This window comes from Burkholderia humptydooensis (genome assembly GCF_001513745.1).
Taxonomy (GTDB): Bacteria; Pseudomonadota; Gammaproteobacteria; order Burkholderiales; family Burkholderiaceae; genus Burkholderia; species Burkholderia humptydooensis.
The window spans coordinates 2,560,423-2,675,765 of sequence record NZ_CP013382.1; the positions used below are offsets into that span (position 1 = coordinate 2,560,423).

Here is a 115,343-nt window from a genome sequence, read left to right on the forward strand (position 1 = left end):
CAGGGCCGATCGAGAACATCGGCACGGTCGACAGCGGCGACGCGTTCATCGCCGCGCTCCCGTCAGCGCGGCCGCGCGGCGGACCGCGAGCGCGCGCGCGGCGAAGAAGCCCGCCGAGCCCGCGACGAGCATCGCGAGACCCGCGCGCGCGAGCACGACGAGCACCGCCACCGCGAGCGCGATCCGCACGAGCTGCAGCGCGAGCGCCGCGCCCGCGCGGCCCGCGACGAACAGCCGGCTGTTCCAGCCGAGCGACGCGAAATGGCACGCGCCGGCGGCGAACCCGAGCGCGAGCCCGATCGCGACGGCGATGCCGTCGAACGACGCGCGCGCGGTTTCCCACATGTCAATCATCGCGATCTCCGTGTTGTTGAGCTTTCATCCAGCGCCACGCGAGCCAGAAGCCGAGCGCCGCGCCGAGCATCAGGAGCGGCGCGGAAAAGAACACCCGCGACGCGAACGTCCGGTCGAGCCAGCGGCCGAGCGCGAGCGCGGCGAGCGTCGGCGCGACGATCGTCCAGCCGAGCACGCCGATCTGCGCGAGCCGCCGGCCGAGCGACGGCTCCGGATCGCGCGCGCCGCGCGCCGCGCGCGTCGCGGCCGTGCGCGCCGCCAGCTCGACGCGATCGGCGGCAGGCTTCGACGCGGCTTCGGCGGACCGCGCCGCGGTGGGCATCCCGCCATCGCGCGCGGCGGGCGATTCGGGCGATTCGGGCGATTCGGGCGATTCGGGCGATTCGGGCCATTCGGGCGACCGGGCGCGCCGTGCGTCGCCGCGCGCCGCGTCATCGCGCTTCGCCTCGAACTGCCGACGCTTCGTCATTCGAGCGTCTCCGGCTTCATCGGCGCGTGCATGCCGTCCTTCGCATGCTCGGGCCGCAGATACGTGAGCAGCCGCCGCACCGCCTGCGCGTGCAGCCGCGTTTCGTCGACGCGCGCGCGGCGCTTCGCGTCGAGCTGCGTCGCGCGCACCCCGCGCACGACCGCTTCGAGCTCCGCAAGCGACTCGCCGAGCACCGCGTCGCGGCACGCGATCTCGATGCGCGCGCCGCGCGTCACGCGCAGCACGCCGCCGTCGAGCGCGGCGTAATGCGTCGCGTCGTCGGCGGTGCGCCAGCTCACGACCGACGCGCGCAGCAGCGTGACGAAATCGACGTGGCCCGCGCGGATGCCGAACGCGCCGCTCGCGTCCTCGGCGCGCAGCGACACGATCGGCAGATCGTCGACGCACACGCGCGCCGGCGTCGCGATCGTCACGCGCAGCTCAGCGGCCATCGGGCGCTCCTTGCGGCGCGGCGGAGCCGGGCGCAGCGCCGGACGCGGAGCCGGCCGCCGCATCGCGCCGCGCATCCGCCTCGCGCGCCGCCGCTTCCTTGCGCCGCGCGTCGTCGAGCGTGCCGACCATGTACAGCGAGCTCTCGCGCCAGTCATCGCAATCGCCGCGCAGGATCGCGCGGCAGCCGGCGATCGTGTCGGCGATCTCGACCGACGCGCCCGCCTGCCCCGTGAACGCCTCGGTCACCGCGAACGGCTGCGTCAGGAAGCGCTGCAGCCGCCGCGCGCGGCCGACGATCCGCCTGTCGTCCGCGCCGAGCTCGTCGATGCCGAGCAGCGCGATCACGTCCTGCAATTCGCGGTAATGCTCGATCACGCGGCGCACCTCGATCGCGACCTCGACGTGCCCGTCGCCGACGACGAGCGGATCGAGCAGGATCGACGACGACGCGACCGGGTCGATCGCCGGATACATCCCTTCGGCCGCCATCGCGCGCGACAGCACGACCATGCTGTCGACGTGCGCGGCGATCGCGGTGACGGCGGGATCGGTGAAATCGTCGGCGGGCACGTAGACGGCCTCGATCGCCGTCACCGCCGCGCCTTCGACCGATGCGATCCGCTCCTGCAGCGCCGCGACCTCGCTCGCGAGCGTCGGCTGATAGCCGACCCGCGACGGCAGCCGCCCGAGCAGGCCCGACACCTCGGCGCCCGCCTGCACGAAGCGAAACACGTTGTCCATCAGAAGCAGTACGTTCTGCGCGCGCTCGTCGCGGAAATACTCGGCGATCGCGAGCGCGGTGAGCGGCACGCGCCAGCGCGCGCCGGGCGGCTCGTTCATCTGCCCGTAGACGAGCACCGTGCGGCCCAGCACGCCGGAGCCGCGCATGTCGAGCAGCATCTCGTGCCCTTCGCGCGAGCGCTCGCCGATGCCCGCGAACACCGAGATCCCGCGATAGCGCTCGACCATCGCGTGAATCAGCTCCATCACGAGCACCGTCTTGCCGACGCCCGCGCCGCCGAACATCGCCGCCTTGCCGCCCTGCGCGAGCGGCGCGAGCAGATCGATCACCTTGATGCCGGTCGCGAACAGCGCGGTCGCGCTCTTCTGCTCGGCGAGCGGCGGCGCGCCGCGATGGATCGGCCGCCGCGCGACGTCCGCCGCGAGCGCCGCGCCGTCGTCGCCGGGCTCGCCCGTGACGCTCAGCAGGCGGCCGAGCACCGCGTCGCCGACGGGCACGCGAATCGGCCCGCCCGTCGCGCGCGCGGCCGCGCCGCGCCGCAGCCCGCCCGTCGGGCCGAGCGCGAGCGCGCGCACCGCCGCGTCGCTCAGATGGGCATGCACCTCGGCGAGGATCGGCGCGGCGCCGTCGATCGGGATCGCGAGCGCTTCGTTCAGCGCGGGCAGCACGCCGCCGTCGAACGCGACGTCGACGACCGCGCCGCGCACCGCGACGACGCGCCCGGCGCTTGCGTCGCTTGCGTCGCGCTTCGCGTGCGTCGCAGCCGTGCCGTTCGTCGCATGCAGATCCGCCACCGTCGCTCCCGTCTGGCTGGTTCGTCGATGGCTTCACCATAACGGCGCGCGCCGCCTGCCGGCTGATCTCGGTCAAGAAACGGAAAATCGCCAGATGAAACGACGCGTCTCGCCATACGAAACAATCGATGCGCACGCACGCGGCGACGATGCGATTCGCGCGGCGTCCGGCGTCGATCGTTGATTCAAATCAGATTCCGCAGATCTATGCGTGGCTACAGTGGCCGTGTCAGTGATCGTCGACGCGTGCGATCGAGGCGCGCGGCGGGCGGCAATGCCCGCGCAGCGGCTTCGCGCAAGGCCGGCCGCATCGGCTGCCGTGCTTCGTCATGCCGTCGCCCGCGCAGCGCCAGCCTAAGGAAGCCCGATGGACACACGCCACACCCCCGCATCCGGCGCGCCCGCCGCGCCGCTGCCCGCCCACCCGCCCGCGTCCGGCGAGCCTGAAAACCCATATCGCATCTTCGATCTCGCGAAGGAGGCGTCGCTCGCGAAGCTGACGTCGGGCTTGTCGCCCGCATCGTTGCAGCTCGCGCTGTCAGACTGGCTGATCCACCTCGCGGCCGCGCCCGGCAAGCGCACGGAGCTCGCGACGCTCGCGGTGAAGCACGCGGCGCTGCTCGCCGAATACCTGTTCGAAGCGGCCGCCGGACACACGCCCGCGCCGCCCGCGCAGCCGTCGCCGGGCGACCGGCGCTTCCGCGCGGGCGCGTGGCAGCTCGAGCCGTACCGCTTCTGGCACCAGTCGTTCCTGCTCGCCGAGCAATGGTGGCGCGCGGCGACCCACGACGTGCCCGGCGTGTCGCCGCATCACGAGGACGTCGTCGCATTCTCCGCGCGGCAGATGCTCGACATGTTCGCGCCGGCGAACTACGTCGCGACGAACCCGGAAATCGCGCAGCGCACCGCGCTCACGGGCGGCGCGAACCTCGCGCAGGGCGTGCGGAACTATCTGGACGACGTGCGCCGCCTGCTGACGAAACAGCCGCCCGCGGGCGCCGAGCGCTTCGCGGTCGGCAAGAACCTCGCGATCACACCCGGGCGCGTCGTGTTCCGCAACCACCTGATCGAGCTGCTGCAGTACGGCCCGACGACGGCCGACGTCTACGCGGAGCCCGTGCTGATCGCGCCCGCGTGGATCATGAAGTACTACATCCTCGATCTGTCGGCGCACAACTCGCTCATCCGCTACCTGGTCGGCGAGGGGCACACGGTGTTCTGCATCTCATGGCGCAACGTCGACGCGAGCGATCGCGACCTGAGCCTCGACGACTACCGCAAGCTCGGCGTGATGGACGCGCTCGACACGATCGGCGAGATCGTGCCCGGCGCGAAGATCCACGCGACCGGCTACTGCCTGGGCGGCACGCTGCTCTCGATCGCGGCGGCCGCGATGGCGAACGCGGGCGACGAGCGCCTCGCATCGGTCACGCTGCTCGCCGCGCAGACGGATTTCACCGAGCCCGGCGAGCTGCAGTTGTTCATCGACGACAGCGAGATCCACTTCCTCGAAAGCATGATGTGGGAGCGCGGGTTTCTCGGCGCGCACCAGATGGCGGGATCGTTTCAGTTGCTGATGTCGAACGATCTGATCTGGTCGCGCGTGATCCACGACTATCTGCTCGGCGAGCGCACGCCGATGATCGACCTGATGGCGTGGAACGCCGATTCGACGCGGATGCCGTACCGGATGCACTCCGAGTATCTGCGCCACCTGTTCCTCGACAACGACCTCGCGACGAACCGCTACGTGATCGACGGGCAGACGGTGTCGGTGCACAACGTCCGCGCGCCGTTCTTCGTAGTCGGCACCGAGCACGACCACATCGCGCCGTGGCGCTCCGTCTACAAGATCCACTACCTGAGCGGCAGCGACGTGACGTTCGTGCTGACGGCGGGCGGCCACAACGCGGGCATCGTCAGCGAGCCCGGCCATCCGAAGCGCCATTACCGGATGAAGGTGACGGCCGCCGACGCGCCGAGCGTCTCGCCCGACGAATGGCTCGCCGGCGCGACCGATTTCGAAGGCTCGTGGTGGCCCGCGTGGCACGCGTGGCTCGCCCGGCATTCAAGCGCGCAGCGCGTCGCGCCGCCGACGCTCGGCAAATCGGGCGCGCACGCGCTCGGCGACGCGCCGGGCACCTACGTGTTCCAGAAATAAGGAGTGCCGCGTGGATCGCGAAATCCTTCAGAACCGCCCGTTCGACTCGCTCGCGATCGGCGACAGCGCATCGCTCGTGCGCATCGCGTCGCGCGACGACATCGACCTGTTCGCCGCGATGTCCGGCGACGTGAACCCCGCGCACCTCGACGCGACGTTCGCCGCGCACGACCTGTTCGGCCACATCGTCGTTCATGGGATGTGGACGGGCGCGCTCGTGTCCGCGGTGCTCGGCACGAAGCTGCCGGGGCCGGGCACGATCTATCTCGACCAGACGCTCGAGTTCCGGCATCCGGTCGCGCCGGGCGACACGATCACGGCAACCGTGACCGTCACGGAAAAGCGCGCGGAAAAGCGGATCGTGCTGCTCGACACGCGCTGCACGAACCAGGAAGGCCAGGTCGTGCTGCGCGGCACCGCCACCGTGATCGCGCCCGATACGCCGATCAAGTGGGAACGCGTGCCGGGGCCCGATGTCGCGGTGCGCCGCCACGACCGCTACGAGACGTTCGTGCGCGACGCGCGCGAGCAGCCGCCGCTGCGCACGGCGGTCGTCCATCCATGCTCGCCGGATGCGATCCGCGCGGCGATCGACGCGCGCGACGCGAACCTGATCGAGCCGATCCTGATCGGCCCGGAAGCGAAGATCCGCGCGGTCGCCGAGGCGGCCGGCGTGAGTCTCACGGGCGTGCCGATCGAGCCGGTCGAGCACAGCCACGCGGCCGCCGCGCGCGCGGTCGAGATGGGCGGCGCGGGCAAGGTCGCCGCGCTGATGAAGGGCAGCCTGCACACCGACGAGCTGCTCGCGGCGGTCGTCGGCCCGGCGTCGCTGCTGCGCACCGAGCGGCGCATCAGCCACGTGTATGCGATGGACGTGCCCGCGTATCCGAAGCCGCTCGTCATCACCGATGCGGCGATCAACATCGCGCCGACGCTCGAGCAAAAACGCGACATCTGCCAGAACGCGGTCGATCTGCTGCACGTGCTCGGCGTCGAGCGGCCGCGCGTCGCGGTGCTCGCGGCGGTCGAGACCGTCAACCCGAAAATGCCGTCCACGCTCGACGCGGCCGCGCTCACCGTGATGGCCGCGCGTGGCCAGATCGCGGGCGCGGTCGTCGACGGGCCGCTCGCGTTCGACAATGCGGTGAGCGCGGTCGCCGCCACGTCGAAGGGCATCGCGTCGCCCGTCGCCGGCGACGCCGACATCCTGCTCGTGCCGGATCTCGAAGCGGGCAACATGCTCGCGAAGCAACTGATGTACTTCGCGGGCGCCGACGCCGCGGGCCTCGTGCTCGGCGCGCGGCTGCCGATCATCCTGACGAGCCGCGCGGACAGCCTGCGCGTGCGGATTGCGTCCGCCGCGCTCGCGAAGCTCGTCGCCGAAAGGACGCGCGCCGGCGCGCTCGCGTCATGAGCGAGCCGCTGCTGCTCACGTTCAATGCCGGCTCGTCGACGCTGAAGATCGGCCTCTACAGCGTCGCGAACGGCGAACCCGCGCCGCTCGGGCGCGGCAAGATCGACTTCAACCGCGCGCCGCTCCAGTTCGAATACTCGAACGGCGGCGACGCGCACACGGTGCCGCTCGCCGCGCCCGTCACCGACGATCTGCACGGCGTGCTCGACGAGGCGCTCAACTGGATCGACGCGCATCTGTCGGTGCACGAGCTGGTGTCGGTCGGCCATCGCGTCGTGCACGGCGGCGACGCGTTCGACGGGCCGGTGCGCATCGACGACCGGACGCTCGCCGCGATCGCGGCGCTCGTGCCGCTCGCGCCGCTGCATCAGCCGCAGAGCGTGCGGCTGATTCGCGCGCTGCGCCATCTGCGGCCGCACCTGCCGCAGGTCGCGTCGTTCGACACCGCGTTCCACCGCACGCAGTCCGATCTCGTGCGGCGCTTCGCGCTGCCGCGCGCGCTGTTCGACGAAGGCGTCAAGCGCTACGGTTTTCATGGGCTGTCGTACCGGTACGTCGCCGGGCGGCTGCGCGAGCGGCATCCGTCAATCGCGCGCGGCAAGATCGTCGCCGCGCATCTCGGCAGCGGCGCGAGCCTGTGCGCGCTCGACGCGGGCGTGAGCCGCGACACCAGCATGGGTTTCTCGACGCTCGACGGCATTCCGATGGCGACGCGCTGCGGCGCGCTCGACGCGGGCGTCGTGCTGCACCTGCAGAAGACGCTCGGCCAGACGGTCGACGACGTCGAGCAGATGCTGTATCACCGCTCGGGCCTGCTCGGCGTGTCCGGCGTGAGCGGCGACGCGCGCGTGCTGCTCGCCGATCCGTCGGCCGGCGCGCGCGACGCGCTCGAGCTGTTCGCGTTCCGGATCGCGGGCGAGGCGGCGCGGCTCGCGGCGACGCTCGGCGGCCTCGACGCGCTCGTGTTCACCGCGGGCATCGGCGAGCATCAGCCGCAGACGCGCGCCGCGGTGTGCGAGCGGCTGCGCTGGCTCGGCGTCGAGCTCGATGCAGGCGCCAACGCGCGCAATGCGGAGATCGTCAGCCGCGACGGGAGCCGCGTCGCGGTGCTCGTCGTGCCGACCGACGAGGAGCAGGTGATCGCGCGGGATGCGGCCTCGGTTCTGCATGCCTGCGCGCCCGGGAGCGCCGGACGGTAGCGGCGGCGCGAGCCTCGTCGGCATGCGCTTCGTGCGTGCCGGCGAGGACTTGCGCGTGCGAAGAAGCCAATGAGGGCGGCTGGATCGCCGGCCGACTCATGCATCGCGCATCACGCGTCGACCATCCCCGGCAGTTCGCGATAGATCCGCTCGACGTCGTCCTTCGCGCACAGCGCGGTGCCCACGCTCAGCAGCGACGCCGACGCGGCGGCGAGCGCGTAGCGCGACGCATCGGCGACGCTCGCGCCTCGATTGAGCGCATCGACGAGCCCCGCGACGAAGCTGTCGCCCGCGCCGATCGCGCTGCGCACCGCGACCTTCACGCCCGGCAGCCGCACCGCTTCGTCGCGCGACACGACGAGCGCGCCTGCGTCGCCGAGCGTCAGCGCGACGATCTGCGCGCGCCGGCTGCCGACGATCGCGCGCGCGGCTGCGAGGCGCGCGTCGTCGTCTTCGAGCGGCAGCCCGGTCAGCGCGCGCAACTCGCCGAGGCTCGGCTTCACCAGATAGACGCCCGCCTCGAGCGCGGCCGCGAGCGCCGGCCCCGACGTGTCGACGACCGCGCGCACGCCGCGCGCGTTCGCGAGCCGCGCGAGCCGGCCGTAGCAATCGTCCGGCATCCCGGGCGGCAGGCTGCCGCTCATCACCAGATAGCGCGACGCATCGGCGAGCCGCGCGAGCGCGTCGACGCAGCGCGGCCATTCGTCGGGCGCGAGCGCGGGCCCCGGCAGCACGAAGCGGAATTCGCGCCCCGTCGACGTTTCGTGCACCGAAAAGTTTTCGCGCGTCTCGCCGGCGATGTCGACGCAGCTCGCGTGCACGCACTCGTCGGCGAGCAGGCCGTGCAGCGCGAGGCCGGTGTCGCCGCCCGCCAGATAGACCGCCGAGCAATCGGCGCCGAGGCGCGTCAGCACGCGCGCGACGTTGATCCCGCCGCCGCCCGGATCGCGCCGCGCGGGGCCGCAGCGCAGCTTGCGGGTATCGGTGACGCGCTCGACGGACGTCGCGACGTCGATGGCGGGATTCGGCGTGACGGTGACGATTTCGGGCATCGTGGCGGTCGTAAAAAAGGGCGTCGCAACGAAAAGCGAACGGGATGATGGCCGGTGCGGCGGCGCGGGGTCGCACGCTGCAAGGCGTCGTGCGGTCGATCCGGCGTCGAACCATCGGCCTGGACGCGGGCCGACGGCCGCTTGCCGCCGGTCGGTGCCGGACGCCACGCGCGCCGCGCGCCGCGTGCATCGCCGCCCGCGCCTTACGCGACGGTCAGTTGATCGATGACCTCGCGCACGCCCTTCACCGACCACGCCGCGCCGCAGGCCGCGCGCCGCTCGATCAGCGAATCGACGGTGCCCGTCAGCGTGACGATGCCGTCGCGCTCGTCGACTTCGATATGCGCGGCCTCGCGCTGCGCGCGCCGCGCGAGTGCATCCGCGACGCGCTCGCGCACGGTCGCGCCCGCGTCCTGCGAGCGCACGGCGATCCGGTTGACGACGCCGATCACGCCGCGCATCCGGCTCACGACCGTCTCGGCCGCCTGCCGCTGATAGCCGAACTCGACTTCGCCCGTGAGCGTGACGCACCCCTCGTCGACGTCGACGCGGATCTCCTGCCCGGACAGCCCTTCCTGCCACGCGAGCGCCGACACGATCGCGGCGGCGAGCACTTCGTCGTCGCGCGGCGATTCGCTCGGCAGCACCTTCAGCTCGAGCACGAGCGCCCGCGCGCCGGCGACGCGCTGCGCGGCCTTCTGCGCCGCGTACTTCTGCGCCCAGCTCGGCACGAAGCCGCGCAGCGTCACGATGCGATCGTGCACCGACACGTCGATCTGCCGCGCATCCAGCGACGGATCCCAATACAGTTCCTGTTCGACATCTTGCCTGAGCGCAGCATCGGATTTCATCGTCGTCTCCTCGCCGACCGGTTTCGATAAACGGCCGCCGGCGGCAGAACGCGCGCGGCGGCGCACGCAAACCAGCATCGCGCATTGCGCGGCGCGGACCTTGATGCGCGTCAATGAAGGGAAAATGACAGACGAATAACGCGGAAAGCACGCGAAGCATGGCGCGGCGCGGCGAATCGCGCACGCGCGGCGCCGCGTCACTTCAGATAGAACGCGTCCGGCAGCAGGTCGCCCGCGCTCGTCACGCGCGCGTCGCCCGACATGTTCGCCAGCACGACTTCGAGCGTCGGCGTGCCGAGTTCGATCATCACCTGCCGGCACGCGCCGCACGGCGCGATCGGGCCGTCCGTCTCGCCGACGACCGCGATCGCCGCGAACTCGCCCGGCCGGTAGCCCGCCGCGAGCGCCGAGAACAATGCGGTGCGCTCCGCGCAATTGCACAGCCCATACGACGCGTTCTCGACATTGCAGCCGTGGAAGATCTTGCCGTCGTTCGTCGCGAGCGCCGCGCCGACCTTGAAGTTCGAATACGGCGCGTAGGCCTTTTCGCGCGCGGCCTTCGCCGCTTCGATCAGTGCGTGGTGAGTCATGTCGTGTTCCCTTGTTCGATGATTCGATGTCCGGCGATTTCGTTTTTGCGCCGCGGTGGGCGACGTTGCATGTTGCTTGCGCGGCGTGGCGCGCCGCGACATATCCGATATCCGCCATGCCTCGGCCGCTTCGATGCGCCGATGCGCCGATGCGCCGACGCCCGCCACATGATCGATCATTCGATCACCGCATAGATGGCGCGCGTCTGCGCCGGCGGTTCAGCCCCGATCCGATACGCGCGGCGCACCGCGTCGGCGGCCTGCGCGGCCGCGTCGGCGTCGCGCGCGTGAACGGTCGCGAGCGGCTGGCCCGCCTCGACGCGCTCGCCCAGCTCCGCGAGCGCGGACAGCCCGACCGAATGATCGAGCGCGTCGCCGATCTTCGCGCGCCCGCCGCCCAAGCCGACGACCGCGAGGCCGAGCGCGCGCGCGTCGATCCGCTCGATCCAGCCGGCACGCGCGGCGGCCACCGGCACGGCAACCGCCGCGCGCGGCAGATGCCGCTCCGGCCGCGCGATCAGATCGGCGGGCCCGCCGAGCGCCGCGACCATCCGCGCGAACCGCTCGGCAGCCGCGCCCGATTCGAGCGCGGCGCGCAACCGGCGGCGCGCGTCGCCCGCGTCCGCGGCGAGCCCGCCCATCGTCAGCATCTGCTCCGCGAGCGCGAAACCGACCGCTTCGAGCCGCGCTGGGCGCGCCGCGCCCGTCAGGAAATCGATCGCGCAGCGCACCTCGATCGCATTGCCCGCGCACGGCGCGAGCGCCTGGTTCATGTCGGTGAGCGTCGCGGCCGTCTTCATTCCGGCGCCGTTGCCGACGTCGACGATGCTGCGCGCGAGCTCGGCCGATTTCTCCGCCGTCGGCATGAACGCGCCGGAGCCGACCTTCACGTCCATCGCGAGCGCGCCGACGCCCGCCGCGAGCTTCTTCGACAGGATCGACGCGGTGATCAGCGAGATCGACTCGACGGTCGCCGTCACGTCGCGCACCGCGTAGATCCGCTTGTCGGCGGGCGCGAGCTGCGCGGTCTGGCCAACGATCGCGATGCCCGCGTCACGCACGACGCGGCGCAATGTACCGACGGACGGCGCGACGTCGTAGCCGGGAATCGCCTCGAGCTTGTCGAGCGTGCCGCCCGTGTGGCCAAGGCCGCGCCCCGAGATCATCGGCACGTAGCCGCCGCACGCGGCGACCATCGGCCCGATCAGGAGCGACGTCAAGTCGCCGACGCCGCCCGTCGAATGCTTGTCGACGACCGGGCCGTTCAGGCGCTCGCCGCGCCAGTCGAGCACGTCGCCCGAATCGCGCTGCGCGAGCGTCAGCGCGATCCGCGCGGACAGCGGCAGCTCGTTGAAATGGACGGCCATCGCGAACGCGGCGATCTGGCCTTCGGTCACGTCGCCTGTCGTCACGCCGCGCACGAAACGCACGACGTCGGCCGCATCGAGAGGCTCGCGGTCGCGCACCTTGCGGATGAATTCCTGCGGCAGAAAAGTCATGGTTTGCCCAAGCCGTTGATTATCAGCGACACAATTGAATGGCATTCGGGCGCATTCGAAACGACGAAGCCGCCCACTGCGCGCGCCGGCGGCCGATCCGTCGCCGAAGCCGCGCGGCCGGGTGAAAGATCGAAATTCGGCATATCACTCTAACCTGGGATTTTCCCTGTCAAGGCGGCGCGGGTTGCGGCCGTTAAGTTGACTAAAGACACGGAGGTCGACATGCTCTACGCCATCTTGATGCCGAAAGCCGAAGCCCCGCTGGGTTACTACGATTCGTCGGTCACGCCGACGCCGGAAGACATGGCCGACTACCTCGCGAAGACGATGGGATTCGACGATCGCGACGACTGGATCGAAGCTTACGGCGTCGAGAGGCTCGGCTATGCGCCGGTTCATTGACGGAAGTTGCCGGATGCGTCCCGCTCCATCAGCCGTCCGCGCCCGCCCGCTCGCTCGCCTGGCGGCGCGCGCATCGCGGCGGGTGCGCCGGCGGTTTCGGCCGCTCGCGCCGGCTATCGAATGGCGCGCGGTCCTGAACGCGCTGCCCGGCCGCCGCTGGCTTCGGGCGCTCGACGAACTCGCTCGCGCGAGCGCGCCCCCGAGCCTCGGCCTGGTCGCCATCGAACGGCGCGCCGATCGCAATCGAACGCGACGCGCCCGCTTCGACTGACGCCGCCCTTTTGCAACGCGCAGCGCCCGCGCCTCACTCAATACGCGCTGCCGCGCGTCGCGCCCGCCCGGTGCCCGAGCGTCTCGAGCAGATTCCCGAGCAGCCCCGACGCGCCGAAGCGGAACGTCGCGCTCGTCAGATAGCCGGAGCCGAGCTCGCGCTCCGCGAGCGACAGGTACTGCGCCGCATCCTGCGCGGTGCGCACGCCGCCCGCCGCCTTGAAGCCGACCATGCGCCCCGCGACGCGGATCGTCGCGAGCATCACGGCCGCCGCGTCGAGCGTCGCGTTCACCGCGACCTTGCCCGTCGACGTCTTCAGAAAATCCGCGCCCTCCTCGATCGCGATCTCGCTCGCCCGGCGGATCGCCGCCGCGTCGCGCAGCTCGCCCGTCTCGAGGATCACCTTCAGGCACTGGCCGCCCGCCGCCGCGCGGCATTGCGCGACGAGCTCGCGCCCGACCCGCTCGTCGCCGTCGATGAGCGAGCGATACGGAAACACCACGTCGATCTCGTCCGCGCCGCGCGCGAGCGCATCGGCCGTCTCGCGCGCGGCCGCGTCCGGATCGGCCGCGCCGTGCGGGAAGTTCGCGACGGTCGCCACCGGCAGCACGAGCCCGTGCCGCGCGAGCGCCGCATGCGCCGCGCCGACGAAGCGCGGGTACACGCACAGCGCGGCGGGCGTGCCGACCGGCGTGTCGGCCGACGCGGCAAGCGCGGCGATGCTGTCGTCGGTGTCGTCGTCGTTCAGCGACGTGAGGTCGATCAGGTGCAGCGCCTTCAGCGCCGCTTCGGTCAATTGATTGCGATTCAACGAAAGCTCCATGCGGGCACCTCGTTCAGGAAAGGGACAGGAACAGCCCGGCGATCGTCGCGCTCATCAGGTTCGACAGCGTCGCGGCCGCGAGCGCGCGCAGGCCGTAGCGCGCGACGCCGGAGCGCATGCCGGGCTCGACCGCGGTGAAGCCGCCCGTCAGGATCGCGATCGACGAGAAATTCGCGAAGCCGCAGAGCGCGAACGACACGATCGCGATCGTCTTCGGCGCGAGCACCGGCAACCCGGCCGCGGCGACCTGCGCGGCGTCCTTCAGATAGGGCGACAGCGCGCCGTACGCGACGAACTCGTTCAGGATCAGCTTCTGGCCGATGAAGCTGCCGGCCACCGACGCATCCTGCCACGGCACGCCGATCAGCCACGCGAGCGGCGCAAACAGCGTGCCGAGCAGCGATTGCAGCGTGACGCCGGCAAAGCCGAGCCAGCCGGCGACGAGCCCGACCATCGCGTTCAACAGCGCGATCAGGCCGATGAACGCGATCAGCATGGTACCGACGTTCACCGCGATGCGCATCCCGACGCCCGCGCCGGACGCGGCCGCCTCGATCACGTTCGCCGCGCGCTTCTCGTCGAACTCGAGCGAATCGACGACGACGCGCGAAGGCTCCGTCGTCGGGCACAGCATCTTGCCGAACAGCAGGCCGCCCGGAATCGCCATGAACGACGCGGCGAGCAGATACTCCATCTTCACGCCGAGCCCCGCGTAGCCGGCGAGCACCGAGCCCGCGACCGACGCCATGCCGCTCGACATCACCGCGAACACCTCGGTTGCGCTCATCCGCCGGATGAACGGCTTCACGAACGCGGGCATCTCGCTCTGGCCGAGGAAGATCGTCGCGACGGCCGAGCACGCCTCGATGCGGCTCACGCCGAGCAGCTTCGCCATCGCGGTGCCGACGATCCTGATCAGCCACTTCATCACGCCGACGTAGTACAGCACCGCGATCAGCGACGTGACGAACACGATCATCGGCAGCACGCGCAGCGCGAACGCGAAGCCGCCGTCGCCGAAGAGCGCGAACATCTTGTCGCCGACGAGGCCGCCGAACAGGAACGCGACGCCGTGCTGCCCCATCTCCAGCACGCTGTTGACCGCGTGCGCGGTCGCCGCGAGCGCGTCGCGGCCGACGGGCACGAACAACACGAGCGAGCCGATCGCGAGTTGCGTCGCGAGCGCCGCGACGACGGTGCGGGCGCTGATCGCCCGCCGGTTGATCGACAGCGCATAACCGACGCCGAGCAATACCACGATGCCACACAAGCTGCGCAAGATGTCCACGAACGTACCTCGGAGATGGGATGGAACGCCGCCGTCGCCGGCGCGACCGGTCCGGCTCGCCGGCCGGCTCGACCGGACGCGCGAGCCCGTTTATTCATCGGACGAGAACATAACGTGCGCGGGCGGCGAACGCCAGGGGTCGAATCGATCGGGGAACGAAAGATGTGCGCTCGCGCGTGCGGCGCGCGATTTCGGTTGTCGGCGGGATTTTGGTGAGGTAGGCGTGTGCGGTGCGGGGCACGCAGCCTGCGGCTCGCGCGAGTGACGAGTGACGAGTGACGAGTGACGAGTGACGATACAGCGAAGCGATGAAGCAACGAGGCGGCAGCTTCGCCGCCCCGGTCCGTCGCGCTACAGATCCAGCGTCACGCGGGGCGGCCCGCTTTGCGCATCGCCGATGCAATCCGGCGTCGCCATGCAGACGAGCGCCATGCCCGGCGCGACCTCCGCGTCGACCGCACCGCCGTAGCGAACCCGTCCGCCGAGCACGCGCACCGCGCACGTGCCGCATGCGCCCGATCGGCAATTCGAATCCGCCGGCACGCCGTGCGCCTCCGCGAGTTCGAGCAGCGTGCCGTCGCGCGGCGTCCATTCGACCGTGCGCTCCGACCGGCTGAACACGACGGTCGCCGCGTGTTCGCCAGCCTGCCTGTCGGCTTTCGCGTCGTCTCTGTCGTCGTTCTTCTCGCCGCCACGCGACGCCGTGCGCCGAATGCCCGACGGCCCGAATGTCTCGAAGCGGATGCGCTCGTCGGGCACGTCGAGCGCGCGCAAACCGTCGTACAGCGATTTCATGAACGCCGCCGGCCCGCACAGATAGAAGTCGTAGCTGCCGAACGGCAACACGCGCGTCAGCGCGTCGACGCTCACGCGGCCTGGCGACGCGTCGGTCGGCGCGCCGTTGGCGCGACTGTCGAACAGGTGCACCGACAACGCCGGATGCGCGCGCGCCGCATCGGCGAGATGCGCGGCGAACGGCCGCTCGGCGCCGCGCCGCGCGCCGTGCACGAAGTAGATCCGCTTCGCGTGCGCATCGGCCGGCGCGCCCGCCGCGCGGTACGCGAGCGCGCCGTTGAGCATCGCGATCATCGGCGTGATGCCGATCCCCGCCGACACGAACACGGCGGGCCGCGGGCTCGCCGCATCGAACGTGAACGCGCCGCGCGGCGCCATCGCATCGATGCGCACGCCGGGCCGCGCGTGATCGTGCAGCCACGACGACGCTTTGCCGTCGCGCTTGACGCTGATCCGGTAGCGCCGGCCGTCGAATGCGTCGGACAGCGTGTAACTGCGGATCAGCGGCCCGGATCGCGCGGCCGCGGGCAACCGGATCGTCAGATGCTGGCCCGGCTCGAACGGCGCGAGCGGGCGCGCGTCGGCGGCTTCGAAATGGAACGAGCGGACGTCGGGCGTCTCGTCGCGCACCGCCGCGACGACGAGCGTGCGCCAGCGGGTGTCCGGCGACGGCGCGGAAATCACGGCGCAAGCCTGCGCCATCTCTTTCGTCGCCTGTGTTGCCTCCGACGCCTTCAATACTGTCGATGACGCCGACGATTCCAGCACTTGCGCCGATTCCATCCCCAACGAAGACGAAAACGCGCCCGCCCCGCTCCATGCCGCGAACTGCGGCGCGAACCGCGGCGCCGACCACCGCAACGGCAGCACCGCCGCGCTGCGCCGCACTTCGCGAATCCGCAAGCGCACGAGCCGCTGCGCGCCGTCGAACGCGGCGATCGCCGGCCCGTCCCAGACGATCTCCGCGTCGGCCGCGACGTACAGCAAGTCGCCTCGCTCGAAGTCGACGAACAGCAAACCCGCGCGCGGGTCGTGCAGCAGATTGCCGATCGTGTTGAAGAAGTTGTTGCCGCTGTAGTCGGGCGTCGTCAGCGTGCGGTCGTCGTCGACGCGCACGAAGCCCGGCGGCCCGCCGCGATGCGACACGTCGACGCCGCGCGCGCCGCCCGCCGCATCCGACGCGTTCGCGGTCGCGATGAAGAACGTATCCGCGCGCGCGAGCAGCGCGCGGTCGTCGGCGTCGAGCCGCGCGGCGCGGCGCTGAGGCGGCGCGGCGTCCGCCTGCCGAGGCGGCGCGGGCGTCGGCGTGCGGCTCTGGATGTACTTCGCGCAGTTGCCGAAGCTCTGGCCGACCGTCACCGACATCGCGTCGCCCGCGAGCGACGCGACGACGCCGTTGATCCGGTTGCGCCGCCGCGTATGCAGCTCGATGCCGAGCCCGCCGAGCAGGCTGCCGACGCGCCAGTGGCCGGCGAGCGGATCGTCGCGCAGCGTGCCGCCCGCAATGTCGAGCGTGCGCGGCTGCGGCGACGACACGAAGCCCGGCGCGCCGACGCGCAGCGTCGCCCATGGCTGGCCGTCGCCGTCGATGCCGCCGACGACGAAGAACGGCAATTGCGCGAAGAACGCGCGATGTTGATCGGGCATGAATGTACGGATGCCGCGCCCGCCGGACACGGCGGCCGTATCCAGAACGCCCGCGCGCCGCTGCGCGGCGAGCTCGCCGTCGTGAAACGGCGCGACGGGCGGCGGCGCCTCGGGCGCCGCCGACGCAGGTTGCGTCATGTCGTTCTCCTTCGCAAGGGTCCGGTGGCGGGCAGCGGCGGGCAGCGCCGCGCCCGGCGGCGTCAGGCCACGCGCAACCCCGCGTCGCTCGCGGGCATCGGCACGAAACCCGGCAACGCCTCGATGCGCGCGAGCCACGCGCGCAAATTCGGGTAGGGATCGAGCGACACGCCGCCCTCGGGCGCGTGCGCGATGTACGCATACGCGGCGACGTCGGCGATCGTCGGATGCCCGCCCGTCGCGAAGCGCTTGCCGGCGAGCTCGGGCTCGATCACGTCGAACAGCCGCTGCGCGATCCGGATCGCGCTCGCGCGATCGAGCGGCGCGCCGAACAGCGTGACGAGGCGCGCGGCGGCCGCGCCGTACGCGATCGGTCCCGCCGCGAGCGACAGCCAGCGCTGCACGGCGGCCGCGCGCGGCGGATCGTCGGGCAGCCACGACGGATCGCCGTAGCGCTTCGCGAGATAGACGAGGATCGCGTTCGAATCGAACAGCACGAACTCGCCGTCCTCGATGACGGGCACCTGTCCGAACGGATTGAGCGCGAGAAATTCAGGGCGGCGGTTCGCGCCGCCGCGCATGTCGACTTCGACGAGCTCGACGGGCAGGCCGAGCAGCGACAGGAACAACTGGACGCGATGACAGTGGCCGGACAGCGGGCTCCGGTGGAGCCGGATCGGCGAGGCGGGCGGGCGGCGGGTGGACATGGGGCGGCACTCCTCGAACGAAGGGCGAAGCACAAAAAACAAGCGCCAAACGACGACGCAACACGGCGCAAACGCGCGGCGGCCGAGAGCGCCGGCCATCGGCGCGGCGCAGCGACGATCCGGCGGCCGACACCCGCAGCGTAGCGCGCGCATCCCGTTCACATAAGATGGATAATTGCCGAAACACAATCCTTGATGAATGGACAATCGGCAATGGCGGACATCCGCGACGTGAACCTGAACCGGCTGGCGATCTTCGTCGCCGTGGTCGAGGCCGGCTCGCTGACGGCGGCGGCCGAACGGCTCGGCCTCGCGAAGACGATGGTGAGCACGCACGTCCAGCGGCTCGAGGCGGAGGTCGGCGCGAGCCTCGTCGTGCGGACCACGCGGCGGCTCAACGTGACGCAGGCGGGCCGCGCGTTCTACGACGCGTGCCGCGACATCCTGCGAGCGACCGACGCGGCGCTCGCCGCGGTGGCGGGCGACGCGGGGCCGCTGCGCGGCACGCTGCGCGTGAGCGCGCCCGTCGATTACGGCGCGCTCGTCGTCGCGCCAGCGCTCGTCGCGCTGCGCGACGCGCATCCGGCGCTCGACGTCGAATTGCAATGCGACGACCGCGTCGTCGATCTCGTGCGCGAGAACCTCGACGTCGCGATCCGGCTCGGCCGGCTCGCCGATTCGAACCATCGCGCGGTGAAGCTCGGCGGCTTCGAGCGCTGGCTCGTCGCAAGCCCGGCGTTCGTCGCGCGCCACGGCGCGCCGGCCGCGCCCGATGCGCTCGGCGCGCTGCCGTACGTGATGCTGTCGACGGTGCCGCGCACGACGCTCGAGCTCGCGAACGCGCGCGGCGAGCGCGCGAGCGTGCGTTGCAGGCGCGCGTTCGTGTCGAACACGGCGACCGCGTGCCGCGCGGCGGTGCTCGCGGGCGGCGGCTTCGGCGTCGCGACGAGTTTCTCGAGCGCCGGCGACATCGCGGCCGGCCGGCTCGTGCGCCTGCTGCCGGGCTGGTCGTTTCCGCCCGGCGACATCCACGCGGTGTTTCCGTCGGCAAGCCATTCGTCCGCAAAGGTGCGCGCGTTGATCGACGCGCTGAAGGTGCGGCTCGCGGCGTCATGCTGAAGGCGCGGGCCGCCGCGCAAGCGCGGGCCGCAAGCGCGCGACGGCTCGGAGCGACGGCTTGGAACCCAGCGCCGGCGCCGCCCGCTCACTTCGCCGCGAGAAACCGCAGCGTCCCGAGCAGCACCTTCCGGCAATTTCGCACCATCTTCTCCTCCGGATCGCGATAGCCGGTCAGCAGCCATGCCGCGCCGACGTTCGTCATCGCGCCGACGAGCGCGAGCCCGATGATCCGCTGGTCCGCGCGCGCGTCGGCGTTCTCGCTCACCGGCCCGGCGAGCGAAATGATCATCTTGCCGAATTCGAGCAGATTCCGTTGATAGGTCGCATCGGTTTCCGCGCTCACGCCCATCACTTCGAGCAGCAGCACGCGCGCCGCGCACGTGTTGCGCAAAAACGCGAAGAACGCCGCGAGCCCCGCGTCGACCCGCGCCTCGAGCCCGTCGCGCGCGCCGCCGAGCGCGTCGACCGCCCGCGTCACCGACGCGCGCAACTGCTCCGCGTGATGCTGATAGGTGCAGCGCAGCAACGCGTCGGCGCTGTCGAACGCCGCGTAGAAATAGCGGTCGTTGAGCTTCGCCTCCTGGCAGATCGCGCGCACTGTCGCCCGGCGAAAGCCGATCGTGCCGAAGATCCGCGTGCCCGCGCGAATCAGCGCGTCGCGGCGCTCCGCGGCGCGCGCCTCGGATGCGACCCCGCCGTATGGGCGGCCCTTCTTGCTGAGTTCGAGAGAGTTCTCCATTTCGCTATTTGACATCAGTCAATGTCAAAATTAAAGTGGTGACGGTTCACACCACATTTAAATCCGACATATATCACGAGACACCACGAGACACCCTTAGGGAGGGCCGTCAGATGAGGAATCTTTCCGGCAAGGTGGCGGCAATCACGGGCGCGGGCTCCGGCATGGGGCGCAGCCTCGCCGTCGGGCTCGCGCGGCGCGGCTGCCATCTCGCGCTGGGCGACATCGACGAGAGCAGCCTCGCGCAGACCGTCGCGATCTGCGCGGCGCACGGCGTGAAGATCACGTCGCAGCGGCTCGACGTCGCGTCGCGCGACGCGGTGTTCGACTGGGCGCGCAAGACGCGCGATGCGCACGGCAAGGTCAACCTCGTCTTCAACAACGCGGGCGTGTCGCTCGCGGCGCCCGCCGAGACGGCGCGAATCGAAGACTTCGAATGGATCATGGGGATCAACTTCTGGGGCGTCGTGCACGGCACCCAGGCGTTCCTGCCGTATCTGCGCGAATCGGGCGACGGCCACGTGGTCAACACGTCGAGCCTGTTCGGCCTCGTCGCGATGCCGACGCAAAGCGCGTACAACGCGACGAAGTTCGCGGTGCGCGGCTTCACCGAGGCGCTGCGCATGGAGCTCGAGCTCGAAGGTGCGCCGGTGGGCGTGACCTGCGTGCATCCGGGCGGCGTCGCGACCAACATCGCCACCGCGTCGCGGATCGATTCGAGCATCGCGACGCTGACCGGTCAGGATGTCGAAACGCATCGCCGCGCGGCGAACCGGCTCATCAACGCGACGACGCCCGAGGCAGCCGCGCGCCAGATCATCGCGGGCGTCGAGCGCAACGCGCGGCGCGTGCTTGTCGGCGCCGACGCGCGCCGCGTCGACAAGCTCGCGCGCCTGTTCGGCGCCGCGTACCAGGTCTTCGTGCTGCGCTTCGTGCGCAAGTCGCGCGCGCGCAACCTCGCGCGGCAACAGGCTGCGGCACGGCCCGCCCCCGTTACTATCAGCAAGGACCCCGCATGAGCTCGACGACAGACTGGAACGCCGCGCGCACGCCCGACGAGCGCGCGCCGCATGCGGCAACGGGCGGCGCCGCCCGCGCCACGACCGACTTCGACGTGCTGATCGTCGGCGCCGGCCTGTCCGGCGTCGGCGCCGCGTACTACCTGCGCGAGCGCTGCCCGGACGCGACGTATGCGATCCTCGAAAGCCGCGCGACGATGGGCGGCACGTGGGACCTGTTCCGCTACCCCGGCATTCGTTCGGATTCCGACATGTTCACGCTCGGCTTCAGCTTCCGGCCGTGGCACGGCGACAAGGCGATCTCGGACGGCCAGACGATCCTCGACTACATCAGGGACACCGCGCGCGCATACGGCATCGACAAGACGATCCGCTTCAGCCACAAGGTGACGGCCGCGAGCTGGGATTCGACGAGCGCGCGCTGGACGGTGCGCGTGCAGCGCGCCACAGGCGACGCGCAGCACGAGGAAGCGGTCTACACGTGCCGCTTCCTCTACATGTGCAGCGGCTACTACGATTACGACGAAGGCCACGCGCCGAGCTGGCCGGACATGGACGCGTACCAGGGCCGCATCGTGCATCCGCAGCACTGGCCGGGCGATCTCGACTACAGGGACAAGCGCGTCGTCGTGATCGGCAGCGGCGCGACCGCGGTGACGCTCGTGCCGTCGATGGCGGCCGACGCGCGCCACGTGACGATGCTGCAGCGCTCGCCGACCTACATCGTGTCGCTGCCCGCGCGCGACGCGATCGCGGACGCGCTGCGCCGCTGGCTGCCGTCGGGGCTCGCGCACCGGCTCGTGCGGCTGAAGAACGTGCTGCTGACGATGTACTTCTATAACCTCGCGCGCCGCCGCCCGGATGCGACGAAGAAATTCATCCTCCGCGCGGCGGGCAAGCAGCTCGGCCCGCAGTTCGACGTGAACAAGCATCTGACGCCGCGCTACAAGCCGTGGGACCAGCGCCTCTGCCTCGTGCCGAACGGCGATCTCTTCAAGGCGATCCGCGCGGGCCGCGCGTCGATCGCCACCGACGAGATCGAGCGCTTCACGCCGGGCGGCCTGCGCCTGAAGAGCGGCCAGCGCCTCGAGGCCGACGTGATCGTCACCGCGACGGGCCTGAAGGTGAAGATGCTGGGCGGCGCGGCCGTGACGGTAGACGGAGCGGCCGTCGACCTGTCGCAGACGGTGTCGTACAAGGGGATGATGTACAGCGGCGTGCCGAATCTCGCGTCGTCGTTCGGCTACACGAACGCATCGTGGACGCTGAAGGCCGAGCTGATCGCGCAATACGTGTGCCGGTTGCTCGAGCACATGCGCACGCACGGCTACGACGTCTGCGTGCCGCGGCTCGCGCCCGGCGGCATGGAGCTCGAACCCGCCGTCGACCTGACGTCGGGCTATATCCAGCGCGCCGCCGGCGTGCTGCCGAAGCAGGGCACGAAAAAGCCGTGGAAGTCCTACCAGAACTACGCGCGCGATTTCGCCACATTCAGGTTCGGCCCGCTCGCCGACGGCGCGATGCAGTTCGAGCGCCGCCGCCCGGCGCTCGCCGAACGTGACGCCCCCCATCAGCCCGCCTATGAAGGAAGGTGATCCCGATGATAATCAAGCTGTTCCATTTTCTCGTCTATGCGTTCGTCGCGCTCTTTGCGTTCACGCTGTTCACCGCGTATCGCATCAAGAAGATGTTTCCGCCCGAGGGCAAGTTCGTCGACGTCGGCGCGGACCGCCTGCATTACGTCGAATACGGCGAAGGCCCGCCGATCGTGTTCGTGCACGGCCTCTGCGGCCAGTTGCGCAACTTCGCGTATCTGGACCTGCAGCGGCTCGCGAAATCGCATCGCGTGATCCTCGTCGACCGCCCCGGCTCCGGCCGCTCGACGCGCGGCCCGCGCTCGAGCGCGAACGTCTATGCGCAGGCGCGCACGATCGCGATGTTCATCGCGACGCTCGGCCTCGACAAGCCGGTCGTCGTCGGCCACTCGCTCGGCGGCGCGATCTCGCTCGCGCTCGCGCTCGACCATCCGCAGGCCGTGAGCCGGATCGCGCTGATCGCGCCGCTCACGCACACCGAGACCGAGCCGCCCGGCCCGTTCCGCGGCCTCGCGCTGCGCTCGTCGCTCGTGCGCCGCTTCGCGTCGTTCACGCTCGGCATTCCGGTGTCGATTCTGCAAAGCCGCAAGGCGATCGAGCTGATCTTCGCGCCGGAAGCGGTGCCGCACGACTTCGGCGTGAAGGGCGGCGGTCTGCTGGGGCTGCGCCCGCATGCGTTCTATTCGGCGTCGTCGGATCTCGTCGCCGCGCCGGAGGATCTGCCCGACATGGAAAGCCGCTATGCGGCGCTGACCGTGCCCGTCGACGTGCTGTACGGCCGCGGCGACCAGATCCTCAACTGGCAGCGTCACGGCGAAGCGCTGAAGAAGCGGCTCGACGCGGTCAATCTGACGGTCGTCGACGGCGGCCACATGCTGCCCGTCACGCAGCCCGCGCAGACGACGGACTGGCTGCTCGAGGTCGCCGGCAAGCCGGTGGCCGCCGCGCCCGAGCGCCTGACCGAAAGCGCGGAAAGCTGAATCGGCGGTTGACGACGGCAGGCTTCGCGACGCGCGCCGCCTTTTGTGCGGCGCGTTTTTTTTGATCGGGCGGCCGCCGTCGCGCGCCCACGCCGCGGCGGGATCGCCTCGCAACCATGCGGCAATCCACCGCATGCGCATTCCGCCCCTCCACCGCGAATCGGACTTGCGGCGACGAACGGCCGCTGCGCAAATCCGCCTAGGGAATTGCCCTTGTGCGACGCTCGAATGCTCAAGAAAATGTGGCATTGCACGATAACCCGAATAACCGTCGCCTCCGCGTGAGCTGAAACATTCGCGCGGCGGCGGACGAAACGACGGTCCGATCGAACGGCGTGCGCACACCGCGACGCCGCCGGTCCGATCACCCGACAGGCTCCCCCGACGTCATGCGCAAGCGTTCGACCTCCTTCGCGACTCGTCACCTGCAGTCATGGATGCAGCGCTTGATGTCGCCGACGGGCGTAATCGTTTGCGGCGTGCTGCTGCTCACGCTGATCTGGCTGTTCTGCGCGCGCGTGCTGTACGAATCGCGCAATGACGCATACCTGCATGCGGTCGAAAACGCGCACAATCTCGTGCTGCTGCTCGAACGTGACATCGCGCGCAACATCGAGCTCTACGATCTGTCGCTGCAGGCGGTCGTCGACGGCGTCAACGATCCGCGCATCATGGCGCTCGATCCCGCGATACGCAGCAAGGTGCTGTTCGACCGCGCGGCCACCGGCAAGTATCTCGGCACGATCTACGTGATGAACGAGCGCGGCGACGTCGTGCTCGACTCGCATTTCCCGCTTCCGCCACCCGTCGCTAATTTCGCGTATCGCGACTATTTCGTCTATCAGCGCGACCATCCGCAAGGCGGCCTCTACATCAGCAAGCCGTATGCGGCGCGCCTGCGGCACGGCGCGCTGACGGTCGCGCTGAGCCGGCGCATCACGCGCGCCGACGGCTCGTTCGGTGGCATCGTCGTCGGCACGCTCAGCATCGATTACTTCCGCGCGCTGCTCGACGGCCTGTCGGTCGGGCCGGACGGCACGGCGTCGGTCTTCGAGACCAACGGGCTGTTGATCACGCGCCTGCCGTTCGATCCGAAGATGGTCGGGCGCAGCGTCGCCAACTCGGCCCTCTACGCGCATGCGAGCGCCGACGACGCAGGCGTGTTCACCGGCGTCGCGTCGATCGACAGCGTGCGGCGGCTCTACGTGTACAAGCGGCTGCCGGGGCTGCCGATCGTCGTCAACGTGTCGCCCGCCGAGCGGCACGTCTTTCTGCAGTGGCGCATCCGGGCGCAGCGGCTCGTCGCGCTGATGCTCGTGTTCGGCATCGTGATCGTCAGCGGCACCGCGCTGCTGTCGCGCGAGCTGCGCTGGCGGCGGCACGCTGAGCTGCGCCTGCAGCGCCTCGCGCGCACCGATGCGCTAACGGGCCTCGGCAACCGCCGGGCGTTCGACGAGAACCTGCGCAGAGAATGGGCGCGCGCACTGCGCACCGGCCGGCCGCTGTCGCTGCTGTTCGTCGACATCGACCAGTTCAAGGACTACAACGACGGCTACGGCCACCAGGCGGGCGACGGCGTGCTGCGCGAAGTCGGCCGCTGCCTCGCGCTGAACGTGCGCCGCGCGGTCGACGACGTCTCGCGCTACGGCGGCGAGGAGTTCGTGATCACGCTGCCGGACACCGACGCGAAAAGCGCGACCGCGATCGCCGAGCACATTCGCCGCGCGGTCTACGATCTCGACATCCAGCACGCGAAAAGCCCGTATGCGCGCGTGACCGTCAGCATCGGCCTCGTCACGTCGCACGAGCACGTCGCGCACTCCGACACGACGCTCGTCAAGATGGCCGACGCCGCGCTGTACCAGGCGAAGTCGACGGGCCGCAACCGCGTCTGCGGCGCGCGGCACGCTTGAGTTGGCACGCTTGAACCTGCGCGGCGGCCGCGCCGCTTCACGGCTCGCGATCACGCCCGGAAGGAACCGCGGCCGCGCGATCCGGTCATTCGTATACGCTATCGCTTTGTCCACCCTCGAGACCTCCGCCCTGAACCATGCGAGTCGGCCGCCCCGTTCCCGCCCTCCCCCAACCCGTCTGCGACTACTGCGGCGCAAAAGCGCTGCTCGCGCGCTTCGGCGACGACGCGTATCCCTATCGCGAAGATCACGGCGAGCTGTGGATCTGTTCGCCGTGCGACGCGTGGATCGGCGTGTTTCCGCGCAGCCGGCGCCACGTGCCGCTCGGCCGGCTCGCGAACGCCGAGCTCAGGCACGCGAAATCCGAATTGCATGCGGCGCTCGAGCCGCTCGTCGCCGCGAAGATGCGGCGCGACGGCTGCAACGCGTTCGAGGCGCGCGCGAAGGGAATCCGCTGGCTCGCGACGCAACTGGGGCTCGACGCCGCGGCAAGCACGATTCACGCGTTCGATCTCGACGCATGCCGGAATGCGCTGCGGCTCGTCGAGCAATTCATGTCCCGCAAATCCCCACCCGCGAATTCGTAATACGGATTCGCCGCGCCCATTTCGCCTCGAACGCCTTCCGTCGATTGACTGACAACCGTCTTAATCGAATTCGAGCCGAACGAATTATGCACCTAAATTTTTTAGATCCAATCAAAAAAAGTTTGACGCTCTGATTTTTTCCTTGCTATCTTTTCGCAGACAAATGCCGCGAGGGCGCGCGGCACAAGCACTATCCGACATCATCCTGACTGAATTCTTCCAATTCAATTACGTTATTGGCGAGGGGCGGCATTCAAATCACGAAGAAACCGCAATGAATTTCCGGGCCATCGATTAATTCCCGATTAACTGGCAATCCAATGCCATTCATTGCGAATCGGAAATACCGAAAATCGCTCGATTAACTGCGGATACGCGGTCTTTCGCGCGCCATATGAATTGGATTCCTAAGCATTTGAAGAACGGCCGGCGTGAAACGCGCGGACTCGCCCGACGCGAACCGCGCCGCCGCTGAAGCCCAACGAAGGGAGGAAATCATGTCGCCGTGAACGTCTGCCTCGCCGCATCGCCGTGCATCGGCTGCGCGCCGCGCGTCCGTACCCGTCGGAGCGCGTCGCCGCATCCGTTCTTCATCGTTTTCTTGGGGCTCCAAAATGCAGAGAACTCAGCATGTCAACCGGCTATTCTCGAAACGCTTCGCGCTGTCGCTGCTACCGCTGGCGATTGCCGCCACGTTGTCCCCGCTCGTCGCGCACGCGGCCCCCGACTGGGCGCCGACCCGCACCGACGCCTTCCTGATCGCGCGCGCGAGCGCCGCGGCCGCATCGCAAACGCTCGCGAAGACCGCGCCGAGCTACGCGCTCAACGTGATCGGCACGCCCGAGCTCACCGATACGAACGTCACGCCGCTCGAGCTGAGCCAGCCGCTGCACGTGACCATCGTGCTGAAGAGCCGCAACGAAGCGCAGCTCGACGCGCTCGTGCGCGAAGTGAACCAGCCCGGCAGCGCGAACTATCGCAAGTACCTGACGCCCGAGCAGTTCAACGCGCGCTTCGCGCCGACCGACGATCAGGTGCGGGCCGTCGTCGCGCACCTGAAGGCGAACGGCTTCGGCAACATCACGGTATCGGCGAACAACAAGCTGATCTTCGCGCAAGGCAACGCGTCGAACGCGGAGCGCGGCTTCCATACGACGCTCAAGCGCTTCAACTACCGCGGCAAGGCGGTCTATGCGAACGACTCGGCCGCGCTGGTTCCCGCATCGCTGAGCCCGTTCGTCGAATCGGTGCTCGGGCTGCAGAGCGCGGCCGTTCCGCATCGGCTGATCCATCGCGGCACGCCGGCCGACGCGCGCATCCAGACCGACACGATCACGAAGAACGCGACGGCGAGCGGCTCGCAGGTCGGCCATCAGCCGACCGATTTCGCGCAGATCTACGACGCGAGCGGCCTGCCCGCCGCGACCAGCACGACGGTCGGGATCATCACGTGGGGCGACATGACGCAGACGATCGCCGACCTGAACACGTTCACGCAGAACGCGGGCCTGCCGACCGTCAACACCGCCGTCGTCGCGGGCAGCGCGGGCACGCTCGCGAACGACGGCGATCCGAGCGAATGGGATCTCGACAGCCAGACGATCATCGGCACCTCGGGCGGCGTGAAGCAACTGATCTTCTATGCGGCCGTCAACGGCGACAGCAACGACAGCGGCCTCACGAATGCGACGCTGACCGCCGCATACAACAAGGCCGTCACCGACAACGTCGCGAAAGTCATCAACGTATCGCTCGGCGAGGACGAAGCAGCCGCGAATTCGGACGGCTCGCTCGCCGCGAACGACGCGGTGTTCAAGCAGGCGGTCGCTCAAGGGCAGATCTTCTCGGTGTCGTCCGGCGACGCGGGCGTCTATCAATGGTCGACTTCGCCGTACGGCTCGCCCGGCTACGTCGGCACCTACAGCGGCGGCAAGGTGACGACGAAGATCAATCTGGCGAAGTACAGCGTGTCGTCGCCGGCGAGCTCGCCGTACGTCGTCGCGGTCGGCGGCACGACCCTGTCGACGAGCGGCACGACGACCTGGGCGGGCGAGACCGTCTGGAACGAAGGGCTCGCCTACGCGGACGTCAGCAGCAGCGGCCAGCCGCTCGACAATGCGGTGCGGCTGTGGGCGACGGGCGGCGGCGTCAGCGGCTACGAAGCGGCGCCGAGCTGGCAGACGGCCGCGCTCGGCAGCTCGGTGACGAAGCGCGTCGTGCCGGACGTCGCGTTCGACGCCGCGCAGGCGACGGGCGCGTATCTCGTGATCAACGGCTAGGCGAATCAACTGGTCGGCGGCACGAGCCTCGCGTCGCCGATCTTCGTCGGCGGCTGGGCGCGCGTCGAATCGGCGAACGCCAACAGCCTCGGCCTGCCGACGTCGGCGTTCTACCAGGGCCTGCCGGGCAACCCGTCGCTCGTCCACGACGTGACGTCGGGCAACAACGGCTACAACAGCTACGGCTACAGCGCGAAGTCCGGATGGGATGACGACACCGGCTTCGGCAGCCTCGACTTCGCGAAGGTCAGCGCGAGCTCGGTCAAGTAGCGGGCGGGAATCGCCGCGCGTCGCCCGCTCGGGACGCGCGGCGGGGCCGAGTCGTGGCCGTATCGGCATCGGGGATGGGTGCCGGTGCGGTGGGCGGCGGATGTCGGTTGCCGCTGGTTGCCGGCGCGCGCGCAGCAATCGATCAACGTGCCGGCCACCACGCGAACGCGAGAACGCCAAGGCGGCCGGCAAAGCGATGCCGAACGGTCGGTCGAAGCCGCGTCTACCTCACGCTCCTTTGCGAATCGAGCCGTTTTCGTGCGATATCGCAACGCACGCGACACATTCGAGTTCGCACTGCATATCGACATGTCGACGTCCGACGCAATGCCTTGGCGATACCCGAATGTTCCGCGGTCCCGGCGCAGCCCGTTACGTCGCCCGGAACGTCACGTAGCGAAACGGGAACACGCTCTTTGCGGTCTCGCAGAAAATCCGACTTTCCAGGCCAATCTCGAACGATTAATCGATGATTTGATATTTTTTATACATTAAAGAAGGCGAACTCTACAAAATAATCAATGGTACGAAAATTGCATCGACGGCTGGCATCGTGATTTATCTGGGAGCCTGTCATGCAAAAACTGTTCAATCAATCTGCCATCGCAATCGGCGTTTCCGCACTCCTCGTCCTGTCGGGCTGCGGCTCGGTCGACGGCCCGTCGTCGCCGTCCAGCGGCGTCAAGCCCACTACCGTCGGCAATACGGGAACGTCGGGCACGTCCGGCACCTCGGGTTCGGGCGGCACGTCCGGATCGTCGGGTTCGGGCACTTCCGGGACTTCCGGGACTTCCGGGACTTCGGGCACTTCGGGCACTTCGGGTACTTCGGGTACTTCGGGTACTTCGGGTACTTCGGGTACTTCGGGTACTTCGGGTACTTCGGGTACTTCGGGTACTTCGGGTACTTCGGGTACTTCGGGCACTTCCGGCACTTCCGGCACTTCGGGCACTTCGGGCACTTCGGGTACTTCGGGCACTTCCGGCACTTCCGGCACTTCGGGCACTTCGGGCACTTCGGGCACTTCGGGCACTTCGGGCACTTCGGGCACTTCGGGCACTTCGGGCACTTCGGGCACTTCCGGCACTTCCGGCACTTCGGGCACTTCGGGCACTTCGGGCACTTCGGGCACTTCCGGCACTTCGGGCACTTCCGGCACTTCGGGCACTTCCGGCACTTCGGGCACTTCCGGCACTTCGGGCACTTCCGGCACTTCGGGCACTTCCGGCACTTCGGGCACTTCCGGCACTTCGGGCACTTCGGGCACTTCGGGCACTTCGGGCACTTCGGGCACTTCGGGCACTTCGGGCACTTCGGGCACTTCGGGCACTTCGGGCACTTCGGGCACTTCCGGCACTTCCGGCACCTCCGGCACCGCCTCCTCCCCGCTCGGCAACATCCTCTCGCAGACCGGCAACCTGATCACCGCGACGGGCACCGTCGTCTCCGCCACCGGCAACCAGATCTCCGGCACGTCGGTGCCGGGCGTCAACGGCGCGACGACCACGAACCTCGGCAACGCCGTCAGCTCGCTCGGCAACGGCGTCCAGACGCTCGGCAACGGCACCGTCGCCGGCCTCGGCACGCTCGGCACGTCGACGAACCCGCTCGGCCCGACGCTCACGTCGACGTCCGGCGTCGTATCGAACGTCGGCAACGCGGTCTCGTCGCTCGGCCGCGTCGTGACAAGCATCGGCACCGGCCCCCTCGCGCCGCTCGCGCCCGTCACGTCGCCGCTCGGCGGCGTGGTCGGCACGCTCGGCAGCACCGTCACGCAGGTCGGCTCCGGCCTGAACAACGTGCTCACGAGCGCGCCCGTCCAGCAGCTCGAAACCGGCGTCAGCTCGATCATCAACCCGATCACGAACGCCGTATCCGGCACGACGCAGACGATCGGCACCGCGACCGGACTCGGCGCGCCCGTCAACAATCTGCTGGCCACCGTCGGCAACGGGCTGAACGCGGCCGGCGCGAAGGTGTCGGGCTCGACGAACAACCAGGTGGTCCACGCGGTCGGCGGCGTCGTCAGCCAGCTCGGCAACACGGTCACGAGCGTCGGCGGCCTGCTGACGGGCGGCACGACCAATCCGCTCGCGCCGATCACCGGCGTGCTGTCCGGCGGCTCGACCAACCCGCTCGCGCCGATCACGGGCGCCGTCGGCTCGCTTAGCGCCACGCTCGGCGTCAACGCGGGCCTCACGGCGGGCGCGACGCAGCCGGCGGGCACGGCGACGAATCCGCTCGCGCCCGTCACCGGCCTGCTCGGCGGCCTGTCGGGTTCGGCGGGCGGCAATGCGACGGCCGGCCTGAGCGCCGTGCTCGCGCCCGTCACGAACCTCGTCGGCTCGCTGAGCGCCGGCGTGCACGGCACCGTCGCGGCCACGCCGCCCGCGACGGCCACCGGTTCGACGACGACCGCGCCCGTCACGGGCGTCGTCGGCAGCCTGACCGGCAGCACGACCGCGAGCGGCTCGTCGACGACGAACCTGCTCGCGCCCGTGACCAACCTGCTCGGCGGGCTGCTCGGCGGCGTGTCGGGCAAGTAGGCGCAGGCAAGCCGAACGGCGCGGCGGCCGGGCCCAATCATTCCAAACCGCCCGGCCGCCCGCCGTCCATGTCATGACACGGGGGATGACATGCAATCCACTCTCGACAGCGTCGCGAACGCGCAAGAACGGCCACCGCGTTCGGCGACGCCATTTTCGATCGGCCTCGCCGGCATCGCGGCGGGGCTCGTCACGCTGTGGGCGTCGCGCGGCGCGGCCGCGCTGACGGGCGCCGAGCGCAGCCTGCTCGCGTGCGCGGCGATCATCGCGACGATCGGCGCGTATGAGCTCTTCATCGCGCGCGTCCATCTGCGGCCGAGCGCCGGCCTCGCGAATCGCGCGTTGCGGCCGCTCAGCGTCGCGCGCGTGTCGCTGCGGCTCGCCGCGCTCGCGTCGGTCTACGCGGGCATCGCGCTCGTCTACTGGCTGCTGCCCGAATATCACGGCGCGTTCTACCAGCCGTTCTGGTCGCTCGTCGGCATGCTCGCGCCGTGCGTCGCGCTCGCCGCGCCGTTCTATTTCGGCTGGATGGACCGGCGCATGCGCGACGCCGACGACGCCTATCTGTGCTGGGGCCGGTGGCTCTTGCGCGGACAGCGCCCCGCCGACTGGCGGCCGATCCGCGAGATGCTCGCCGGCTGGGCCGTGAAGGCGTTCTTCCTGCCGCTGATGGTCGTCTATCTGTCGACGGACGCCGAGCGCATCGGCGCGTCGTTCGCGAGCGCTGCCAGCGCGCCGTTCTCGCTCGCGACGTTCCGCTTCATGTACGACCTGTCGTACACGATGGACCTGATGTTCGGCGCGGTCGGCTATCTGTGCACGTTCCGCCTGCTCGATTCGCACGTGCGCAGCGCCGAGCCGACGACGCTCGGCTGGCTCGCCGCGCTGATCTGCTATCAGCCGTTCTGGTCGCTGATCGCGAACAACTACATTCACTACGAAGGCTCGATGTTCTGGGACAACTGGCTGCTGTCGGTGCCCGTGATCCGCTTCGCGTGGGGCGTGGTCATCGTCGTGCTGCTGCTCTGCTATGCGTTGTCGACGATCTCGTTCGGGCTGCGCTTCTCGAACCTGACGAACCGCGGCATCATCACGTCCGGCCCGTACCGGTTCACGAAGCATCCCGCGTATCTCGCGAAGAACCTGTCGTACTGGATGATCTCGGTGCCGTTCGTCGAGCCGCTCGGATGGCGCCTCGCAATCATGCATTCGGCGGCGCTCGTCGCGGTGAATCTGCTGTACTGGCTGCGCGCGAAAACCGAGGAACGGCATCTGATGCGCGATCCCGACTATCGCGCGTACGCCGAATGGATCGCGCGGCACGGCATGTTCGCGAAGCTCGGGCGGATAGCCGGATGGGGGCCGCGCACGTAACGCCGCCTGCCGGCAGACGACCGGCGAGCGCCGGCCCGCCGCGGCCGCCTCGCCCGCGCGCGATCTTCCGCCACGCGCGCGCCGCCTCCCATCGCCTTCCCCTATTTTTGCTGCAGCCAGCGCCGATTCCCCGCCTTCCGCGCGATCTGCGTAGTGTGGGCTGTCGTACTTTCCCGGCCGAACGGCGACGCTATCCTTCGACGCAGATGCATGGCTCGCGCGTCGATCCATGTTCGACGCCGTCGCCCACGGGCGGCGGCGGCGCCCGCCAACCGGGCCGTCGAGGCGACGGCCGGCCGCGCGAAAGCGTCCACGCGCGCGCGGCCCGAGTGAATCAGACGAATCGAGCCGAAACCGCCGTTGTTGCGGCATCGCTCGCTGATTGAAGGCGGTGCCCGCAACCGTTCGAGACCCGACGATGCCAGCCCGCAAGACCCGGCGGTTCGATCCGCAGTTCGACTCGCCATCCGACCACTACGCACCGATGCCACGTATCTCGAAGATACACAGGCTCTGGGCGGCGACGTTCGTCATCGCAGTCGCGAGCGACGTGCTGTCCGGCGCCATCCGCTACTACACGTCGCTCGCGGGCGTCGCGGCGCTCGGCTATCTGCCGAAGGCGCTGATGGTCGCGTGCCTCGGGCTCGCGATCGTCCAGCGGCCGAAGGCGAGCCACGTGCTCGTCGCCGCGTACCTCGCCGCGCAGACGTGCGTGTCGCTCGCGAACGGCGTGAGCCTCAGTGCGGCCGGCTTCTGGATCTGGACGATCGCGCCGATGCTGTTTGGCATCGTGATGCCGCTGCAAGCGCTCGACGAGCTCGAGTCGCGGCGGATGCTCGGCGCGTTCGTCGCGCTCGCGCTGCTGTGCATCGGCGGCGTGCTGCTCAACTATTTCGTGAAGCTGCCGTGGGTAGGCGGCAGCATCGACATCGGCGGCGTCAGCGTGCAACTCGCGAAGTCCTCGTATGTCGGCACCTCGTCGCGGCTGCCCGGCTTCGGCCGCAGCAGCGCGACGACGGGCCTGATGATCGGACTGCTGACGACCTGGATCTTCCCGCGCCTGCGCTCGCGGCTCGCGCTCGCCGCCCTGCTCGCGCTCGCGGCGCTCGGCATCTGGGCGACGACGAACAAGACCACGCTCGTCGCGCTCGCGCTCGTCGTCGCGCTGCATGGCATGCTGCGCACGCGTTCGCTTCGCACGGTGTGCATCTGGACGAGCGCGATCACGATCGCGCTGCCGGTCGCCGGCTGGATCGTGACGCTCGCGAGCACGCAGGACGTCGGCAGCTCGGGCTCGCTGTCGTCGATGCAGGACCGCTTCATCAACACGTGGCCGCTGCTGATCGAAGGGCTGCTGCGCGAGCACCTGATCTGGTTCGGCATCGGACCGGGTGGATTCGGCTCGGCGGTCGGCTACTACACCGCCGATTTCGGCTTCAACGTCGGCTACGCGGACAACATGGCGCTCTACACGGTCGCGAACTTCGGCGTGATCGGCGCGGCGCTGATCGTCGCCGCATTCGTGCGCCTGATCCTCGCGCTGCCGGCGAACGATCGGCCCGTCTGGCTGATGCTGTGCTTCCTGCTCGTGAGCGGCGTGACGACCGACATCTGCGAGACCACCGGCTGCCTGCTGTTCCTCGGCCTGACGCTGCGCTCGATCAACCTGCACGCGCCGCGGCGCGCGCGCGTCGCAAGCGCGCGCATCGCGTTCGAGCGGCTGCGATACGGCGCGGGCGTGGTCGCGCCGAATGCGCGCTGACGCCCCGATGCGCCGCAGAGGAAACGACGACATGAAGAACCCGACGCCCAACCCGCGCCGCCGGCTGCTCGTCGCGCTCGCCGGTGCGATGCTCGCCGCGCCCGGCCTGCCGCGCGCGGCGACGACCGTCGTGCTGGACGCCGCCCAGGCGAGCGCCGACGCGAAGCGCGGCTATGTCGGCTTGCCGGGCTTCGCCGCCTCGCGCGGGAACACCGGCATCGCCGTGCATGCGATCGACGATACGAAGCTGCTCGACGCGGTGAAGGACGCAGGCTTCTCGTTCGTGCGCGCGGACCTGTTCTGGGAAGCGGTCGATACGCCGCATGGCTGGGATTTCTCGCGATACGACACGCTCGTCGCCGATCTGGCCGAGCGCGGGCTCGGCGCGCTGTTCATTCTCGGCGGCATTCATCGCCTGCACAGCCCGAACCGGCCGCCGACGACGCCCGCGCAACTCGCCGCGTTCCGCCAGTACGTGTTCAACGCCGCGCAGCGCTACAAAGGCAAGCCGGTGCGCTTCGAAGTGTGGAACGAGCAGGACCACAAGACCTACTGGCACGGCGAACCGTCGCCCGTCGCTTACCGGAACGTGCTGAAGCTGGCGGTGCAGGCGGTGAAGGCCGCGAATCCCGATGCGATCGTCGCGACGGGCGGCGTGCAGCAAGTCAACCGCACGTTCATCCGCGCGGTCGGCGACATCGCCAGCCCGGCGCAGCCCGCGCCCGATGCGGTCAGCGTGCATCCGTACCGGCAGACCGAACCGGAAACGGTGTTCGCCGACTACGCGGCACTGCGGCGCGACCTGTCGTCGTACCGGAGCCCGCCGCAGATCTGGGCGACCGAATGGTCGTACCCGAGCTACGGCTACAACTACGTGGCCGACATCGGCGACGGCCATTCGAGCGTCGCGCGCGCGCGCCAGGCGAACTATGCGGTGCGGCTGCTGCTCGCGAACTGGATTTCGCAGATCGGGCTCACGTCGTACTACGACATTCGCGACGACGGCCGCGATCGCAGGAACATGGAGCACAACTTCGGACTCCTCGATGCGGACGACGCGGCGCTGCCCGCGTACGTCGCGGTTCGCCGGCTTTTCTCGTTCACCGGGGATGCCGTGCGCGCCCAGTATTTTCTGGATTCGGACGCGCGCTACGTAGTGCTGAAGCTCGACGCCGCGCGCGCGACGAAGTACGTGGTCTGGTGCTACGGCGCGGGCAATGCGATCGGCGTCGATCTGTCGCGGCTGCCCGCCGGCGCCGCCGCGACGGACATGTACGGCGCCGGACTCGACGCCGGCAATCGCAGGCGGCTCGACGCGCCGGAAGCGCGCGGGCCGATATTCATCACGATCGGGGCATGAGCGTCGCGCCCGGCTGCCTGGCCGCACCGGGCCGGATTCGCTCGACGCTCGCTGAAGAGGATTGACTGAGAGGATTGCGGCGGCGCGCACCGCGGCCGTCGTCGCCTATCACGGGAAACAACGATGGATCTGAAAGCACAACCGATTTCGGCGACACCGCACGCCAAGCGAAACGACGGGCTCGCAAGCCTATGGTGGAGCGTCGTTCGGCACCGGCGGCTCTTCGCGACGATCGTCGCCGTGTTCTTCGCGCTGGGCGTGCTGTACGCGCTCGTCGCCACGCCGCAGTATCGCGCCGAGGCGCTGCTGCGGATCCAGACAAAGCCCGGATCGTCGATCAGCGCGCTGTCGGACGTGTCCGGCACGATCTCGAACGGCCCGTCCGCGAACGACGAGAGCGAGGTGCTGACGTCGCGCGCGATCGTCGGCGCGGCGATCGCGCGAATCGGCGCGAATCTCGAGATCCGCACGCTCGACCATTTCCCGCTCGTCGGCCGCCCGCTCGCGTCGGGCCACGCGAACGACGACAAGCTCGCGTCGCCGTGGCTCGGCCTGTCCGGCTTCGCATGGGGCGGCGAAAAGCTCAAGCTCGGCGAATTCTCGCTGCCGGACGCCGCGCTCGGCGACAAGTTCCGGCTCGTCGCCGGCAACGACGGCCAATGGACGCTCTACGACAAGAAGGACCGCCTGCTCGCGCGCGGCGCACTCGGCGAGAGCGTGCCGTTCACCGTCGCCGTGGACGGCGAACGCGCGCAGGCGGGCCGGATTCGCGTCGACACGCTGCGCGCGCGCTCGGGCATCGCGTTCTCGATCGTCAGGGAACCGACGCAGCTCGTCTACGACGACGTGATGAAGAAAATGAAGACGGTCGTGTCGAACCGTGATTCGACGCTCGAAGAGCCGTCGATGATGAAGCTCATCTATCAGGCCGACACGCCGCAACGCGTGCAGGAGATGGTCAACGCGATCGTGCGCGTCTATCTCGACCAGGACATCAAGTATCGCGCGGAGAAGGCGCAGCGCAATCTCGACTCGCTGCATGCGCGGCTGCCCGGCCTGAAGCAGGACCTCGAGAAAGCAGAGGACGCGCTGAACCGCTACCGCACGACGACGGGCACGATCGACGTCGATCAGCAAGGCATCGCGCTCATCAACCGGCTGAACTCGCTGTCCGAGCATCAGACCGTGCTGCAGCTCGCGCTCGACAACGTGAAGGCGCGCTTCCTGCCCGGCAGCACCACGTATCAGACCGTGCAGACGCAGCTCGATCAAGTGAAGAAGGAGATTCAGCAGACGACGACGGCGGCCAACAGGCTGCCGACCGCGCAGCGGGAATTCGTTCGCCTGTCGCGGCAGGTATCGGTCGCGGCGCAGCTCTACACGAGCGTGCTGACCAACGCGCAGCAGCTCGAGATCGCCGTCGCCAGCACGACGCCCGGCGTGAGCGTCGTCGACTGGGCGAACAAGCCGTACAAGAAGGCATGGCCGCAACGCGGCATCGTGGTGCTCGGCGCGCTGCTCGGCGGGCTGTTCGCGGGCCTCGCCGCCGCCTACCTGCTCGCGCGCCATCGCGACGAGCTGAGCGGCCCGCAGTCGATCGCGGACGTATCGGACATCCCGTGCGTCGCGGTCGTCGCGCCGTCCGCGGCGTCGCTCGCGCTCGACGACGATCGCTCCGGCAAGGCGCGCGCGACGATGAAACCGCTCGCCGCGCAATGCCCGAACGATCCGGGCGTCGAAGCGCTGCGCGCGCTGCGCACGAGCCTGCGCGCAGCGCTCGCGCACGACGGCCGCGGCGGCGGCAAGGTGCTCGTGTTCGCCGGCCCGACGGCGGGCGTCGGCGGCAGCTTCGTCGCGTCCAATCTCGCCTATCTGTTCGCCGACGCGAACGCATCGGTGCTCTTCGTCGACGCGGACATGCGCGGCGGCTCGCACAATCCACTCGGGGTAGGCCGCAACGGCGGCGCGATCGGTCTCGCGAACGTGCTCGAAGGCGGACAGCCGCTCGAGAAGGCGATCGTCAGGCTCGGCAAGGGCAAGCTGTCGGTGATGACGCCCGGCACGCTGACCGGCCCGAATCCGGGCGAACTGCTCGAACGCGCGGAATTTCCGCAGTTGCTCGCGGCGCTGCGCACGCGCTACGACTTCGTGATCGTCGACGCCCCGCCCGTTCTCCCGTACAGCGACACGCTGTCGATCGCCGCGCAGGACTGCGACGCGGTGCTGCTCGTGTCGCGCGGCAGGACGACGCGCGCGTCGGAGCTCGAAACGGCGTTGCAGCGCCTCGACAGCGTCGGCGCGAAAATCGCCGGCCACGTCTTCAACGCATACGTCGTGTCGCCGCATCCGCCCCGCACATCGCTGCGCGACGATTGGCGCGAAATCGTCGCGCGCTGGACGAAGCCTCGCGGCCCTCGCCGGCCGGTGCAAGTGGAGCGGACGTTCAGGCCGGCGAAGAGCGCGGTCGCGAAGGCCACCCGCAACTGAATGCAGCCATTCCAGTTTCGTCGGATTCTCAATCAACAAACACAAAGAAGCACACGAAGAATCAATCACCAGAAAAACCGGATGTTTAAAAACCTCCGGTTTTTTATTGGTTCAAGCGTTCATCTCACCGATGCGCGCCGCGCACGAGCCGACATCGTCCGCGCAGGCCGCAAAAGCCCGTCACACTAGCTCTCTACACTTTTCGACACTACGGCATTCGCCGTTTCGGAGCGTGTCATGGGCGTCCTCCAATCCTCACGCCGAGTAGGCAAAAGCTACCCGAAAGCCACTATTTATCTCTCGACTTCGAACATTCTCGGCGATCGCTTCGGAATTTTGAGATAGGTTTATCTCAATTTAACCTAAAATAGAGTTTTCCCTGATCGGAGAACCCACCATGAAGCGCCTAGCCGCGGTCGCCATGAGCGTGACACAATCCATTAGCATTCCTATTCATTATCCGGCGGCGCCAGCGATATTGCTTGTGCTGCTGCTCTGCGCTTGCGGCGGCGGCGGAGACCAGAGCAAGGTCAACGCCGCCGCCTCGCCCGCGAACGGCATCGTCGTGCCGGCCTCCGGCACGTCGCCGGCCGGCGCGTCGTCCGGCGCGGCCGCGCCCGCATCCGGCGCTTCGTCGCCTTCGGAAACGGCTTCGGTGCTGCCGTTCTTCGGCGTGAACGGCCATTACGTCGACGGCGGCATCTACGCGTCGGTCCCGCTCGCCACTCAGGCAAGCCATCTCGCCGGGCTCGGCATGAGCGTCTATCGACAGGACGCGTACATTCCGGATCACATCGATGCGCTCGCATTGACGGCCATCCCCGGCCTCGGTTCCCGCATCACGGTCCTGCCGATGATCGAGGCGCATCCCTGGGCCGATCCGTCGCTGAACGGGCAGCAGCCGACCGAAGCGAGCGCCTACGCGTATGCATACAAGCTGTCCGTCTACGCGGCGAAGAAACTCGCAGGCATCCCGATGGTGGAGTTCGGTAACGAGTACGACATCGACAGCCACAACGCGCCGATCCAGGGCGACGGCATCAATGTTTCGGACTACGACAATTCTACCTTTCCGATCTGGCGCGGTGCGCTCAGAGGCGCGCTCGACGGCTGGCGTTCGGTCGACACGAACCGCACGACGAAGCTGATCGCGAACGCGACGTCGGGCGCTCTGCATTTCGGTTTCCTCGACGGCCTGATGACGGGCACGCAGCCCGACGGCACGACCGGTCATCCAAAAATCACGCCTGACGTGCTTCAGTGGCACTGGTATTCGAATGGCGGTGATTTCGAAAGCGCGCTCGGCAAGACCGGCCGATACAACGTGCTGGCGCGGCTGAAGGAGCGCTACAACCTGCCGATCGTCGTCACCGAGATCGGCGTGAACACGGACAACTCGGACGAGCAGATCGCCGCGTACATCGCGAAAACAATCCCTGAGCTGGTTGCGGCGAAAGCGGCCTACAACGTCATCGGCTTCAACTGGTATGAGCTTTACGACGATCGCAGCGGCACTTACGGCTTGCTGACGAACAGCGCTCAGGAAAAGCCGCGCTACGGGCTCATGCGCGCGGCGATCGCCGGCGCCGTGCCGAACTGACCGGCGGCCGCGCCGAAAAGCGCAGCACGCTTGTAACCGATCGGTAACGCGTGCTTCCGCTTTTCAGGTGCACGGCCGAGTCTGTCCGCGCACGGCCAGCGCGCGCGGCTCTCGTCCGCGCGCGCCGCCGCGCCGAACGCGGCCCGTCGCCGCAGTTACCTTTGATTACAACGCCGCCGTTGCGCGCCATATGCGGTTCATACAATGCAATGGCCCAAACAACATTTAGGAAGAGGCGAAAATGAAAGGTATTCGTTTGGTCACACTGACTGCTACGGGACTGTTCGTGTTGATGTCGTCGGTCGCGCACGCGGCGGGCGGCGGCCACGGCGGCGGCATGGGCGGCATGGGTGGTGCCGGCGGCAATGCTGGCGGCATGTCGGCGGGTCATATGAGCAGTTCAGGCATGACGAACACGAACGGCTTCGATTCGGGCGACCGCGACAAGGGTTTCGCACGCGCGTCGGACCGCGCGTCCACGCACGCGAACCTCGCGGATGCGCAATCGGGCCGCACGCGCTCGCATGCAACGACGCATACGACTCACCAGCGCCATCTCGGCAAGCACCTGGCTGTCGGCAAGGCAAGCTGATCGATTCGCAGCACGCGATGTCGATGACGAGGGCGCCGCTGGCGCCCTCGTTGTTTCCGGCGTTCGACGTTCACATCGCACCGGCGGGCCCGCACGCGGCTCAGCCGAATCTCCCGACCTCCCCCACCTTCCCTCGTACCGCTCGTTCCGTACGCCGGATGGGCGCAGACGCGCGATCGCCATCCCGTACCGCCTCCATGCACCAACTACGATTCTCGAATACCCCTCCCCGCTATACGAACACGCAGGTTGTTATATACTCCCCCCCGGTATTTTTGAGGAACAGCGATGAGCCACACCATCCGCGAAAAACAGAAGCTGCTGAACCGCGTGCGTCGCATCAAGGGGCAGGTCGAAGCGATCGAGCGCGCGCTCGAGGAGGAATCCGGTTGCAGCGAAGTGCTGCAACGGATCACGAGTTGCCGCGGCGCAATGAACGGCCTGCTGGCCGTCGTGCTCGAGGACCACATCCGCACGCACCTCGTCGACGCGGACACGAGCGACGATCACGAAGGCAGCGCGGCTGAGCAGTTGATCGACGTGGTCCACAGCTATTTCAAATAAGCGGAGCGATCCATGAGCGAATTCGAAGACGTCGCGTTCGGCGCAGGTCACGACCATATTTTCCTCGGCGCGGCGCACGAGCAGAACGAACGCAGGACCTGGACCGTCATCGCGCTGTGCGCGGCGATGATGGTCGCGGAGATCGTCGGCGGCACGCTGTTCGGCTCGCTCGCACTCGTCGCGGACGGCCTGCACATGTCGACCCATGCGGGCGCGATGCTGATCGCGGCGCTCGCGTATACGTATGCGCGCCGGCACGCGAACGACGCGCATTTCGTGTTCGGCACGGGCAAGCTCGGCGACCTGGCCGGCTTCACGAGCGCGATCGTGCTCGCGATGATCGCGCTGCTCATCGCATACGAAGCGATTGCGCGGTTCTTGTCGCCCGTTCCGATCCACTTCGACGAAGCGATTCCGATCGCCGTGCTCGGCCTGCTCGTGAATCTCGCGAGCGTGTGGCTGCTGAGCGGCGATCATCATGGCCATGCGCATGGACACGACGCCCGCCATGAACACGACGACGACGAAGCGCAGGCGATCTCGACGCGCGCGGGCGTGTTCGCCGTCTCGATCTTCGAGGACGGCGTGCCGCCGGTATTCCGGATCTCGCCTGCGGCAAAACAGGCGTCCATCGGCGACTCGCGGGCGACGATCACGACGATCCGCGCCGACGGATCGCGGCAGACGTTCGCCATGGCGAATCGCGGCGACTGCCTGGAATCGATCGATACGATCCCCGAACCGCATGCGTTCACCGCGATCGTGAAATTCCACGACGCCGAGCATTCGCTTGCGTTCGTCGAGCACGAACACGCGCACCATCACGGCCACGGCGGCACGAGCGACGCCACGTCGAGCGATCACAACATCCGGTCCGCCTATATGCACGTGATCGCGGACGCGGCCGTCTCGGTGCTCGCGATCGTCGGGCTCGTGCTCGCACGCGCGTTCGGCTGGATGTGGACGGACCCGCTCGCGGGCATCGTCGGCGCACTCGTGATCGCGAACTGGTCGTACAGCCTGCTGCGCGACACGGGGCGCATCCTCCTCGACGTCAATCCGGACGCCCGCCTCGCCGACAGCGTACGCCGCTCGATCGAAGGCAGCGGCGATCGCGTCACCGATCTGCATGTCTGGCGTCTCGGCCCCGGCCACATGAGCGCAGTCGTGTCCGTCGCAACAGGCGATCCGGCGCGCGACTCACGCTTCTATCATCAGTTGCTGAAGCGCTTCAAGAGTTTGTCTCACGTGACCGTCGAAGTGCGTTGCCGCGCCTGACGCACAAGCGGCACGGGCGCCACGGAAGTGCCGACAACATCGACGTTTGCCCGGCGCGCGACGGCTGCCCCGCCGCGCCAGGCGCTCGTTCGGACCATCGTCGCGGCGTGCGGGCGAGTGAAGCGCTTAACTCAGAATCGAGCGGCGCCCGCACAGACGACATCTCCCCCGGCGCCGCGGCTCGCCCCACGCCAGGAGGCTAGCGCCTCGCCCCCACCGAAAACCCGCGCCGATCCCATCCCGCATCGCAACGCGCCCGGATTGTGCTTACCGTTTTCGTTTGCGTGTCCTATGCTAAGACCACAAGAATCCGCTGCGTCCGGAGTCGGACCGGTTCGGCCGTCAACGAACGGGTTCAGGCGCGAAGACAACGGAAAGTAAAAAAGAGGGGACCTCTATGCGCATCAGTCGATTCAACCGCTAGTCCATTCGCATTCCTACTCATTGATCGTCGATACCGACGGTTCGCGACGCGAGCCGGCGGGTGACGTCGTGCGCACGCATGCCGGCATTCGGCAACCCCGTGCGCGCAACGCGCATCCGTCCGCCGCTCGCGAGGGCGCTTGCGCGCCCGGATAAAGCGAAGCTCTGCCGCGTTGCGCGTGCCACGCAGCCGGCGACAGCGGACAACCGTCGACGACAAGAAAAAGACGCCTCGCAACAGCGGGCGCCGCTCGCCGCGCATGCGGCGCCATTCAGCAACCGGGGGCATCAAATGGCTATCTCGCCGCGCGACGAACAGAATCGATCCGTCGATCTATGGTTCGCCTACAAAGTGCCGAAGCTCACGAAGGATACCGACAGCGACAGCGCGACCGGCTACGAATACGTGTACTACGATCGCGAAACCGGGGCCGTGCAGAAATCGCCGAATCTGATGAATGATCCGAAGGGGGCGCTGTTCTACACGCTCGATTCGATCTTCGGCGATCCGGGCAGCACGACAGGCTGGATTCTCTACAACGACGAAATGCCCGCCGATGCGAATCGTTCGAACAATGCGACGCTCGGCCATACCAAAGGCGTGATCGCCTTCGACACCGCGTCGAGCTCCGCATTGTGGCTGCTGCACTCGTGGCCGAAATACGCGGACCCGTCGGCGCCCGGCGTGCCGACGCCGCTGTACGGACAGACGTTCCTGTGCATGAGCCTCGATCTCGCGACGGCCGGCAAGCTCGCCGCGCAGATGGCGCTGCATCAGCAGCCGCAGGTCTACCTGCCGCGCACCGGCGGGCTCGATCACGCGAGCCCGCTATACGCGCTCACGCAGCCGCTCAACGCGTCCGCGCCTGGCGACTCCGACTCGCTCGATTTCGAGACGCGCGGCGGCGTGCCGTTCAAGGTAATCGCGAAGAACCGCAAATGGGGCAAGGATTTCTGGAACGACCTCGTCGGCCCAACGCTGAAAGCCGACATGTACGTCGAAACGTGGATCCGCGGCAAAATCCCGCCCATCCTCGATTCCGACGGCGTGCACAAGACCTACGACATCAAGTTCATCGACCTGCGCAAGCTGGGCGCGCCGTGGGCATGGCCCGAGACGCAGGACCACGCGAAATGGGGCATCACGACGACCGACAACTGGGTATGCGTCGGCGACATCAACCGGATGGTGACGCAGGAGAAACGCGGCGGCGGCACGATCGCCTTCCAGGACCCGAAGCTGTGGAAGGCGCTGTCCGAAACCGATCTGATCGTGCCGCCGCCCGGCAAGACCGATGCACAGGCGCGCGCACTGATCCGCAAGACTCACGAACCGGCCGAATAGCGCAGCGTCCTCAGTAGAACAAAACGTCGACGCTCACGCGCCCCCACATCGCCCAGGAGCCTTGCCATGAATGCGCATCTGCCCGACGGCGCGCTCGTACCGCTCGTCACGCGCCATACCGACATTGCAACCGCCGCGCCGCTGCGTGGCGTCACGACGCTGCCGCCCGTCGCATGGGAGCGCATCGGCCGGCGCGCGCCCGTGCGCATCGCGCCCGGCGCGCGCACACCCGATGATCCGCTGCCGCGCGCCGACATCGTCGTGATCACGTGGACGAGCGCCGAGTGGTTCGCACTCGACCACGTGTTCGTCAACAGCGGCCACGCCGGCAACTACGACGATTACGCATGGAAGCAGGCATGGCTGCCGTACACGCGTGGCGCATCGTCGTACGCGGCGGACGCGAAATCGGGCACGCTCTGGGGGCTCTTCCAGATGGTGCGGATCGTCGACCGCTCGGAACGCCCGTGGAATGTGCTGCTGTTCAAGTCGAACACGCATCTCGCGCATTCGCCGTGGCTCGACGGCCTGTCCGCGATGCTCCGCTGCATCGTCGAGGACGCGCGCCCCGACCGCATCTACACGATCGGCACCGCAGGCGGCGCACGCCACGATCAGCGCCTCGGCGACACGGTGCTCGCGAACGCCGCGCTGCTCGAACTGCAACGCCCGCAGAACACGGCGAGCCCCGACCGCGGCAACATGTATCGCTGCCCGACGTGGTATCCGTCGACCGCGCTCGTCGGCGAAGTCCAAAGCAAGCTGCTGTTCAGGATGAGCGAAATCGTCACGCCGCAATCGCTCGCCGCGCTCTTCGGCGAACTGAAGGCGCGCCATCCCGACGATCCGGGCCTGGGCGAGCTGACGCTGCCGGATCTTCTCAACGACGCGATTCGGCCTGAATGCCTGCACGCGCCGGCGATCCGCCCGCTGAAGGACACGCCGCTTCTGACGACGGATTTCTATTACATCGCGGAGGGCAACGACGCGCATGCGTACTCGTGCCTCGAAATGGACGACGCGATCATCGCCCAGCAGGCGAACCGCCTCGGCGTGCGTTTCGCTTGCGTGCGCAATATTTCCGATCCGATCGTCCGGCGCCGCACCGACCGAGGCACGCCGATCCCGGACGCCGTGCGCGCAGACTGGTCCGGCCTCATCTATTCGACGTTCGGACTGCAGACGAGCTACAACGGCGCGCTCGCGACGTGGGCGACGATAGCGGGCGAAGGTTCGGCGACCTACAACCCGAGCCGCGAGCACAGGCCCGCCGACGAAGACGATCCGCTCGAGGTGCAGCTCGCGTTCCAGGTGCGCTCGTGCGGCACGTGCTCGTTCTTCTGGCCCGCCGATCTGAAGCAGCGCGCGTACGGCCCGTATACGGCGTTCGACTTCGACGTCACCGTGCCCTATCCGGCAAGCGCGAACGGCAAGAGCGGCGCGGCGCGCTGGATCACCGGCCACACGCGGCCGCCGGCGTTCCCGAACGGCGAAGTGATCGACGGCTGCCGCAAGGCGCCCATCATGACGATCGGCATCAATCCGAATCTGACTGCGTTCCTGCCGGGCCAGACGGGCGCCGCATGGTGCTATCCGGATTTCTCGTCCGACGGCGACACCGACGCATGGGCGAAATACGCGTGGTATTACCGCTATCGAACCGTCTATCAGGAGAAGCTCGATCTCGATTTCGTGCGGCGCTTCATGTTGCTCGAAGGACGCGTGAGCGCAGCGCGCGGCGGCGAGGTGACGGGCGCCGCGCGCATCGACGACAGCCCCGCGTGGTCGATCACGGTGCGCTACGACGGCGACGCAGCCGATACGACGATCGCGATCCCCGGCAAGGCCGGCGATTTCCCGTACGTGCTGCTCTTCGACACCTACCGGCCGCACAACCGCTTCGCCGCTGGCGACGTGCTCGCCGCGCGCGTGTCGGTGCCGGAAGGCATCCAGGTCGACGTGCTGCAGCAGCCGCAAAGCTATTACCTGCAGTTCGTGCCCGTGCTCGAGCGCTTCGAGCGCACGCTGCGCAACGGCGGCCATCCGGCCGCGGCGCTGCACGTCGGCGAGGACGTCTGCCAGCTCGATATGGTCGCGTGCGCGTCGCCGCACTGGAAGCCGGGCTTCCTCGGCGGCAGCGAAGCGAGCGTCGCGACGATCGTCGACAACTGCGTGAGCCGCAACGCATGGGCGATCAAGCAGATGGTGCAGACGCAGCCCGCCGTGCTCTACATCGTCAGCGAATCGAGCTGGAACATGTTCCATTCGGCGTTCGGCGCGCATGTGCGGCGCGATCCGCCACTGTCGCCGCATCCCGCCGACAAGGATTACACGCTGCTGAAGGAAACGACCGATCCCGCGCATCCGGCCTATGTCGAGTTCGACGTGACGATCGGCGGCGTGCGCTACTTCAATCGCACACGCCTCGTCATCACGCCGCACTTCTCGTACAACAGTTTCTTCCTGCAGCAATACCGGATGAGCCCGCACGACTGGCAAGCGTTCGGTGCGGCCCAGCCGCAATGCGTCGCGGCGCTCACGCCGCAGAACGGCTTCACGCTCGTGCCGCCGACGCAGGAGTACCCGGACGATTATGTCGCGATCCAGTTGCCCGCCGACGCGGATGCAGCGAATGCGGCGCGCGCATGGCTCGCGAGCCAGTTCCCCGACGCGTCCCGCACGCTCGATGCGTACTTCGTCGACGCGCATGCGTCGATGGCTTCGGTGCTCGACGAGCTCTACGCGAAACGCGCGCTCACGTGGCATGACGCCGACGGCGGCGGCTATCTGTCGCGCACCGAAGGCTCGTGCCGGTTCTGCGTGAATCGTCACTGGCAATTCCCGAACGAATGCCGCTACGACAAGACGCATGAACCCCAGCCGCCCACCGGCTTTCTCGCCAGGGTCGCGCAGCATCTCGTCGCCACCGGCAGGCCCGCTGCATCGGAGGCCAAGTCGGACGCCACGACAGGAGCACCGCAATGAGCACGAACGATCTGCCGCAGGACATGCGCGTCGCACCGGATTCGGTGCGGGTATGGCGGGGGTTCCGGCTGCCGTCGCTCGGCCTCGATCAATTCATGAGCAAGCTCGGCACGGTGTTCGTGCCGGCCACCGTGAAGATGCAGATCGATGCGGGCCTGCGCGCATATGCGCCGACGGTGCCGGCGGGCCTGCCCGGCAAGCCCGCGTCCGTGCCGGACGAGACCGCGATCCTGTTCTGGGCGTCGCCTGCGACGTACTGGAACGGCTTCACGCGGCTCGCGGTGCGCACGTATACGCTGACGCACAACGGCGTCTACCTGACGCAGGACAATCAGAGCCGCGCCGATTTTCCGGTCCGCTTCGACGGTACGCTCGCCGTCGATCAGCCCGTCTATCTGTACGACGCGCCCGCCGACTGGATGCACGGTGCGATCCGTCATCTCGTCGCGGCGCGGCCCTCCGCCGCCGATCCCGCGTCGTTTCGCTCGGCCATCGCCAAAGCGCTCGCCGATATTCAGAAGAACGTACCGCTTGCCGGCGCGCTCGCATGCGCGGGCAACGACTATGTCGTCTACTGGGAGCTCGGCCCCGTCGCGGCCGGCGCCGCGCAGGCGCCGAGCGGCGTGCCGCGCCTGCAGGCCGTGCTGACCGACTGGAGCGAAACCTTCGCGCCCGCGCCGACGTTCCTGCCGATCGGACTCTGGGACGAATGGGCCGGCATGGACGTGCGCTCGGGAAGCAGCTTCAACATGCAATTCGCACGTGAGGTCAGCCGATGAACACGCCGCAGGAGTCTTTCCCGGTCGCGCCGAACGCCGTCTACGTGTGGCGCGGCTTCCGGTCGCCCGCGCTCGATTACGAGCATTTCGCGCAGTTTCTCGGCAGCGTGTTCGTGCCCGCTTGCGTGCTTCTGCAACCGCCCGTCGGACTGCGCGCCTATCTGCCGACGATGATGCCGCAAGCCGGCAAGCCGCCCGCCGTCCCCGATCAGACCGCGCTGATGTTCTGGGCGACGCCCGCGTCGCACGATCGCGCGACCAAGGCGATCGCGGCGCGGATCTATCAGAACCTGCACGGCGACGTCTACGACATGACGCGCAGCAAGCTGCCCGAAGTGCCCGTTGCGCTCGACCCGCACGCCGATGCGCTCGTCGCCGAGCAGCCGTATTTCCTCATCGATCGCCTCGCGGACTGGATGTTCGGCAGCACGAAGCACTTCGTCGGCGCAAGGCGCGCGAATCTTCGGGCGTCGGATTTTCTCGCGGCCGTACACGTGTGGGCGGCGTCTTTTCAGGTCGAGCCACCCGACGGCGTAGACGGCGCGCTCGTGTGCTGCGGAGACGATTATGTGGCTGCGTGGATACACAGCGCGTATCCGCAACCGCGCTCCTTCCCGGCGCTCGATCAGCTCGCGGCGCTGACGACGCCCGTGCTGCGGATGGCGCCGCGCCCGCTCACGCTGCCGGCCGGGCTCTGGGACGACTGGCCGGGTCTCGACCTCACGCGCGACACGTGCATCAACTTGCAGTTCCCCCGGCCGCGCACGTCTCGCGCCGCGCCGCGCGAACCGGAGGCATGAATGATTCCGATCGAACACTTCGAGGTTCCGCACCTGGCGTTGTGGAAGTCGTGCGTCGCGCAAGTGCTCGCGCACGCGCTCGGCGTCGAGCATCGTCCGTCCGCCGGCATCGACGCCGACCACCCGCTGATGCGCGCGACCGACCGCTATTGCCGCGCGATGCTCGACAACCAGCCGCTCGATGCGCCTCCCGCCGATAGCGACGACGAGGCAGCGGTGCAAGCCTACCTGTCGTATCTGCATCACCGCCGCGCGCACGCGCGCATCGCCGACGATGCGCAGATCGAACGCGACGTCGAACGTCAGACGCAGCAGTACAAATTCGGCAATCCGCTGTGGCAGCAGATGTACGTCCAGTATTTCGAGTACTACTGGCAATATCCGTATCACAAGGGCGGCGAGCCGCAGTACCGCTCATGGCAGGCCGCCGACGCCGGCAAGGGCGACTTGCGCTACGGCGTGATCGAATGGAAGCTGCCGGCGCGGGCGCGCGTCGCGATCGTCGGCGACATCGGTACGGGCACCGACATCGCGGCGGCCGTCCTCGTCGCCGCGTTGAAATTCGCGCCCGACGCGATCCTGCATCTCGGCGACGTCTATTTCTCCGGCACGCGCTTCGAAACCGATCATCGGCTGGTCGGCCTCGTGCGCGACGTGCTGCGCGGCGGCAAGCGGCGCGTGCCGTTCTTCACCGTGCCCGGCAATCACGAGTATTTCACGGGCGCGGTGTCGTTCCTGCATGCGCTCGATTCGGGCCAGCTCGTCGACAGTCCCGCGCAGCGGCAGCAGGCAAGCTATTTCTGCCTGCGCACCGCGGACGACGGCTGGCAGTTCCTCGGCCTCGACACCGGCTATCACGGGCATTACATGAATGTCGCCGCATCGGCGCAGCAGGCGACGCTCGAGCGGCTGCACATCGGCAAGGTCGAGACGGCGGGCGCCGGCGCGAGCCCGCACTGGCCGACCGACAGGAATCCGTACTTTCAGCACACGCCGCTTGCCGATCTGCCGACGCGCGACACGACGTCGCCCGTCGACCAGGTAAGCGTGCGCACCGACGAAGCGGTATGGCATCTCGACAAGCTGACGAACTTCCCCGGCCGCTCGGTCCTGCTGTCGCACCATCAGCTCTACTCGGCGCTCGACGTGTGCGGCATCGCGCAGCGCCGCGACGCATCCGGCGCGCCCGATCCCGCCGATTTCAATCGCGAATGGGTCAACACCGGGCTCTGGCGGCAATTCGGCCCGACGTTCGGCGACCGCGTGGCCGCGTGGATCTGGGGTCATGAGCACAACCTCGGCATCTTCGCGGATGCGTATCGCCCGTCCGATTGGCCGGCCGACGGCGACGAGGCGACGCGCATCTTCAAGACGCTGCCGAAAGGCCGCTGCGCAGGACACAGCGCGATTCCCGTTCAGGCGAACGAAGCTCCTTACGCGCAAAAGTATCCGGTGCCGCTGAAGCAGGCGGAGCTGCAGCTCGATCTGATCGACGGCTGGTACAACCGCGGCTTCCAGATCCTCGAGCTCGCGGGTGCAGGCAAGCCGGCCCGGCTGAGCTACTTCCAGGTCGCGGGAGCGGACCCGACGCCGCTGCCGCTGTTCGTCGAATCGATTTCATGAGCGGTCGGCGGCGCCTGGACGCCGTTCGCGCCCGGCCCGCCGATCACCGGCCGTTCGATCGCAAAGGAGCGAACATGAGCAGCCTCTATTCGATTCACCCCGATTCGGGGTCCGAAAAAATCGCGCTGAAACGCGTGTGGGATGGCGACGGCCCGCTCGCGGGCGGCTACACGAGCTTCGTCGCGCTGCCGCGCGCCGGCGGGCCCGATCTGATCGCCTACAACAAGGCCACGCAGAGGACCGACGTCTATGCGCTCGGCGACGCCGCGCCGTGGATCAATCCTGTCGATTCGAAGATCGAACTCGCCGGCGGGCCGTGGGACAGCGTCGCGTCGTTCGCGCTCGGCAACGTGCCGTATCTGCTTACGTATCGCGCCGACGACGGCACGTTCGGCTTCTTCGCGCTCGGCGCCGATCGGAGCGCGTCTCCGCCGTACACGTTTGCGCTGCCGCGCAACACCCCGACGCGCGGCTTCACGAACGTCGCGCCGTTCACGTCGCTCGGCCAGCAATACATCCTCGGCTACGACTTCAACACGGGGCGCGTCGCGAACTTCAGCGTCGCCGTGACGCCTTCGTCGGCGGACGGCGTGCCGCCGCTGCTCGCGCTGAACGTCTGGTATCACGAGTGGGCGAAGGGCTGGACGCAGTTCTCGTTCTTCCAGCTCGGCGGCGCGAACTTCTTCTTCAAGATCAACACAGCGAAGCTCAACGTCAACATCGATCACATCCAGGACAATCCGGCGCTCGGCACGGTCGAGGTCGGCAGCTACCTGCAAGGCCAGCTTCCGGACGCGCTGAAGATCACGAATGCGGCATGCGTGCCGTGGGCGCACGGCGAACCAACGCTCATCACGTACATCGCCTCGGACGGCGCGACGGCCGTCTATCGGATTCACGCGAACTGCCTCGGCTGGACGCGTATCGGCGCCACGACGACGGTCGCGGGCGCGTCGCACGTCGTGCCGTATCGCGCCGGCAACGCGTCGTATGCGCTGTTCTATCGAAGCTGAACGATCGATCGAGGAACCTGCGATGAACCCGAACACTGTCCCCCCGGCTGCGCGCGACGTCGCGTGGATCAAGCGCGCGTTGCAAGCCGCGATCGAGCTCGAATACTCGACGCTGCCGCTGTATCTGTCCGCGATGTTTTCGCTGGAAGTCCAGAACTACACCGCATACAACGCGATCCGCAGCATCGCGATGGAAGAAATGGTGCACATGGCCATCGCGTCGAATCTGCTCGCCGCGCTCGGCGGTTCGCCGCAATTCCAGTCGATCCGGATCGCATATCCGACGACGGGGCTGCCGGGCGGCGCGGAGCCGGATCTGCACGCCGGTCTCGCGCGCTATTCGAAGCCGCAACTGAAAAACTTCCTGCGCATCGAGACGCCCGCCTTCCTGCTGCGCCAGTTGGGCCGCGGCGGCGGCTACCCGACGATCGCCGCGTTCTACGAGAGCATACGTGATGCCGTCGAGCGCAACGCGGACGCGGTGCGCGCGGCGGTGCAGGCGGGCGGCCCGGCGAACCAGGTCGGCGACGACATCGGCTTCACGACCGTCACGTACACGCCGGGCGTCGATCCCGTCGAATCGTTCCATGCCGGCATCGACGAAATTCTTCAGCAGGGCGAAGGTTCCGGGCGCGGCGACGTGTTCGCCGGCAATCCGTTCGAGGACGAAGAGTCGCACTACGCGCGCTTCGCCGAGCTCTATTACGGCGCGCGCTACCAGGCGCCGTCACCGCCCGTCGATTTCAATCCGAAGAACGAGCCGCTTTTCTTCGGCGGTGCGGCGATCGCGGCGCCCGTCGTGATCAACACGCTCGCCGTGCCGGGCGACGGCTACGCGAGGATTCTCGCGCTCGATCCCGACCGCAGCACGGTGGAAAACGATCTGAACGCGTTCGACAACGGCTTTTCGGCGATCCTGTCGGCGCTCGACGCTGTATGGAACGGCCCGTCGGCTGCTTCGTGGAAGACGCTCGGCGGGGCCGTGCACGGGATGGTCGATCTGCGCGTGCTGTCGTGCTTCAACATCATGCGCCATCCGGTGCCGGCCGCCGCCGTCGCGCAACTCGCCGAGCTGTATCCGGACGAAATCGGCTACCTGCGCACTTACACCGATCTGTCGAAACCCGTGTTCTACGGTCCGAGATTCGTCAACGTGAATGGCAAGCAGGCGTCGTGAGCAGTCCGCACGACGACGGGCGTTGGGCGGCGCGCGCAAAGCGCGCCGCTCCTTTGTATTCGAGTTTGCGTGTGCGAGCGTTCAGGTCCTGTAGCCGTCGTCGCGACGCTCTAGCTTGCGAAGCAACGCCGGCCACACGAACGCGCCACCGAGTCCGCCCGTCTGCACGGACGCCGCTTCGGCACTCGTCGCGACGATCTCGGGCGGTATCTCGATCAACTCGCCGCCATTCTGCGCGGCAAGCTGAATCTGGCACGCGGTCTCGAACAGATACATCGCGAGAAATGCGTCCGCGATCGTCGGACCGACCGTCAGCAAGCCATGATTGCGCAGCATCAGGAACGTCGCGCGCCCGAGATCGGCCTGCAAGCGCGGCTTCTCGTCATCTCTGAGCGCAACGCCTTCGTAATCGTGATACGCGAGCGACGGCAGCACGAACGTCGATTGCTGGGAAATCGCCCGCATGCCGCCGCGCTGCGCGCTGACGGCCACGCCCGCGCGCGTATGCGTGTGCAGCACGCATTGCACGTCTTCGCGCGCGGCGTGCACCGCGCTGTGAATCACGAAGCCCGCGCGGTTCACCGGGTAAGGAGAATCGCCGACCTTGTTGCCGGCCGGATCGACCTTCACGAGCGACGACGCGGTGATCTCCTCGAACATCATTCCGTACGGGTTGATCAGAAAATGGTGATCGGGGCCGGGCACGCGCGCCGAAATGTGCGTGAAGATCAGATCGTCCCAGCCGTGCATCGCGACGAGGCGATAGCACGCCGCCAGGTCGCAGCGGAGTTTCCATTCGGCCGGATCGATGCCGGCGGCGGATGCGGTGCTCATGAAGGCTTCCTTTCGTTGCGGCCGACTGCCCGTGCAGTCGCTTTCGATGCAATGGGGCGCGCGTGCGTCACGCGCTCGGGTCGCGACGCCGACGCGCCGCCGCGGTGGAGCCGCACGCCACCCTACCAGTTTCGCGCGCCGGTGTGCATTAGAGACGGTTTCAAAAAGACCCCGAGGGGTTAACCTTGGTCGTCTGAACAACTGGAACCGAGGGGATGGGCGCACCGATCATTGATGACGAACTGTGGGCATTGATAGAACCTTTGCTGCCACCGCCAAAGCCACGCCGCAAGAAATACCCTGGGCGGCTCCCGGTTTCAGACCGGGCTGCACTGAACGGCATCCTGTTTGTATTCAAGACCGGGATACGCTGGTGCGACCTCTCGCCCAAGCTGGGATTCGGCTCCGGGCCGACCTGCTGGAGGCGTTTGCGCGACTGGCAAAAGGCTGGTGTGTGGAGCGCGTTGCACGAGTTGCTGCTCGCGAAGTTACGCGAGGCCGGCGAACTCGATCTCTCACGGGCAGCAGTCGATTCATCCTCGGTGCGAGCCGTTGGGGCGGGCGAAAAACTGGCCCGAACCCCACCGATCGCTCGCGACCAGGTTCGAAGCATCATATCCTTGTCGACGCCAATGGCGTGCCCATCAGTGCCATCCTGACTGGCGCGAATCGCAACGACGTTACGCAGTTGCTGCCGCTGGTTGACGCGATCCCGCCCATTCGCGGCATGTGCGGCCGACCGCTTCGCAAGCCCAAAGTCATCTACGCGGATCGCGGCTACGATTCCGAGCCGCATCGCGAGCGGCTTCGCGCGCGCGGCATCGAAACCGGTGATCGCCAGACGCCGTACGGAACACGGCAGCGGACTCGGCAAATTCCGCTGGGTGGTCGAGCGTACTCACGCATGGCTGCACAATTTTCGCCGTCTTCGCATTCGCTTTGAGCGTCGAGCCGACATTCACGAAGCTCTCCTTAAACTTGGTTGCGCGCTCGTCTGCTGGAACATCTTCAGGCGTACCGAGCAGTCTTTTTGAACCGGTCTCCAATTCATACCGTATTACGATTCTTTTATTGAGCACGGAACGATCCCCTATTCATTTCCATGCTAGCACTCGATGCATGGAAATGAGCCATTTCAAACCGATACGATGAATCGGTTAATATCCATCGGGCAGGAAGCGGCATAAGCAAAACGTCCGCCTCCTTCGTTGCCGTCGGCTCCCCCATCGAAACCTTCACACACCCGCGTCGCTAGCAGAGCACGGTTCCGCGCAATTCGCGCGCTTGCCGCCGCCCGGCACGCGCCTGCACCGCTCGCCCCGCTTCCATCCCCATCACGGTGCATCGTGCCTTTTATGCGGTGCACGTCACGGCATCGCTCACGCTCGCGGTGCACGCCGCGTCCCGGCCTTCTCCCATTCCGCCTTGTGCAGCGGCGTTTCCGGCCGCTGGCACGCATCATGCTGATCGAACATCATTCAAGTTACTTGAATAAGATTCCTGTCACTTTCACCACTCGCCACGGCCTTCCAGGGAACATCATGCATAAGTCAGTCCGCCGTTTCGTCCTCGCCCTGAGCGGCGTCTTCACGCTCGCCGCCGCCGCGCCCGTGCTCGCACAGGACGATCTGCTCGCGCGCATCAAATCGAACAAGGAAATCACGGTCGCGACCGAAGCACGCTACGCACCGTTCGAATATGTCGATAACGGCAAGATCGTCGGTTACGACGCCGACCTCATGGCCTACGTGCTCAAGTCGCTGCCCGACGTCAAGGTGAAGCAGCTCGATCTGCCGTTTCAGGGCCTGCTGCCGGGCCTCGACGCAAAACGTTTCGACATCGTCGTGACCGCCGTCACCGTCAACAAGGATCGCGCCGATCACTTCGCCTTCACGCTGCCGGTGGCGGATGCCACGACCGGCGTGCTGCTGCGTGCGAACGAAAGCGCCATCAAGTCGCCGAACGATCTGAACGGCAAGGTGGTCGGCTCGCAAACGGGTTCCGCACAATTGCAGGCGCTCGTCGCGCTCGACAAGAAGCTCAAGGAAGCGGGCGGTCTTGGCATCAAGCAGATCAAGCAATACGTGTCGTTCGACGAAGCGTATGCGGACCTCGCGGTGGGCCGTCTCGACGCCGTCGCGCAATCGGTAGCGAATCTCGGGCCGCTGATGAAGTCGCGTCCGGGCGTGTTCACGCTGCTGCCGCAAACCATCGGTCCGAAGAGCTACTTCGCGTGGGTCGCGCGCAAAGACGCAGACAGCGCCGCGCTGCTCAAGCTCTTCAGCGACGGCATCGCCCGCGCGAACAAGGACGGCACCATGAAGAAGCTGCAGGAGAAGTGGTTCGGCTCGACCATGGACGTGCCCGCCGACGCGCTGCCCGCACCGACACTGTAACCTGCGTTTTCACCCACGTTTTACCGGACCTCGCGCAACATGAACGTACCCGATCTGCTCACGCGCTGCGCCGGCTATCTGCCGCAGCTTCTCGACGGCGCGCTGACGACGCTCTGGCTGTCGGCTGTCGCCGTGGGCTGCGGCTTCTTCGTCGGCGTGTTCGTCCACACCATGTCGGTCAGCCACAGCCGCCTGTTGCGCGGCGCCGCACGCGTCTATGTGAGCGTGCTGCGCGGCACGCCGGTTCTCGCGCAATTGCTGGTGTTCTACTACGTGCCCTCGGCGCTCGGCATCGAATTGCCGGGCTTCGTGGCCGCCGCGATCGGGCTTTCGCTCAACACGGGCGCCTATCAATCGCAGATTCTCGGCGCGGGTTTTCGCGCCATCGCGCCCGGCCAGATCGAGGCCGCGCTCACCTTCAACCTCACGCGCCGCCAGGTGCTTTGGCATATCGAGGTGCCGCAGGTCATGCGCGCCACGCTGCCCGCACTGGTCTCCGAAATGATCGACATCGTCAAGGCATCGGCCGTGGTCTCGGTGATCTCGGTGACGGACCTGATGCGCGTGGGTCAGCAACTCTCGTCGTCGAGCTATCGGCCGCTGGAAGTCTATTCGCTCGCGGCCGTCTTTTATCTGGCGATCACTTCGCTGCTCGCCTGCGCCGGCCATGTCTTCGCTCGCCGCACGGCGCGGCGCGCTTAAGTCTGCACCGATCGTCTGCACGGATGCCCTCATGGACTCGCTGATTGCCCTCGTTCCCCGCTTCGCCGCCGCCACGGCCGTCACGCTCGAAGTCAGCGTGCTCGCCGCGCTCGTCGGGATGGTGGCGGGCTTCACGCTAAATGCGCTGCGCCTCGCGTTCGGACGCGCCTTCGCGCTGCCGTATGGCGTGTTCATCTGGCTGATTCGCGGTACGCCGTATCTCTCGCAACTCGTCATCATCTATTTCGGATTGCCAATGATTGGCGTGACGATGAGCGCCGTGGAAGCCACCGTCGTCTCGCTCGCGCTCTACGCCAGCGCCTATTTTGCGGAGATTTTCCGCGCCGCGTGGGCCAGCGTGCCGCGCGGCCAGCTCGAAGCGGCCGCCGCGTTCGGCGTGAGCCGGCGCGCAACGTTCCGCGCGATCGAACTGCCGCAGGCGCTCGCCTTCGCGCTGCCGCTCATCGCCAATCAAACGATTCTCGTGATCAAGGAAAGCGCGGTGGCGTCGATCATCACCGTGCCCGAACTGACAATGACGGCGAGCGATGTCGTCGCCTCGACCTATACGTATATCGGCCCGTACGCGCTGCTGATCGCGTGCTACTGGCTGCTGACCCAGGCCGTCTCGCTGCTCGCACAGCGCGCGACGGCACGCATTCCCTTTCTGCGAAAGACCTCATGAGCGCTCTTCCGATTCTCCAGCTGCGCGCCGTCGGCAAGTCATACGGCGCAAACCGCGTGCTCAAGGGCATCGACCTCGACATCATGCGCGGCGAAATCGTCACGCTGATCGGGCCGTCGGGCTCGGGCAAGACGACCGCCCTGCGCTGCATGAATTTTCTGGAAGCCTATGACGAAGGCGAAGTGTGGATCAAAGGGCAACTGCTCGGCTATCGCTCCTCGGGCCGCACGCCGCGCGATCGTGATAGCGAGGCAAGCATCGCCGACGTGCGCCGCCCCGTGGCCATGGTGTTTCAGCAATTCAATTTGTGGCCGCATATGAGCGTGCTCGACAACGTCGCCGCGCCGCTCGTGCTCGCGAAGAAAATGCCGAAGCGCGAGGCACGCGAGAAAGCCCGCAAAGCGCTCGAACGCGTGGACATGGGCCACAAGGCCGACGCCTGGTCCGCGAGCCTCTCGGGCGGCCAGCAGCAGCGCGTGGGCATCTCGCGCGCGCTCGCCATCGAGCCGGAAGTGATGCTGCTCGACGAACCCACATCGGCGCTCGATCCCGAACTCGTCGAGGAAGTGCTCAACGTGATCCGCTCGCTTGCGCAAGACGGCATGACGATGGTGATGGTCACGCACGAAATGAGCTTCGCCGCGAAAATCTCCGACAAAGTCGTGTTCATGGAGGCGGGCTCCATCGTCGAAGCAGGACCGCCGGCGCGACTGTTCGGCAACACGCGCACGCCGCGTCTGCAACAGTTTCTCAAACCGTGGCTCGAACGCAGCCTGACGTTCGCCGCCGAACCCGCGCTCGCCGCGCAAGGAGCGGCATCGTGAACGCGCTGCATGAACTCGCGACCCGTATCGCGCAACACGTCGATGCCGAGCGTTTGCTTGCGTCCGTTGAAACGCTCGCGTCGTTCGGCGCGCGCGACGACGGCGGCGTGAACCGTCTCGCCCTGAGCGCCGACGATCTCGACGCGCGCCGCTATCTGATCGACCGCGCGCATGCGCTCGGCTGCACGGTGTCTGTCGATGCGTGCGCGAATCTGTTCATCCGCCACGCGGGCACCGAAGCGCTTGCGCCCGTCGTGACCGGCAGCCATATCGATACGCAGCCTTCGGGCGGCAAGCTCGACGGCTGCTATGGCGTGCTCGCGGGCTTCGAAGTGATCGAAGCGCTCAACGACGCGAACGTGCAAACGCGCCGTCCGCTCGAAGTCGCGATCTGGACCAACGAGGAAGGCGCGCGATTCGCGCCGGGTGCGATGGGTTCGAGCGCGTTCGTCGAACCGGCGCGCATGGCGCGTTATCTCGATGCGCGCGATGCGCAAGGCGTAACACTGCGCGAAGCGCTCGACGCACATAAAAAGGCGTTCCCCGACCTCGGGCAACACGAAGCGGACGAAACCGCGCACGCCTTCGTCGAATTGCATATCGAGCAAGGCCCGCAACTTGAGAATGCCAACCTGCCGCTCGCGGTCGTAAGCGGCATTCAGGGCGTGCGCTGGTACGCGTTTCATTGCACCGGCGTGGCGGCCCATGCGGGCACCACGCCCATGCCGCTGCGCCGCGATGCGATGACGCTCGCGCTCGCGCTGCACGCCGAACTCGACGGCATCGCGCGCCGTCTGGGCGCGGAGCACACGCGCGTCACCTTCGGGCGCTGGAACGTCGAGCCGAATTCGATCAACACGGTTCCCTCGAACGTGAGCTTCACGGTGGACTTCCGCCACCCCGACTCAACCGTGCTCGACGCCTTCGACGACGCCGTGCACGCGCTCGCGAAGCGCCACGAAGCACGCCTCGAAGCACTGTTCTCGCACGCGCCCGTCGCCTTCGACGCCGCCGTGCTCGCCACGCTCGACGCAGCCTGCCAGGCGTTCGATGCACCCGCCACGCGGCTCACGTCGGGCGCTTTTCACGACGCCATGTATCTCGCCGGGCATTGTCCGAGCGCGATGCTGTTCGTGCCGAGCATCGGCGGCATCAGCCATAACCCGGTCGAAGCCACGCATCCGCATCACCTCGTGCTGGGCGCCCGCGCGCTCGCCCACAGTCTGACCACGCTCTGCAATGCCTGAGCGATTGACCCACTTCACCCGCACCACACCAGGAGTCCCTATGAATTTCCCCGCAGCCACCGCCACGCACGCCGACGACAACGGCACCGAAAACGGCATCAACGCCACGCTGCACGAGCCGATTTCCGCGGACGGTACGCCCGAACTCGGCAAGACCTACACCGTCCCCGCGCGCTGCGGCCGCGCCGTGCGCGTGAAGGCGGGTCAAACGATCCGCATCGCGAATCCGCACGGCACGCAAGTCTGCGATACGTGGATCTTCAACGCGCAGCATCTGAACGAATTCCTCTCGTTCGAACACACGCGGGCGTATCTCGACAAGATCATTCCGCAGCCGGGCGATCCGCTCGTGACCAACCAGCGCCGCCCGATCGCCGAACTCGTGACCGACACGTCGCCCGGCATGCACGACACGCTGATCGCCGCGTGCGATCTGTATCGCTATCGCAATCTCGGCGTCGAGGGCTATCACGACAATTGCGCCGACAATCTGCGTCTCGCGCTCAAGGCCATCGGTCTGCGCACGCGTGAAGTGCCGCAGCCGTTCAACCTGTGGATGAACATTCCCGTGAAGCCCGATTATTCGATCGACTGGCTGCCGCCCGTTTCGAAGGCCGGCGATTACGTGGAAATCAAGGCGGTGATGGATTGCGTGGTGGCGATGTCGGCGTGCCCGCAGGATATCATTCCGATCAACGCGCTCAACCCGCTCGAAGTCGAGTTCACGGTGTTCGCGTAACACACGCTATGCCGGTGATAGTGGTGACGTTGCAGTCGCCCTGATCTCTCCGATCGACGGAAACACACACGTGGCCAACGACAAACGTTCTTCCTCGACGGGCGCCGCCCGTCCTTCCCGCGCGGGCACGGGTACGCGCGCCGCCGCCGGCGCCGTCGCCACTGCTCAGCCGGCGCCGAAAGTCGCTGAAAAAGCCGCCCCAAAAACCGCACGCAAGGCAGCGGTCAAAACGCCCACGTGTGCAGCAGGCGGCGCGCAGACCGCGTCGAATGGCTCCGACGGGCTCGGCATGCGTCTGCGCCACGCGCGCATGGTGCAGCAGATGACGCTCAAGGCGCTCGCGGAACAGGCGGGCTGCTCGGAGAGCCTGCTGTCGAAGGTCGAAGGCGGCCACGCCACGCCCTCGCTCGCCACGCTGCACCGGCTCGCGCTGGCGCTCGACACCAACGTCGCGGCGCTGGTCTCGGGTCCGGTTGCGTCCGCCTCGCCCGTGCAGCGCGCGAGCGAGCGGCCCGCCGTGCGCTTTCCTGCGGCTCAGGGCGCACGCGGGCGCTCCGCGCAACAGACGATCGTGCTAGAACGCCTCGTCGTGCCGGGACCGGGACGCCTGCTGCAAGGCGACATTCACGTGCTCGAACCGCAAGCGCGCAGCGACGAGCAGATCAGTCACGCGGGCGAGGAGCTCGGCTACGTGCTCGATGGCGAACTCGAACTCACGCTCGGCGACGAGACCTGGCGTCTGCAGGCCGGCGACTCGTTCTACTTCCCGAGCACCGAGCCGCACAGCTATCGCAATCCCGGCGACACCGTCACGCGCGTCTTGTGGATCAACACGCCGCCGACCTTCTGAGCGCTCCCGCAGATGACCCAGACCGACCTCTCGCAGATGCAGATGCCGCGTTTCGCCGGCATTCCCACCTTCATGCGCGTGCCGTTCGCGCGCGACCCGCAGGACTACGACATCGCGCTCGCGGGCGTGCCCTACGACGGCGGCGTGACGGCGCGGCCCGGCGCGCGCTTCGGCCCACGCGAGATCCGCAATATGTCGACGATGATGCGTGCGATCCACCACGTCATGCGTTTCAATCCGTTCGAGGCGTGCCGCGTGGCCGATATCGGCGACGTGCCGTTCGAGCATCTTTACGACATCGAGCGCGCGCATGCCGATATCCGCGCGTTCTTCGAGCCCGTGTTTCGCGCCGGCAAACGCGCGCTGATTGCGGGCGGTGACCATTCAATTACCTTTCCGATCTTCCAGGCGATAGGTGCAGCACAAGCCACGAAGACGCCGCTTGCGCTCGTGCATATCGACGCGCACACCGACACCTGGGACGCGTACAAAGGCTCCAAATTCACGCACGGCGCGCCTTTCCGGCGCGCGGTGGAAGCAGGCCTGCTCGATCCCACACGCACGATCCAGATCGGCATACGCGGCGCGCAGAACACCGACGAAGGCTGGCGCTATTCGCTCGATCACGGCATGCGCGTGGTGTTCATCGAGGAATTCGAAGCGCTCGGCCCCGCGGCGATCGCCGCCGAGGCCAGACGTATCGTAGGGGACATGCCGGTCTATCTCTCGCTCGACGTGGACGGGCTGGACCCGGTCTTCACGCCCGGCACCGGCACGCCCGAAATCGGCGGTCTCACGACGCGCGAAACGCTTGCGCTGCTGCGCGGACTCGATGGCTTGAACTGGGTGGGCGGCGACGTGGTGGAGGTTTCGCCGCCTTACGATCCGTCAGGCAATACCGCGCTGGTTGCGGCCACACTGATGTACGAAATGCTTTGTCTATTCGCGCGTGGCCACGCCACTGCAGGCACCGACCACACTTGATTCACATCGGCCAGTTCAATTTAAGCAGTCTTTTTGAAACGGTCTCTTAGGATTGCCAGCTCTCTCCCTCATCGGCAGTCGCTTCAAACGTTTGAAACGGGATGGAACGCGCGCGGCAAAACGGCGGCATAATCACGGGCGATGCCACCGAAACGCAACGAACCGTCGCCGATCCGCAACGGCGCACGCCCGAAGCCGACGCGACACGCCTGCCTCGATGCCCTCCTTCGCGAGATCCGCGCGTGCACCGTCTGCGCGCCGCATCTTCCGTGCGGGCCGCGGCCGGTCGTGCGCGCCGATCCGAGTGCGCGCATCCTGATCGTCGGTCAGGCGCCCGGCGCGCGCGTCCATGCATCCGGCATCCCGTGGAATGACGCGAGCGGCAAACGGTTGAGGGAGTGGCTGAACGTCGACGACGCGACGTTCTACGACGAATCGCTGTTTGCGATCGTCCCGATGGGTTTCTGCTATCCGGGGCGCGGCGCGAGCGGCGACAATCCGCCACGTCCGGAATGCGCGCCGCTTTGGCTCGACAAGCTGCTTGGCGAACTGCCCGACATCCGGCTCACGCTGCTGATCGGCCAGTATGCGCAACGCCGCTTCCTCGGCGCGCGCCGCAAACCTTCGTTGACCGAAACGGTGCGCGCGTGGTCCGAGTACGCACCGGAATTCATTCCGCTTCCGCATCCATCGCCGCGCAATCAGGGCTGGCTCAAGCAGCATCCCTGGTTCGACGCCGAGGTGCTGCCCGCGCTGCGCGGCAAAGTGGCCGAACTGCTGCTGCCACCGCGAGGCCGCCGGCGGACGAAGCGCTGATCCGTCCGAAAACGCCCGGTTCGTTCGTGTTCCGAATCGTCGCTGCAAACGGCTTCGCCGCGAGCGACCCGCCCGCGGCGAAGCCCCGGTCAGGCGGCGCGCGCCTCGCACGCCGCCCCGTGCCTGCGCGCTTCCCGTCAGGCCGGAAGCAGCGGCACCGTCACGCTCGTTCCGGCCGGATCGAGCGTGAGCTCGGTGCCGGGCGTCGGCCGCAGCGTCGCCTCGTTGTCGCTCGACAGCACGACGAGCCCGAGCCGGTGGCCCGCTTCGAGCTTGTAGTCGCGCGGCATGAATGTCAGGCGCAAGTCGTACGGCATGCCGGGCAGCACCGGCTCCGAGAACCAGCTCGACAGACGGTTGCGCGGGTCCGTCCATGCACGGGTGACGATCGTCGCACTGCCGTCCGGCGCGCGATCGATCAGCAGCGCGGTCACGTTCGCGGTCGCCGAGAACGTCAGACGCACGCGCGCGGTCGCAGTGCCCGAGATCCGCGTCGCGCTTGCGACGGGCGTCGTCTCGAAGCGGCTGCGATGCTCGCCCGTGTTCGCGTTCGCGAGCGTGAGCGCCATGATCCTCGCATCGTCGGTGAACTTCGCGAGCGGGCCGCCCGCCGGCTCGGCCAGCAGCGTGCCGATGCTCGCGCCGTCGCCGCCCGCGAAATACGTGACGGACGATGCGCCGCGCGCGGGCCAGCTCGCCTCCTTCAGCAGCGTGCCGTCCGCCTGCTCGATCACCGAGCCCGGGCTGCGCTCGACGCCGTTGTCGTAGCCGAGCAGATAGCGCGTGAACCAGCGGTTCACCTGCTCGGTCCACGCGTTGGCCATCGCGGGCACGCGAGTCGGATCGGTGTGGCGCGCGCGGTGCAGCCACAATTGCGCGGGCACGCCCTGGCGCCGCATGGCGAGATACCACGATGTCGACTGATCGGTTCTGACGTTGTCGTCGGCAAGCCCCTGCGCGACGAGCGCGGGCGCGACCGCGAGCGCGCTCGGAATCTCGCGCGCCGCCCAGAACGCCGAATAGTCGCCCGTCTTGCGATCCTCCTTCTGCAATGCCTCATCGATCAGATGCGTGCAGCGCTCCGGATGCGGGTTCGTCAGCAGCGCCTTGATGTAGACGTCGACATCCTCGCCCTGATAGCCGTCGGGCGCGCGCACGAGCCCGCCCGACCGGTAGTAGCCGTACATCTCCGTCAGCCCGGCGACCGGCACGATCGCATCGAGCCCGCGCGTGCGCAGGCTCGCGACCATCTTCGGCAGCGTGCCGTCGTACGATACGCCGTACATGCCGACGTGCCCCGTCGACCAGGTCGCGACGGCCGGCTTGCCATTCGCGTCCTTCGCGGCCGCGCCGCGCCCGAGCCAGCGGATCACCGACGCCATCGCCACCGATTCGTCGCGCGTCAGGATCGTCGGGCAGCCGTCCGAGCCGGCCGTGCCGAGCGAATCTGCGTACACGACCGTGAAGCCGCGCGGCACGAAATAGCCCTCGATCCACGAGCGCCCCGCGGCGGCCGCGTCGACCTGCTGCCAGATCCGCGTCTGCGGCGCGGCGGCCATGATTCGTGCGGACACCGAAGCAGCCGGATGCGGCGTGCCGTCGAGCTCGACGTCGACGTTGTGGTTCGGGCTGTCGGCAAGCCCGTTGTAGTAGGGACTCGCGAGCACGATGACGGGCGTGCGCGCGCCCGACGCGGTTTCGGACGGACGCACGATGCGCACGTGAATCCGATCCTTCGCGCCGTCGCCGTCGGAATCGACGGGCGTCTCGACCCACGCCTCCTCGGAGATCGTGCCGCCCGACAGCGACGGCTGCACCTGCCCGTTCTGGATCACGGGCCGATAGCGGCCGCCGCTCGACAGACTGGCATACGCCACGCCTGACGGCGAGAAGCGCGCAGCGAGCTGCTGTGTGCCGGCCGCGGACGGCGCGGCCCCCTCCTGCTGGACCTGAGCGAGCGCGGACGCACCCGGGATGCCCGCGCCGTCGTCGCCGCCGCAAGCGGCAAGCGTCGCGGCGGCGGCGAGTACGGCAATCCAGGCGCGACGCGGTTCGGTTCGATGAAGTCTCATTGTTGTCCTTGTTTCGATGATCGTCTGGGAACGGTCATCCCGTGCGGGATGGCGTCGTGTTGAACATGCCGGCGGGCGCTGCCGGCCGCATCGCGCGTATCGTCGCCCTCACGAAATCGGGCGCGTCCGCGACGCGATGCTTCGACGCCGCCGGCCATGCTGCGACGGCGGCGTCGCTATGCGGGCGTTGCACGGGAAAGCGCGTCGCACATCGATGCGCTGCGCCGATGCCCGCATCCCGCATGACGGACATCGGCGCGCGCGAACGCGAAACCTCCCTGCCGCAACGCCCGCGTTCGCTCACTGCGCAGCGGCGTCGACCGCGTTGCCCGCGTCGAGCAGCCCTGCGCCGCAAGTGCTCGTCGAGCAGTTCGATCCGCTCGCGAACGGGCGCGCGCTCGATTGCAGCCGCTGCAAGACCTGCGAAGGCGACAGCGTCGAATTGACCGCGAGCATCAGCGCGACCGTGCCCGCGACGTGCGGCGTCGCCATGCTCGTGCCGTTGTAGCTCGCGTAGCTGTCCGCCCCCGGCGACGTCTTGCCTGCATTGAGCGTCGACAGAATGCCGACGCCCGGCGCGGCGATCTTCACGGCGGCGCCGTAGTTGCTGAAGCTCGCGCGCACGCCGTTGCTGTCGATCGCGCCGACCGCGATCACGCCCTGACAATTCGCCGGCTGCGTCGTCGACACCGGGCCGCCGTTGTTGCCCGCCGCCACGACGACGCTCGCGCCGCGGGACGCGATCTCGTTGATCGCATTCTGGTAGGTCGAGCTGCACGTGCGGCCGTATCCGCCGAGGCTCAGGTTCAGCACCTTCGCCGGATTCGGATTCGACGGCACGCCCGGCACCGCGAGGCCCACCGCCCAGCGCATGCCGTCGACGATGTCGCTCAGCATCCCGCCGCACTTGCCGAGCACGCGCACGGGCGGCACCTTGCCGACCCACGAGATGCCCGCGACGCCGACGCCGTTGTTCGTCACCGCGCCGATCGTGCCCGCGACGTGCGTGCCGTGCCACGAGCTGTTGCTCGCGCCGCAACCGTAGAACGGACCGCTCGGATCGCTGTCCTCCTGCGCGGTGACCCAGTCGCCGGGGTCCGATGCGTCGCTGTCGCGGCCGTTGCCGTCGTTCGCGGTCGGGACGTCGGAGATGAAGTCGTAGCCGGGCAGCAGGTTGGCGGCGAGATCCGCGTGCGGGCGATAGCCGGTATCGATGACGCCGACGACGATGCGCGCGGCCCCGGTCGTGCGATCCCATGCCTTCGGCAGATTCGCGCCGGCTGTCGGATTGAAGTAGCCCCACTGCTCGGGATAGCGCGTGTCGTTCGGCACGACGAACGCATGCATCCGCGCATCGGGCTCCGCATATTCGATCGCACCGTCCGCCGCGAAATCGCGCGCGAGCCCCTCGGCTTCCGCGAGCGGCACGCGGCGCCGCAGCGCCAGCACGGTCGCGCCGCCCGACATGTCGCGCTTGATGCGAATGCCCGCGGCGGGATCGCCCGGATTGCCGGGCGCGGATGCGGCGGCCGCGCCGAATGCGCGCCCCGCCGCGCGCGCATTGCGTGCGGCCAGCACGCGATCGATGACCGCCTGGACGTCCGCTTGCGCGGCCTTCGCGGCCGGCGCACCGGACAACGTCTTCGCGGCGCGCAGCTTGACGATCAACTGATCGACCGCATCGGCGGGCCCCGGAACCCAAGGCGCGGCTGTGGTTTCCGCTCGCGCGACCGAAGCGAGACCTGCCAGTGCGGCGCACAGCACGGTCATCCTAATAGAAGTAGTACGAATCAATATTGACATGCCCATACTCCCCCAAACGGAATGGAACGGAATGAGTCCACGATGTTGTGCTGTCGCTGCTTGCTTCGCTGCGCTGCCGGCAAGAAAGGACACGCCGCGCCGATACGAACGACGTAACTTGGCTGGACGACGTGTTGCCGACAAACCGATCGCGGTCGACCGAACCGTCCGGCTGCGCGAGCCGGACGGTTCGTCTTCCGTCAGATCTGCATCATGGGAACGAGCGGAACGGTGACCCGCTCCGTCTGCCCCACCCTCTCAGGTTCTTTTTGCCGCGTTTGTATTTATCGGTACATCTTTGCGACTCGTCAGGCCCGCATCAAGCATTCGCCGTGTCGTTCGACGACGGCGAACTCGGATTACATTCTTGTTTCTCGATGTCGACACGAGATCACGAGCAGCGTGCAAGCGGCGGATCGGCGGACCCGCCGGCACCGGCCATCGTCAGCAGAGTGGCCCGCCTGTCCACGTTGCGGCGCTTGCGCCGCCCGGTCTCGTTTCTTTCCAGAAGCTTGCACAAAACTTATCTCGCTGAAATCCTCATGTCAAACATTTTTAGCTAATATCAAAAAAAGTTTCATCTCAATTACCCGGCGGAGAATCGCTTTCCGCGTCCGGGCAAAAACAACCATCATGTCGAATGCGGACGGCGGCTCCACGCTGCGCCGTTTCTCCATGCCGCCGATCTCGTAGAAGAAGGTGGCGGCTGCGCAAGAAAATGCTGTTTGAAAGCGTAAGGGCGAGAGATTTTCAGGCGCCAAATCGAGCGGAACGGTCCACAAGGTTTTGTGCGCAGCAGCTATTTCAGGTCGAATATCCCCAAACCTTATAAGGAATACCGCCACTCACTTGCGTGCGTTGCTCGTGACGCCCGGCACTTTTCATTGCATGCAAGCGTATCGTATTTCTTCGATTTTCCCGGTTGCAGCCGCGCTTTTCGTTTTTTGCTCCCCCGCCTCGCGCGTCGCACGCCATCTGACGAAGCGTGTCGGCACACGTCGGTTTCTCTCTTCGGCATCGAGGCGTCGAATCGATTGCTGTCGCATCCGCATGACATGTTTGTTACGCTCAACCGACGCAGGCGTCCATCGTACGTCGTCGTCAGCGCAAGCGACGTGACAAACGCAAACGACGACGCGCCACGGCACGTTGCATCATCGATGCATCACCGGGCGCCCGCACGCCCTCACCTCTGCGCATCGCACGTCCATGCCACGGATCGGTTCTCGGATGTGACGTTTTATCGCTGCATTTGCCGGCAAAAAACGATATCCGAATCGCACGTTTAATCACGGAAACCGAAATGTTGAACTGTGAACGACACACATTCTCAAAGAAAATTTAACGAGTTCTTAAAGAGTTTGAAATGAAGGTCCTCATCGTAGAAGACGAGCCGAAGACGGGCATGTATCTGAAGCGCGGGCTCACCGAAGCAGGCTTCGTCTGCGACTGGACCCAGGATGGCATCAGCGGTCTGCACCAGTTGCAGACGGAGAACTACGATCTCGCGATCCTCGACGTGATGCTGCCCGGCTGCGACGGCTGGACGGTCGTGCGCGAGCTGCGCAGAACGCACCGCACGCCGGTGCTGTTCCTCACCGCGCGCGATCACGTCGACGATCGCGTGAAGGGCCTCGAGCTCGGCGGAGACGACTATCTCGCGAAACCGTTCGATTTCGCCGAGTTGCTCGCGCGCGTGCGCTCGCTGCTGCGGCGCGGCCAGGCGACCGATGCGCCGGTGCTGCGCGTCGCGAATCTCGAGCTCGATCTCATCCAGCGCAAGGCCCGCCGCCAGGGCAACACGATCCTGCTCACCGCGAAGGAATTTCTGCTGCTGTGGCTGCTGATGCGCCGGCGGGGCGAGATCCTGCCGCGCTCGCTGATCGCATCGCAGATCTGGGACATCAACTTCGACAGCGATTCGAACGTCGTCGACGCGGCGATCAAGCGCGTGCGCGCGAAGGTCGATCAGGACTACGAGCCCAAGCTGATCCACACGGTGCGCGGAATGGGCTACGTCCTCGAGCAGCGAGGCGAGCCGTGCGAATCGTGCGCATGATGCGTCGCCTCGCGCCGCGCACGATGCGCGCGCGGCTTGCGATCAAGTTCGCGCTGTCCACGTCGGTGCTGCTCGCGATCAGCGGCCTGCTGCTGTACGAAACGCTCACGCGCACGTTCGCGTATTCGTCGGAGCGCGCGATGGAGACGACGCTCGCCGGCGTCGTCGCGCACATCGACGAGGCGCGCAGCATCGCCGAGCTGCGCGAGAAGGGAACCAAGTTCTACTACTCGTTCCATAGCGACGAAAAGGTCGACTTCGCGATCTACGACGCACAGGGCACCGCATGCATGCAAAGCGGCTGGTACGTGCCATACGGCGGCGTGCGGCAGGCGAGGCCCGGCCTCGATCCCGCGATCGTCGACGACAAGCGCAACGCAAGGCGCTATCTCGTGGCCAACGCGCGCCTCACCGGCAATCCGGGCTTGCCGCTGCGCGTCGCGGTTCAGTACGACTTCCGTCGCGAGCAGTCGCTGCTACGAACGTGCGCGATCAGCATCGTCGCGATCATTCTCGTCGGCACCGCCGTCGCGGCAACCGTCGCTTACTGGATCGCCGCTTACGCGCTCATGCCGCTACGCCGCTTCGCCGCGCAGGCCGATCAGATCTCGAGCAGCCGTCTCGCGCAGCCGCTGGCCGAAACGGAAATGGCAGGCGAGCTCAGAGAGCTCGCGGTGTCGTTCAACCGGATGCTCGTGCGGCTCAATGCTTCATTCACGCGGCTGAAGGAATACTCGTCCGACCTCGCGCACGACATCCGCACGCCGCTCACCAATCTGCTCGCCGAAGCGCAGGTCGCGCTGTCGCAGCGGCGGTCGGTCGACGAGTATCGTCAGGTGATCGAATCGAGCGTCGAGGAATATCAGCGGCTCGCGAGGATGGTCGACGACATGCTGTTCCTCGCACGCGCCGACGGCCATCAGAACAAGCTCGACATCGAGCCGATCGACGCCTGTGAGATGGCCGATCGGCTCGTCCGCTACTACGAGACCGTCGCCGAGGATCGCGGCATCGGGATCGCGGTCGAAGGCCAGGCGAGCTTCAGCGGCGATTCGATCCTCGTGCAGCGGGCGCTGAGCAATCTGCTGTCCAACGCGATCCGTCATGCGCCCGATCACTCGACGGTCGTCGTCCGCTGCGAACAGTCGGAGCGGGACGTCGTGATCGCCGTGACCGACACCGGCCGCGGGATCGAAGCCGTGCATCTGCCGCGGATCTTCGATCGCTTCTATCGCGTCGATCCTTCGCGATACGATTCGGCCTCGGGCACCGGGCTCGGGCTCGCGATCGTGCGCTCGATCATGACCGAGCACGGCGGCGATTGCCGGGTCGCAAGCATGCCGAACGTCTTCACTACGTTCTTCCTGCGCTTTCCTCGTGAGCACGTGACCGACGGTGGCGATTGCGCGCCGTCTGGCCATGATTCGCGTTGGCATTTCGAACAGACTTGAGTCATGTCGCGAACCATTTTAAATTCGAATGCGGCTTTTTCATCAAAATGACAAAAACATCATAGCGAAGTCACGTTGCCGGAGGGCCCCCTGTTCAAAATGTCAATCATCGAATTCCCCCTTCTGGATTCGATATTGATATGGAGAACGTATGAAAGCCACCTTCCTCACTGCCGCCCTCGCCGCCGCGCTCATTTCGCCTGCGGCATTCGCGGACGCACCGGCCGGCAAGACGCGCGCCCAGGTCTACCAGGAACTGGTCGAGGCCAAGGCCAACGGGCTCGACTACGTGACCGACGCGTCTTATCCGGAAATCTCGCCGCTCTACGCGCCGCGCTTCGCGAACAAGGCCAAGCCGCAGCAACCCACGCACGCGGTCGCCGATACGCGCGGCGCCGCAGAGGCGGGTACGTCTGGCATGTCCGAAGCGGCTCAGGACGAGCGCTGCGTCGGCCCGCGCACGTTCTGCAACCCGTATGCCGGGTCCTGAGCGTCATGGTTGCGTCCCGCGTGATCGCGGATCAAACGTCCGGCAGGTCGTCTTATGACGCCTGCCGCTTTTTGTCGTTCGGCAATGCGCTGCCGCACGCGCGACGGCGCGCACGCATCGCGAAAGGAATCGTAGACGCGCTCGCCGCGCGTCGCCGCGTCAGTGCGCAGCCAGGCGCTGCGGCAACTCGCGCAGGAACGCATCGCGCGTGCGAACGCCCGTGGAACCCGGCTCCTTGCGCTCGTCCTGCGTGAGACTCGCGAACACGAGCGTCTCCTTGCCGCGCTTGATCCAGCCGACGAACCAGCCGAATCCATGCGCTTTGTCGCGCGTACCGTCTGCCAGAAGCGGGTAAGCCATGCCGGTCTTGCCGTGCACGATCGTTCCGTCGGCAAGCGTCGTCGTATCGACGATCCGCTCCGTCATGTCGATCGCGTTCGCGGACACGGGCAAATCGCGATTCAGCATCCTGCGCAGGAATCCGATCTGTTCGAGCGGCGAGATCTGCAGCGACGAGCCGATCCACGCGCGATCGAGACCGTTGTTCTTGCCGGGGTCGCCGGAGAGGTCCGCGTTGCCGTAGCCGAACGCCTTCGCGTATTGCGCAACGCGTTGCGCGCCCAGATGATGCGTGATCTGCTGCGAGTACCACACGACCGAATACTTGAGCCACCGCGTCGGATCGGTCGGCTGCTTCCATGCCGCGCCGCCCCAGTCGACGTAGCCGTCGCGATACGGCAAGACAGGCTCGTGTTCATTGCGCAGGAAGCCTGCGTCGTAGCCCATGAGGCTCATCGCGATCTTGAACGTCGAAGCGGGCGTCGCGCGACGGCTGCAATCGCCGTCCTTCAGCAGGAACTTGCCTGTCGTTGCGTCGGCGATCGCCGTGCAGAGGGTTTTCGCATGCGCGGGGGCGGCGACGCAGCCCAGCAAAACGAGCGCGCTCGACAGCGCGTGCCGGATTTTCACTATAGGTCTCGACGAGTTGGATGGTGTCTCATCGTTCGGCCCGAACGATCGAGTCGATGATTGTATAGCCAATCGTCACTCGTTCGTTCAACGGATACGATTTGTTCGCCAGAATGACGACGCCGACCTTCTTCGACGGGACGAACGCCACATACGTCGAGAACCCGTTGGTCGACCCGGTCTTGTTGATCCACACGTCCTGCCTCGGCGGCAGCGGAGGATCGAACGGCTTCGCGACGACGTCCTTGCCGATCAGATCGTTGCCCGCGAGCAGCTTGCCGAGACTCACCGGATACGGGTACTGCTCCCAGATCAGGCTCTGGATCATGCCGTCCGCTTCGTAGTAGCCGACATGCGTCGCTTTCATTGCGCGCGCCCATTTGTCGCTCAGCGGCACGAGCCCCATGTTCGCGTCGACGAAGCGGATCAGATCCGTCGCGCACGATCTGACGCCGTACGCTTCGGACGCGAGCAAGCCCGCCCTCAGCCGAATCGGCGCGCCCTGCTTCGTGTAGCCCTGCGCATCATCGTCTTGCCGCTCGGCGGGCACGTCGATGTAGCTGTGCAGCATGCGAAACTCGGGAAACAGGTTCTTCTCGATCAGCGTCTCGAAGCGCTCGTTCATGCTCGCCGCCGCGATCATCCCGAGCGTGCCGATGCCGAGATTCGAATAGACGCGATGCGTGCCGGGCGCACGGTCGGGCCGCCAGTTCTTCAGGTAGTCGAGCAGCTCGGCGGTATTCGTGATCGTGTCGGGCACGAACAGCGGCAGGCCGGACGTCTGCGTGCCCATGTTCAGGAGGCTGATCCGATCGAAGCTGCTGCCTTGCAGCGCCGGCAGGTAGCGGCTCACGCTGTCGGCGAGCGACAGCTCGCCGCCTTCCTGCGCGTACGCGGCGAGCGTCGCCGTGAACGTCTTGCTGAGCGAGCCGATCTCGAACAGCGTCCGGCCGGTGACGGGCCGCCGCGTCGCTGTCGACGCGACGCCGTAGTTGTAGAAGTAATGCCTCCCGTCGATGCTCACCGCGATCGCGAGCCCCGGAATGCCGTACTTCTCTTGCAGAGGTTGCGCAACGGCGTCGACGATGCGCCCGACGTCCGCCGGCTCGATGCTTCGAGCGGCGTGCGCGGCGATTGCGAGGCAGCAGCTCAGCGCGAGCCACATCCTGATGACGAACTGCGTACGTTTGCGCATGGAGAATCGGAACGTTCGGGAGAATCGGAGCCGGACCGCCGACGCTTTATCGTCGAGAACGACACGGCGCGGCACGGACTTCGGCTGTCAGTCGAGGATTATTGCAAACGCAACCCACCCGGACAAGCAACGCTCGCGGACGAGCCTTCTCCGCCGCGCGACCGGCGATGCCCCGAAAAGCAGAACGGACCGGCGCGAAGCCGATCCGTTCTTCTCCCGCGCGTGCCGCCCGCACGCGCATTTCGACCGAGCGGCGCGCCTGCGCGCACCGCTCGACGGCTTGCATATCAACCGCGCGCCGCGCTCTTCGCTTGCGACACCTTCACGTCGTCATCGTCGTCGCGGCGATGGGGCGTCACGCGCTCGCCAACGCGCACCGGGTACGCCCGGCCGCTCATCAGCCCCTTCCACAGCACCTTGTTGTACGCGACCGCATCGATCCGGTCCTCGACCGAGAAGTCCATGCCGCGCGTCGCGAGCGCCCAGTAGCGCATCCCGTGCGTCGGCTTGAGTGCCGCCGTCCTGATGTCGCCCGACGGAATCGGCAGTTGCGTGTTCGCGAGCAGGCCGGACGCGACGGCCTTGAAGCTCCACTTCGACTGGTTCAGATCGAACACGTCGGTCATCGGGCCTTGCGTCGCATCGAACAGCCCGAGGTGATCGAGGCCGAGCACCTCGGTGATCGTGCGGATCATGTTGACCGTCGTGTAATGCGTGCTGACGACCGCATTCTGCTTCACGTACGGCCCGATCACGAACGCCGTGCTGCGATGCGCGTCGACATGGTCCGGGCCGTCCTGCGCGTCGTCCTCGACGACGAAGATCAGCGTATCGGCCGCATACGGGCTGTTCGCGACTGCCTGCGCGACGCGGCCGACCGCATAGTCGTTGTCGGCCATCTGGATCTCCGGCGTATTGACGCCGTCGAGCGCGGTCGAATAGGAGCCCGTATGATCGTGCGGCAGGCGCAACAGCGTCAGCGACGGCATCCGGCCGTTCGCGGCGAAGCCGTTGAACTCGCGCTCCCACTCGAGTTCGCGATAGAGATCCGGATACGCGTTGTCGTAGCCGCGGAAATAGGAGTCGGTCAGATTGACGAGCGCGGGCGTCACGCAATATCCCTGCACCACCTGGTCGGCAAACGGTGCGCGGTCCATCGGGATCGCGTTTGGACCGCTGTTGCGCGCAATCTCCATGAAGAAACCATAGTTGCGCACCGTGAGGCCCGCGCGCAATGCCGCATTCCAGATGTAGCCCTGTTGAACCGCGTCGGACGGGCCGTCCGGCGCGGACACGTCAGCCGTGCCGGGGAGCAGGTCCGGATCGGCCGGCAGCGCCGGGTTCGCAGCCGCGCGCTGCGCGCCCGTCAGCCCGACGTCGACGTTCCGGTTCTGGCCTTCCCAATCGTACGAGCCGCCGCGCGAGCCGGCGCGCACCGGGCTGCCCGCATAGTTGACGGGCAGCATCTTCGCGCCCGCGTCCGATTCGCGCGCGCCCGTGCTCCACGGCCAGCCGTCGCCGCTCACGTCGCCGGAATCGTAGAAATTGTCGAGCGTGACGAACGTCTTCGCGAGCGCATGCATGCTCGGCGTCGTCGCGTCGGGAAACTCCGCGAGCGACGGATCGCTGTTGCCGCGGCCGACGTCGCCGAGAATCTGGTCGTACGTGCGGTTCTCCTTGACGATATAGATCACGTGCTTGATCTTCTTGCGCAGCGCGGCCATCGTCGCGATGTCGTTCGACGTGAGCGCCGCGTTGAAGCTGTTGTTGTTCGCCACCTGCGTCGTCAGCAGATCGAGCGTCTTGCTGCCGGGCGCCGGCATCCACATCAGGCCGCCCTTGCTCAGTTGTTCGATGTACTGATTCTCGACGAGCTTCACCGGCGTGTTCTTCACCGGGCACGGCACGGTGCGGCCGCTGTCCTTGCAGTTGCCCGGATTCGGGCCCGGCATGTTCTTCGTGTAGACGACGTACAGCGCGTTCGCCGCGCCGACCGCGACGTCGGACGGATACCAGCCGGTCGGAATCAGGCCGGTGACGGCGGGCGACGCGCCCGCGAGCGAAATCGCCGCGACGTCGTTCGTGCCGCGGTTCGTCACGTACAGCGTGCGCTCGTCGGCGGACAGCGCGAGCCCGTTCGGCGACGCGCCGCGATACTGCATCTCGGTGACGAGCCCCGTGGGCGCGACCGTCGACACGGTCGACACGACCTTGTTCGCGGCCGTGTCGATCACCGATACGATGTCCGCGTTGTCGGACGCGACGTAAAGGCGCGACTGCGCCGCGTTCAGCACCATCTTGTTCGGATTGCCCTTGACGGGAATGCGCGTGACGACTTGCGGCGCATTCGTCGAGAGATCGACGACGACGATCTCGCGATCGCGCTCGCTCGACACGTATGCGGTCTTGTTGCCGACGATGCGCACCGCATTCGGATACTCGCCGCCCGGCGTGCCCGATGCGCCGCCGCTCTTGCCCGGCCGCAGATCGCGCTCGGCGAGCACCGCGCCCGCGTTGAGATCGACGAGCGTGATCGAATCGTTGTAGCGATTCGCGACGACCGCGCGCTTGCCGTCCGCCGTCACGTCGATGCCCGTCGCGAGCGGCGTGCTGCCGATGCCGTTGCCCGTCTTGTGATTCAGCGCGATCGGCGCGCCGGCCTCGCCCCATGCACCCTGCGAAAGCGCGAAGCGATGCAGGTTGTCGTCGCCTCCGCCCGTCACGTAGAAGTGCTGACCGTCCTGCGCGAACACGATGCCGACGTAGGTGTCGGGCACCTGCAGCACCTGCTTCTTGATGGGCGTGCCGCCCGACACGTCGAACACGAACACGTATTCGCCCGAGTCCGACTTGATCATCTTGCCGTTCGCATCCAGCACGTTGTTGTAGCCGCTCGTCAGCACGAGAAGCGTCTTGCGGTCGGGGCTGAGCGCCTCGGAGACCGGCTGCCCGGCGATGTAGTTCGGCGAATCCGCGAGCCCCGGATTCAGCGGAACGAACGCCGTGCCCGGCGCGGCCGCGGGCGAGATCAATTGGCCCGTCGCAAGCAGCGTCGTGCTGGTGTCGCCGAGCGCGGGCGTGTCGACGGAATCGCTGTTGCACGCCGCGAGCGCCAACGCCGTCATCCCAACGAGCAGGAAACGTCTATACACAATGAACCCCTTCAAGAAGGCGCGACGCCGCTTTGACGGCGCCGGTGTTGTAATGATCGGTAATAGACAGGAACCCTAAGGGCACGGAGTGACCCGCTGATGACAGCGCAGCGGCTTCTCGCTCGCGCGGCAGCCGCGGGACGCCGCAACGGCGCGCCGCATATATGCGACGGAGTTTGGAGAACGGGTGTGGACGCGCGGCTATCTCGTCATACGAGTGCACGCCTGCGGATTGCCGCTGTCCATGACGTACCGCTCGTCGCGCAGGATCGATTTCGTTTGGCTTTCATCAGGCATGGCGTTCGCGTGCCGATGTTGTCTTCGCGGCGATGCCGGAAGGGTTCGGCATCGCGCGAACGTCGATGCGCCGGCCGCTACGCCGCGCGAGTCGGCGACGCGGCAGTCGCTTGCGCACGCGCCACTCTGCGCGCAAGCAGCACGATGACGAGCAGCGTGGCGACGTAAGCGACGATCTGGATGCCCGCCGGTCGCGCCGTATAGCCGACGAGCGTATGCAGCATCTTGCCGACGACGCTCGATTCCTTGAGCAGCCACGACGTGTCCCAGACGGTGTCGCCCCACGAAGGCAGCCAGCCGGCCGACACGAGAAAACCGACGCCCTGGCTCGCCATGCCCGCGGCAAGCAGGACGATCAGCGCGTTGGTCACGGAAAAGAGACGCTTCAGCGGAATCTGCAGCAGCCCCGCATACATGCCGGCGCCCAGCCCGACTCCGCCGAGCACGCCCAGCGCGCCGCCGACGATCATCTGCGGCGTCTGCCCCGGGTCGCTCGCCGCGATGCCGTACAGGAACAGAACGGCTTCCGAGCCTTCGCGCAGCACCGCGACGACGACGACGATCGCGAGCCCCGTGAGCGGCCGGCTGCCGGCCGCGACGGCCCGGCCGACCTGCGACAACTGCAGCGCCATCTCGCGGCCGTGCTTGCCCATCCAGATGCTGTGCCACGCGAGCATGATCGTCGCGACGAACATCACGCCCGCGTTGAACACCTCCTGCCCCATGCCCGACGCCCACGCGGAAATGACGTCGGCGAACGCCGCGATGAGCGCCGCGCCGACCACGCCGCCGACCACGCCGCCGCTCACCCACCACGTGCGGCCGCGCACGCCCTTGGTCGCCGCGAGGACGATGGACACGACGAGCGCTGCTTCGAGCACTTCCCGAAAGACGATGACAGCGGTGGAGAGCATGGTGCGCGGCGCTTTACTTGACGGTCAGCCTGGTTTTCGATTCGGCTTCGTGATACTCGTCGTGGAACTCGTACGTGCCCGCCTTCAGCGGCCCGATGTAGACGTCGACCTGCTTGCCTGCGGGAATCACCTTCTCGGCCTTGAAGTCATCGCTCTCGAACTCGGCGGGCGTCGCGTCGAGGTTCTTGACCGTCACCTTCACTTTCTTGCCGGCCGGAATCGTGAAATCCGCGGGCGAGAATTTGTGATCCTTGAGCGTCAGGCTGTATGCGTCGTCGGCGGCGAACGCGGGCGTCGCCGAAGCGGAGAACGCGAGCGCGAACGCCAGTGCGGAAATCGTCTGAAGAGCTTTCATGTAATGAACGAAAGGAAAGGATGAAGATGAAGAGATGCGGACGATAATAGGATCGATTCTCGTTCAGACAATTCGATATCCTTATTCCCGTTATGGACATGTCGCACCGCGCGATTCGCGTGCGCGGCGCGCAAGTGGCGAAGCGCCTGGGTTCGGGAACATCGCGCGCTTCGTCAATCCGGCAAAGCACCTGTCGCTTCCAGCATCGTATGAAGAAAGCATGCGGCGACGGCCGGTCGCAACAGCATGCCGGCCGATCGAACGCGCCCCCGCGATACTGAAAGGCAGATGTATGACCCATCGTCGACATTCGGGCCCCGGTGCACGTCGACGACCGCCGGCTCGCATCATCGCTTCGCAAGCGGCTTGATTGACAGCTTCGCTACCTTCGGACGGAATCGGTTCGGCGCGTCTTCCGTTGCGGCGCGCGTTCCTCTCCAACCCGCCATGCATGATGCTTGCCGCATTCGGCGACATCGTCCGACATGTTCGCCGTCATCGAAACCTTCACGCCGGACACGCTATCCGACATGCGGCTCATGGATGACGACGGGGCATTGCATGCAGGCGGCGCTCGCATGCTGCGCGTACCACCTGCACGTGCTTCGGATGCCGCACTTCGGCAATCCTGCCTCCGGCGGCGCAAGCACCGCAGGCTCCTTCACGATCGCATCGACGAGGCCGCAACGATGCCCGGTCCACTGCGCGCACTTCCCGCCCAGGCACGGGCCGAGAAATCGAACGCGGTTTTCGACCGGCACGCCGTTTGCGCGCAGACCGTCGAGCAATTCCCTGCTGATCGGGATCTTCGGGCTGATATAGGCGACAGTCCCGCTGTCCATCACCGCGCCCAGCACCGCTGAGGCCGACTCGGCCGGCGCGCTCGGGCAGGTGCCGAGCGACGCGTCGCCCGCATCCGCCTGCGCCGCGCCGGCCGCGCTTCCTCCGGCCGGCGTCATCTCATTCCCCGATCCGCTCTTGCTCGGTCACTTTGAGCAGGCGCTCCGCCTCTTCGGCGACGATGATCCGCCCGCCGTTCGGCAGCACGACGTTCCACGCAGGCCCCTTGATCTGAGTGGCGTTCTCGCCGACGAGCGCGGTGAGCAGCGCGATGTTCAGTTGCGCGGACGCATGCGCGATTTGTCTCCCGTCCAACGCCGCGCCGGAAACCGTGATTTTGAATTCGGTTGGTTTCATGGTTGTCTCCACAGGCTATTTCAGTTGTTGATGACCTGCACCGGGTCTTTGTTTTTTGCGCCGCATGACGGATTAAAAATAGTTCACCGAAACCGGCAAGTCAAAATTCGATCCTTTACATGAAAACTGGATTATCGAATTAAGTGATTGGATAACGCATCGGCTTCTCGCTGCATCGGCTTGTCGCTCAGCACTTCGAGATTTCGCTTGTTCCGCGGGCTCATCGGCATCTTCTGGTTCGCGCCTTTCGGCGGGATCGGCGATTCGAACCGCTCGATGCGGCACGATGACGCAGAACCGGCGGCAACATCGACAGAAACGCCGATGCGCGGAATGGCCCGCTAAAATGGCCACGCGCGCTGATCGATCGCCCGCCTCGCGCCTTTGGCGCACCGTGCAAGACTACCTCGGCAAGCGGCGCACACACCGCGCCCGCTTTTCATTTCAACGGAAATCATCATGGCCCAACTCCCCGAAGACAAACCGGTTTCGCCCACGAGACGCGCGATTGCAGCCGGCCTCGCGCTGCTGCCTGTCGTCGCGTTTGCGCAGAAGACGGCGGCGAAACCCGTCGTTCAGGTGTGGAAGACACCCACTTGCGGATGCTGCGAGGACTGGCTGTCGCATCTGAAGAACAACGGCTTCGATGTCGCCGTGCACAACGTCGAGGACACGTCCGACGTGCGGCAAAAAGCCGGAATGCCGGAACGCTTCGCGTCGTGCCTTACGGGCCTCGTCCAGGGATACGCGCTCGAAGGCCACGTGCCCACTCGCGAGATCAGGCGGCTTTTGCGCGAGAAACCGAACGCGGTCGGGCTGGCCGTGCCCGCGATGCCGATCGGCGCGCCCGGGATGGACGGACCGGCGTACAACGGCCGTCACATGCCTTATGACGTGCTGCTGATCAGGCGCGGCGGGCAGCCTAGCGTGTATCAGTCGTATAGCTGACGGGTTGCGCGCATTTCGAGCAAGGGGCGTGCGGTCGCGGCGCGCAACCGACGAGGCCGCGGGTGCTTCCGGACGGTTTGCCGACATTGAAAAATCGAGAAACGGGGTGTCGGATCGTTCGGCATGCGCGCTTCGATGAGCCGCGGCAACTGCTGCAACAACGCGCCGATCGCATCCTCCTCCGGCACGTTCAAGAACGAACTGGTCTATCATCGGCGCTTTACGACGCGTGAGCGGGCACGAAGCGCGATCCGCGAATACATCGAGATCCTCTGCAACCGGCAGCGCATGCAGGCTCGCCGCCATGACCGATCATCTGCTGCATTTACGCCGCGCTTCCATCTGAATCAGACTGCCGCTCAACCCGTTGGCCTCCGCGAATTCCAACCGACCTCCCCCGACGCCATGACCCGCCAACCGACCGCCATGCCGTTCAGCACGCTGCCGCTGACGCCCGCCACGCTCGCGAATCTCGCGCAGCTCGGCTACACCGACATGACGCCGATCCAGGCCGCGAGCCTGCCGATCGCGCTCGCCGGCCACGATCTGATCGCGCAGGCGAAGACCGGCAGCGGCAAGACGGCTGCGTTCTCGCTCGCGCTGCTCGCGCGCCTCGATGCGCGCCGCTTCGACGTGCAGGCGCTGGTGCTGTGCCCGACGCGCGAACTGGCCGACCAGGTCGCGCAGGAAGTGCGCCGCCTCGCGCGCGCGGAGGAGAACGTCAAGGTGCTGACGCTGTGCGGCGGCACGCCGATGCGCCCGCAAACGCAAAGCCTCGAACACGGCGCGCACATCATCGTCGGCACGCCGGGGCGCATCATGGACCACCTCGACCGCGGCACTCTCACGCTCGGCGCGCTGAACACGCTCGTGCTCGACGAGGCGGACCGGATGCTCGACATGGGCTTCTTCGACGACATCGCGAAGGTCGCACGGCAATGCCCGCCGGCGCGCCAGACGCTGCTGTTCTCCGCGACCTACCCGGACGGCATCGCGAAGCTGAGCCAGCAGTTCCTGCGCAATCCGAAGGAAGTGAAGCTCGACGAACGCCATGATGACAGCAAGATCCGCCAGCGCTTCTACGAAGTGACCGAGGATGAGCGGCTGCACGCGGTCGGTCTGCTGCTGAACCACTATCGTCCGGTGAGCACGATCGCGTTCTGCAACACGAAGCAGCAATGCCGCGACCTGCTCGACGTGCTGCGCGCGCAGGGCTTCCACGCGCTCGCGCTGCACGGCGAACTCGAGCAGCGCGAGCGCGACCAGGTGCTGATCCAGTTCGCGAACCGGAGCTGCTCGGTGCTCGTCGCGACCGATGTCGCCGCGCGCGGCCTCGACATCGCGCAACTCGAAGCGGTGATCAACGTCGACGTGACGCCCGATCCCGAGGTGCACGTGCACCGCATCGGCCGCACGGGCCGCGCGGACCAGGACGGCTGGGCGCTGAGCCTCGCGAGCATGGACGAGATGGGACGCGTGGGCGGCATCGAGCAGGCGCAAAAGCGCGACGTCGAATGGCATCCGCTCGCGGAACTGAAGGCCGACCGCAACGAACCGCTGCTGCCGCCGATGGAAACGCTGCAGATCCTCGGCGGCCGCAAGGACAAGATCCGCCCCGGCGACGTGCTCGGCGCGCTGACCGGCGATGCGGGTTTCAGCGGCGCGCAGATCGGCAAGATCAACGTGACCGAGTTCTCGACTTACGTCGCGGTCGAGCGCGGCATTGCGCGCGACGCGCTGCGCAAGCTCAATGCGGGCAAGATCAAGGGCAAGCGCGTGAAGGTCCGGCTGATGGACGAATGACGCCGGCGTCACGCCGATGCGACGCGCCGGCCCACCCTCTCCAGATACCGCTGGATCGCGCCCCACTCGCCGCCGCGCCGGGTCAACGAATACACGGCCGACCTCGTCGCCCGGCATCCGGCGCGCTTCGGCCGCTTCGCGACCCTGCCGATGCGTGGGAGCAGCCGGTGTCGATCGGGCACCGCGCCGCGTGGGAAACGTGCAATCGCCGGTTCCATGAGGCGCTGATTTCGGCGGCCGCGTCGCCGTGGACCTATCTGGTGCGGCGCATGCTGTCGCAGCAGAGCGAGCGCCACCGGCGCGTGTGCATCAGCCTCGAAGATTCGAAACGCGACGTGCACGCGGAACACACGTGCATCTTCGACGCGGCGATGCGCCGCGCCAATGCGCGCGCGGCGCTCGCGCTCGAGGATCACATCAGTACGACGCTCGACGCCGAGACATACGCAGCATCGCAAAACCTCGGTCATCACGTTTGGGCAGGCGCGCGGAGCGGATGCCGACGCGGCGGTTTGCCTCAAAAGCAGGATGGGCAAACACATTTCGGCAGATGTAAACGAGCCTCAGTTACGGCTTTCGTTTCCCGTGGCCGCGCGCGCCCCACCCTCCCTACTCCACCGTCACCGACTTCGCCAGATTCCTCGGCTTGTCGATATCCGCCCCCCTGATGCACGCCGCATGATACGCGAGCAACTGCAACGGCACGACGTGCAATATCGGCGACAACAACCCGTAATAATCCGGCATCCTCATTACCGAGACTCCGTCGCCGTTATCGATCCGTGTGTCCGCGTCGGCGAACACGAAGAGCTGCCCGCCGCGCGCACGCACTTCCTGCATGTTCGACTTGAGCTTCTCGAGCAACGCGTCGTTCGGCGCGATCGTCGCCACCGGCATCGTGTTCGTCACGAGCGCGAGCGGCCCGTGCTTCAGCTCGCCCGCCGGATACGCCTCCGCGTGAATGTACGAGATCTCCTTGAGTTTCAGCGCCCCCTCGAGCGCGATCGGATAGTGCAGCCCGCGCCCGAGAAACAGCGCGTTCTCGTGACGCGCGAACTCGTCCGCCCAGCGCGCGACCAGCGGCTCGAGCGCAAGCACGTCCTCGAGCGCGCCGGGCAGCCGGCGCAGTTGCTGCGTGTAGCGCGCGAGCTGCGCGTCGTCGACGTAGCCGCGCATCCGCCCGAGCGTGACCGCCAGCGTGAACAGCGCGACGAGCTGCGTCGTGAACGCCTTCGTCGACGCCACGCCGATTTCCGGACCCGCCCGCGTCAGGAAGCGCAGCCCGGCCTGCCGCATCATCGCGCTTGTCGGAACGTTGCAGATCGCGAGCGTATCGATGTGGCCGAGCGCCTGCGCGTACTTCAGCGCGGCGAGCGTATCGGCCGTCTCGCCCGATTGCGACACGACGACGATCAGCGTGTTCGGCATCGCAACCGCGTCGCTGTACCGGTACTCGCTCGCGATCTCGACCTGCGCCGGTATCCGCGCAACCGTCTCGAGCCAGCGGCGCGCAGTCAGCCCCGCGTAGTGGCTCGTTCCGCACGCGAGAATCAGCACGTTGTCGATCTGCTCGAATGCGCGCCGCGCGTCGTGGCCGAACACCGCCGGATCGAAGAGCCCGGCATCGGGAATCGTCGCGGCAACCGCGCGCGGCTGCTCGAAGATCTCCTTCTGCATGAAGTGCCGGTAATCGCCGAGCTCGACCGTGCCCTGCGTCGACGCAACGGTCTGCACCGCGCGCACGACCGGCCCTCCGTTGCGATCGACGATCCGCACGCCGCCCGGCGTCAGCTCGACGATGTCGCCTTCTTCGAGAAAGATGAACTGGTCGGTGATGCCGGCCAGCGCGAGCGCGTCCGACGCGAGGAAGCACTCGCCGTCCTTCAGGCCGACGACGAGCGGCGAGCCGACGCGCGCGCCGATCAGCCGGTTCGGCTCCGTCTTGCTGAACACCGCGATCGCATACGCGCCGCGCAATTGCGTCGTCGCGTCGCGCACGGCGGACAGCAGATCGCCGCGGTACCTGCTGTGGATCAGATGCGCGACGACCTCGGTATCGGTCTGTCCGTCGAATTCGTAATGCTGGCTGGCGAGTTGCGTGCGCAGCGCTTCGTGATTCTCGATGATGCCGTTGTGAACGAGCGCGATGTGATCGCGCGAGAAGATCGGGTGCGCATTGCATGTCGCGGGCGCGCCATGTGTCGCCCAGCGTGTGTGCGCGATGCCCGTGGTGCCGGTCAGGCCGGCCGTGCGCACGTGCGCCTCGAGATCGGCGACGCGCGATACGCTGCGCGCGCGCCGCGCCTCGCCGTCCACCACGGTCGCAACGCCGCACGAGTCGTAGCCGCGATATTCGAGACGACGCAGGCCTTCGATCAGAATCGGAACGATGTTCCGTTGCGCTACCGCGCCGACGATTCCACACATGACTCGTTACCTCCGATGACCTGCGATGCCTGCGCGCGTCTTCTTCTGCGCGGCGCGGCAACGGCCGACGCGGTTGCGAATCCGCAGCGCGCGGGCGCGACCGGATCGGCCATCCTGCTTTCGAATGCCAGGTAGAGCGCTTCCTCGAGCACGTTCCAGTGCGGGCCGTGCCGGTACGGACCGGAGCGCGCGTGCCAGCACGCGACGGTGTTCCAGTCGTTCATCTTGTATGCGACGAGCGCGATCAGCCCCCACGGGAAATCGGTGCCCGCCAGATGCAGCCATGTCTTGCCGTAGCGATGCATCCATTGCGCGTAGATCGTCGCATTCGATTGATCGGGCACGCGGATGCCCGACAGGATCGGGAAGATCTGCGCGACCTTCTCCGGATAGAAGCTCGTGTCGCCGATCTGCTGCGTGCTCGCCCGGAATCCCGACTGCGCGCCGCGCCAGAACACCTGCAGGATCGCGGCGGACAGACGGTCCGCGCGCTGGCTCCACGGGCCCGCGTGCGCGTAGTCGGCATGGCGGATGTAATACGCGGCGAGCGCCTGCAGCGCGCTGTGCACTTCGACGTTGTCCATCAACAGCGCGACGTGCAGCGTCGGCGAGATCTGGTAGACGCCCGTGCGCTTGTCGAGCAGCGTGTCGAGATGCGCGCTCGCGCGCGCGAGGCTGCGCGCCCAGCTCGCCGGCATTCCGCCCGGCGGCGCGAAGCGCGCGAGCAGCTCCATCCACGTCGCCATCATCGCGTCGTCCGCGTCCGCGTCCGCGCAGGCCGTGTATTGGCCGTCCTTCAGGCAGAAGCGGTCGAAGCCGCCGTCGGCGCGCTGGCGCGGCAGCAGCCATGCGATCCATGCGCGCGCGGCCTGGCGCGCGTCGAGCTGCGCGTCGGACGCGGCGAGCAGCGCCTTCGCGGCGAAGTACGGATCGATGCCGGCCCCGTTCAGGCGCACGGTGATCGCGCCGTCGGGCCGCTGGTAGTAGCCGGTCAGTTGCAGCTCGGCGGCGTTCGCGCACAGCACGAGTCCGCACATCGCGAGCGACGCCGCGCGCGACGCGCGGCGTAGCAGAAGACGGGCCGCCCCGCATGTGCGAGCGGCCGCGGCGAGCGCGGGCCGGTTCATGATGTCGTGCGCTTTCCGCGCGGTTGTGCTTCGAAGTCGTCGCCGGCGCGGCCGAAGCCGCGCGCGGCGACATGCTCACTGCCTATTGCATCGCTACAGCTTCGCGCTCGTGAATGTCAGGCTCGTGCCGGCGCCGGCAATCACGAGCCAGTTCGTCGAATCGGAGCCATCGACGGCGGCCACGCCTTGCGTCACGACCGGCATCGCGTACTTCGCCTTCGGAAGCAGCCACGTCATGTTCGCGAGGCTCGTCGGATGGCTCGCGTTGAACGTCCAGCTCGCCCCCATGTCGGTTGCCGACCACGTGACGTTCAGCCGCGAACGATCGAAGTTCGTGATGTCGCTCATCGTGTACCACCTGAACTGGCCGAGCTGCTTCAGCGCATTCGCCTGCGTGAAGATCGACGCCAGCACGGTCGGGTAGAACGACGCGCCGTACGGGTGCGCGTAGATCAGCCGGCTCGTTCGGTTCGCGACGACGAAATTCATCAGGCTCAGGTACCAGTTCGTGATGTCGGTGACCGACACGCCGTACTGCTGGAACTCCTCGAACGTCGCGTACTTGCCGAACGGCATCACCGGATACGCCCACAGGCCCGGGTTCAGCAGCGCGCCGTTGCGATACGCGCGCGTCGGCTCGGAGCCGGTGTGGCCCGTGAAGTAGTAGCCGTTGAAGCCGTTGCTTTCGAGCCAGTTCACGGACCAGGTCGGCGTGTTGCCTTCGGGCGCCGCGTATTCGACGTCGGGCAATCCGGTCGCCGTCATCACCGCCGAATGGTTCATCGTCAGATACTGCTGGAACGTGCTCTGGTTCGTCTCGCTCGCATACGCGCCCCAGTAGTCGTGAATCCAGCCGCCGTGGCTGCCGACGTGGTGCCCCTTCGTCAGGAAGTATTTGACGAGGTTCAGCGCGGTCGGGTTGTAGTCGAGGTTGATGCCGTTGCCGTCGCCGAACGTCGCTTCGTCGGGGCCGGCGGTGAACACGATCGAGAACGGCCCGTTCGTCCACACGCCAAGGCTCTTCAGGTACATCGCCGGCTGAATCTGGTCTTCCGCGCAGAAGTGCCAGTTGAGCACGAGCCCGGCCTTCGCCCTCGGCAGGTTCGACAGCGACGGCAGATTCAGCAGGTTCGTGCCGAAGTAGTGCAGGTAGCCGTGGATCAGCATCCCGTCGGTCTGGCCGTCGAGATACGCGAGCGGCAGGTTCACGAACAGCACGCCGCCGTTGCCGTACGTGTTGTAGCCGGATACGAGGCCGAAGCTCGGCGACGTCAGGATCGTCGTGCCGGTGTACGTGCCTTGCGTGACGAAGCTCGGATACGTGAGGAACCCGTACACGTAGCCCGAAATGCCTTCGAGCGTGTCGGTCAGCGCGTTGGTCGTCGCAAGCAATGTGTTCGTCTTGGCCGTCACGGTATTCGTCAGCGAGCTCGCGCTGTACGTGCCCGACTTCACCGGCTGGCCCGTGACGAAGCCCGTCAGTTTCGGCGAGGTCGACGTGAACGCGCCCTTGCCGTCCTTCGGCAGCGTATAGCCGAACCATGCACTGTGGTTGTAGCCCTTCAGGCCGCCCGGATTCGACGGGCTCGCGCTCAGGTACATCACCGTGCCCGAGGTCGCCGTGCCCGTCGTGCCGGTGGCGGCGGCCAGCAGCGCGCTCGTGGTCGTGGTCGCGGACGTCGTCGTCCACGGCATCGACTTGCCGGGCGGCACCTGAAGCGTGCGCAGCCAGCTACTCATGCCGGTCACGTTGCCGAGGCCGATCATGTTGCCGAGCAACTGGCTGTACAGCACGTAGTCGACGCCGACCATCGAGCTGAAGCGCGACTTCGGAACCGGGTAGAAGCCCGCCGAATTCAGCACGCCGAAGTCATAGACGAGCATCACCTTGCCGCCGTTCAGCGCGTAGTTCTGGATCGCGGTGACGAGCGTGTCGTCGGCAACCGTATGCACCTGGTCGGGCAGGATGAGGCCGGGATACTGCGACAGCGCCGCGCCCGCCAGCATGAACTGGCTGTCCGTCATCACCTTGATCTGGAGTCCTTCCTCCTGCGCGCTGTCGAGCCAGGCGGACACTCTCGGGTCGGGCAGCGTGAGCGTATCCGGGACCAGCAACAGCAGTTGATTGGTGGCCGCGCGCGCGCCGCCTGGGCTGAACGCGAACGCGAGCGCGAACAACGCGAACACGACCCGCAAGAATTTGCCTGACTTCGCCAACATGATGCGCTCCTCTCTACAGGAAGGGCGGCTCGCGACCGGCCGCGATGCGGCCAGCGCGCCGCGCAGCGGACCGGTCCGGGCCTCGTGGATGTGATGGCCGTCCATCACGCCGGCACGCTGTCCAGCGTCCTCCGATGACGGCGCCGCCTCGTATCCGGCATGGCACTGCGATCGGACCTCCCCCCGGTAGAAGCGAGCTCCGTGCCATTTGCTTCGGATGCCCGAACGATCGGGCTCTGTGGCCGCCCGGGCGGGTCATCCCTGACGAAATCTCGCGAAATCGTCTCAGCACTGATACGGAGAAAGCTCTTCTTGCCGGCCGCTCAGGGCGGCTCCCGCGTCAGCGCGCCGCGCCAGCTCGCGCAATAGCTGTAGAGCGTGACGAGCAGCCCGATCAGGAGCGGCGCGCCGAGCACGAAATAGCAGAACGGCACGAACAGCAGCGAGCCGTGATAGATCACGACCGCATGCAGCAGCAGCACGAACGGCAGCGCGAGCACGAAATAGCCGAGCACGAGCAGCGACGCGAACGCCTTCTGCGCGAAGGAGAAATCGAGCGGGTAGTAGAGCGCGGCCATCACGAGCGGAATCAGTGCGATCGCCGCGACGTTCATCACGAACACGTCTCGCAAATGAAGCAGCGCGTCGTACGGGAACGCGCCGGGCGTCGCTACGCCGGGCGTCGCCACGCCGGACGTAGCGATGCCTGACGCCGCGGCGGCGGCCGGATCGTACATCGCCCAGAAATACACGCAGATCATCAGTTGCGCGAACGCGGCGATCCGTAGCAGATACGCAACGGGCAACCATTTCGTCCGACGAACGAACGTCGCGCCGCAAACCGCCGCGCAGACCGCCGCGGTCGCGAGCAGCAGCGCGCCGCTCGGCATCCGTGCGGCGAGATTGATCGACAGCAGCGGCACGCGCGGCGCGCGCGCCGGGTAGCCGAGCACGACCGCCGTCAGCGACGGATCGAGCTGCCGCGCGCCCCAGCCGACGACCGCGCGCCAGTACCGCCACGCGTATGGCAGCGCGAGCCACAGCAACGCGTACAGCGCGGGCGTGAGGAGCGCGGCCGATGCGAGCCAGCGCCGCGGATGCGCGTGCGTGCGCAGCGAGCGATCGTCGGGCGGCGGGACGGGGTCGATGTCCATGCGGCCCGCCCGTCACCACCGATAGAACATCCCGACTTCGCCGCCGATGCGCGAGTAGTACGGGTTGTGGTAGTAATCGAACTCGACTTGCGTGCCCCACTTGCGGGTGAACCAGTAGCGCCACTTCAGCGACACCTCGTGGCTGCGGAAATCGGTGATCTGCGCGTTGTTGCCGGTCGCCTGGTACGCTTCGCGGCCGAAGCCGCCGCGCAGCACGATCTGGCTCTTGCCGACCTCGCCGTAGGTGATCGCACCGTAGTAGGCGGGCGCCTTCACCGAGCCCGGCGAATCGACCGTGTAGTTCCAGCCCGCCTCGAAAATCCACTTCGGCACCGCATACCAGATCGCGCCGAGGTGATAGAGCTGATCGCGGTGGCCGTTGCGGTTCCACGCGTAGCCCGCGCCCGCCGACAGCACGAGCGACCGGTTCGACAACAGCTTGCGGTTGAGCGACAGATCGACGCGCGCGCTCGGCAGGATCGTGCCGGACGTCGTGCCGGCGAACCCGATGCCGCCGAACCAGTCCGGCCCCATGTCCTGGATGTATGTGATCGCGCCGAGCTGCGTGCTTTCGTGGAAGCGGTGCAATTGCGCGAGCTCGCCGATGATCGTGCGGCCGCCCGCCTGATAGAGCCCGCGCAGATGCACGCCGTACCAGTCGCCATAGCCGTTCGTCAGGTGCGCCATCGAGTACGCGAGCGACAGCTCGGTGTGCCGTTGCGCCGGCGCCTGCACGTGCGTGACGATCGCTTCCGGCAGCGTCGGCCGGTTTTCCTGGTCCGGCGTGACCTCGGCGAGCGGCCAGCCGTCAGGCATGCCTTCCGAGCCGACCTTCACGAGCGCCGTGTCGTCGAACCGGCGCGGAACGATGACGAGCGGCGCGGCGGGCGGCGGCGCGGAAAGAGGCGCGGATTGCAATGCGGCGGCCGCCGGCGCGGATGCGATCGCGGGCGGCGCGGGCGACGGTGCAGGAGAAGTGACTGCTGGCAGCGCCGATGGCGCAGCGGACGGCGCGGGCTGCGCGACGAGCGCCGCGGCCATGACGGCCGCGTCAGCCTGCGCGCCGGCCGGCCCGGACGACGCGATCGAAGCGGCGGCCGGCACATCGGCGTAAGCCGCCGCCGCGCGCGCGTACGGCGCGCCGTACGCGCACGCGAGCGCGAGCGCGGCGACAGGGACGGGCGGGCCGCGTCGGCAACGAAGCGCATGCATGTTGGTCTCCTCGTTACGACGCGTGATACCAGCCGCTGCGCCACGCGACGAGGTCGCCATGCACGCAGGCGTGGCCGACGACCGACACGTCGCGCGCGCACGCGCTGACCGGATGATCGGCCTCCCCGATGCGCGCGCCCGTCAGCCGCAGCAGCCCGCCCGCGGAGACGACGCCGTCGATGCAGCTCGCGTCGTCGAGCAGCACGTCGTCGCGCGCGAACACCGCCCCGTTCAGCAGCGCCTCGCACTCGAGCACGACGCTGTGCGCCTTCACGCTGCCGATCAGCACGCAGCCTTCGCCGAGCGTCAGCCGGCCGTCGACGATCAGCGTGCCGTGCAGGATCGTGTGCGACGGCAGGCGGATGTCGCGCTGCACCAGATAGCGGCCGTCGAGCACGCGGTGCGGCACGCAGGCGAGCCGGCTCGCGAGCGACATCGCGCGGCGCGGCGTCAGCGCATCGTCGCGGCCGAGCGCGCGCGAGAGGCGGCCGAACACGATCGGCGTGCCGTGCAGGTTCGAGAAGCCGCCGCAGCCGTGAACGCGCACCGCCTGTCCGACGACCGCGCCGCGCACGAGCGTGTTGTCGATATCGATGTTCGGCGCATACGCGAAACCGCCGAGCGTCGCGCCCGCACGCATCTCGATGCGCTCCTCGGCGAACGCGTACGTCGCGTGCGAGCCCGCGCCGAGCGAGATCGTCCGGTCCGCGTACAGCACGTCGTCGCGCCAGTCGCCGCGCGCGAGCCGGAGCGCGTCGACGTGCTCGACGCGCAGGCCGAGCGCCTGCCACGGCGGCGCCGCGTCGTCCCGCGCGGGCGGCTCGCCGCGCGCGCTCACGCGCAGCGCATCGAGCCACTGCGCGGCGCGGCGCGGATAGTCGACGAACGGCCCCTCGCCGATCGGCAGCGCGGCGACGTCGCTGCGCTTCACCAGCTCGTTCAGGAGCGGCAGGAACGGCAGCGTGAGCATTCCCGCCACCGGCATCATCACGTTGAAGGTCGTCATCGCTCATCGTCCCGATTTCAGCGGCCGGCGAAAGCGCTCGGTCTTGTCCCAACGCAGCTCGCGACGCAGCAGCGCGTCGAGCGCGAGCCCCCACAGCGCGGCAACGACGGCCGCGATCGTCACGCAGAATCCGACGACGTTCACCGGCACGAGCCGCAGCCGCGTCGCGCGGCCGTCGAGGCGCGCCGCGACGACGATCTCGAAGAACACGCCGAAGTTGCCGAACGTGCTGAACGCGAACAGCGCGAACACGGACACGAGCAGGCCGAGCGCGAGCGAATCGATGCCGTTCGTCAGATACAGCGCGAGCGCGATGCCCCACGCGAGCGCGAGCAGCGCGGGCATCACGAACACGCCAAGCAGCAGCGCGCCGTCGAGCCGGCAGCGGCGCGACGTCACCGGGCTGCGCAGCAGCGGAATCAGGTAGCGGCACAGCGTCTGGTTGTGCCCCTTCGCCCAGCGCGTGAGCTGGCGCGCGCGCACGGGCCACCGCTCCGGCACTTCCTCGTAGCACTCCGCATGGTTCAGGTAGACCGTGCGCCAGTTGCTCAACAGCAGCCGGTAGGTCATGTCGGTGTCTTCGGCGAGCGTGTCGTCGCGCCAGCCGCCCACCGCGTCGAGCGCGCTCTTGCGAACCCCGCCGACCGTGCCGCCGTACTGCGGCACGAGACCGAGGTTGTTGCGCGCCTGCTGGTTCACCTGATAGCCGCCCGCGCGCTCGAGATCGAGCAGGCGCGCGAGCAGGTTGCGATCGGCGTTCTGCGGCACGACGCGGCCCATCACCGCGCCCACTTCCGGATCGAAGAACGGCGCGACCAGTTCCTTGAGCAGGTCCGGGCGAGGCAGGTAGTCGGCGTCGAACACGACCATGATGTCGCCGCGGATCTCGCGCAACGCGTCCTTCAGCGCCGCCGCCTTGCCCGGCTTGCCGCTCTCGCGGTGAAACGGCTTGATCAGATCGGGCGCGCGCGCCTGCACCTCGTCGATCAGCGCGCGCGTGTTGTCGGTCGAGCGGTCGTTGACCGGGACGATCGTCAGCCGGTCGCGCGGATAGGTCGTCGCGAGGAGCGCCGTCAGGCAATCGACGACGACCGCCTCCTCGTTGTGCGCGGCGACGAACACCGTGATCTCCGGCCAGTCCGCGTGCGTGATCGCGCGGTACGGCGCGCGCTGCGGCCTGAACAGGCGGTCGAGACTGAAGACGTAGTGGCGCGACGCGTAGACGCCGGTCAGCAGCGCGAATATCCACAGGTATGCCGCGCCCAGGCCGAAGACGATCCTGCTGCCGGACACCTGCGGCATGTCGACGGCGGGCGGGCGGGCGGCCGCGAAAGGCTGCTCGGCGTCGAACGATGCGGGCTGCGCGAGCGCAAACGCAATCGCCTCCGCGTGCGGCCGGCTCGGTTCCGCGAACGCGCGAACCTGCGCGGCGCGCGCGAGCGGTGCGGCCGGAAGCGAGACGGACGCCGGCCGCACCGCGGTATCGCGCACGGCCAGCGAACATGCGAACACGATCAGCAATAGCACGCATTGCACGCACAACGACATCGCTCGCCGGTTCTTCATGCTCGTGTCCCCGTGCCCGCATCGGCGGCGACTGTGCTCGCCCCCGCACGGACTTGCAAAAGGAAACCGGCGCCGCGCGTCGCGCACGTATCGCTCATCGCGTCTCGCCGCCTGTCGCCGCCGCGTCGCTGAACTGAACGCGCGCTGCGCCGCCGGTTTCCGGTTTCGTCATATCGGCCGTTCCTTTGGTGTGCTGACGTCGTATCGCGTCGGAACGGATCTGCGCTGGTTCAAAGCAAAGGACGAGCCATCGTTCGGAAAAGACCGCGCGACAAGGGTTTCGCGACGAAGGCGGATTGCCGCCGCCGGCGCACGCGCAGCGTTTTGATTCATCGGCGAATCAACGCCGGGGAAGCCGGCACGCGCGGCGTGCCCCGGAAGACCGCACGCGTTGCGCGTGCGAACGACCCGCGCGGCGCGCATTGCCGCCGCATACGATTGGCCTTTGCGTGCATCCGGCCCTCTCTTCGCATGGCCGCGACCGGCCGAGAGCAAGCCGCCGAACGCCCGCGTTTCAGAATCGATACGTTTCGCCGCGGCGGCGGCCGCTGCCTGCCTTCGGCCGGCGGCGGCCAGGAAATCCCTGACGCAATCCGCCGCGCGGCGCACGTCGCGCGCGGGGCCGGCCGTGCGCGCGCGAGACCCACGCGCGTCAAAGGTTCCGGGCCGACGCTCCCGCCGACGGCCGCGCCCCGCGCCACGACGGCATCCGCACATCGCGCGCGCGCCGCGCGGCGCGCGCGCGATACCGGACGCCGCGATCGGACGCCGTAACAGCCGCGAGACGTTCCCGCGCGCCGGTGCGGCGTTCAGCCCTGCGCGGCACGGCCGCGACGACGCTGGTTTGAATATTGCTCGACAGTGGTCGAGGCAGCGCGCCGGATACGAAGCGCACGGACGTGCGCGACACGCGCCGCCGATTCACGACATCACGAGGAGCGATTCATGACGTGACCCGCCCATCGCGACGGCCCCGGCCTGCCGCCACGCGATTCGCGCCGCGAATCCGGGCGCATGCGCCGGGCCCGGACGTCGTAGCACCGTCGTGCGGCGCGCGGCGGACCTCGGCTCGCGCAACCGCGCGGCTCGATTCGCCGCGCCGCGCGCTCACGCTCGCGCCTTGCGGCGCGCGGCCGTCGCGCCGGGTGCCGAATCGACCGGAACAACCGTGAATCGGGGATCAAGATGAAGAAAATCCTGCTTGCGTTCGGCACTCGTCCCGAGGCCATCAAGATGGCGCCGCTCGTGCGCACGCTGCAGACGCGAGCCGATGTCGACGCGCGGGTATGCGTGACCGCCCAGCATCGGCAGATGCTCGACCAGGTGCTTTCGCTGTTCGACATCGCGCCCGCATACGATCTGAACGTGATGCGGCAAAGCCAGACGCTGACCGACGTGACGACGGGCATCCTCCAGACGATCGGCGCCGTGTTCGACGACTTCGATCCGGACATCGTGCTCGTGCACGGCGACACGACGACGACGCTCGCGGTGAGCCTCGCCGCGTTCTACCGCTACTTGCCGATCGGCCACGTGGAGGCGGGGCTGCGCAGCGGCGACGTCTGGTCGCCGTGGCCCGAGGAGCTGAACCGGCGCGTGACTGACGCGGTGTCGTCATGGCACTTCGCGCCGACCGAGCGCGCGCAGCACAACCTGTTCAGCGAAGGCGTGCCGACGGAAGGCGTCGTGCTGACCGGCAATACCGTGATCGACGCGCTGCACGACGTGAAGCGCATGCTCGACGCCGACGCGCCGCTTGCGCGCGAAATCGCCGCGCAGTATCCGTTTCTCGGCCGCGACGAGCGCGTCGTGCTGATCACCGGCCATCGGCGCGAGAGCTTCGGCGAGCCGTTCGCGCATTTCTGCGACGCGCTGCGCACCCTCGCGCTCCGCTATCCGGACGTGCGCTTCGTCTATCCGCTGCATCTGAATCCGAACGTGCAAAGGCCCGCGCATTCGCTGCTCGACGGCCTGCCGAACATCCACCTGATCGTGCCGCAGGAATATCTGTCGTTCGTCTTCCTGATGTCGCGCGCGCATTTCATCATCACCGATTCGGGCGGCATCCAGGAGGAAGGGCCCGCGCTCGGCAAACCGGTGCTCGTCACGCGCGACACGACCGAGCGGCCGGAAGCGATCCAGGCGGGCACCGCGCGGCTCGTCGGCACGAACACCGAGCGGATCGTCGGCGAGGCGTCGCGGCTCCTCGACGACGGCGACGCATACGACGAGATGTCGCGCGCGACGAATCCGTATGGCGACGGCCACGCGAGCGAGCGCATCGTTCATGCGCTGCTGGACAGGCCGCACGCGACCGACACGGCCCGCTTCCCGCTCGCCGCGCTCGAAGCGCCGCGCAACGCGCTCGCGCTCGGTCTGCATGCGCTGAGGTCCGCATGAGCGTGATCGTCTGGCGGCACGCGAGCCGCGGCGTCTGCGCGAGCGCTCGGGCGGGCGACGTGTGCGCTTGCGCGCGCGGCTGCCATCCGGTGATCGGACGGCGGCGGGTCGCGTCGCTGCCGGCGCGGATCGGCGGCGGTTGCGGCGGATTCGGCTGCGAACACGGGCCGCGCGCGACGCAGTGTCCGGCGGGGCGGTGTTGCCGGCAGCGGTGACGCGTGACGCGCGGGACGCGGATCGCCGCACGCGGCAAACGTGAACGAAGGGAAGCGCGATGCGTGCTGATGTGCGCCGATGCGCCCGCGCACCATGCCGAACGAAACGGCGAAAAACGAAGGATGCCGAAAGACCTGCCGCCCTGCCGGGACGGCGGACGCGCGGCCTGCGCCGGATGAAGAAGAACGCGGATGAAGGCGCTCGCCCGCCAGGGCTTTTGCGCTGTTCATCCGCGTCCGATATGCGTTGGTAGGCTCGATTGGATTCGAACCAACGACCCCCACCATGTCAAGGTGGTGCTCTAACCAACTGAGCTACGAGCCTGTGTGAGGCGCGAATTATAGAGAGCCTCTTGCGGGCGCACAAGCTCTTTTTAGAAAATTCTCCGATCGATCGCTCGACGGCGACAAGACCGCGCGCGGCCGATCGCGCGGCCGGCGGGCCGGCCCGCCCGCTCGGAAAGACGCGGCGCCGCTCACCCCCTCGCCGCCGCGGCCAGCACCTGCGCGACGAGCGGATGATGCTGGCCGCGATGCGACCGGATCGCATGGATCTCCTCGGTCACGCCTTCCGCGCGCCCGAGCCGCCGCAGCCCGCGCAGCAGCGCGACGTCGCCCGCGCCCGGCTCGCTGAGCGGAAACACGCCGAGGCCGCGCGCGGCGAACACGGCCATCAGTGCGCTGTCCTCGAACTCGCCGACGATCCGCGGCCGGATTCCGTGCGCGTCGAACCAGCGGTCGAGCCGCGCGCGCAGCGCCGCGTGCACCGTCGGCAGCAGCACGGGCAGGTCGGCCAGGCACTGCGGAAAGCGGCCGCGCGCCGCCGACGCGATCGCCGTCGGCCCGTACCAGTCGACGGGCGACGCAACGATCCGCTCGCTCGCGAGCCGCAGGTTCACGCGGCGCGGCGCGGGCTCGCCCGCGAGCACGAGATCGAGCCGATGCAGCGCGAGTTCGGCAAGCAATTCCTCGTATTCGCCGTCGTGACACAGCAGCCGCAGCGACGGCGCCGCGAGCGCGGGCGCGAGCACCGCGTGCGCGGTGAGCTTCGAGATGCCGTCCGTCAGGCCGACCGCGAGCCGCGCGCTCTCGCCGCGCGCCGCTTCGCGCACCTCGTCCTCGATCAGTTGGCCGATCCGGAAGATCTCCTCGGCGCGCGCGAACGCGGCCTGCCCGGCTTCCGTCATCGTCACGCCGCGCCCCGCCGGCTTCAGCAACTGGTGCCCGATCGATCTTTCCAGCTCGCGCACCTGCGCGCTGATCGTCTGCACGGCCATGTCTAGCCGCTCGGCCGCGCGCGCGAAGCCGCCTTCCTTCACGACGACCCAGAAGTAATACAGATGGCGAAAATTCAGCATCGCGCCCCTCGCTCCGTCGTCATCGACACTTCGTAAAAACCGAATCATAAGTCAGATTTCAACTGATTTTTACGAAACATGAAAGCGCCGATCATCACGGCTTCGACATGCGATCCATCCGCCCAAACCACCACGATCATGGACTACCTGCTGACCCTCGCCGCCGATCCCGCTGTCTGGGCCGCGCTCGTGACACTCGTCGCAATGGAAATCGTGCTCGGCATCGACAACCTGATCTTCATCTCGATCCTGAGCAACAAGCTGCCCGAAGCGCGGCGCGAGCGCGCGCGGCGCCTCGGCATCGGGCTCGCGCTGATCTTCCGTCTCGCGCTGCTCGGCACCGTTGCGTGGATCGCGCGGCTCACCGAACCGGTGTTCGCGCTGTTCGACCACGCGTTCTCGTGGCGCGACCTGATCCTGATCTCGGGCGGGCTGTTCCTCGTCTGGAAGGCGACGAAGGAAATGCATCATCACGTATCGCACGACGGCGCGAACGAAGGCAGCTCGACGAACGGCGCCGGCCTGACGATGTGGGCGGCGGTGAGCCAGATCCTGATGCTCGACATCGTGTTCTCGATCGACAGCATCGTCACCGCGGTCGGCATGACGACGCACATCCCGATCATGTTCGTCGCGGTAATCGCGGCCGTCACGGTGATGCTGTTCGCGTCCGGCCCGCTGTCGCGCTTCATCGATCGCCATCCGACCATCGTGATGCTCGCGCTGAGCTTCCTGATAGTGATCGGCATGACGCTGATCGCGGAAGGCTTCGGCTCGCACGTGCCGCAGGGGTACATCTACGCGGCGATGGCGTTCTCCGCGTTCGTCGAGGGAATGAACATGCTGGCGCGGCGCGCGAAGGACAAGCGCGCGAAGCGAATCGCCGCGCATTGACGCGGCGCGACGTGAACGGTTGCCCGGTCCGGCTCGATCGGGCCGCGCGACGCGAATAGGCGACGGCACGACTCGGCGCGCGGCGTCGGCCGCGATGCGCCGCCGACACGCCCGGCTTCATGCATCGCGGTCCAGTGTCCGAATCCGCGCCCTAGGGTCTGTTTACATACGGAACGCCCATGCGAATGCCCGAAATCGCCCGTAGGGCAAGAAGCGAGGAGCGCGGTTTGGCCGAGCCAAACAAGCGACGAGCGACGCCGCCCTACGGGCGATTTCGGGCATTCCCCTGGAATGAATTTCAAGTTTGGGGTTGCCACGAGAACGGCCGCTCGCCGCGTTGCGCTCCTTGCGAATACGTCCAGTATTCGCAGCGTCGCGCGCCTCGCGAGCGGCCGTTCTCGTGGCAACGCATGGGCGTTCCGTATGTAAACAGACCCTAGATCGGACAGTCGGTAAACAGATCGAGCACCTGCGTAAAGAACGCTCTCGCCTGCGCGTCGTCACGCAAATCGAGCCCGGCCGAATCGCCGCCGTAGACGCCGCTCGACTGCGCACGCGCGTGCGCATGGCGTCGCGCATAGTCGACCGCTTCGCCGAGATCCTGCCGGAACCGCTCGGCGACGCCCGGCCGCGTCTGCGGCCCCGTCACGCACATGTGCAGCGCGTCCGGATGCTGAAGCCCGTTGAAGCGCCAACCGTGCCGACGCATGTAGTCGTTCACGTGATAGACGTCGAACGCGTCCGATGCGAACGCGAAGCAGAACGTCGGCTTGCCGAGCACACGCAGCTCCGGGATCGCGCGAACCGCGGCCTGCATGTCGAACGCCGTATCGAAGACCGCCTTTGCGCGCGCCCGATAGCCTTCGCGCCCGAGGCTGCGCAGCGCCGCCCACGTCGCCGCGATCAGCCCGCCCGAGCGGCTCCCGGCCAGGCCGGGCGAGCCGTAGACGCCGCCCACCCAGTCGGTCATCAGAAAGTACTGGTGGCGGCGAAAGCTCGCGTCGCGCCACGCGAGCACCGAGCCGCCCTTCGGGCCGTAGCCGAACTTGTGCGTATCGGCCGAAATCGACGTGACGCCCGGCAGACGAAAATCGAATGCCGGAATGTTCGGATAACCCAGTTCCTCGCCCCACGGCAGCATCCAGCCGCCGAGGCAGCCGTCGACATGCAGCCACACCTTCTTTTCGACAGCGATCTCCGATAACGCTTCGATCGGATCGATCGTCCCGTACGGGTAATTGCATGCCGAGCCGACGAGCATCACGGTATCGGCGTCGATCGCATCGCTCACGAAATCGGTGTCGACCCGCATCGTGTCGGGATCGATCGGCGCGACGATCACGTCGATGCCGAACAGATGCGCGGCCTTGCGAAACGCGGGATGCGCGGACGCCGGCCAGATCATCCGCGGCCGCTCGATGCCGCGCTCGGCGCGCGCTTTCTCGCGATACGCGAGCGTCGCATTCAGAATGCTCTCGGTGCCGCCGAGGCTCAGCGCACCGCATGCGCGATGCGAGCCGTCATGCTGTTGCACGGCTTCACCGTGCAACAGCGCGACCGTCATCTCGACGATCTCGCTTTCCATCCGGTTCATGCTCGGACACAGGTCGCGCTGCAGCGCGTTCACGTGGCTGAAGAGCCCGTACGCTTCATTCAGGAACGCATAATGTTCGTGGTCGCCGCAGTACATCGTGCCCGAGCAGCGGCCGTTCTCCCATTTGCGATCTTCGCGCGCGGCCATCGAGCGCAGCTCTTCGAGCAAGCGCTCGCGCGGCATCCCATGTTCGGGAAATCCGTGCATCGCGCCGAATTCCGCTGCATAAGGATAGAGCCGCCTGATGCCTTCTTCGAGATCCATGACGCCCTCCTGTTCGAGGCCGGCATCGGCGTGCGGACTTGCGTCGATGTCGGCGGCACGTCGGATGATCCGGCCTCGCCGATCGAATTGAGGCTGCCTGATTAACACATTAAAAATTCCCTGGAAGTTCCTTTCGTTCACGCTATGCTTGAACGACATCCTAATAAAAAACAGGAACATCTCATGAAAAAAATCGCATTGGCGCTCGTGTTGATGCTGTTTTCATCGATGTCTGCAATGGCGGGGGCGATCATTCCATCGGGCGGCACACTGGTCGCGGGGCAATACGCGATATCGAACAACGGCAACTTCGCATTCGGCATCGACGCCGCGAGCGGCAAGCTCTATTTCCACTACAGGTTCCCGACGCAGGCATGGGGCGCGAGCTCGATGTCGCAAATCTACGGAACGAAACCCGAGGGCGCGCTCTACGTGGGCACGGGCGACCGGCTCGTGATGCAGACCGACGGCCGGCTCGCTTTCTATTCGGGCAACGACGTCGTCTGGAGCAACTGGTATTACGGGCCCGCGCCCATTCCGGGCTCATACGCGGTCGTCGAGGATTTCGGCGTCGTCGCGATCTATCCGCCGCAGGGCGGCTATCCTTCGTTCACCTGGCCGTTCGCATCGGTCACGCCGAACAGCGGCGCGCTCGCGACGGTCATCGGCTATCCGTTCGGCCTGAACTTCCCGGTGCTCAACGGACGCCAATCGCTGCAGATCTTCAACAACGTCACCTATTACCTGTGGAACAAGAGCTTTGCGTCGGACAGCGTCGCGATGCAGCCCGACGGCAATCTCGTCGTCTACAACAAGGGGCAGCCGGTCTGGTCGACGGGAACCTCGGGCAATCCGGGCGCCTACATGCTGGTGACGCCCGTCGGCTTCGTTCTCGGCAAGCAGTATGGCGGCATCCTCGCGAACGTGCCGTATCCGGTGTCCGTCGACCAGCCGAGCCGCGCGAGCGGTCCGAACGATCCGAAGCCGACGCCGGCCACGCCGCCGCCGCCTTCGCTGAACCTGCCGATCAACGCGAGCTGGAAGTGCTATTACGTCAAGGACTGGCTCGTGTGCTACGCGCCGGGCTGAGCAGCCCGCCGTTGCGCGTTCGGCGCATTGCCGGCCAAAGCGCGCAACGCGCATCGTCGAAGCCGAAAAAACATATCAGGCGATTCACCGATCGACGTTCATCGAGATTGCTTGTTTCGATGCGAAATCGATTCATTGAAAAATGCGCTGCAGCGCCCTGAAAATCGGCCGATTGCGCCTGAACGCCTCGACGAATTGCGTCGACATTTCCGCATAGACGGCCGCATTCGCGCGATTCGGCTCGCAGACGCCGTGAATCCGCACGCGCGACGCGAAGTCATCGAAACCGAGCAGGCCGAGCCGCTCGAACGCAAGCAGCGCGACGCCGACGCACGTCGTGTACTGCGGCTGCTCGATGCGGTGAACGGGCGCGTCCAGCACGTCCGCGACGATCTGCGACCACGCATCCGACACCGCGCCGCCGCCGTAGAACACGAAATGCGAGAAGCGCCGCCTCGCGAACGCCTCGACGGGACCGCGCAACCAGCGCAGGTTCATCGCGACGCCTTCGAGCACCGCGCGCGCGAGATGGCTGCGCGTCGCATCGAGCCCGAGATTGACGAAGCCGCCGCGCATCGACGCATCCGCACGCGGCGCGAGCGATCCCGCAAGCCACGGCATGAACATCACGCCGCCGCTGCCGGGCGGCGTCGCGTCGATCGCCTTTTGCAGGCGTGCGAAGCAATCGTCGCGCGGCAGCGCGCCGAACGGATCGTCCGCATAGACCTGCTGCTCGATGAAGTGTTTCAACGCCGCGCCGCCGATGCCGTTCTCCGCCATCACGAAATACGTGTCCGGCACCGGGCTCGGCATGCTGAGGATCGCATGGCGGATGTCGGTGCGCTTGAATCGCACGTGCGCGATCATCACGCTCGAGCTGCCGATCGACAGCGCCGCATGATCGCCCGCGAACGCGTGCGCGCCGATGCCGCCGGCCTGCGTGTCGTTCAGCCCCGCAACCACCGGCGTGTCGCGCGGCAAGCCGAGCTCGTCGGCAACGTCGGGCAGCACGCGGCCGACGAACGCATCGACGGGCAGCAGCTCGGGCAGCTTGTCCGCGTCGATGCGCGAATAGCGCACGAGCCGCGGATCGTAGCGTGTCGCATTCAGGCTGCGGTTGTCGACCGCGAGCGACATGAACGCCGTGCATTGATTCGCGCACGCGCGCCCCGTGAAGCGCAGGTTCAGATAGTCCATCGGCTCGAGGAACGCCGCGGTGCGCGCGTAGACATCGGGGTTCGCATACTTCAGATAGCGCATGTGCGTGAGCGAAATGCCGCCTTCGACGGGCGGCAGACCGTGCACGCGCAACCAGCGCCACTGCCGCAGCAGCGAATCGGCGCGCAACGGACGATCCGCGAGGCCGCGCATCGCTCGCGGCGCGCCGCGCCGGTCGAGCCAGAGCATCATGTTCGCGACAGGCGCGCCGTCGGCGCCGACGGGCACGATCGACGAATACTGGCTGCTGCACGCGACCGCGAGCACGTCGCGCGGCGCGACGCCCGACGCACGCAGCGCGACGCGGCATGCACGCCTGACCGCGCGCCAGATGTCGAACGGGTCCTGCTCGACGCCGCCGCCCGGCGTATGCAGCGTCGCGACCGCATCGCGCGCCGCCGCGACGACGCGCCCGTCGAGCGAAACGACGGCGGCCTTCGGGCCGCTCGTGCCGAGATCGATCGCCAGCACGCAGGGTCCGGGTTCGGCCATCGCGCCTCCTTTCGTCGGGACGTTGCGATACATGTTTGAAGCATAGTCGAGAGAGCGCCGCGAAAGGGTTCGGCGGCGGCGCTCGGGATACCCGCGATGGGAAGCGCGCTCGCGCGAAAACGAGGCAACGGTGTCCGACTGGTCAGCAGGACATCGGCAGGCGCCGGGCAACACCGGCATTCGGCGATACGCGGGCGATGGCTCAACGGAGACGATTGTCCCTTTCGCGATCGTTGCGCATCTGGATTTTCCTTTTATCTCGACACGCCTTTAGCCGGGAATTTGCCTCCATCGAGTTCGCCGTCTCCACACCGGCGGCTCGGCGATCAGATCGCAAATCGCTCGACGACCGTCGCGTGTTCGTGACTGCCCCCTACGCTCGATCGATAGACATGCACGAACGTGAGGCAATCTCCGATTCGATAGGCAGTCGAATGGATTTCGGCGGAATCGAACAGAAACAGCGGCCGGTCGATCTCGATCTCGATGCCGCCGAGGGGAGCGGCCAGCCCGGCATGCAACTCACGGCGCTCCGCCGGATTTGCCTCGAGGATCATCGCCTCGCGGGCGCTCGCGGCATTCGCGACGACTTCTATATATGACCACTGGTCCGCCGCTTCGGAATCGTGCCGGCAGATCCGGATCGCGCGCGTCGCCGTGGCGATCGCCGATGCCGCCGACAACGCACCCAGTGTCTTGCGCAGCGGCCGCTCCACTGCGTCATTTGAGATCTCGTCGGGGAGGAACATGTCCAGCACCGCCCCCTCGACGCGAGCCGGCATTGCGCCCAGGTCGCTGCCGTGCTCGATCGCGAGCGGCCGCATCGCGCACTGCAGATGCGCGAAGCGCTCGTCGCCGTTCATGAACTGGACATCGCCGAGCAACAAGTGACGCTTCTGGCGTACCGATATCGTGCAATGCACCAGGAACTCGTCGGCCGAGAAGAAACTGAAGGGCCGTTCGTAACGGATGCTCTGACGCACGACGACGACGCCGAATCCGAATTCCCGAATGAGTTGTGGAAAGGGGCGAAGGTGATCCTTCAGCCATTGCGCCCAAACTCTCATCGTGCACGCCAGCACGCTTCGCGGCAGCAACTGGCGAGAATCGAAGAGACTCGTATCGTTGAGAACCTGCAGGGTGGAATAGCGCGCCATTTTTCATCCCGTCGTCCGGCCCGCCGCGCGGGCAACCGCAAGTAAGCCCATGTTGACCTCCAGCACGTCCTGCGAACCGGCGCCGGAGATCAATCCGCAGAAATCGCGAAGATAACGCTCGAACTGATTCGCATGCGCATAGCCGCGCGCGCCGGTGAGCCGAATGGAGTCGAGCGCGACGGCAATCGCATGCTCGGTGATCTCGTGCTTGGCCGCCGACACGATCTCCTCGAGATGATTGTTCGCCGCGTTCTGGTCCAGCCAGTCCAGCGCGGGATCGACGAGCGCCTTCGAAATGTGGACCTTCATCTGCATCCGGCCGAGCCGGGCCTGTATCAGTTGCATGCTCGTCAGCGGCGCGCCGTGCCGGACAGTCTCCGACAACATCTTCACGCACTCGTCCACGATACGCTGCATGCGCCCGATCGGCGCGCAACACAGAATGCCGCGGCGCGGATTCAGAAAATTCTGCACGTGGTCCAGGCCGTTCTCCGCGAGCAGCAACTGTTCCTTGGGCACGCGCACGGAATCGAAGCGAACCGCGGCAAGGCCGCTCGCGCGCAGGCCCATCGTCTCGATCGGCTGCACGTGAACGCCCGGCGCATCCCGGTCGATCATGACGACCGCCATGTCGTCGGTGGCTTCGTTCATCACATACGTCATGTAGCTGTCGGCCATCGCACCGGCCGTCACCATGACCTTGGCGCCGTTCACCACGTAGTCGCCGCGATGTGCGCGCAGCATGCTCTTCATGCTGAACGCGTCCGCCTCTTCCGTGTAGGCGAACGCGACGAGCCGCTCGCCGGTGCAGACGGGCGCAACATAGCGCTCGATCAGCCCGGCGTTGCCGCTCGCAACGAGCATGTTGGCCACGGACTGAAACAGGCTGATGTTCAACGCAAACGACGCGTCGTCGCACAGATAGCCCACACGCTCGAGCGCGTGCCCCCAGCCCAGCAGCGACATGCCGAGGCCGCCGACGTGACGCGGCAACGACGCTCCGAGCAATCCGCGGCGCGCCGCCTCGATCATCACCTCGCGCCGGAGCGTCGCGCCGGCCCGGTCCAGTTGTCCGGCCTCGTTCGACACCTCGTCGAGCAGATCGCTGGAGAACCGGTCGACCCAGCGGCTCGTCGCATCGCGCGTCGCGTCCTCGGGCGGCGGCAGCTCGAAGGGCCCGTCCGCGTGCCGCGACACAGGCCTGCCCGGCGCGATCACGTCCAATTGAGGGGCGAGCATGCGCGTCAACCTCCCGCGATCGCGGTCAGAATCTCCAGCCTGTCCTCCTGCTTCACGCATTGGCCGACTTGTTCGGGCGAAATCTGATGGCCGTTCAGAAACATGCGGTGCACCTTGCGAGGATGACCGGCCGAATCCAGCAGCACGTTGCCCATCGCGGGGAAGCGTCCCACCAGCAACTGGATGGCCTCCTGAACCGTTTCCGCGGCCAGCGAGTGCTCACGCTGATATTGCGCGTATTTCTGCAGCACGCCTGACAATACGATATTCATGGCGATTCCTCCGGATGGGGTCATGCTCGAACTACGACGAAGCGATGCGAAACGGCGCCGATGTGCTTGCTCATCCGCCTGCGGCCGTTCTCGCCGGGGTCAGGCGCCGGAACACCGCCTCGGCGAAATGGTCGGAATCGCGCTTCAGCGGGTGGAAATGCGGCGACAGGTATGCACGAGCATACGCAAGCATGAACTGTGCGAAGCGCTCGTCGACAAACATGAAGCGAAACCACTGGGCATACGTGGACGGCCGCAACAAGTCCGAAGACTGGACGGCGAACCAGAAAGTGGTCGCGAACAGCACTCCGGTATAGAGCGCGAACGCGAAAGCGCCGACGGCGATCCGGGTGACGTAGCCCACGCCGGCCGCGTCCGCGACGTCATGGATCACGGCGCGATGTTCGATTTCCTCGGCGAAATGCCAGCTCAGCAGCAGGCCAAGTTCGCGGTTCGCCCGCGCGAAGTAATCCGGCCGGCGCAGGCACATCTCGCCCATCAGCGTATTGAGATGCTCGAGCGCCGCGATCAACGCGATGCGAAGTTTCCGGCCGAGAAGCGGAAACAGGAACCGGAATACGAGAAAGTTCTCGACCTTGTGAAAGCCGCGGTACCGGAGGCCGACACGATCCAGATAATCGCAGGCCTTCCGGTGCTGGACTCCGTGCGAGGCTTCCTGCCCCAGCCATGATTTGAGTTGGCGCCGCAGATGCTCGTCGCGTATCGCGGGAAGGTAATCGCGCGCGATGGCGACGAACTCGAATTCGTCGCACAGCAGCAGCGTGTACGCGTTGAACAGCGCCGTGCGGAACCGATCGCCGCCGAACCACAGGCGGCCTTCGACGACGTCGAAACGCGGTCGAACCCGGCGAACCGGAATGACTCTTTCAGGCTGTGGGCGCATGGCGTTTATCGGGCGGCCGCCGCGGCGACCGGCTCCCTCACTCGGAAGGTTGCAGGATGTAGTAGTCCTTCATGACCTCGTGGCTCCAGGCAGGCTGGCTGACCCTTCCGATCGGTCCGAACTCCTCCAGGTACGGCTTGATGTCCAGCACGGGGGTGCCGTCGACGGCATCGAGCCCCCTCACGCGCAAGGTGCGGCCTTCGACCGACAGCAACTGGCAGCGGGACACGCCGATCAGGTTCGGGCGCCCTTTCGCGCGTTGCGCGAGAATCCCGACCTTCGGCCAATCGGCGCGCCCGCGCGGATGCCGCGCGCCCCGCTCGATCTCTTGCGAAGGCACCTGATTCAAGTGATAGATCACCTCGATGTGACTGAACGTATCGAGCCCCATCAGCGCGTCGTCCGACAGCGCAGGCGAATCGATCGTGATCGCCGACTCGATCGCCCCCCAGTGATCGTCGATCAACTCGACACGCGGCGACGCCACCCTGCCGATCGGAACCATGGTGATTTGACTAGCCGACACTGAATACCTCCTCGTCTTCAACGCGGATGACTTGAACAAACACGGAAGAGAAACCGCATCCGAGCGCGGCGGCCAGGGTCGACCGCACCGCGGCCACGATGCCCTGCACCCGTGCGGAGGAATGACTGCGGCGGCAGAAGATCCTGACAACCGGCCCGCCCCCCGGCTCTCGGTTCCAGTCCGCGCGCCAGGCCAGCGCGGGATCGACGGGATGCCAGAACGCCCAGACTTTGTCGAGCGGGATATCGGATACGGCGCACACGGCTTCGCAGACCTGCTGCAGAAGCAATGACACGCCGTCTCCGGTGTGTCGATGCAGGATGTGAATGACAGGCATGGTTGGCTCGGGAATCGTCTTATCGAGCTTGTGCTTCGATGAAGCAGGTCCGGACGGGCACCGTGTAGCCCCGGTCGTCACGGCGCACGCCGATCGCGTCGAGCGTCGCCTGGGGCGTCCCGTCGAGCAGCGCGACCATCGCCGCGTGCGCGGCGTCGCCGGAGTTGGCGATATCGCACCAGCGCGCGAGACCGACCCCGCCCGGGCGCTCGGTGAGGTCGCGCTCCAGCGTCTCGACGCGCAGCCCCGCGTTCTCGAGCAGTTCGCGCCAGCGCGCAATGGTATAGCTGCGGATGTGGGTCGGATCGTGGAGCACCTCCAACTGATGGTTCACGCCGTCGCATTCGGGATCGTCGTCGCCTTGCAGATCGATGATGACGACGCTGCCGTCGGGCCGGAGAATGCGCCGGAATTCGGCGAGGGCCCGAGCAATGTCGTGGAAGTGATGCGCGGCCAACCGGCAAACCACGAAGTCGAAGCCCCGATCGGGCAGCGGCATCGATTCGGCATACGCCTCGACCGCGCGGACTGGCGCCCCTCTGGCCTGACCCAGCGCGACGAAGTTGCGCAGCATGTTGGGCGACGGATCGACGCCGCACATCAATTTCGCGCGTCCCAGAAACGCGAACGCCGAATGTCCGGCGGCGCACGCGACGTCGCAGACGTCCAGGTCCGTCCGCCCGTTGCTGAGCGAACGCAGCATCGTGAGAGAAGGACTGGTCTCGTGAACCTCGCTGCTCGCGTAGTTGTCAGCAATCGCGTCGAATCTTGCGCTCGCGTGCGTAGACGACATGGGTGTGGCTCCCGTTTATCCGATCAAGACAACCTGACAAGGCCTTCGTCGCGCGCCGCCGACCGATGGTGTTTCGCTCCGGCGGAAACGCTGCCCGGCATTGCAAATCCGACGTATCACTTCGCACACAGACTAAATTAAATCGCCGCCGCGCAGACAGTTCGTTTTGTCTCAGAAAGATGCCAATTTGTCTCACGCCGGCATTGCATGAATCGCGGGCAAAACCGGTCACGGAAATCCGTCCGAAAAGATGACGCCCGCAAGCAATTACTTTAATCATTTACGAACGATCAACTTTCACATTTAACTTTTCGACCCCGCTTCATCCTGCGCGTTCGACACCCATGCCGCGCCGTCACAAGAGGTTCGCAAAATCATTTCTCTCGCCCGAACGGCGCACGCTCTCCGCCGGCCGCCGGCATCGCTGCAATGCGTCAGCGCCGTCGTACGCGCCGCGCCTCGAGTTCAATCAACATGATTTCTCTCCAATTTCGCTGACGATCGACGGATTGCCGAGTGAGACAAATCCACATCTTTCTGAGACAAAACGAGCTAACACGTAACGACGACTTTACTTAGTCTATCCATCAGGAATAAATCGATGAATGAAACCCCCGACAAATAGGGTTGATTCAGCTCACAAAATCAATTAGGCGACTCAATAAAATGCTCGCGCCGCGGCTCGCGCACCGCACGGGGAATACATGTTCCCGCTCGGCACTCGGCGGGCCATGTTCGACGGAAGAAAATATTTCGGATCATCAAATATGCAGAGCCATCAATCCACCTCGGTGGGATCTCGCGATATCGCTCCCCATGCACAGGATCTCCCGCAGGCGCAGGCCGTCCTGCAAGCGGGAGACGCCGTTCCCGACTTCTCCCTGCCTGCCTCCCGGGCAGGCCGCCCGCTGAACTACGCGCTGAAGGACGCGCTGCGCAAAGGCGCCGTAGTGGTCTATTTCTACCCATCCGCCTTCACGAGCGGATGTAACACCCAGGCGCACGCGTTCGCCCGCGACATCGACCAGTTCGCCGCCGCGGGCGCCTCGATCGTCGGCGTGTCGCTCGACAGCATCGAACGACTGCATGCGTTCTCGGCCGATCCCCAGTACTGCGGCGGCAAGTTTCCTGTCGCGTCAGATGCACAAGGCCGGGTGGCCCGCGCTTTCGGCCTGGCCGTCGAGCCCGCCCCTCCCGGCAAAACCGACACGCGCGGCGATCCCAACGACCATGACCGAGTGCCGCGCACGACGTTCGTCATCGCCCCGCACGGCAAGGTGGCCGCCACGATCGCGGGCGCGAGTGCGGTCGAGCATGCGGAACAGGCGCTCGCGTGGGTTCGACGCTTGTCGGCGGACAACACGAATGCGCGCTGAAGAAGCCGCCGGGCGACGCTCCCCGCCGTCGATCCGAACAGTGCGGGGCGACGGCCCCGTTCCATCACACAGTCGTCGTGCGACAACAATCAACTGAGAGGCCTCAATGAACGTCAGAGCGTGTGACTTTCCGGAGACGATCGAATACGAGCCCAATCTGGGCGCGCTTCTCGACCGGCACCCGGAACTGCAGATCGAACGGGACGACTACAACATCAACGTCACCGCGAACTACGGTGAGCGCCTCGAGCCCGATGCGCTGTTCGAGCGCTACAAGCAACATCCCGGGCAGGGCAAACCCGCGCATCTGTACTATCACTTTCCGCTGTGCGAATACATCTGTCACTTCTGCAACTACGTCAAGCAGCTCGCCTCGCCGACATCGCGCGGCGCCCAGCTCGATCGCTGGACGGATGCGTTGATCAAGGAGTCCACGCTGTACGCCCGGCAGGTTCCGTGGGTCACCGGCGCGCTGATCGAATCCTTCTATATCGGCGGCGGCACGGCCGCTGTCCTCACTCCGGCGCATCTGAAGCGCATTCTCGATCACGTCCGGTCGACGTTCCACGTGACGCCGGAATGCGAGCTGAACATCGAAGGCAATCCGGACAATTTCTGCGACATCGACAAGGTCCGAGCGCTCGGCGACATCGGGTTCAACCGCTTCAGCGTCGGCGTGCAATCCTTCACGCCGGAGGTGAACCAGTTCACCAATCGCGGCCATACGCCGGACATGTCGCGCCAGGCGATCCTCAACCTGCGCAGTACCGGCTTCCCATTCAACGTCGACATGATGTTCGGCCTTCCGCATCAGACGCCCGAAACGGTCTCCGAGGATCTGCGCACGCTCGTCGAACTCGAGGTCCCGACCATCACGATCTATCGGCTGCGCAACGCGGATCGGCAGTCAATGGGGATCGGCAACCGGGCAGTGTGGAACGTGCCCAAGGTTCGCAACCGGCTCGTCGAGCAAGGCCTGTTTCCGACGCTGGGCGCGACTTACGAGATGCGCGAGCGCGCGGTCGAGCATCTCGTGCGAAACGGCTATCAACCGAGCCCATGCGGATGGTGGAGCCTGCCCGGCACGTATCGCGAAGGCAACATTCCTCGCGTGTCCCGCAACAAGTGGCAGCGCTTCGATACCATGCTGGCGTTCGGCCCCGGCGCATACGGCTGGCTCGCGGGCGCCAACCGGAGCGTGATCCAGACGCACAACAGCTCAGACATCAGCGGCTACCTCCATCACATGGAATCGAGCGACACGCCGCCGCTCGCCTTCGGGCGTCTGCTTACCGGCAATCAGGCCGTCGGCACCGCGCTCGGTTTCGCGTACAAATCCCGTCAGCCGATCGAGATCGACCGCTTCAGGCGCGAATACGGCGTGGATCTCGTCGAGGACGAGCCTTTCAAGACCGTCTTCTCGGAACTCCTGTCCAAGGGCCTGATCCGGTCGACCGACAACGGCAACGCATTCCTGCCCACATTGAACGGAGAAGCGCTGCACGAAGAAATCATCTCGGTGTACCTGCACGAGCGCATCGGTTCGTTCACCACCGCGGTCTGCAACAAGGTGGCCTGAACGCCGGCCTTCGCACGCCGGTAATCCGTCCGGCCGGACGGCCGATCGCGAGCGAATCGCGTCGGCCGCCCAGCCGATTCGCGCGCAACGCGGCCGCGCGGTCGGGAAACGCCGCCTGACGATCGGACTCAGCGCCGACATTCCGTGCCCATGATCGTGACAACATCCAACGAACCGCGCATTCGCCGTCACTCCCCGTTCGTCGCCGCGGTGCGGACTCCGCTTGCCGGCGTGTGGGTCGGCATCCGTTTTCTGCTCATTCCGTTGCTCTGGCTGCACTACCGCACGGGCAGCCGGATGGATTGGGCGTTTTCGGTGGACGCCTTCATGAAGCGATCGCTGTATCCGCTCACCGAGACACCGGACGATGTGCTGAAGCGCGACCTGGAACTTCCCGCATCCGTCCAAGGCCGGCACGACATCGCCGAGCCAGCCGACGGCGAAACCGATGCGGTTTCTCCTCCGCGCTCCGGGAACGGATGGGCGCGCCTCGGCCATCATCCGATCGATCTCGCGCGATTCGCGAACGGCCGGCCGCTGCTGCTCATTCTGTATCGAGGCAGTTGGTGTCCCTACTCCAGGCTTCATCTCGCCGATCTCTCAACGGTGGCCCGTCGCCTGGAAACCCTCGGCGTTGCCGTTCTGGCCGTCAGCGCCCGCCGTCACGACGACTGGTGGCGCGCAAAGGGCATCTCGCTCGCATTCGCCGCGGATCCGGACGGCAACTTGTTTCAAGCGATGGGCGTTCGCATCGCCCCGCCGCTGTCGCATCGCGTGTGGGGCATGCTGCTGCCGCACGAGAGCGGCTTCCTGTTCGACCGGAACGGGAATCTCGTGGCTGCGGACGTGCGGCGACTCAATCCGACGAAAACCAGGCAGACGTTCCTCTCGGCGACACGATGGCTCGCGCTCGCGCACGAGCTCGCCGACGCGGAGCGGATTGCGCGGCAGAACTTCTGAACCGGCCACGATCGTCCATCGACATGCATCCGACCACCGTCGTCTTGGGTACGCTTGCGAGCTTGCTCGCAGGCGTCTGCGCATTCACCCTCCGCAGAAGCCGGATGCGTTCGCCGGACCGACAGCCGGCGCCGCCGGCGCGCCTCGAATCGCTGTGCGTCGGCGACACGGTCCGCACATTCCTGCATGTCACGCCGCCGTCCCTGCCTCCGAATGCGCCGCTCGTCATCGTCTTTCACGGCGGCTCCGGTACGCCGGAACAGATCCGGAAATACACGGCGTTCGAATTCGACGCGCTAGCCGACGCGAACGGCTTTGCGCTCGCCTATCCGCGCGGCGTCGGCGGCAACTGGAATACCTGCCAGAAAGGGCGCAAGAACGCGGCGACGCGACGCAACGTCGACGATGTCAGCTTCACGCGAGAAATAATCGCATGGTTTGAATCCGTTTATGGGATCGATCGATCCAGCGTCTTCGTTGTCGGATTTTCGAACGGCGGGCACATGTGCTTTCGCCTCGCGCTCGAGATGACGGACGACCTCGCCGGCTTTGCCGCGATTTCGGCCAATCGGCCCGCGCCGGCCGATTGCAGACACGCTGGCAGGCGCGTGGCGGTGCCGATGATGACGATCAGCGGCACGGCAGATCCGATCAATCCGTACCGAGGCGGCGAACTCTCGCCATACGGCCTGCGTGCGCTCGGTCCAGTACTGTCCGCCGAGGAGACCGCGCGCTCGTTCGCCCGCCCCGACGCCGAGCACCATCGCGACGAAGCGAGCGACCTATTTCCCCGGGATCGCAAGACCCACGCGGTGCGAGATGCATGGGGCGACGAGAACGTGCTGATCACGATTCACGGCGGCGGACACACGATTCCCCAGCCGCGCTACGCGTTCCCGCGCCTGTTCGGCAGAACCAGCACCGCGGTCGACGCGCCGCTTGAAATCTGGCGCTTCTTCCGCACGATCGCGGCGAACCGCGCGCGCGGCCGCGCCGAAGCAAAGGTCGATGCAGTCAGGCTGACCCGCGAGAAACCGTCGCCACGGCCTCGCGGGGCAGCGAACCGGTACCGGCCGTCGCATCGAACGTCCCGGTGCGTGGAGCTGGCTCAACGCTAAACATTGCTGACGAGACGGAGTATCTTATGCTGTCCAATAATGAGATCAAGCGCTACAGCAGGCACCTCATCATGCCCGAGATAGGAATGGATGGGCAGCGCCGCTTGAAGGCGGCCAGCGTACTGTGCGTCGGCACGGGCGGTCTGGGATCGCCGCTCGCCACTTATCTGGCGGCGGCGGGAGTCGGACGTCTCGGTCTTGTCGACAGCGACGTCGTAGACGTCAGCAACCTGCAGCGACAGATCCTCCATCACACGTGCGACGTCGGCCGCAGAAAAGTGATATCGGCGAAGGAGAAGCTGAACGCGCAGAACCCTGAAATCGAGATTGTCGTTCACGACGCGATGCTGACGCCCGACAACGCGCTGGACATCTGCGCCGGCTACGACATCATCGCCGACGGCAGCGACAACTTCCCCACGCGCTACCTGATCAACGACGCCTGCGTCCTGCTCGACAAGCCGAACGTCCATGCGAGCATTTTCCGGTTCGACGGGCAGGCGACGGTATTCCACGCGAAGCACGGCCCTTGCTATCGATGCCTGTTCGCCGAGGCGCCCCTTCCCGGCGAAGTCCCCAACTGCGCCGAGGGCGGGGTGCTCGGCGTGCTGCCCGGCCTGCTCGGCGTCGTTCAGGCAACGGAGGTCATCAAGCTGATCCTGGGCATCGGAACGCCGCTCATCGGAAGACTGCTGACGTTCGACGCGCTGAGCATGCGCACGCACGAACTGCGGCTCGCCAAGGATCCGGATTGCCCGATCTGCGGCGCCCGCCCCATCATTCGCGACCTGGTGCGCGAGCAGGCCGCTCAGCCCGCTTGCGGAATGCCGCTTCCCGAGACCGCAGAAATCGGGGCGGCGGAATTGCAATCGATGCTGAGCGATCCGTCGATCAAATTGACGCTGCTCGACGTGCGCGATCCGAACGAGTGGGAAATCTGCCGGATCGAAGGCGCAAAGCACATCCCGATGAGTGTTCTGAGCGGGCGCCTGCACGAGGTCGATCCCGCCGCGGACATCATCGTCTATTGCCTTGCGGGCAAGCGCAGCAGCACGGCCGCCGCGCTCCTGCGCCAGGCCGGCTTCGGGAACGTGCGAAGCCTGTCGGGCGGCATCCGCGCCTGGGCGGCTTGCGTCGATCCCGCGATGCCGATTTATTGATCGTGGCGCTCTGACGTGTCGTTTCGATGAACCAAGGGAGAGCAAATGGGAAAGCCATTCAGGAAGTCGGCACGATCCGGCCCGCTCGCCAACGCCCCGGCCTCCCGCATCAACGACGTCCCGCTTTCGAGAGAACCCGCGCGTCCGCCAGCGCGGCACGCGTTACGCCGGATACCTGACGCGCCGCCGAGCGCGCGCGAAATCCGCACGATCTATTGGGCCCTGATGGTGGTCATCGGCCTCGGCACGCTCGATCAGAGCATCGTCGCAACCGCGCTGCCGCGCATCATGTCCGATCTCGGCGACATCGCCAAGAGCTCGTGGATCGTGACCGCCTACGTGCTGTCCTCCACCACGTCGATGCCGCTTTACGGGAAGCTCAGCGACCAGTTCGGCCGCAAGCGGATGATCTTCATCGCGGTGGTGGTGTTCCTCGTCGGCTCGCTGCTGTGCGGCCTATCGCAAAGCCTGACGGAGCTGATCGCGGCGCGCGTGGTGCAGGGCCTGGGCGCGGGGGCTTTCCTGCCATTGAGCCAGACGATCATCGCCGATCTGATTCCGCCCGCACAGCGCGGGCACAAGCAAGGCGGCATCGCTGCGGTTTTCGCCGCGACGAGCGTGATGGGCCCGCTGCTGGGGGGCGTGATCACCGATGCATTGTCGTGGCACTGGATTTTCCTGATCAATCTCCCGGTAGGCGGCGCGGCGCTGTACAACATCGTCCGCAAGCTGCGCCCCGGGCGGCCCGGCGGCGCGCAGCGAATCGATTACCTGGGATCGCTGCTGATGACGGCGGCCGTCACGGCGTTTCTGCTGGTGCTCTCGCTGGGCGGCTCCGCATGGCCGTGGCACTCGCCGCAGGTCTATGGCAGCGCGGGTGCCGGCCTGGTCTTGACCGCGGCACTGCTTGTCCACCTGCGGCGCACAGCGGCGCCGATCCTGCCCCCGAACCTGTTCGACAACACGGTGTTCAACATCGCGTGCATCGTGATGTCGCTGACATTCATGGGCCTGTTCGGGGCGACACTGTTCCTGCCGCTGTTTTCGCAGCTCGTCAGCGGGACGGGAGCGACCGAATCGGGCCTGCTGATGGTGCCGCTGATGCTGGGCGCGGTCATCTCGTCGGTGATGGGCGGCCGCATCCTGGCGCGCATAGGCCGCTACAAGCCCACGCAAATGGCGGGACTGTCGATCGCCATCGTGGCGTTCGCGCTGCTCGCCTGGTCCATCTCGACCCGCCTCAGCTACTGGTTCATCGAGCCCTGCGTCTTCATGCTCGGAATCGGACTGGGTCTCGTCATGCCGAACATGACAGTCGCGGTCCAGAACGCGCTGCCGGTCGCGCAGCGCGGCGTCGGCACCGCGATGCTGACATTCTTTCGCTCGCTGGGCGGGCTGGTCGGGATTGCCGGATCGAGCGCGATCATCGCGAGTCAGTTGCCAGCCACCGAAGCCGCGGCGCGCACGGCGCTCGCTGGGCATCATCTAAGCGGCCCGATCCACCAGGCGGCCGGCGGCCTGGCGGACATCTACCGCAGTTCGATCGCCGAAACGTTCGCGGTCGGCTCGGCGATCGTCGCGCTCGCCCTTGTCGTGCTGTTACGGCTGCCCGAGCTTGCGCTCGTGGATCGGGACGACGCGCCGCCTGACGCCCAGGGAGCGCCCGCACATGATTGAGCCCGCTCGGCCACAACGCCCCTTCCGTTTTGCACGCGACGGCCCTTGCGACGATCGACGCGGAAATCGGCGCGACGGCGACGCCCATCGGCGGCCGGCTGCGCCGATGCGTCCAGCATTGCGCATCCGCGCGCCGGGCTTTTGCGCGCGTCGCGCGCCACCTCATCGTCGGTGGTACGTCCCATGAGCCGCGCCCACGCGGTGGAAGTGCGATCTTGCGCACGGACCGGCGAACCGCATCGGTTCCATGCGACGGTCGACAAATACGTCCCCGAATATCGATTTCGCATATAAATATAGAAATCCAATAGAACTATTAATTCAATCGAATCATCCGGTCTTGGAGAGGGACATGGATAATGTAGAAATATATCGATTTCCAAATATAAAATTCGATGCGAGCAAAGAATCCGAACCCTCGCAAAATCAGGACGCGATGGACGATCTCCGGCGGGGTCAGACTGACGCCGCCGCGCCTGCGGGGCCGGACAGTTTTTTCAGCGGCGCGCATGTCGGCAGCCTGATGCTCGGCACGCTTCGCTACCCGGCGACAATCTCGAACGGCCTCGTCACACATGAGGCCATCCGGACCATACAGCGCACCCATTGCAGTGATTGCGATCACTATTTCTTCTGCGCCTCCCGCGAGCATGCGTGGCAGTCGACATCCGAAACCGGCATCGTTCGCATCGACGCCCGACAGCTCTTCTTTGCCGACCCGGCTCGGCCGCTGTGCATCGACGTTCAGTCCGGCGACGTCGTCATCCTGATCGTTCCGCGCAATTTCATCCCCATCGATCTCTCCTCGCGGCACGGCACCGTATTTTCCGGGCTGATGGCGTCGCTCGCCTCCCAGTACATCGTCGGTCTCGCGGAGCACGTCGGCGCCATCTCCCATGCCGAATCGAAAGCCATCGGCGACGTCACGCTGAATATGCTGCTGGCCGCGACATCTGCGGCCCACGACCCTATCGGGCCCGTTCGAACGAACCTGGAAATCGAATTGACCAGGAAAGTCAAAACCTACATCAACAACCATCTGGAATCGCCGAAATTGTGCGTCGATTCCATTTGCCATGACATCGGCCTCTCGCGCGCCGCGCTATATCGATTATTTTCGAGGGAAAATCTGGGCGTCGCCGAATACATCAAACTTCTTCGACTGAGAAAGATTTATTACATCCTGAGACACTCGACCGAATCCCGCATCCGGATTTCCGAACTCGCCGACCGCTATGGGTTTTGCTACAACTCCTCGTTCGCGAAATTGTTCAAACGTCAGTTCGGCTGCGCGCCGTCGGAGATCAGGCGGAATACCGCGGTCAAGCCGCGCTCGGGCAACGGCAAGGCAACGCAACACGACGTGCCG

The 115,343-nt window shown here is 67.0% G+C and carries 96 protein-coding genes, 1 tRNA gene and 4 pseudogenes (2 of these 101 only partly in view); 57 read left to right on the forward strand and 44 right to left on the reverse strand.

Features of this window, described 5'->3' with window-relative positions:
• The 5 genes in view from AQ610_RS30200 to atpD are tightly spaced (each overlapping or abutting the next) and all read right to left on the reverse strand, a layout consistent with a single transcriptional unit that may run on beyond the window.
• A protein-coding gene (locus tag AQ610_RS30200) for a F0F1 ATP synthase subunit A (RefSeq protein WP_006028066.1) crosses the window boundary here: on the reverse strand, nt 1-49 show its 5' portion. It extends 653 nt beyond the left edge of the window; 49 of the gene's 702 nt are visible here — the first part of the coding sequence; its start codon is at nt 47-49; its stop codon lies off the left edge, out of view.
• Nucleotides 46-354, reverse strand: a complete 309-nt coding sequence (locus AQ610_RS30205; protein ID WP_009915839.1) for an N-ATPase subunit AtpR — start codon at nt 352-354, stop codon at nt 46-48. Before AQ610_RS30205 ends, AQ610_RS30200 begins: the two co-directional genes overlap by 4 nt.
• Nucleotides 347-823 carry an AtpZ/AtpI family protein gene (locus AQ610_RS30210; RefSeq protein WP_006028068.1) on the reverse strand — a complete coding sequence of 159 codons (477 nt, stop codon included), beginning with the start codon at nt 821-823 and terminating at the stop codon, nt 347-349. The genes AQ610_RS30205 and AQ610_RS30210 overlap by 8 nt, the downstream gene beginning before the upstream one ends.
• On the reverse strand, nt 820-1,275 hold the full coding sequence (locus AQ610_RS30215; RefSeq protein ID WP_006028069.1) for a F0F1 ATP synthase subunit epsilon: 456 nt from the start codon (nt 1,273-1,275) through the stop codon (nt 820-822). The genes AQ610_RS30210 and AQ610_RS30215 overlap by 4 nt, the downstream gene beginning before the upstream one ends.
• Complete coding sequence (gene atpD, locus AQ610_RS30220; RefSeq protein WP_006028070.1) at nt 1,265-2,812, reverse strand: F0F1 ATP synthase subunit beta; 1,548 nt, start codon at nt 2,810-2,812, stop codon at nt 1,265-1,267. Before atpD ends, AQ610_RS30215 begins: the two co-directional genes overlap by 11 nt.
• Between atpD and AQ610_RS38270 the strand changes: the two are divergent.
• From AQ610_RS38270 to AQ610_RS30235, 4 genes and pseudogenes are all read left to right on the forward strand, one after another.
• A pseudogene (locus AQ610_RS38270) lies at nt 2,784-3,048 on the forward strand (hypothetical protein). The gene atpD and the pseudogene AQ610_RS38270 overlap by 29 nt on opposite strands.
• Before the next feature lie 131 nt (nt 3,049-3,179).
• Complete coding sequence (locus AQ610_RS30225; protein WP_006028071.1) at nt 3,180-4,973, forward strand: PHA/PHB synthase family protein; 1,794 nt, start codon at nt 3,180-3,182, stop codon at nt 4,971-4,973.
• Between the two features lie 10 nt (nt 4,974-4,983).
• Nucleotides 4,984-6,387: a bifunctional enoyl-CoA hydratase/phosphate acetyltransferase gene (locus tag AQ610_RS30230; protein ID WP_006028072.1), complete on the forward strand. Its 1,404-nt coding sequence runs from the start codon at nt 4,984-4,986 to the stop codon at nt 6,385-6,387.
• Nucleotides 6,384-7,586, forward strand: a complete 1,203-nt coding sequence (locus tag AQ610_RS30235) for an acetate/propionate family kinase (RefSeq protein WP_006028073.1) — start codon at nt 6,384-6,386, stop codon at nt 7,584-7,586. Before AQ610_RS30230 ends, AQ610_RS30235 begins: the two co-directional genes overlap by 4 nt.
• Before the next feature lie 110 nt (nt 7,587-7,696).
• Here AQ610_RS30235 and AQ610_RS30240 read toward each other — a convergent pair whose 3' ends face one another.
• The 4 genes from AQ610_RS30240 to deoA all read right to left on the reverse strand — a co-directional run bounded on the left by AQ610_RS30240 (nt 7,697) and on the right by deoA (nt 11,578).
• A complete protein-coding gene (locus AQ610_RS30240) occupies nt 7,697-8,638 on the reverse strand; it encodes a 1-phosphofructokinase family hexose kinase (protein WP_006028074.1) in 942 nt (313 codons plus the stop codon).
• A gap of 203 nt (nt 8,639-8,841) precedes the next feature.
• Complete coding sequence (locus tag AQ610_RS30245) at nt 8,842-9,489, reverse strand: BON domain-containing protein (RefSeq protein ID WP_009916682.1); 648 nt, start codon at nt 9,487-9,489, stop codon at nt 8,842-8,844.
• 197 nt (nt 9,490-9,686) lie between these two features.
• Nucleotides 9,687-10,259: a cytidine deaminase gene (locus tag AQ610_RS30250; RefSeq protein WP_309294834.1), complete on the reverse strand. Its 573-nt coding sequence runs from the start codon at nt 10,257-10,259 to the stop codon at nt 9,687-9,689.
• Nucleotides 10,256-11,578, reverse strand: a complete 1,323-nt coding sequence (gene deoA / locus AQ610_RS30255; protein WP_006028077.1) for a thymidine phosphorylase — start codon at nt 11,576-11,578, stop codon at nt 10,256-10,258. The genes AQ610_RS30250 and deoA overlap by 4 nt, the downstream gene beginning before the upstream one ends.
• 222 nt (nt 11,579-11,800) lie before the next feature.
• On the opposite strand from deoA, the gene AQ610_RS30260 reads away from it, so the two are divergent.
• Nucleotides 11,801-11,980 (forward strand): hypothetical protein, encoded by a 180-nt coding sequence (locus tag AQ610_RS30260; RefSeq protein ID WP_009915853.1) that lies wholly within the window; start codon nt 11,801-11,803, stop codon nt 11,978-11,980.
• A gap of 13 nt (nt 11,981-11,993) precedes the next feature.
• A complete protein-coding gene (locus AQ610_RS37810) occupies nt 11,994-12,251 on the forward strand; it encodes a hypothetical protein (RefSeq protein ID WP_043282930.1) in 258 nt (85 codons plus the stop codon).
• A gap of 37 nt (nt 12,252-12,288) precedes the next feature.
• Here the strand turns inward: AQ610_RS37810 and deoC are convergent, their stop codons facing one another.
• From deoC to AQ610_RS30285, 4 genes are all read right to left on the reverse strand, one after another.
• Nucleotides 12,289-13,074, reverse strand: coding sequence for a deoxyribose-phosphate aldolase (gene deoC, locus AQ610_RS30270; RefSeq protein ID WP_006028079.1), 786 nt, complete (start codon nt 13,072-13,074; stop codon nt 12,289-12,291).
• A 13-nt stretch (nt 13,075-13,087) separates the two neighbouring features.
• Nucleotides 13,088-14,362, reverse strand: a complete 1,275-nt coding sequence (locus AQ610_RS30275; protein WP_009915859.1) for a NupC/NupG family nucleoside CNT transporter — start codon at nt 14,360-14,362, stop codon at nt 13,088-13,090.
• 351 nt (nt 14,363-14,713) lie between these two features.
• Nucleotides 14,714-16,942: a pyridoxamine 5'-phosphate oxidase family protein gene (locus AQ610_RS30280; protein WP_006028081.1), complete on the reverse strand. Its 2,229-nt coding sequence runs from the start codon at nt 16,940-16,942 to the stop codon at nt 14,714-14,716.
• A 62-nt stretch (nt 16,943-17,004) separates the two neighbouring features.
• Complete coding sequence (locus AQ610_RS30285; RefSeq protein ID WP_009915864.1) at nt 17,005-17,649, reverse strand: glutathione S-transferase family protein; 645 nt, start codon at nt 17,647-17,649, stop codon at nt 17,005-17,007.
• A gap of 213 nt (nt 17,650-17,862) precedes the next feature.
• On the opposite strand from AQ610_RS30285, the gene AQ610_RS30290 reads away from it, so the two are divergent.
• Nucleotides 17,863-18,768 (forward strand): LysR family transcriptional regulator, encoded by a 906-nt coding sequence (locus AQ610_RS30290; RefSeq protein WP_006028083.1) that lies wholly within the window; start codon nt 17,863-17,865, stop codon nt 18,766-18,768.
• An 85-nt stretch (nt 18,769-18,853) separates the two neighbouring features.
• Here the strand turns inward: AQ610_RS30290 and AQ610_RS30295 are convergent, their stop codons facing one another.
• Entirely contained in the window at nt 18,854-19,507 is a 654-nt protein-coding gene (locus tag AQ610_RS30295) for a TetR/AcrR family transcriptional regulator (RefSeq protein WP_006028084.1), read from the reverse strand.
• Nucleotides 19,508-19,620: 113 nt separating this feature from the next.
• On the opposite strand from AQ610_RS30295, the gene AQ610_RS30300 reads away from it, so the two are divergent.
• From AQ610_RS30300 to AQ610_RS30325, 6 genes and pseudogenes are all read left to right on the forward strand, one after another.
• Entirely contained in the window at nt 19,621-20,526 is a 906-nt protein-coding gene (locus AQ610_RS30300) for an SDR family NAD(P)-dependent oxidoreductase (protein WP_006028085.1), read from the forward strand.
• Nucleotides 20,523-22,121, forward strand: coding sequence for a flavin-containing monooxygenase (locus tag AQ610_RS30305; RefSeq protein ID WP_006028086.1), 1,599 nt, complete (start codon nt 20,523-20,525; stop codon nt 22,119-22,121). The genes AQ610_RS30300 and AQ610_RS30305 overlap by 4 nt, the downstream gene beginning before the upstream one ends.
• A gap of 5 nt (nt 22,122-22,126) precedes the next feature.
• Complete coding sequence (locus AQ610_RS30310; RefSeq protein ID WP_009915865.1) at nt 22,127-23,101, forward strand: alpha/beta fold hydrolase; 975 nt, start codon at nt 22,127-22,129, stop codon at nt 23,099-23,101.
• Nucleotides 23,102-23,550: 449 nt separating this feature from the next.
• Entirely contained in the window at nt 23,551-25,014 is a 1,464-nt protein-coding gene (locus tag AQ610_RS30315) for a sensor domain-containing diguanylate cyclase (protein WP_009915867.1), read from the forward strand.
• A 137-nt stretch (nt 25,015-25,151) separates the two neighbouring features.
• Nucleotides 25,152-25,601: a zinc-finger-containing protein gene (locus AQ610_RS30320; RefSeq protein ID WP_006028089.1), complete on the forward strand. Its 450-nt coding sequence runs from the start codon at nt 25,152-25,154 to the stop codon at nt 25,599-25,601.
• Between the two features lie 614 nt (nt 25,602-26,215).
• Nucleotides 26,216-28,150 (forward strand): annotated as a pseudogene (locus tag AQ610_RS30325) (S53 family peptidase).
• A gap of 592 nt (nt 28,151-28,742) precedes the next feature.
• Here the strand turns inward: AQ610_RS30325 and AQ610_RS38470 are convergent.
• Nucleotides 28,743-29,669 (reverse strand): hypothetical protein, encoded by a 927-nt coding sequence (locus tag AQ610_RS38470; RefSeq protein ID WP_375371839.1) that lies wholly within the window; start codon nt 29,667-29,669, stop codon nt 28,743-28,745.
• On the opposite strand from AQ610_RS38470, the gene AQ610_RS38475 reads away from it, so the two are divergent.
• From AQ610_RS38475 to AQ610_RS30410, 16 genes are all read left to right on the forward strand, one after another.
• The gene (locus AQ610_RS38475) at nt 29,629-30,696 is read left to right on the forward strand and encodes a collagen-like triple helix repeat-containing protein (protein ID WP_009915874.1); all 1,068 of its coding nucleotides are present in this window, start codon (nt 29,629-29,631) and stop codon (nt 30,694-30,696) included. The two genes, AQ610_RS38470 and AQ610_RS38475, sit on opposite strands and share 41 nt — an antisense overlap.
• Before the next feature lie 90 nt (nt 30,697-30,786).
• Nucleotides 30,787-32,070 (forward strand): methyltransferase family protein, encoded by a 1,284-nt coding sequence (locus tag AQ610_RS30340; RefSeq protein WP_006028092.1) that lies wholly within the window; start codon nt 30,787-30,789, stop codon nt 32,068-32,070.
• 418 nt (nt 32,071-32,488) lie between these two features.
• The gene (locus AQ610_RS30345; protein WP_009915875.1) at nt 32,489-33,832 is read left to right on the forward strand and encodes an O-antigen ligase family protein; all 1,344 of its coding nucleotides are present in this window, start codon (nt 32,489-32,491) and stop codon (nt 33,830-33,832) included.
• Nucleotides 33,833-33,863: 31 nt separating this feature from the next.
• Nucleotides 33,864-35,192, forward strand: coding sequence for a cellulase family glycosylhydrolase (locus AQ610_RS30350; RefSeq protein WP_009915877.1), 1,329 nt, complete (start codon nt 33,864-33,866; stop codon nt 35,190-35,192).
• Between the two features lie 123 nt (nt 35,193-35,315).
• Nucleotides 35,316-37,679, forward strand: coding sequence for a GNVR domain-containing protein (locus AQ610_RS30355; RefSeq protein WP_006028095.1), 2,364 nt, complete (start codon nt 35,316-35,318; stop codon nt 37,677-37,679).
• Between the two features lie 421 nt (nt 37,680-38,100).
• Nucleotides 38,101-39,279 (forward strand): glycoside hydrolase family protein, encoded by a 1,179-nt coding sequence (locus AQ610_RS30360; protein ID WP_162486736.1) that lies wholly within the window; start codon nt 38,101-38,103, stop codon nt 39,277-39,279.
• A gap of 241 nt (nt 39,280-39,520) precedes the next feature.
• Nucleotides 39,521-39,871, forward strand: coding sequence for a hypothetical protein (locus AQ610_RS30365; protein WP_045554716.1), 351 nt, complete (start codon nt 39,521-39,523; stop codon nt 39,869-39,871).
• A gap of 288 nt (nt 39,872-40,159) precedes the next feature.
• Nucleotides 40,160-40,435, forward strand: coding sequence for a metal/formaldehyde-sensitive transcriptional repressor (locus tag AQ610_RS30370; protein ID WP_006028098.1), 276 nt, complete (start codon nt 40,160-40,162; stop codon nt 40,433-40,435).
• Nucleotides 40,436-40,447: 12 nt separating this feature from the next.
• Entirely contained in the window at nt 40,448-41,713 is a 1,266-nt protein-coding gene (gene dmeF / locus AQ610_RS30375; RefSeq protein WP_006028099.1) for a CDF family Co(II)/Ni(II) efflux transporter DmeF, read from the forward strand.
• Nucleotides 41,714-42,428: 715 nt separating this feature from the next.
• Complete coding sequence (locus tag AQ610_RS30380) at nt 42,429-43,481, forward strand: deoxyribonuclease II family protein (protein WP_006028100.1); 1,053 nt, start codon at nt 42,429-42,431, stop codon at nt 43,479-43,481.
• A 66-nt stretch (nt 43,482-43,547) separates the two neighbouring features.
• Nucleotides 43,548-46,466 carry a phosphorylase family protein gene (locus tag AQ610_RS30385; protein WP_006028101.1) on the forward strand — a complete coding sequence of 973 codons (2,919 nt, stop codon included), beginning with the start codon at nt 43,548-43,550 and terminating at the stop codon, nt 46,464-46,466.
• Complete coding sequence (locus tag AQ610_RS30390; protein ID WP_006028102.1) at nt 46,463-47,245, forward strand: hypothetical protein; 783 nt, start codon at nt 46,463-46,465, stop codon at nt 47,243-47,245. Before AQ610_RS30385 ends, AQ610_RS30390 begins: the two co-directional genes overlap by 4 nt.
• Nucleotides 47,242-48,045 (forward strand): hypothetical protein, encoded by an 804-nt coding sequence (locus AQ610_RS30395; RefSeq protein WP_006028103.1) that lies wholly within the window; start codon nt 47,242-47,244, stop codon nt 48,043-48,045. Before AQ610_RS30390 ends, AQ610_RS30395 begins: the two co-directional genes overlap by 4 nt.
• On the forward strand, nt 48,046-49,668 hold the full coding sequence (locus tag AQ610_RS30400; protein ID WP_006028104.1) for a metallophosphoesterase family protein: 1,623 nt from the start codon (nt 48,046-48,048) through the stop codon (nt 49,666-49,668).
• Nucleotides 49,669-49,742: 74 nt separating this feature from the next.
• A complete protein-coding gene (locus AQ610_RS30405; RefSeq protein ID WP_043283011.1) occupies nt 49,743-50,681 on the forward strand; it encodes a hypothetical protein in 939 nt (312 codons plus the stop codon).
• A gap of 22 nt (nt 50,682-50,703) precedes the next feature.
• Nucleotides 50,704-51,858, forward strand: coding sequence for a ferritin-like domain-containing protein (locus AQ610_RS30410; RefSeq protein WP_006028106.1), 1,155 nt, complete (start codon nt 50,704-50,706; stop codon nt 51,856-51,858).
• An 81-nt stretch (nt 51,859-51,939) separates the two neighbouring features.
• On the opposite strand, the gene AQ610_RS30415 is transcribed toward AQ610_RS30410, so the two are convergent.
• Nucleotides 51,940-52,692, reverse strand: a complete 753-nt coding sequence (locus tag AQ610_RS30415) for a class II aldolase/adducin family protein (protein WP_006028107.1) — start codon at nt 52,690-52,692, stop codon at nt 51,940-51,942.
• Between the two features lie 215 nt (nt 52,693-52,907).
• Here AQ610_RS30415 and AQ610_RS35490 point away from each other — a divergent pair.
• From AQ610_RS35490 to AQ610_RS30460, 10 genes and pseudogenes are all read left to right on the forward strand, one after another.
• Nucleotides 52,908-53,726, forward strand: a pseudogene (locus AQ610_RS35490) (IS5 family transposase).
• Nucleotides 53,727-54,233: 507 nt separating this feature from the next.
• The gene (locus tag AQ610_RS30420) at nt 54,234-55,088 is read left to right on the forward strand and encodes a transporter substrate-binding domain-containing protein (RefSeq protein ID WP_006028108.1); all 855 of its coding nucleotides are present in this window, start codon (nt 54,234-54,236) and stop codon (nt 55,086-55,088) included.
• A 39-nt stretch (nt 55,089-55,127) separates the two neighbouring features.
• Complete coding sequence (locus AQ610_RS30425; RefSeq protein WP_006028109.1) at nt 55,128-55,790, forward strand: amino acid ABC transporter permease; 663 nt, start codon at nt 55,128-55,130, stop codon at nt 55,788-55,790.
• Nucleotides 55,791-55,821: 31 nt separating this feature from the next.
• The gene (locus AQ610_RS30430) at nt 55,822-56,475 is read left to right on the forward strand and encodes an amino acid ABC transporter permease (protein WP_006028110.1); all 654 of its coding nucleotides are present in this window, start codon (nt 55,822-55,824) and stop codon (nt 56,473-56,475) included.
• Complete coding sequence (locus AQ610_RS30435; RefSeq protein WP_009915882.1) at nt 56,472-57,299, forward strand: amino acid ABC transporter ATP-binding protein; 828 nt, start codon at nt 56,472-56,474, stop codon at nt 57,297-57,299. Before AQ610_RS30430 ends, AQ610_RS30435 begins: the two co-directional genes overlap by 4 nt.
• Nucleotides 57,296-58,546 (forward strand): M20 family metallo-hydrolase, encoded by a 1,251-nt coding sequence (locus tag AQ610_RS30440; protein WP_006028112.1) that lies wholly within the window; start codon nt 57,296-57,298, stop codon nt 58,544-58,546. The genes AQ610_RS30435 and AQ610_RS30440 overlap by 4 nt, the downstream gene beginning before the upstream one ends.
• A 40-nt stretch (nt 58,547-58,586) precedes the next feature.
• A complete protein-coding gene (locus AQ610_RS30445) occupies nt 58,587-59,285 on the forward strand; it encodes a DUF1989 domain-containing protein (RefSeq protein WP_006028113.1) in 699 nt (232 codons plus the stop codon).
• Nucleotides 59,286-59,574: 289 nt separating this feature from the next.
• Complete coding sequence (locus tag AQ610_RS30450; protein WP_009915883.1) at nt 59,575-60,135, forward strand: cupin domain-containing protein; 561 nt, start codon at nt 59,575-59,577, stop codon at nt 60,133-60,135.
• Between the two features lie 12 nt (nt 60,136-60,147).
• On the forward strand, nt 60,148-61,119 hold the full coding sequence (gene speB / locus AQ610_RS30455) for an agmatinase (RefSeq protein WP_006028115.1): 972 nt from the start codon (nt 60,148-60,150) through the stop codon (nt 61,117-61,119).
• A 141-nt stretch (nt 61,120-61,260) separates the two neighbouring features.
• Nucleotides 61,261-61,935: a uracil-DNA glycosylase family protein gene (locus AQ610_RS30460; protein WP_009915885.1), complete on the forward strand. Its 675-nt coding sequence runs from the start codon at nt 61,261-61,263 to the stop codon at nt 61,933-61,935.
• Nucleotides 61,936-62,072: 137 nt separating this feature from the next.
• On the opposite strand, the gene AQ610_RS30465 is transcribed toward AQ610_RS30460, so the two are convergent.
• The 3 genes from AQ610_RS30465 to AQ610_RS36675 form a co-directional block, all read right to left on the reverse strand.
• On the reverse strand, nt 62,073-64,007 hold the full coding sequence (locus tag AQ610_RS30465; RefSeq protein WP_006028117.1) for a Xaa-Pro dipeptidyl-peptidase: 1,935 nt from the start codon (nt 64,005-64,007) through the stop codon (nt 62,073-62,075).
• A gap of 300 nt (nt 64,008-64,307) precedes the next feature.
• Nucleotides 64,308-65,810 (reverse strand): S8 family serine peptidase MprA, encoded by a 1,503-nt coding sequence (mprA, locus tag AQ610_RS30475; protein ID WP_043283013.1) that lies wholly within the window; start codon nt 65,808-65,810, stop codon nt 64,308-64,310.
• 545 nt (nt 65,811-66,355) lie between these two features.
• Nucleotides 66,356-66,655, reverse strand: a complete 300-nt coding sequence (locus AQ610_RS36675; protein WP_156436747.1) for a hypothetical protein — start codon at nt 66,653-66,655, stop codon at nt 66,356-66,358.
• A 521-nt stretch (nt 66,656-67,176) separates the two neighbouring features.
• On the opposite strand from AQ610_RS36675, the gene AQ610_RS30485 reads away from it, so the two are divergent.
• The 3 genes from AQ610_RS30485 to AQ610_RS30495 all read left to right on the forward strand — a co-directional run bounded on the left by AQ610_RS30485 (nt 67,177) and on the right by AQ610_RS30495 (nt 69,810).
• Entirely contained in the window at nt 67,177-67,869 is a 693-nt protein-coding gene (locus AQ610_RS30485) for a heavy metal response regulator transcription factor (protein ID WP_006028121.1), read from the forward strand.
• Nucleotides 67,866-69,320, forward strand: a complete 1,455-nt coding sequence (locus tag AQ610_RS30490; protein WP_006028122.1) for a heavy metal sensor histidine kinase — start codon at nt 67,866-67,868, stop codon at nt 69,318-69,320. The genes AQ610_RS30485 and AQ610_RS30490 overlap by 4 nt, the downstream gene beginning before the upstream one ends.
• Before the next feature lie 151 nt (nt 69,321-69,471).
• Nucleotides 69,472-69,810 carry a DUF4148 domain-containing protein gene (locus AQ610_RS30495; protein ID WP_006028123.1) on the forward strand — a complete coding sequence of 113 codons (339 nt, stop codon included), beginning with the start codon at nt 69,472-69,474 and terminating at the stop codon, nt 69,808-69,810.
• A gap of 159 nt (nt 69,811-69,969) precedes the next feature.
• Here AQ610_RS30495 and blaOXA read toward each other — a convergent pair whose 3' ends face one another.
• From blaOXA to AQ610_RS30535, 7 genes are all read right to left on the reverse strand, one after another.
• Entirely contained in the window at nt 69,970-70,779 is an 810-nt protein-coding gene (blaOXA, locus tag AQ610_RS30500) for an OXA-42 family class D beta-lactamase (protein WP_006028124.1), read from the reverse strand.
• Between the two features lie 28 nt (nt 70,780-70,807).
• Nucleotides 70,808-71,974 carry a class C beta-lactamase gene (ampC, locus tag AQ610_RS30505; protein WP_009915888.1) on the reverse strand — a complete coding sequence of 389 codons (1,167 nt, stop codon included), beginning with the start codon at nt 71,972-71,974 and terminating at the stop codon, nt 70,808-70,810.
• 287 nt (nt 71,975-72,261) lie between these two features.
• Nucleotides 72,262-75,099 carry a hypothetical protein gene (locus AQ610_RS30510; RefSeq protein ID WP_006028126.1) on the reverse strand — a complete coding sequence of 946 codons (2,838 nt, stop codon included), beginning with the start codon at nt 75,097-75,099 and terminating at the stop codon, nt 72,262-72,264.
• A 401-nt stretch (nt 75,100-75,500) separates the two neighbouring features.
• Nucleotides 75,501-76,337, reverse strand: a complete 837-nt coding sequence (locus tag AQ610_RS30515; RefSeq protein WP_009915889.1) for an FTR1 family iron permease — start codon at nt 76,335-76,337, stop codon at nt 75,501-75,503.
• 13 nt (nt 76,338-76,350) lie between these two features.
• Nucleotides 76,351-76,692 carry a cupredoxin domain-containing protein gene (locus tag AQ610_RS30520; protein WP_006028128.1) on the reverse strand — a complete coding sequence of 114 codons (342 nt, stop codon included), beginning with the start codon at nt 76,690-76,692 and terminating at the stop codon, nt 76,351-76,353.
• 521 nt (nt 76,693-77,213) lie between these two features.
• Nucleotides 77,214-77,651, reverse strand: coding sequence for a hypothetical protein (locus AQ610_RS30530; protein ID WP_006028129.1), 438 nt, complete (start codon nt 77,649-77,651; stop codon nt 77,214-77,216).
• 1 nt (nt 77,652) lies between these two features.
• Nucleotides 77,653-77,889: a hypothetical protein gene (locus AQ610_RS30535; RefSeq protein WP_006028130.1), complete on the reverse strand. Its 237-nt coding sequence runs from the start codon at nt 77,887-77,889 to the stop codon at nt 77,653-77,655.
• Nucleotides 77,890-78,036: 147 nt separating this feature from the next.
• On the opposite strand from AQ610_RS30535, the gene AQ610_RS36680 reads away from it, so the two are divergent.
• The 5 genes and pseudogenes from AQ610_RS36680 to AQ610_RS37820 all read left to right on the forward strand — a co-directional run bounded on the left by AQ610_RS36680 (nt 78,037) and on the right by AQ610_RS37820 (nt 81,308).
• Nucleotides 78,037-78,234: a hypothetical protein gene (locus tag AQ610_RS36680; RefSeq protein WP_144411862.1), complete on the forward strand. Its 198-nt coding sequence runs from the start codon at nt 78,037-78,039 to the stop codon at nt 78,232-78,234.
• A gap of 114 nt (nt 78,235-78,348) precedes the next feature.
• Nucleotides 78,349-78,837, forward strand: a complete 489-nt coding sequence (locus AQ610_RS30540) for a DUF411 domain-containing protein (RefSeq protein WP_006028131.1) — start codon at nt 78,349-78,351, stop codon at nt 78,835-78,837.
• Nucleotides 78,838-78,945: 108 nt separating this feature from the next.
• Nucleotides 78,946-79,197 (forward strand): annotated as a pseudogene (locus tag AQ610_RS37815) (IS3 family transposase); the annotation flags it as partial.
• Nucleotides 79,198-79,263: 66 nt separating this feature from the next.
• Entirely contained in the window at nt 79,264-80,640 is a 1,377-nt protein-coding gene (dbpA, locus tag AQ610_RS30545; RefSeq protein ID WP_009915894.1) for an ATP-dependent RNA helicase DbpA, read from the forward strand.
• Nucleotides 80,637-81,308 carry an FCD domain-containing protein gene (locus AQ610_RS37820; protein WP_231749022.1) on the forward strand — a complete coding sequence of 224 codons (672 nt, stop codon included), beginning with the start codon at nt 80,637-80,639 and terminating at the stop codon, nt 81,306-81,308. Before dbpA ends, AQ610_RS37820 begins: the two co-directional genes overlap by 4 nt.
• Here AQ610_RS37820 and glmS read toward each other — a convergent pair.
• The 7 genes from glmS to AQ610_RS30585 form a co-directional block, all read right to left on the reverse strand.
• Nucleotides 81,250-83,067 carry a glutamine--fructose-6-phosphate transaminase (isomerizing) gene (gene glmS, locus AQ610_RS30555; RefSeq protein ID WP_006028133.1) on the reverse strand — a complete coding sequence of 606 codons (1,818 nt, stop codon included), beginning with the start codon at nt 83,065-83,067 and terminating at the stop codon, nt 81,250-81,252. The two genes, AQ610_RS37820 and glmS, sit on opposite strands and share 59 nt — an antisense overlap.
• Entirely contained in the window at nt 83,043-84,194 is a 1,152-nt protein-coding gene (locus tag AQ610_RS30560; protein ID WP_006028134.1) for a hypothetical protein, read from the reverse strand. The genes glmS and AQ610_RS30560 overlap by 25 nt, the downstream gene beginning before the upstream one ends.
• 93 nt (nt 84,195-84,287) lie before the next feature.
• Nucleotides 84,288-86,414, reverse strand: a complete 2,127-nt coding sequence (locus AQ610_RS30565; RefSeq protein ID WP_009915896.1) for a polysaccharide deacetylase family protein — start codon at nt 86,412-86,414, stop codon at nt 84,288-84,290.
• 323 nt (nt 86,415-86,737) lie between these two features.
• A complete protein-coding gene (locus AQ610_RS30570) occupies nt 86,738-87,568 on the reverse strand; it encodes a hypothetical protein (RefSeq protein WP_006028136.1) in 831 nt (276 codons plus the stop codon).
• A gap of 12 nt (nt 87,569-87,580) precedes the next feature.
• The gene (locus tag AQ610_RS30575) at nt 87,581-88,780 is read right to left on the reverse strand and encodes a YaiO family outer membrane beta-barrel protein (RefSeq protein ID WP_006028137.1); all 1,200 of its coding nucleotides are present in this window, start codon (nt 88,778-88,780) and stop codon (nt 87,581-87,583) included.
• Between the two features lie 13 nt (nt 88,781-88,793).
• The gene (locus AQ610_RS30580) at nt 88,794-89,786 is read right to left on the reverse strand and encodes a polymer-forming cytoskeletal protein (protein ID WP_006028138.1); all 993 of its coding nucleotides are present in this window, start codon (nt 89,784-89,786) and stop codon (nt 88,794-88,796) included.
• 3 nt (nt 89,787-89,789) lie between these two features.
• Nucleotides 89,790-91,352 (reverse strand): glycosyltransferase family 2 protein, encoded by a 1,563-nt coding sequence (locus AQ610_RS30585; RefSeq protein WP_006028139.1) that lies wholly within the window; start codon nt 91,350-91,352, stop codon nt 89,790-89,792.
• A 1,185-nt stretch (nt 91,353-92,537) separates the two neighbouring features.
• On the opposite strand from AQ610_RS30585, the gene wecB reads away from it, so the two are divergent.
• Nucleotides 92,538-93,752, forward strand: a complete 1,215-nt coding sequence (gene wecB / locus AQ610_RS30595; protein WP_006028140.1) for a non-hydrolyzing UDP-N-acetylglucosamine 2-epimerase — start codon at nt 92,538-92,540, stop codon at nt 93,750-93,752.
• A gap of 463 nt (nt 93,753-94,215) precedes the next feature.
• Here wecB and AQ610_RS30605 read toward each other — a convergent pair.
• Nucleotides 94,216-94,292 (reverse strand) — tRNA-Val (locus AQ610_RS30605).
• A gap of 151 nt (nt 94,293-94,443) precedes the next feature.
• Nucleotides 94,444-95,325, reverse strand: coding sequence for a LysR family transcriptional regulator (locus tag AQ610_RS30610; RefSeq protein ID WP_006028141.1), 882 nt, complete (start codon nt 95,323-95,325; stop codon nt 94,444-94,446).
• A gap of 138 nt (nt 95,326-95,463) precedes the next feature.
• On the opposite strand from AQ610_RS30610, the gene AQ610_RS30615 reads away from it, so the two are divergent.
• Nucleotides 95,464-96,219 carry a TerC family protein gene (locus AQ610_RS30615; RefSeq protein ID WP_009917315.1) on the forward strand — a complete coding sequence of 252 codons (756 nt, stop codon included), beginning with the start codon at nt 95,464-95,466 and terminating at the stop codon, nt 96,217-96,219.
• Nucleotides 96,220-96,655: 436 nt separating this feature from the next.
• Here AQ610_RS30615 and AQ610_RS30620 read toward each other — a convergent pair whose 3' ends face one another.
• The gene (locus tag AQ610_RS30620; RefSeq protein WP_009915900.1) at nt 96,656-98,077 is read right to left on the reverse strand and encodes a pyridoxal phosphate-dependent decarboxylase family protein; all 1,422 of its coding nucleotides are present in this window, start codon (nt 98,075-98,077) and stop codon (nt 96,656-96,658) included.
• 183 nt (nt 98,078-98,260) lie between these two features.
• Here AQ610_RS30620 and AQ610_RS30625 point away from each other — a divergent pair, with 183 nt between their 5' ends.
• Nucleotides 98,261-99,166 (forward strand): membrane protein, encoded by a 906-nt coding sequence (locus AQ610_RS30625; RefSeq protein WP_006028144.1) that lies wholly within the window; start codon nt 98,261-98,263, stop codon nt 99,164-99,166.
• Nucleotides 99,167-99,298: 132 nt separating this feature from the next.
• Here AQ610_RS30625 and AQ610_RS30630 read toward each other — a convergent pair whose 3' ends face one another.
• From AQ610_RS30630 to AQ610_RS30665, 8 genes are all read right to left on the reverse strand, one after another.
• Nucleotides 99,299-100,909, reverse strand: a complete 1,611-nt coding sequence (locus AQ610_RS30630; protein WP_009915901.1) for a xylulokinase — start codon at nt 100,907-100,909, stop codon at nt 99,299-99,301.
• Nucleotides 100,910-101,202: 293 nt separating this feature from the next.
• Nucleotides 101,203-102,033 carry a hypothetical protein gene (locus tag AQ610_RS30635; RefSeq protein ID WP_006028146.1) on the reverse strand — a complete coding sequence of 277 codons (831 nt, stop codon included), beginning with the start codon at nt 102,031-102,033 and terminating at the stop codon, nt 101,203-101,205.
• A gap of 3 nt (nt 102,034-102,036) precedes the next feature.
• Nucleotides 102,037-103,272: an acyl-CoA dehydrogenase family protein gene (locus tag AQ610_RS30640; RefSeq protein WP_045554714.1), complete on the reverse strand. Its 1,236-nt coding sequence runs from the start codon at nt 103,270-103,272 to the stop codon at nt 102,037-102,039.
• A gap of 5 nt (nt 103,273-103,277) precedes the next feature.
• On the reverse strand, nt 103,278-103,544 hold the full coding sequence (locus tag AQ610_RS30645; RefSeq protein ID WP_009915902.1) for a MoaD/ThiS family protein: 267 nt from the start codon (nt 103,542-103,544) through the stop codon (nt 103,278-103,280).
• Between the two features lie 70 nt (nt 103,545-103,614).
• Entirely contained in the window at nt 103,615-104,448 is an 834-nt protein-coding gene (locus AQ610_RS30650) for a metal-dependent hydrolase (protein WP_006028149.1), read from the reverse strand.
• Between the two features lie 37 nt (nt 104,449-104,485).
• On the reverse strand, nt 104,486-104,935 hold the full coding sequence (locus AQ610_RS30655) for an SAM-dependent methyltransferase (RefSeq protein WP_006028150.1): 450 nt from the start codon (nt 104,933-104,935) through the stop codon (nt 104,486-104,488).
• Between the two features lie 28 nt (nt 104,936-104,963).
• Nucleotides 104,964-105,311, reverse strand: coding sequence for a hypothetical protein (locus AQ610_RS30660; RefSeq protein WP_009915906.1), 348 nt, complete (start codon nt 105,309-105,311; stop codon nt 104,964-104,966).
• Nucleotides 105,312-105,330: 19 nt separating this feature from the next.
• A complete protein-coding gene (locus tag AQ610_RS30665; RefSeq protein ID WP_006028151.1) occupies nt 105,331-106,104 on the reverse strand; it encodes a class I SAM-dependent methyltransferase in 774 nt (257 codons plus the stop codon).
• 767 nt (nt 106,105-106,871) lie between these two features.
• Between AQ610_RS30665 and AQ610_RS30670 the strand changes: the two genes are divergently transcribed.
• The 7 genes from AQ610_RS30670 to AQ610_RS30700 form a co-directional block, all read left to right on the forward strand.
• Nucleotides 106,872-107,480 carry a peroxiredoxin gene (locus AQ610_RS30670; RefSeq protein ID WP_043282933.1) on the forward strand — a complete coding sequence of 203 codons (609 nt, stop codon included), beginning with the start codon at nt 106,872-106,874 and terminating at the stop codon, nt 107,478-107,480.
• Nucleotides 107,481-107,586: 106 nt separating this feature from the next.
• A complete protein-coding gene (locus tag AQ610_RS30675; RefSeq protein ID WP_006028153.1) occupies nt 107,587-109,059 on the forward strand; it encodes a coproporphyrinogen-III oxidase family protein in 1,473 nt (490 codons plus the stop codon).
• A 150-nt stretch (nt 109,060-109,209) separates the two neighbouring features.
• Nucleotides 109,210-110,019 (forward strand): redoxin domain-containing protein, encoded by an 810-nt coding sequence (locus AQ610_RS30680; protein WP_009915910.1) that lies wholly within the window; start codon nt 109,210-109,212, stop codon nt 110,017-110,019.
• Nucleotides 109,959-111,137, forward strand: coding sequence for a CE1 family esterase (locus AQ610_RS30685; RefSeq protein ID WP_231749024.1), 1,179 nt, complete (start codon nt 109,959-109,961; stop codon nt 111,135-111,137). The genes AQ610_RS30680 and AQ610_RS30685 overlap by 61 nt, the downstream gene beginning before the upstream one ends.
• 26 nt (nt 111,138-111,163) lie before the next feature.
• The gene (gene moeB, locus AQ610_RS30690) at nt 111,164-112,297 is read left to right on the forward strand and encodes a molybdopterin-synthase adenylyltransferase MoeB (RefSeq protein WP_006028156.1); all 1,134 of its coding nucleotides are present in this window, start codon (nt 111,164-111,166) and stop codon (nt 112,295-112,297) included.
• 45 nt (nt 112,298-112,342) lie between these two features.
• Entirely contained in the window at nt 112,343-113,974 is a 1,632-nt protein-coding gene (locus tag AQ610_RS30695) for an MDR family MFS transporter (RefSeq protein ID WP_230479305.1), read from the forward strand.
• A gap of 352 nt (nt 113,975-114,326) precedes the next feature.
• Nucleotides 114,327-115,343: the 5' portion of a helix-turn-helix domain-containing protein gene (locus AQ610_RS30700; protein WP_015603307.1), read on the forward strand. The gene runs 45 nt beyond the window's last position; only the first 1,017 of its 1,062 coding nucleotides appear in the window; the start codon lies at nt 114,327-114,329; its stop codon lies beyond the right edge, outside the window.

Excerpts from the sequence above, each read along its gene's own strand:
- AQ610_RS30205 (WP_009915839.1), bottom strand. The coding sequence starts at position 354 with ATGATTGACATGTGGGAAACCGCGCGCGCGTCGTTCGACGGCATCGCC.
- AQ610_RS30210 (WP_006028068.1), bottom strand. The coding sequence starts at position 823 with ATGACGAAGCGTCGGCAGTTCGAGGCGAAGCGCGATGACGCGGCGCGC.
- AQ610_RS30215 (WP_006028069.1), bottom strand. The coding sequence starts at position 1,275 with ATGGCCGCTGAGCTGCGCGTGACGATCGCGACGCCGGCGCGCGTGTGC.
- AQ610_RS30225 (WP_006028071.1), top strand. The coding sequence starts at position 3,180 with ATGGACACACGCCACACCCCCGCATCCGGCGCGCCCGCCGCGCCGCTG.
- AQ610_RS30235 (WP_006028073.1), top strand. The coding sequence starts at position 6,384 with ATGAGCGAGCCGCTGCTGCTCACGTTCAATGCCGGCTCGTCGACGCTG.
- AQ610_RS30240 (WP_006028074.1), bottom strand. The coding sequence starts at position 8,638 with ATGCCCGAAATCGTCACCGTCACGCCGAATCCCGCCATCGACGTCGCG.
- AQ610_RS30245 (WP_009916682.1), bottom strand. The coding sequence starts at position 9,489 with ATGAAATCCGATGCTGCGCTCAGGCAAGATGTCGAACAGGAACTGTAT.
- AQ610_RS30250 (WP_309294834.1), bottom strand. The coding sequence starts at position 10,259 with ATGATCGATCATGTGGCGGGCGTCGGCGCATCGGCGCATCGGCGCATC.
- deoA (WP_006028077.1), bottom strand. The coding sequence starts at position 11,578 with ATGACTTTTCTGCCGCAGGAATTCATCCGCAAGGTGCGCGACCGCGAG.
- AQ610_RS30260 (WP_009915853.1), top strand. The coding sequence starts at position 11,801 with ATGCTCTACGCCATCTTGATGCCGAAAGCCGAAGCCCCGCTGGGTTAC.
- AQ610_RS37810 (WP_043282930.1), top strand. The coding sequence starts at position 11,994 with ATGCGTCCCGCTCCATCAGCCGTCCGCGCCCGCCCGCTCGCTCGCCTG.
- deoC (WP_006028079.1), bottom strand. The coding sequence starts at position 13,074 with ATGGAGCTTTCGTTGAATCGCAATCAATTGACCGAAGCGGCGCTGAAG.
- AQ610_RS30280 (WP_006028081.1), bottom strand. The coding sequence starts at position 16,942 with ATGACGCAACCTGCGTCGGCGGCGCCCGAGGCGCCGCCGCCCGTCGCG.
- AQ610_RS30285 (WP_009915864.1), bottom strand. The coding sequence starts at position 17,649 with ATGTCCACCCGCCGCCCGCCCGCCTCGCCGATCCGGCTCCACCGGAGC.
- AQ610_RS30290 (WP_006028083.1), top strand. The coding sequence starts at position 17,863 with ATGGCGGACATCCGCGACGTGAACCTGAACCGGCTGGCGATCTTCGTC.
- AQ610_RS30295 (WP_006028084.1), bottom strand. The coding sequence starts at position 19,507 with ATGGAGAACTCTCTCGAACTCAGCAAGAAGGGCCGCCCATACGGCGGG.
- AQ610_RS30300 (WP_006028085.1), top strand. The coding sequence starts at position 19,621 with ATGAGGAATCTTTCCGGCAAGGTGGCGGCAATCACGGGCGCGGGCTCC.
- AQ610_RS30305 (WP_006028086.1), top strand. The coding sequence starts at position 20,523 with ATGAGCTCGACGACAGACTGGAACGCCGCGCGCACGCCCGACGAGCGC.
- AQ610_RS30310 (WP_009915865.1), top strand. The coding sequence starts at position 22,127 with ATGATAATCAAGCTGTTCCATTTTCTCGTCTATGCGTTCGTCGCGCTC.
- AQ610_RS30315 (WP_009915867.1), top strand. The coding sequence starts at position 23,551 with ATGTCGCCGACGGGCGTAATCGTTTGCGGCGTGCTGCTGCTCACGCTG.
- AQ610_RS30320 (WP_006028089.1), top strand. The coding sequence starts at position 25,152 with ATGCGAGTCGGCCGCCCCGTTCCCGCCCTCCCCCAACCCGTCTGCGAC.
- AQ610_RS30340 (WP_006028092.1), top strand. The coding sequence starts at position 30,787 with ATGCAATCCACTCTCGACAGCGTCGCGAACGCGCAAGAACGGCCACCG.
- AQ610_RS30345 (WP_009915875.1), top strand. The coding sequence starts at position 32,489 with ATGCCAGCCCGCAAGACCCGGCGGTTCGATCCGCAGTTCGACTCGCCA.
- AQ610_RS30350 (WP_009915877.1), top strand. The coding sequence starts at position 33,864 with ATGAAGAACCCGACGCCCAACCCGCGCCGCCGGCTGCTCGTCGCGCTC.
- AQ610_RS30355 (WP_006028095.1), top strand. The coding sequence starts at position 35,316 with ATGGATCTGAAAGCACAACCGATTTCGGCGACACCGCACGCCAAGCGA.
- AQ610_RS30360 (WP_162486736.1), top strand. The coding sequence starts at position 38,101 with ATGAGCGTGACACAATCCATTAGCATTCCTATTCATTATCCGGCGGCG.
- AQ610_RS30365 (WP_045554716.1), top strand. The coding sequence starts at position 39,521 with ATGAAAGGTATTCGTTTGGTCACACTGACTGCTACGGGACTGTTCGTG.
- AQ610_RS30370 (WP_006028098.1), top strand. The coding sequence starts at position 40,160 with ATGAGCCACACCATCCGCGAAAAACAGAAGCTGCTGAACCGCGTGCGT.
- dmeF (WP_006028099.1), top strand. The coding sequence starts at position 40,448 with ATGAGCGAATTCGAAGACGTCGCGTTCGGCGCAGGTCACGACCATATT.
- AQ610_RS30380 (WP_006028100.1), top strand. The coding sequence starts at position 42,429 with ATGGCTATCTCGCCGCGCGACGAACAGAATCGATCCGTCGATCTATGG.
- AQ610_RS30385 (WP_006028101.1), top strand. The coding sequence starts at position 43,548 with ATGAATGCGCATCTGCCCGACGGCGCGCTCGTACCGCTCGTCACGCGC.
- AQ610_RS30390 (WP_006028102.1), top strand. The coding sequence starts at position 46,463 with ATGAGCACGAACGATCTGCCGCAGGACATGCGCGTCGCACCGGATTCG.
- AQ610_RS30395 (WP_006028103.1), top strand. The coding sequence starts at position 47,242 with ATGAACACGCCGCAGGAGTCTTTCCCGGTCGCGCCGAACGCCGTCTAC.
- AQ610_RS30400 (WP_006028104.1), top strand. The coding sequence starts at position 48,046 with ATGATTCCGATCGAACACTTCGAGGTTCCGCACCTGGCGTTGTGGAAG.
- AQ610_RS30405 (WP_043283011.1), top strand. The coding sequence starts at position 49,743 with ATGAGCAGCCTCTATTCGATTCACCCCGATTCGGGGTCCGAAAAAATC.
- AQ610_RS30410 (WP_006028106.1), top strand. The coding sequence starts at position 50,704 with ATGAACCCGAACACTGTCCCCCCGGCTGCGCGCGACGTCGCGTGGATC.
- AQ610_RS30415 (WP_006028107.1), bottom strand. The coding sequence starts at position 52,692 with ATGAGCACCGCATCCGCCGCCGGCATCGATCCGGCCGAATGGAAACTC.
- AQ610_RS30420 (WP_006028108.1), top strand. The coding sequence starts at position 54,234 with ATGCATAAGTCAGTCCGCCGTTTCGTCCTCGCCCTGAGCGGCGTCTTC.
- AQ610_RS30425 (WP_006028109.1), top strand. The coding sequence starts at position 55,128 with ATGAACGTACCCGATCTGCTCACGCGCTGCGCCGGCTATCTGCCGCAG.
- AQ610_RS30430 (WP_006028110.1), top strand. The coding sequence starts at position 55,822 with ATGGACTCGCTGATTGCCCTCGTTCCCCGCTTCGCCGCCGCCACGGCC.
- AQ610_RS30435 (WP_009915882.1), top strand. The coding sequence starts at position 56,472 with ATGAGCGCTCTTCCGATTCTCCAGCTGCGCGCCGTCGGCAAGTCATAC.
- AQ610_RS30445 (WP_006028113.1), top strand. The coding sequence starts at position 58,587 with ATGAATTTCCCCGCAGCCACCGCCACGCACGCCGACGACAACGGCACC.
- AQ610_RS30450 (WP_009915883.1), top strand. The coding sequence starts at position 59,575 with ATGCGTCTGCGCCACGCGCGCATGGTGCAGCAGATGACGCTCAAGGCG.
- speB (WP_006028115.1), top strand. The coding sequence starts at position 60,148 with ATGACCCAGACCGACCTCTCGCAGATGCAGATGCCGCGTTTCGCCGGC.
- AQ610_RS30460 (WP_009915885.1), top strand. The coding sequence starts at position 61,261 with ATGCCACCGAAACGCAACGAACCGTCGCCGATCCGCAACGGCGCACGC.
- AQ610_RS30465 (WP_006028117.1), bottom strand. The coding sequence starts at position 64,007 with ATGAGACTTCATCGAACCGAACCGCGTCGCGCCTGGATTGCCGTACTC.
- mprA (WP_043283013.1), bottom strand. The coding sequence starts at position 65,810 with ATGTCAATATTGATTCGTACTACTTCTATTAGGATGACCGTGCTGTGC.
- AQ610_RS30485 (WP_006028121.1), top strand. The coding sequence starts at position 67,177 with ATGAAGGTCCTCATCGTAGAAGACGAGCCGAAGACGGGCATGTATCTG.
- AQ610_RS30490 (WP_006028122.1), top strand. The coding sequence starts at position 67,866 with ATGATGCGTCGCCTCGCGCCGCGCACGATGCGCGCGCGGCTTGCGATC.
- AQ610_RS30495 (WP_006028123.1), top strand. The coding sequence starts at position 69,472 with ATGAAAGCCACCTTCCTCACTGCCGCCCTCGCCGCCGCGCTCATTTCG.
- ampC (WP_009915888.1), bottom strand. The coding sequence starts at position 71,974 with ATGCGCAAACGTACGCAGTTCGTCATCAGGATGTGGCTCGCGCTGAGC.
- AQ610_RS30510 (WP_006028126.1), bottom strand. The coding sequence starts at position 75,099 with ATGACGGCGTTGGCGCTCGCGGCGTGCAACAGCGATTCCGTCGACACG.
- AQ610_RS30515 (WP_009915889.1), bottom strand. The coding sequence starts at position 76,337 with ATGCTCTCCACCGCTGTCATCGTCTTTCGGGAAGTGCTCGAAGCAGCG.
- AQ610_RS30520 (WP_006028128.1), bottom strand. The coding sequence starts at position 76,692 with ATGAAAGCTCTTCAGACGATTTCCGCACTGGCGTTCGCGCTCGCGTTC.
- AQ610_RS30530 (WP_006028129.1), bottom strand. The coding sequence starts at position 77,651 with ATGACGCCGGCCGGAGGAAGCGCGGCCGGCGCGGCGCAGGCGGATGCG.
- AQ610_RS30535 (WP_006028130.1), bottom strand. The coding sequence starts at position 77,889 with ATGAAACCAACCGAATTCAAAATCACGGTTTCCGGCGCGGCGTTGGAC.
- AQ610_RS30540 (WP_006028131.1), top strand. The coding sequence starts at position 78,349 with ATGGCCCAACTCCCCGAAGACAAACCGGTTTCGCCCACGAGACGCGCG.
- dbpA (WP_009915894.1), top strand. The coding sequence starts at position 79,264 with ATGCCGTTCAGCACGCTGCCGCTGACGCCCGCCACGCTCGCGAATCTC.
- AQ610_RS37820 (WP_231749022.1), top strand. The coding sequence starts at position 80,637 with ATGACGCCGGCGTCACGCCGATGCGACGCGCCGGCCCACCCTCTCCAG.
- glmS (WP_006028133.1), bottom strand. The coding sequence starts at position 83,067 with ATGTGTGGAATCGTCGGCGCGGTAGCGCAACGGAACATCGTTCCGATT.
- AQ610_RS30560 (WP_006028134.1), bottom strand. The coding sequence starts at position 84,194 with ATGAACCGGCCCGCGCTCGCCGCGGCCGCTCGCACATGCGGGGCGGCC.
- AQ610_RS30565 (WP_009915896.1), bottom strand. The coding sequence starts at position 86,414 with ATGTTGGCGAAGTCAGGCAAATTCTTGCGGGTCGTGTTCGCGTTGTTC.
- AQ610_RS30570 (WP_006028136.1), bottom strand. The coding sequence starts at position 87,568 with ATGGACATCGACCCCGTCCCGCCGCCCGACGATCGCTCGCTGCGCACG.
- AQ610_RS30575 (WP_006028137.1), bottom strand. The coding sequence starts at position 88,780 with ATGCATGCGCTTCGTTGCCGACGCGGCCCGCCCGTCCCTGTCGCCGCG.
- AQ610_RS30580 (WP_006028138.1), bottom strand. The coding sequence starts at position 89,786 with ATGACGACCTTCAACGTGATGATGCCGGTGGCGGGAATGCTCACGCTG.
- AQ610_RS30585 (WP_006028139.1), bottom strand. The coding sequence starts at position 91,352 with ATGAAGAACCGGCGAGCGATGTCGTTGTGCGTGCAATGCGTGCTATTG.
- wecB (WP_006028140.1), top strand. The coding sequence starts at position 92,538 with ATGAAGAAAATCCTGCTTGCGTTCGGCACTCGTCCCGAGGCCATCAAG.
- AQ610_RS30610 (WP_006028141.1), bottom strand. The coding sequence starts at position 95,325 with ATGCTGAATTTTCGCCATCTGTATTACTTCTGGGTCGTCGTGAAGGAA.
- AQ610_RS30615 (WP_009917315.1), top strand. The coding sequence starts at position 95,464 with ATGGACTACCTGCTGACCCTCGCCGCCGATCCCGCTGTCTGGGCCGCG.
- AQ610_RS30620 (WP_009915900.1), bottom strand. The coding sequence starts at position 98,077 with ATGGATCTCGAAGAAGGCATCAGGCGGCTCTATCCTTATGCAGCGGAA.
- AQ610_RS30625 (WP_006028144.1), top strand. The coding sequence starts at position 98,261 with ATGAAAAAAATCGCATTGGCGCTCGTGTTGATGCTGTTTTCATCGATG.
- AQ610_RS30630 (WP_009915901.1), bottom strand. The coding sequence starts at position 100,909 with ATGTATCGCAACGTCCCGACGAAAGGAGGCGCGATGGCCGAACCCGGA.
- AQ610_RS30635 (WP_006028146.1), bottom strand. The coding sequence starts at position 102,033 with ATGGCGCGCTATTCCACCCTGCAGGTTCTCAACGATACGAGTCTCTTC.
- AQ610_RS30640 (WP_045554714.1), bottom strand. The coding sequence starts at position 103,272 with ATGCTCGCCCCTCAATTGGACGTGATCGCGCCGGGCAGGCCTGTGTCG.
- AQ610_RS30645 (WP_009915902.1), bottom strand. The coding sequence starts at position 103,544 with ATGAATATCGTATTGTCAGGCGTGCTGCAGAAATACGCGCAATATCAG.
- AQ610_RS30650 (WP_006028149.1), bottom strand. The coding sequence starts at position 104,448 with ATGCGCCCACAGCCTGAAAGAGTCATTCCGGTTCGCCGGGTTCGACCG.
- AQ610_RS30660 (WP_009915906.1), bottom strand. The coding sequence starts at position 105,311 with ATGCCTGTCATTCACATCCTGCATCGACACACCGGAGACGGCGTGTCA.
- AQ610_RS30665 (WP_006028151.1), bottom strand. The coding sequence starts at position 106,104 with ATGTCGTCTACGCACGCGAGCGCAAGATTCGACGCGATTGCTGACAAC.
- AQ610_RS30670 (WP_043282933.1), top strand. The coding sequence starts at position 106,872 with ATGCAGAGCCATCAATCCACCTCGGTGGGATCTCGCGATATCGCTCCC.
- AQ610_RS30675 (WP_006028153.1), top strand. The coding sequence starts at position 107,587 with ATGAACGTCAGAGCGTGTGACTTTCCGGAGACGATCGAATACGAGCCC.
- AQ610_RS30680 (WP_009915910.1), top strand. The coding sequence starts at position 109,210 with ATGATCGTGACAACATCCAACGAACCGCGCATTCGCCGTCACTCCCCG.
- AQ610_RS30685 (WP_231749024.1), top strand. The coding sequence starts at position 109,959 with ATGGCTCGCGCTCGCGCACGAGCTCGCCGACGCGGAGCGGATTGCGCG.
- moeB (WP_006028156.1), top strand. The coding sequence starts at position 111,164 with ATGCTGTCCAATAATGAGATCAAGCGCTACAGCAGGCACCTCATCATG.
- AQ610_RS30695 (WP_230479305.1), top strand. The coding sequence starts at position 112,343 with ATGGGAAAGCCATTCAGGAAGTCGGCACGATCCGGCCCGCTCGCCAAC.